112 protein-coding genes and 3 pseudogenes (2 of these 115 cut by a window edge) are annotated in these 112,524 nt (G+C 62.0%); 40 read left to right on the top strand and 75 right to left on the bottom strand.

Going from position 1 to position 112,524, the window contains the following annotated elements:
- The 6 genes from P9A16_RS20640 to P9A16_RS20665 form a co-directional block, all read left to right on the top strand.
- Nucleotides 1-240 carry the 3' end of an ABC transporter substrate-binding protein gene (locus tag P9A16_RS20640; RefSeq protein WP_023514955.1) on the top strand. The gene continues 963 nt to the left of window position 1, outside the view, so 240 of the gene's 1,203 nt are visible here — the last part of the coding sequence; its start codon lies beyond the left edge, outside the window; it ends in the stop codon at nt 238-240.
- A 107-nt stretch (nt 241-347) separates the two neighbouring features.
- Entirely contained in the window at nt 348-1,271 is a 924-nt protein-coding gene (locus P9A16_RS20645) for a carbohydrate ABC transporter permease (RefSeq protein ID WP_024270744.1), read from the top strand.
- Nucleotides 1,268-2,101 (top strand): carbohydrate ABC transporter permease, encoded by an 834-nt coding sequence (locus P9A16_RS20650; protein ID WP_023513551.1) that lies wholly within the window; start codon nt 1,268-1,270, stop codon nt 2,099-2,101. The genes P9A16_RS20645 and P9A16_RS20650 overlap by 4 nt, the downstream gene beginning before the upstream one ends.
- A 23-nt stretch (nt 2,102-2,124) precedes the next feature.
- The gene (locus P9A16_RS20655; RefSeq protein ID WP_023513552.1) at nt 2,125-3,006 is read left to right on the top strand and encodes a sugar phosphate isomerase/epimerase family protein; all 882 of its coding nucleotides are present in this window, start codon (nt 2,125-2,127) and stop codon (nt 3,004-3,006) included.
- Nucleotides 3,003-3,998 (top strand): Gfo/Idh/MocA family protein, encoded by a 996-nt coding sequence (locus P9A16_RS20660; protein WP_023513553.1) that lies wholly within the window; start codon nt 3,003-3,005, stop codon nt 3,996-3,998. Before P9A16_RS20655 ends, P9A16_RS20660 begins: the two co-directional genes overlap by 4 nt.
- Before the next feature lie 11 nt (nt 3,999-4,009).
- Entirely contained in the window at nt 4,010-5,134 is a 1,125-nt protein-coding gene (locus tag P9A16_RS20665; RefSeq protein ID WP_023513554.1) for a putative altronate dehydrogenase, read from the top strand.
- A gap of 54 nt (nt 5,135-5,188) precedes the next feature.
- Here P9A16_RS20665 and hutC read toward each other — a convergent pair whose 3' ends face one another.
- Nucleotides 5,189-5,929 (bottom strand): histidine utilization repressor, encoded by a 741-nt coding sequence (gene hutC / locus P9A16_RS20670; protein ID WP_024270743.1) that lies wholly within the window; start codon nt 5,927-5,929, stop codon nt 5,189-5,191.
- A gap of 506 nt (nt 5,930-6,435) precedes the next feature.
- On the opposite strand from hutC, the gene P9A16_RS20675 reads away from it, so the two are divergent.
- The 4 genes from P9A16_RS20675 to P9A16_RS20690 all read left to right on the top strand — a co-directional run bounded on the left by P9A16_RS20675 (nt 6,436) and on the right by P9A16_RS20690 (nt 10,713).
- On the top strand, nt 6,436-7,455 hold the full coding sequence (locus tag P9A16_RS20675) for an ABC transporter substrate-binding protein (RefSeq protein WP_024270742.1): 1,020 nt from the start codon (nt 6,436-6,438) through the stop codon (nt 7,453-7,455).
- Nucleotides 7,456-7,552: 97 nt separating this feature from the next.
- The gene (locus P9A16_RS20680; RefSeq protein ID WP_023516023.1) at nt 7,553-8,410 is read left to right on the top strand and encodes an ABC transporter permease; all 858 of its coding nucleotides are present in this window, start codon (nt 7,553-7,555) and stop codon (nt 8,408-8,410) included.
- Nucleotides 8,403-9,233 (top strand): quaternary amine ABC transporter ATP-binding protein, encoded by an 831-nt coding sequence (locus P9A16_RS20685; RefSeq protein ID WP_023516022.1) that lies wholly within the window; start codon nt 8,403-8,405, stop codon nt 9,231-9,233. The genes P9A16_RS20680 and P9A16_RS20685 overlap by 8 nt, the downstream gene beginning before the upstream one ends.
- Complete coding sequence (locus P9A16_RS20690) at nt 9,226-10,713, top strand: HAL/PAL/TAL family ammonia-lyase (protein WP_023516021.1); 1,488 nt, start codon at nt 9,226-9,228, stop codon at nt 10,711-10,713. Before P9A16_RS20685 ends, P9A16_RS20690 begins: the two co-directional genes overlap by 8 nt.
- A gap of 95 nt (nt 10,714-10,808) precedes the next feature.
- Here P9A16_RS20690 and P9A16_RS20695 read toward each other — a convergent pair whose 3' ends face one another.
- Nucleotides 10,809-11,660: a MipA/OmpV family protein gene (locus tag P9A16_RS20695; protein WP_023516020.1), complete on the bottom strand. Its 852-nt coding sequence runs from the start codon at nt 11,658-11,660 to the stop codon at nt 10,809-10,811.
- 396 nt (nt 11,661-12,056) lie between these two features.
- Between P9A16_RS20695 and P9A16_RS20700 the strand changes: the two genes are divergently transcribed.
- The 3 genes from P9A16_RS20700 (at nt 12,057) to P9A16_RS20710 (ending at nt 15,919) form a co-directional block, all read left to right on the top strand.
- The gene (locus P9A16_RS20700; RefSeq protein ID WP_023517401.1) at nt 12,057-12,779 is read left to right on the top strand and encodes a response regulator transcription factor; all 723 of its coding nucleotides are present in this window, start codon (nt 12,057-12,059) and stop codon (nt 12,777-12,779) included.
- Nucleotides 12,779-14,125 carry an ATP-binding protein gene (locus P9A16_RS20705; RefSeq protein WP_278025923.1) on the top strand — a complete coding sequence of 449 codons (1,347 nt, stop codon included), beginning with the start codon at nt 12,779-12,781 and terminating at the stop codon, nt 14,123-14,125. The genes P9A16_RS20700 and P9A16_RS20705 overlap by 1 nt, the downstream gene beginning before the upstream one ends.
- 1,557 nt (nt 14,126-15,682) lie before the next feature.
- The gene (locus tag P9A16_RS20710) at nt 15,683-15,919 is read left to right on the top strand and encodes a DUF6894 family protein (RefSeq protein ID WP_023517445.1); all 237 of its coding nucleotides are present in this window, start codon (nt 15,683-15,685) and stop codon (nt 15,917-15,919) included.
- An 8-nt stretch (nt 15,920-15,927) separates the two neighbouring features.
- Here P9A16_RS20710 and P9A16_RS20715 read toward each other — a convergent pair whose 3' ends face one another.
- Both P9A16_RS20715 and P9A16_RS20720 read right to left on the bottom strand, forming a co-directional pair.
- Nucleotides 15,928-16,128 carry a hypothetical protein gene (locus P9A16_RS20715; RefSeq protein WP_024270740.1) on the bottom strand — a complete coding sequence of 67 codons (201 nt, stop codon included), beginning with the start codon at nt 16,126-16,128 and terminating at the stop codon, nt 15,928-15,930.
- A gap of 155 nt (nt 16,129-16,283) precedes the next feature.
- The gene (locus tag P9A16_RS20720) at nt 16,284-16,508 is read right to left on the bottom strand and encodes a hypothetical protein (RefSeq protein WP_024270739.1); all 225 of its coding nucleotides are present in this window, start codon (nt 16,506-16,508) and stop codon (nt 16,284-16,286) included.
- Nucleotides 16,509-16,576: 68 nt separating this feature from the next.
- Between P9A16_RS20720 and P9A16_RS20725 the strand changes: the two genes are divergently transcribed.
- Together P9A16_RS20725 and P9A16_RS20730 are read left to right on the top strand one after the other, a co-directional pair.
- Complete coding sequence (locus P9A16_RS20725; protein WP_156032018.1) at nt 16,577-16,717, top strand: hypothetical protein; 141 nt, start codon at nt 16,577-16,579, stop codon at nt 16,715-16,717.
- A 169-nt stretch (nt 16,718-16,886) separates the two neighbouring features.
- Nucleotides 16,887-17,054 (top strand): Thivi_2564 family membrane protein, encoded by a 168-nt coding sequence (locus tag P9A16_RS20730; RefSeq protein WP_024270738.1) that lies wholly within the window; start codon nt 16,887-16,889, stop codon nt 17,052-17,054.
- A gap of 46 nt (nt 17,055-17,100) precedes the next feature.
- On the opposite strand, the gene P9A16_RS20735 is transcribed toward P9A16_RS20730, so the two are convergent.
- Nucleotides 17,101-17,343 carry a hypothetical protein gene (locus P9A16_RS20735; RefSeq protein WP_024270737.1) on the bottom strand — a complete coding sequence of 81 codons (243 nt, stop codon included), beginning with the start codon at nt 17,341-17,343 and terminating at the stop codon, nt 17,101-17,103.
- 916 nt (nt 17,344-18,259) lie between these two features.
- Between P9A16_RS20735 and P9A16_RS20740 the strand changes: the two genes are divergently transcribed.
- Nucleotides 18,260-19,285 carry an IS110 family transposase gene (locus tag P9A16_RS20740; RefSeq protein WP_023517538.1) on the top strand — a complete coding sequence of 342 codons (1,026 nt, stop codon included), beginning with the start codon at nt 18,260-18,262 and terminating at the stop codon, nt 19,283-19,285.
- Between the two features lie 284 nt (nt 19,286-19,569).
- Nucleotides 19,570-20,789 (top strand): IS3 family transposase gene (locus P9A16_RS20745; RefSeq protein ID WP_156031937.1). Its coding sequence is split into 2 segments (ribosomal slippage): nt 19,570-19,909 and nt 19,909-20,789, totalling 1,221 coding nucleotides; the frame shifts between segments, so codons are not numbered across the junction.
- 42 nt (nt 20,790-20,831) lie between these two features.
- On the opposite strand, the gene P9A16_RS20750 is transcribed toward P9A16_RS20745, so the two are convergent.
- Nucleotides 20,832-21,092, bottom strand: a complete 261-nt coding sequence (locus P9A16_RS20750) for a hypothetical protein (protein ID WP_037406257.1) — start codon at nt 21,090-21,092, stop codon at nt 20,832-20,834.
- Nucleotides 21,093-21,397: 305 nt separating this feature from the next.
- Between P9A16_RS20750 and P9A16_RS20755 the strand changes: the two genes are divergently transcribed.
- From P9A16_RS20755 to P9A16_RS20770, 4 genes are all read left to right on the top strand, one after another.
- Complete coding sequence (locus P9A16_RS20755) at nt 21,398-21,607, top strand: cold-shock protein (protein WP_023517599.1); 210 nt, start codon at nt 21,398-21,400, stop codon at nt 21,605-21,607.
- Nucleotides 21,608-21,732: 125 nt separating this feature from the next.
- Nucleotides 21,733-22,020 (top strand): hypothetical protein, encoded by a 288-nt coding sequence (locus P9A16_RS20760; RefSeq protein ID WP_037406336.1) that lies wholly within the window; start codon nt 21,733-21,735, stop codon nt 22,018-22,020.
- Between the two features lie 44 nt (nt 22,021-22,064).
- Complete coding sequence (rpsU, locus tag P9A16_RS20765) at nt 22,065-22,307, top strand: 30S ribosomal protein S21 (protein ID WP_024270347.1); 243 nt, start codon at nt 22,065-22,067, stop codon at nt 22,305-22,307.
- A 34-nt stretch (nt 22,308-22,341) separates the two neighbouring features.
- Nucleotides 22,342-22,578, top strand: a complete 237-nt coding sequence (locus P9A16_RS20770; RefSeq protein WP_024270346.1) for a hypothetical protein — start codon at nt 22,342-22,344, stop codon at nt 22,576-22,578.
- A 1,336-nt stretch (nt 22,579-23,914) separates the two neighbouring features.
- On the opposite strand, the gene P9A16_RS20775 is transcribed toward P9A16_RS20770, so the two are convergent.
- Both P9A16_RS20775 and P9A16_RS20780 read right to left on the bottom strand, forming a co-directional pair.
- Nucleotides 23,915-24,181 carry a hypothetical protein gene (locus tag P9A16_RS20775; RefSeq protein WP_024270345.1) on the bottom strand — a complete coding sequence of 89 codons (267 nt, stop codon included), beginning with the start codon at nt 24,179-24,181 and terminating at the stop codon, nt 23,915-23,917.
- A complete protein-coding gene (locus tag P9A16_RS20780) occupies nt 24,181-24,471 on the bottom strand; it encodes a hypothetical protein (RefSeq protein ID WP_023515404.1) in 291 nt (96 codons plus the stop codon). Before P9A16_RS20780 ends, P9A16_RS20775 begins: the two co-directional genes overlap by 1 nt.
- Before the next feature lie 70 nt (nt 24,472-24,541).
- Between P9A16_RS20780 and P9A16_RS20785 the strand changes: the two genes are divergently transcribed.
- Nucleotides 24,542-25,003 carry a hypothetical protein gene (locus P9A16_RS20785; RefSeq protein WP_023515403.1) on the top strand — a complete coding sequence of 154 codons (462 nt, stop codon included), beginning with the start codon at nt 24,542-24,544 and terminating at the stop codon, nt 25,001-25,003.
- Nucleotides 25,004-25,043: 40 nt separating this feature from the next.
- Here the strand turns inward: P9A16_RS20785 and P9A16_RS20790 are convergent, their stop codons facing one another.
- Nucleotides 25,044-25,253, bottom strand: a complete 210-nt coding sequence (locus tag P9A16_RS20790) for an ATP-binding protein (RefSeq protein WP_023515402.1) — start codon at nt 25,251-25,253, stop codon at nt 25,044-25,046.
- A gap of 135 nt (nt 25,254-25,388) precedes the next feature.
- Nucleotides 25,389-26,975, bottom strand: a complete 1,587-nt coding sequence (locus tag P9A16_RS20795) for an MFS transporter (protein ID WP_023515401.1) — start codon at nt 26,973-26,975, stop codon at nt 25,389-25,391.
- A 137-nt stretch (nt 26,976-27,112) separates the two neighbouring features.
- Here P9A16_RS20795 and P9A16_RS20800 point away from each other — a divergent pair, with 137 nt between their 5' ends.
- Entirely contained in the window at nt 27,113-27,853 is a 741-nt protein-coding gene (locus P9A16_RS20800) for a helix-turn-helix transcriptional regulator (RefSeq protein ID WP_050746226.1), read from the top strand.
- An 82-nt stretch (nt 27,854-27,935) separates the two neighbouring features.
- Here P9A16_RS20800 and P9A16_RS20805 read toward each other — a convergent pair whose 3' ends face one another.
- Nucleotides 27,936-29,393: an MFS transporter gene (locus tag P9A16_RS20805; RefSeq protein ID WP_023515399.1), complete on the bottom strand. Its 1,458-nt coding sequence runs from the start codon at nt 29,391-29,393 to the stop codon at nt 27,936-27,938.
- A gap of 95 nt (nt 29,394-29,488) precedes the next feature.
- Between P9A16_RS20805 and P9A16_RS20810 the strand changes: the two genes are divergently transcribed.
- On the top strand, nt 29,489-30,313 hold the full coding sequence (locus P9A16_RS20810; RefSeq protein WP_023515398.1) for a helix-turn-helix transcriptional regulator: 825 nt from the start codon (nt 29,489-29,491) through the stop codon (nt 30,311-30,313).
- A gap of 99 nt (nt 30,314-30,412) precedes the next feature.
- On the opposite strand, the gene P9A16_RS20815 is transcribed toward P9A16_RS20810, so the two are convergent.
- Nucleotides 30,413-30,892 (bottom strand): SRPBCC domain-containing protein, encoded by a 480-nt coding sequence (locus P9A16_RS20815; RefSeq protein WP_024270344.1) that lies wholly within the window; start codon nt 30,890-30,892, stop codon nt 30,413-30,415.
- 269 nt (nt 30,893-31,161) lie between these two features.
- Entirely contained in the window at nt 31,162-31,776 is a 615-nt protein-coding gene (locus P9A16_RS20820; RefSeq protein WP_037406326.1) for a TetR/AcrR family transcriptional regulator, read from the bottom strand.
- A gap of 131 nt (nt 31,777-31,907) precedes the next feature.
- Between P9A16_RS20820 and P9A16_RS20825 the strand changes: the two genes are divergently transcribed.
- The 3 genes from P9A16_RS20825 (at nt 31,908) to P9A16_RS20835 (ending at nt 35,933) form a co-directional block, all read left to right on the top strand.
- On the top strand, nt 31,908-33,374 hold the full coding sequence (locus P9A16_RS20825; RefSeq protein ID WP_023517013.1) for an MFS transporter: 1,467 nt from the start codon (nt 31,908-31,910) through the stop codon (nt 33,372-33,374).
- A 101-nt stretch (nt 33,375-33,475) separates the two neighbouring features.
- On the top strand, nt 33,476-34,183 hold the full coding sequence (locus P9A16_RS20830; RefSeq protein ID WP_024270343.1) for an alpha/beta fold hydrolase: 708 nt from the start codon (nt 33,476-33,478) through the stop codon (nt 34,181-34,183).
- Between the two features lie 373 nt (nt 34,184-34,556).
- Nucleotides 34,557-35,933, top strand: coding sequence for a peptidase S41 (locus P9A16_RS20835; RefSeq protein ID WP_023516863.1), 1,377 nt, complete (start codon nt 34,557-34,559; stop codon nt 35,931-35,933).
- A 68-nt stretch (nt 35,934-36,001) separates the two neighbouring features.
- Here P9A16_RS20835 and P9A16_RS20840 read toward each other — a convergent pair whose 3' ends face one another.
- Nucleotides 36,002-39,175 (bottom strand): efflux RND transporter permease subunit, encoded by a 3,174-nt coding sequence (locus P9A16_RS20840; protein ID WP_024270342.1) that lies wholly within the window; start codon nt 39,173-39,175, stop codon nt 36,002-36,004.
- Nucleotides 39,172-40,422: an efflux RND transporter periplasmic adaptor subunit gene (locus P9A16_RS20845; protein WP_023512070.1), complete on the bottom strand. Its 1,251-nt coding sequence runs from the start codon at nt 40,420-40,422 to the stop codon at nt 39,172-39,174. The genes P9A16_RS20840 and P9A16_RS20845 overlap by 4 nt, the downstream gene beginning before the upstream one ends.
- Nucleotides 40,423-40,821: 399 nt before the next feature.
- Here P9A16_RS20845 and P9A16_RS20850 point away from each other — a divergent pair, with 399 nt between their 5' ends.
- Together P9A16_RS20850 and P9A16_RS20855 are read left to right on the top strand one after the other, a co-directional pair.
- Nucleotides 40,822-41,022 (top strand): glutaredoxin domain-containing protein, encoded by a 201-nt coding sequence (locus tag P9A16_RS20850; protein WP_278025924.1) that lies wholly within the window; start codon nt 40,822-40,824, stop codon nt 41,020-41,022.
- Nucleotides 41,019-42,050: a 2Fe-2S iron-sulfur cluster-binding protein gene (locus P9A16_RS20855; RefSeq protein ID WP_024270340.1), complete on the top strand. Its 1,032-nt coding sequence runs from the start codon at nt 41,019-41,021 to the stop codon at nt 42,048-42,050. Before P9A16_RS20850 ends, P9A16_RS20855 begins: the two co-directional genes overlap by 4 nt.
- Nucleotides 42,051-42,108: 58 nt before the next feature.
- Here the strand turns inward: P9A16_RS20855 and copM are convergent, their stop codons facing one another.
- On the bottom strand, nt 42,109-42,426 hold the full coding sequence (gene copM, locus P9A16_RS20860; protein ID WP_439605453.1) for a CopM family metallochaperone: 318 nt from the start codon (nt 42,424-42,426) through the stop codon (nt 42,109-42,111).
- A gap of 89 nt (nt 42,427-42,515) precedes the next feature.
- Nucleotides 42,516-42,710: a heavy-metal-associated domain-containing protein gene (locus P9A16_RS20865; protein WP_023512868.1), complete on the bottom strand. Its 195-nt coding sequence runs from the start codon at nt 42,708-42,710 to the stop codon at nt 42,516-42,518.
- Nucleotides 42,711-42,870: 160 nt separating this feature from the next.
- Here P9A16_RS20865 and P9A16_RS20870 point away from each other — a divergent pair, with 160 nt between their 5' ends.
- Nucleotides 42,871-45,366, top strand: a complete 2,496-nt coding sequence (locus tag P9A16_RS20870; RefSeq protein WP_024270338.1) for a heavy metal translocating P-type ATPase — start codon at nt 42,871-42,873, stop codon at nt 45,364-45,366.
- A 61-nt stretch (nt 45,367-45,427) separates the two neighbouring features.
- Nucleotides 45,428-45,877, top strand: a complete 450-nt coding sequence (cueR, locus tag P9A16_RS20875) for a Cu(I)-responsive transcriptional regulator (protein WP_023512870.1) — start codon at nt 45,428-45,430, stop codon at nt 45,875-45,877.
- Nucleotides 45,878-46,048: 171 nt separating this feature from the next.
- On the opposite strand, the gene P9A16_RS20880 is transcribed toward cueR, so the two are convergent.
- From P9A16_RS20880 to P9A16_RS20905, 6 genes are all read right to left on the bottom strand, one after another.
- The gene (locus P9A16_RS20880) at nt 46,049-46,834 is read right to left on the bottom strand and encodes an inositol monophosphatase family protein (protein ID WP_023512871.1); all 786 of its coding nucleotides are present in this window, start codon (nt 46,832-46,834) and stop codon (nt 46,049-46,051) included.
- Nucleotides 46,831-47,802 (bottom strand): TIM barrel protein, encoded by a 972-nt coding sequence (locus P9A16_RS20885; protein WP_037406247.1) that lies wholly within the window; start codon nt 47,800-47,802, stop codon nt 46,831-46,833. Before P9A16_RS20885 ends, P9A16_RS20880 begins: the two co-directional genes overlap by 4 nt.
- A gap of 99 nt (nt 47,803-47,901) precedes the next feature.
- Nucleotides 47,902-48,960, bottom strand: a complete 1,059-nt coding sequence (locus P9A16_RS20890) for an ABC transporter ATP-binding protein (protein WP_023512873.1) — start codon at nt 48,958-48,960, stop codon at nt 47,902-47,904.
- 2 nt (nt 48,961-48,962) lie between these two features.
- Nucleotides 48,963-49,751, bottom strand: coding sequence for an ABC transporter permease (locus tag P9A16_RS20895; protein ID WP_023512874.1), 789 nt, complete (start codon nt 49,749-49,751; stop codon nt 48,963-48,965).
- On the bottom strand, nt 49,748-50,632 hold the full coding sequence (locus P9A16_RS20900; RefSeq protein ID WP_024270337.1) for an ABC transporter permease: 885 nt from the start codon (nt 50,630-50,632) through the stop codon (nt 49,748-49,750). The genes P9A16_RS20895 and P9A16_RS20900 overlap by 4 nt, the downstream gene beginning before the upstream one ends.
- A gap of 64 nt (nt 50,633-50,696) precedes the next feature.
- Nucleotides 50,697-51,815, bottom strand: a complete 1,119-nt coding sequence (locus P9A16_RS20905) for an ABC transporter substrate-binding protein (RefSeq protein ID WP_024270336.1) — start codon at nt 51,813-51,815, stop codon at nt 50,697-50,699.
- Between the two features lie 223 nt (nt 51,816-52,038).
- Between P9A16_RS20905 and pdxR the strand changes: the two genes are divergently transcribed.
- Nucleotides 52,039-53,508, top strand: coding sequence for a MocR-like pyridoxine biosynthesis transcription factor PdxR (pdxR, locus tag P9A16_RS20910; RefSeq protein WP_024270335.1), 1,470 nt, complete (start codon nt 52,039-52,041; stop codon nt 53,506-53,508).
- Between the two features lie 471 nt (nt 53,509-53,979).
- On the opposite strand, the gene hisN is transcribed toward pdxR, so the two are convergent.
- The 24 genes from hisN to P9A16_RS21030 all read right to left on the bottom strand — a co-directional run bounded on the left by hisN (nt 53,980) and on the right by P9A16_RS21030 (nt 80,389).
- Nucleotides 53,980-54,753: a histidinol-phosphatase gene (gene hisN, locus P9A16_RS20915; RefSeq protein WP_024270334.1), complete on the bottom strand. Its 774-nt coding sequence runs from the start codon at nt 54,751-54,753 to the stop codon at nt 53,980-53,982.
- Between the two features lie 13 nt (nt 54,754-54,766).
- Complete coding sequence (locus P9A16_RS20920; RefSeq protein WP_023517017.1) at nt 54,767-55,705, bottom strand: LPS biosynthesis choline kinase; 939 nt, start codon at nt 55,703-55,705, stop codon at nt 54,767-54,769.
- Nucleotides 55,706-55,717: 12 nt separating this feature from the next.
- Nucleotides 55,718-56,629 carry a phosphotransferase gene (locus tag P9A16_RS20925; protein ID WP_023517018.1) on the bottom strand — a complete coding sequence of 304 codons (912 nt, stop codon included), beginning with the start codon at nt 56,627-56,629 and terminating at the stop codon, nt 55,718-55,720.
- Nucleotides 56,616-57,884 (bottom strand): Zn-dependent hydrolase, encoded by a 1,269-nt coding sequence (locus P9A16_RS20930; protein WP_023517019.1) that lies wholly within the window; start codon nt 57,882-57,884, stop codon nt 56,616-56,618. The genes P9A16_RS20925 and P9A16_RS20930 overlap by 14 nt, the downstream gene beginning before the upstream one ends.
- Nucleotides 57,877-58,635, bottom strand: coding sequence for a DeoR/GlpR family DNA-binding transcription regulator (locus tag P9A16_RS20935; protein ID WP_023517020.1), 759 nt, complete (start codon nt 58,633-58,635; stop codon nt 57,877-57,879). Before P9A16_RS20935 ends, P9A16_RS20930 begins: the two co-directional genes overlap by 8 nt.
- On the bottom strand, nt 58,625-60,448 hold the full coding sequence (locus P9A16_RS20940) for a dipeptide ABC transporter ATP-binding protein (RefSeq protein ID WP_024270333.1): 1,824 nt from the start codon (nt 60,446-60,448) through the stop codon (nt 58,625-58,627). Before P9A16_RS20940 ends, P9A16_RS20935 begins: the two co-directional genes overlap by 11 nt.
- Nucleotides 60,448-61,365 carry an ABC transporter permease gene (locus P9A16_RS20945; RefSeq protein ID WP_023516186.1) on the bottom strand — a complete coding sequence of 306 codons (918 nt, stop codon included), beginning with the start codon at nt 61,363-61,365 and terminating at the stop codon, nt 60,448-60,450. Before P9A16_RS20945 ends, P9A16_RS20940 begins: the two co-directional genes overlap by 1 nt.
- 1 nt (nt 61,366) lies before the next feature.
- Nucleotides 61,367-62,347: an ABC transporter permease gene (locus tag P9A16_RS20950; RefSeq protein WP_023516187.1), complete on the bottom strand. Its 981-nt coding sequence runs from the start codon at nt 62,345-62,347 to the stop codon at nt 61,367-61,369.
- 63 nt (nt 62,348-62,410) lie between these two features.
- The gene (locus P9A16_RS20955) at nt 62,411-63,976 is read right to left on the bottom strand and encodes an ABC transporter substrate-binding protein (protein ID WP_023516188.1); all 1,566 of its coding nucleotides are present in this window, start codon (nt 63,974-63,976) and stop codon (nt 62,411-62,413) included.
- Nucleotides 63,949-65,418 (bottom strand): amidase, encoded by a 1,470-nt coding sequence (locus tag P9A16_RS20960; RefSeq protein WP_023516189.1) that lies wholly within the window; start codon nt 65,416-65,418, stop codon nt 63,949-63,951. Before P9A16_RS20960 ends, P9A16_RS20955 begins: the two co-directional genes overlap by 28 nt.
- Nucleotides 65,419-65,852: 434 nt before the next feature.
- Nucleotides 65,853-66,026, bottom strand: coding sequence for a hypothetical protein (locus P9A16_RS20965; RefSeq protein ID WP_023514748.1), 174 nt, complete (start codon nt 66,024-66,026; stop codon nt 65,853-65,855).
- A gap of 9 nt (nt 66,027-66,035) precedes the next feature.
- Nucleotides 66,036-67,436: a hypothetical protein gene (locus P9A16_RS20970; protein ID WP_023514749.1), complete on the bottom strand. Its 1,401-nt coding sequence runs from the start codon at nt 67,434-67,436 to the stop codon at nt 66,036-66,038.
- Between the two features lie 57 nt (nt 67,437-67,493).
- Nucleotides 67,494-68,687 carry a fumarylacetoacetate hydrolase family protein gene (locus P9A16_RS20975; protein ID WP_023514750.1) on the bottom strand — a complete coding sequence of 398 codons (1,194 nt, stop codon included), beginning with the start codon at nt 68,685-68,687 and terminating at the stop codon, nt 67,494-67,496.
- A gap of 11 nt (nt 68,688-68,698) precedes the next feature.
- Nucleotides 68,699-69,946, bottom strand: coding sequence for an enolase C-terminal domain-like protein (locus tag P9A16_RS20980; RefSeq protein WP_023514751.1), 1,248 nt, complete (start codon nt 69,944-69,946; stop codon nt 68,699-68,701).
- Nucleotides 69,947-69,998: 52 nt separating this feature from the next.
- Nucleotides 69,999-70,754, bottom strand: coding sequence for an ATP-binding cassette domain-containing protein (locus P9A16_RS20985; RefSeq protein WP_023514752.1), 756 nt, complete (start codon nt 70,752-70,754; stop codon nt 69,999-70,001).
- A 4-nt stretch (nt 70,755-70,758) separates the two neighbouring features.
- A complete protein-coding gene (locus tag P9A16_RS20990; protein WP_023514753.1) occupies nt 70,759-71,730 on the bottom strand; it encodes an ABC transporter permease in 972 nt (323 codons plus the stop codon).
- A 60-nt stretch (nt 71,731-71,790) separates the two neighbouring features.
- Nucleotides 71,791-72,771 (bottom strand): sugar ABC transporter substrate-binding protein, encoded by a 981-nt coding sequence (locus P9A16_RS20995; protein ID WP_024270332.1) that lies wholly within the window; start codon nt 72,769-72,771, stop codon nt 71,791-71,793.
- Between the two features lie 90 nt (nt 72,772-72,861).
- Complete coding sequence (locus tag P9A16_RS21000; protein WP_024270331.1) at nt 72,862-74,058, bottom strand: AGE family epimerase/isomerase; 1,197 nt, start codon at nt 74,056-74,058, stop codon at nt 72,862-72,864.
- Nucleotides 74,059-74,072: 14 nt separating this feature from the next.
- Nucleotides 74,073-74,858 (bottom strand): SDR family NAD(P)-dependent oxidoreductase, encoded by a 786-nt coding sequence (locus tag P9A16_RS21005; RefSeq protein WP_051758615.1) that lies wholly within the window; start codon nt 74,856-74,858, stop codon nt 74,073-74,075.
- Nucleotides 74,858-75,790: an SMP-30/gluconolactonase/LRE family protein gene (locus P9A16_RS21010; protein ID WP_023514595.1), complete on the bottom strand. Its 933-nt coding sequence runs from the start codon at nt 75,788-75,790 to the stop codon at nt 74,858-74,860. Before P9A16_RS21010 ends, P9A16_RS21005 begins: the two co-directional genes overlap by 1 nt.
- Complete coding sequence (locus P9A16_RS21015) at nt 75,787-76,821, bottom strand: NAD(P)-dependent alcohol dehydrogenase (RefSeq protein WP_024270330.1); 1,035 nt, start codon at nt 76,819-76,821, stop codon at nt 75,787-75,789. The genes P9A16_RS21010 and P9A16_RS21015 overlap by 4 nt, the downstream gene beginning before the upstream one ends.
- Nucleotides 76,818-77,807, bottom strand: coding sequence for an ABC transporter permease (locus P9A16_RS21020; protein ID WP_023515650.1), 990 nt, complete (start codon nt 77,805-77,807; stop codon nt 76,818-76,820). The genes P9A16_RS21015 and P9A16_RS21020 overlap by 4 nt, the downstream gene beginning before the upstream one ends.
- A 2-nt stretch (nt 77,808-77,809) precedes the next feature.
- On the bottom strand, nt 77,810-79,315 hold the full coding sequence (locus P9A16_RS21025; RefSeq protein ID WP_063832201.1) for a sugar ABC transporter ATP-binding protein: 1,506 nt from the start codon (nt 79,313-79,315) through the stop codon (nt 77,810-77,812).
- Nucleotides 79,316-79,396: 81 nt separating this feature from the next.
- Nucleotides 79,397-80,389, bottom strand: a complete 993-nt coding sequence (locus P9A16_RS21030) for a substrate-binding domain-containing protein (RefSeq protein WP_023515652.1) — start codon at nt 80,387-80,389, stop codon at nt 79,397-79,399.
- A gap of 151 nt (nt 80,390-80,540) precedes the next feature.
- Between P9A16_RS21030 and P9A16_RS21035 the strand changes: the two genes are divergently transcribed.
- On the top strand, nt 80,541-81,230 hold the full coding sequence (locus P9A16_RS21035; protein ID WP_024270329.1) for a GntR family transcriptional regulator: 690 nt from the start codon (nt 80,541-80,543) through the stop codon (nt 81,228-81,230).
- 79 nt (nt 81,231-81,309) lie between these two features.
- Here P9A16_RS21035 and P9A16_RS21040 read toward each other — a convergent pair whose 3' ends face one another.
- Complete coding sequence (locus P9A16_RS21040; RefSeq protein WP_081870551.1) at nt 81,310-81,810, bottom strand: hypothetical protein; 501 nt, start codon at nt 81,808-81,810, stop codon at nt 81,310-81,312.
- A 29-nt stretch (nt 81,811-81,839) separates the two neighbouring features.
- On the opposite strand from P9A16_RS21040, the pseudogene P9A16_RS35790 reads away from it, so the two are divergent.
- A pseudogene (locus P9A16_RS35790) lies at nt 81,840-82,061 on the top strand (IS701 family transposase); the annotation flags it as partial.
- Entirely contained in the window at nt 82,039-82,965 is a 927-nt protein-coding gene (locus tag P9A16_RS21045) for an IS701 family transposase (protein WP_278025925.1), read from the top strand. The pseudogene P9A16_RS35790 and the gene P9A16_RS21045, both read left to right, overlap by 23 nt.
- 167 nt (nt 82,966-83,132) lie before the next feature.
- On the opposite strand, the gene virB11 is transcribed toward P9A16_RS21045, so the two are convergent.
- Genes virB11 through P9A16_RS21110 form a run of 13 tightly spaced genes read right to left on the bottom strand, consistent with a single transcriptional unit; the run spans nt 83,133 to nt 93,275 of the window.
- Entirely contained in the window at nt 83,133-84,149 is a 1,017-nt protein-coding gene (gene virB11 / locus P9A16_RS21050; protein WP_024270326.1) for a P-type DNA transfer ATPase VirB11, read from the bottom strand.
- Between the two features lie 8 nt (nt 84,150-84,157).
- Nucleotides 84,158-85,330 carry a type IV secretion system protein VirB10 gene (gene virB10, locus P9A16_RS21055; RefSeq protein ID WP_023517244.1) on the bottom strand — a complete coding sequence of 391 codons (1,173 nt, stop codon included), beginning with the start codon at nt 85,328-85,330 and terminating at the stop codon, nt 84,158-84,160.
- 13 nt (nt 85,331-85,343) lie between these two features.
- The gene (gene virB9, locus P9A16_RS21060; RefSeq protein ID WP_037406294.1) at nt 85,344-86,186 is read right to left on the bottom strand and encodes a P-type conjugative transfer protein VirB9; all 843 of its coding nucleotides are present in this window, start codon (nt 86,184-86,186) and stop codon (nt 85,344-85,346) included.
- A gap of 8 nt (nt 86,187-86,194) precedes the next feature.
- Nucleotides 86,195-86,866, bottom strand: a complete 672-nt coding sequence (locus P9A16_RS21065; protein WP_037406291.1) for a virB8 family protein — start codon at nt 86,864-86,866, stop codon at nt 86,195-86,197.
- A 4-nt stretch (nt 86,867-86,870) separates the two neighbouring features.
- Nucleotides 86,871-87,137: a hypothetical protein gene (locus tag P9A16_RS21070; protein WP_024270323.1), complete on the bottom strand. Its 267-nt coding sequence runs from the start codon at nt 87,135-87,137 to the stop codon at nt 86,871-86,873.
- Nucleotides 87,138-87,170: 33 nt separating this feature from the next.
- Nucleotides 87,171-88,106 (bottom strand): type IV secretion system protein, encoded by a 936-nt coding sequence (locus tag P9A16_RS21075; RefSeq protein WP_024270322.1) that lies wholly within the window; start codon nt 88,104-88,106, stop codon nt 87,171-87,173.
- 5 nt (nt 88,107-88,111) lie between these two features.
- On the bottom strand, nt 88,112-88,336 hold the full coding sequence (locus P9A16_RS21080) for an EexN family lipoprotein (RefSeq protein ID WP_023517507.1): 225 nt from the start codon (nt 88,334-88,336) through the stop codon (nt 88,112-88,114).
- The gene (gene virB5 / locus P9A16_RS21085) at nt 88,333-89,031 is read right to left on the bottom strand and encodes a P-type DNA transfer protein VirB5 (RefSeq protein WP_023517506.1); all 699 of its coding nucleotides are present in this window, start codon (nt 89,029-89,031) and stop codon (nt 88,333-88,335) included. The genes P9A16_RS21080 and virB5 overlap by 4 nt, the downstream gene beginning before the upstream one ends.
- Entirely contained in the window at nt 89,031-91,412 is a 2,382-nt protein-coding gene (locus P9A16_RS21090; protein ID WP_024270321.1) for a VirB4 family type IV secretion/conjugal transfer ATPase, read from the bottom strand. The genes virB5 and P9A16_RS21090 overlap by 1 nt, the downstream gene beginning before the upstream one ends.
- On the bottom strand, nt 91,405-91,746 hold the full coding sequence (locus tag P9A16_RS21095; protein WP_024270320.1) for a type IV secretion system protein VirB3: 342 nt from the start codon (nt 91,744-91,746) through the stop codon (nt 91,405-91,407). The genes P9A16_RS21090 and P9A16_RS21095 overlap by 8 nt, the downstream gene beginning before the upstream one ends.
- A gap of 4 nt (nt 91,747-91,750) precedes the next feature.
- Entirely contained in the window at nt 91,751-92,050 is a 300-nt protein-coding gene (locus tag P9A16_RS21100) for a TrbC/VirB2 family protein (RefSeq protein ID WP_024270319.1), read from the bottom strand.
- Nucleotides 92,047-92,733 carry a lytic transglycosylase domain-containing protein gene (locus P9A16_RS21105; RefSeq protein WP_024270318.1) on the bottom strand — a complete coding sequence of 229 codons (687 nt, stop codon included), beginning with the start codon at nt 92,731-92,733 and terminating at the stop codon, nt 92,047-92,049. The genes P9A16_RS21100 and P9A16_RS21105 overlap by 4 nt, the downstream gene beginning before the upstream one ends.
- A gap of 2 nt (nt 92,734-92,735) precedes the next feature.
- Nucleotides 92,736-93,275, bottom strand: coding sequence for a hypothetical protein (locus tag P9A16_RS21110; protein WP_024270317.1), 540 nt, complete (start codon nt 93,273-93,275; stop codon nt 92,736-92,738).
- Nucleotides 93,276-93,370: 95 nt separating this feature from the next.
- On the opposite strand from P9A16_RS21110, the gene P9A16_RS21115 reads away from it, so the two are divergent.
- Together P9A16_RS21115 and P9A16_RS21120 are read left to right on the top strand one after the other, a co-directional pair.
- Nucleotides 93,371-93,733 carry a transcriptional regulator gene (locus P9A16_RS21115; RefSeq protein WP_023517581.1) on the top strand — a complete coding sequence of 121 codons (363 nt, stop codon included), beginning with the start codon at nt 93,371-93,373 and terminating at the stop codon, nt 93,731-93,733.
- A gap of 362 nt (nt 93,734-94,095) precedes the next feature.
- A pseudogene (locus P9A16_RS21120) lies at nt 94,096-94,335 on the top strand (transposase); the annotation flags it as partial.
- 207 nt (nt 94,336-94,542) lie between these two features.
- Here the strand turns inward: P9A16_RS21120 and P9A16_RS21125 are convergent.
- From P9A16_RS21125 to P9A16_RS21170, 10 genes and pseudogenes are all read right to left on the bottom strand, one after another.
- The gene (locus P9A16_RS21125) at nt 94,543-94,716 is read right to left on the bottom strand and encodes a transposase (RefSeq protein WP_037406240.1); all 174 of its coding nucleotides are present in this window, start codon (nt 94,714-94,716) and stop codon (nt 94,543-94,545) included.
- Nucleotides 94,670-94,849: pseudogene (locus tag P9A16_RS21130) on the bottom strand (IS1380 family transposase); the annotation flags it as partial. The gene P9A16_RS21125 and the pseudogene P9A16_RS21130, both read right to left, overlap by 47 nt.
- Nucleotides 94,850-95,082: 233 nt before the next feature.
- A complete protein-coding gene (locus tag P9A16_RS21135; protein ID WP_023517613.1) occupies nt 95,083-95,922 on the bottom strand; it encodes a transporter substrate-binding domain-containing protein in 840 nt (279 codons plus the stop codon).
- A 32-nt stretch (nt 95,923-95,954) separates the two neighbouring features.
- On the bottom strand, nt 95,955-97,115 hold the full coding sequence (locus P9A16_RS21140) for an alanine racemase (RefSeq protein ID WP_024270316.1): 1,161 nt from the start codon (nt 97,113-97,115) through the stop codon (nt 95,955-95,957).
- Nucleotides 97,112-97,867 carry an ABC transporter permease gene (locus P9A16_RS21145; protein WP_024270315.1) on the bottom strand — a complete coding sequence of 252 codons (756 nt, stop codon included), beginning with the start codon at nt 97,865-97,867 and terminating at the stop codon, nt 97,112-97,114. The genes P9A16_RS21140 and P9A16_RS21145 overlap by 4 nt, the downstream gene beginning before the upstream one ends.
- 9 nt (nt 97,868-97,876) lie before the next feature.
- A complete protein-coding gene (locus P9A16_RS21150; RefSeq protein ID WP_024270314.1) occupies nt 97,877-98,554 on the bottom strand; it encodes an ABC transporter permease in 678 nt (225 codons plus the stop codon).
- A complete protein-coding gene (locus tag P9A16_RS21155) occupies nt 98,551-99,360 on the bottom strand; it encodes an ABC transporter ATP-binding protein (protein ID WP_024270313.1) in 810 nt (269 codons plus the stop codon). Before P9A16_RS21155 ends, P9A16_RS21150 begins: the two co-directional genes overlap by 4 nt.
- Nucleotides 99,361-99,455: 95 nt before the next feature.
- Nucleotides 99,456-100,358 carry a helix-turn-helix domain-containing protein gene (locus P9A16_RS21160; protein WP_024270312.1) on the bottom strand — a complete coding sequence of 301 codons (903 nt, stop codon included), beginning with the start codon at nt 100,356-100,358 and terminating at the stop codon, nt 99,456-99,458.
- 623 nt (nt 100,359-100,981) lie between these two features.
- Entirely contained in the window at nt 100,982-102,187 is a 1,206-nt protein-coding gene (locus P9A16_RS21165; RefSeq protein WP_024270311.1) for an MFS transporter, read from the bottom strand.
- Between the two features lie 126 nt (nt 102,188-102,313).
- Entirely contained in the window at nt 102,314-103,195 is an 882-nt protein-coding gene (locus P9A16_RS21170) for an AraC family transcriptional regulator (protein WP_037406238.1), read from the bottom strand.
- A gap of 272 nt (nt 103,196-103,467) precedes the next feature.
- Here P9A16_RS21170 and P9A16_RS21175 point away from each other — a divergent pair, with 272 nt between their 5' ends.
- Nucleotides 103,468-104,454 carry a class I SAM-dependent methyltransferase gene (locus tag P9A16_RS21175; RefSeq protein WP_024270309.1) on the top strand — a complete coding sequence of 329 codons (987 nt, stop codon included), beginning with the start codon at nt 103,468-103,470 and terminating at the stop codon, nt 104,452-104,454.
- A 95-nt stretch (nt 104,455-104,549) separates the two neighbouring features.
- Nucleotides 104,550-104,870: an SMa0974 family conjugal transfer regulator gene (gene rctB, locus P9A16_RS21180; RefSeq protein WP_023517370.1), complete on the top strand. Its 321-nt coding sequence runs from the start codon at nt 104,550-104,552 to the stop codon at nt 104,868-104,870.
- Nucleotides 104,871-104,919: 49 nt separating this feature from the next.
- Here rctB and P9A16_RS21185 read toward each other — a convergent pair whose 3' ends face one another.
- A complete protein-coding gene (locus tag P9A16_RS21185) occupies nt 104,920-105,891 on the bottom strand; it encodes a quinone oxidoreductase family protein (protein WP_024270308.1) in 972 nt (323 codons plus the stop codon).
- Between the two features lie 69 nt (nt 105,892-105,960).
- Between P9A16_RS21185 and P9A16_RS21190 the strand changes: the two genes are divergently transcribed.
- Nucleotides 105,961-106,827, top strand: coding sequence for a LysR family transcriptional regulator (locus P9A16_RS21190; RefSeq protein WP_024270307.1), 867 nt, complete (start codon nt 105,961-105,963; stop codon nt 106,825-106,827).
- Between the two features lie 219 nt (nt 106,828-107,046).
- Here P9A16_RS21190 and P9A16_RS21195 read toward each other — a convergent pair whose 3' ends face one another.
- The 3 genes in view from P9A16_RS21195 to traA are tightly spaced (at most 31 nt apart) and all read right to left on the bottom strand, a layout consistent with a single transcriptional unit that may run on beyond the window.
- On the bottom strand, nt 107,047-109,518 hold the full coding sequence (locus tag P9A16_RS21195) for a zeta toxin family protein (RefSeq protein ID WP_023512150.1): 2,472 nt from the start codon (nt 109,516-109,518) through the stop codon (nt 107,047-107,049).
- A gap of 8 nt (nt 109,519-109,526) precedes the next feature.
- Nucleotides 109,527-109,790 (bottom strand): hypothetical protein, encoded by a 264-nt coding sequence (locus P9A16_RS21200; protein ID WP_023512149.1) that lies wholly within the window; start codon nt 109,788-109,790, stop codon nt 109,527-109,529.
- 31 nt (nt 109,791-109,821) lie between these two features.
- Nucleotides 109,822-112,524, bottom strand: the 3' portion of a protein-coding gene (traA, locus tag P9A16_RS21205) for a Ti-type conjugative transfer relaxase TraA (RefSeq protein ID WP_023512148.1). 1,917 nt of this gene lie beyond the right edge of the window; the window shows 2,703 of its 4,620 coding nt (coding positions 1,918-4,620); its start codon lies off the right edge, out of view — the gene reads right to left on this strand; its stop codon occupies nt 109,822-109,824.

Consider the following 112,524-nt stretch of genomic DNA (forward strand, 5'->3'; position numbering starts at 1 on the left):
AAGGCGACCGGCCAGATGACCGTAACCAAGAGCGGTTCGGCCAACTGGACGCTGCATGAGCGCCGCTTCGTCGACGCCACCGTACAGTCCCTGCCCTTCGCCCATGTGCTGCCGCAGAACACCGCAACGTCGGAATTCGTCAACACGGCCTGGCAGACGGCCATGCAGCAGGCGCTGACCGGACAGATCACCTCCGAACAGATGATGCAGCAGCTCGAAGCCCTCTTCGCGCAGCAATGATCTTCCCTGGAGCGGGCGGACCTCCATCCGCTCCACCTTCCCATCCGCCCCGCCCGAACACCAGGGCGGATGGGATCTTTTGATTGCCAACGGCCGGGAACGACCGAATGACCGCGACAACCGCCCCCCTATCGACTGCCGTGACCATCCCCACGCCGTGGAGCGTGCGGCTGATGCCCTACATGCTGCTGGCGCCGGCAGTGCTCGTCACGCTCTTCATCGTCTTCTTCCCGATGGTGCAGGCGGTCTTCACCAGCCTCTACGACCTCATCCTCTGGAAGCCGAATGCCAGCCGCTTCGTCGGCTTCGGCAACTATGCGAAGCTCTTCGCCGATCCCGTCTTCTGGACCGCGCTCGGCAACACCGCGATCTGGATCGGCCTGACGGTTCCGCTCCAGATGGGCCTTGGCCTGCTGACGGCACTGCTGCTCAACCGGGAATTCCCCTGGCGAGGGCTGGCACGTGCGCTCATCATCATTCCCTGGGCCCTGCCGAGCGTCGTGATCGCGTTGATGTGGCGCTGGATCTACGATCCCAACACCGGCGTGCTGAACGATATCCTGCTCTACCTCTCCGTCGTGCAGTCTGCCGTGCCATGGCTTGCCGATCCCAACCTTGCACTCTATGCCATCATCGCGACGCTGACCTGGCAGGGCTTCCCCTTCTTCGCGGTCATGATCCTTGCCGGCCTTCAGGGCATTCCGAAAAGCCACTACGAGGCCGCCTCGATCGACGGCGCCTCGGTCTGGCGGCAGTTCGTGCACATCACGTTGCCCGGCATCGCGCCGGTGCTGGCAACGGCAGGGCTGCTCCGTGTCATCTGGGTCGCCAATTCCATGGACGTGATCTTCGTCATGACCGGCGGCGGACCGGGTTATGCCACGCACACCCTGCCGCTCTACGCCTTCGTTCGTGCCCGCCAAAACCTCGATTTCGGCTACGGCACGACGATCGCCGTCACCTTCACCATCCTTCTCGGCGCAATCGTCGCCGTCTATCTCGCCCGGACCATGCGGGAGGTCGAACGATGAACAAGCCCTCCACACTCCGCCGCATCCTGACGACCGACCTGCCGGTGCTCGTCATCGTTCTCTTCGCCATGGCGCCGTTTGCCTGGATGGTGCTGACCTCGCTGACGCCGACCGAAACGCTGAACGCGACCGGCGTCTCCGTCTCGCCCGCCGGCTGGAGCCTCGACAACTACGTGCGCCTGCTCCGGCAGACCTCATTCCTCGGCAACATGCTCGACAGCCTCATCATCGCCTGCGGCACCGTCGTGCTCGGTCTTGCCGTGGCGGTAACGGCGGCCTACGCCTTCTCGCGCTTCCGCTTCGCAGGCCGCAAGCTCTTGATGCTGCAATTCCTGCTCATCAACATGTTCCCGATCGTGCTGCTCATCCTGCCGCTCTTCGTGCTGATGCGCAAAGCCGGCATCCTCGATACGCATTTCGGGCTCATCCTTGCCAATGCGACGGTCGCCATTCCCTTCGCCGTCTGGATGCTGACGAGCTATATCGGGGCGATCCCGAAGAGCCTTGACGAGGCAGCGATGATCGACGGCTGCTCGCGGCTGACGGCGCTGCGCCGCGTCGTCCTGCCGCTCACCATGCCCGGTATCATCTCCACCGGCATCTACATCTTCATCACCGCCTGGAACGAGTATCTCTACGCCCTGACACTGGGCGGCAAGAACGTGCGGCCTGTCACCGTGGCGATCCAGACGCTGATTGGCGAATACCAGATCGAATGGGGCCTGCTTGCTGCCGGCGCCGTCGTCGGCGCCATGCCGGCCACCCTGCTTTTCCTTCTCGTGCAACGCCGCCTCATCGGTGGGCTGACCCAGGGCGCGGTGAAGGGCTGATTGCGAATGAAAGAGGACTGACCATGAACCCCGTCGGGTTGATCTCCATGCAATATGCGCGGCCCTTTTCGGCTGAACACTTCCCGCTGTTTTCCGAGATGCGAAGGCTCGGCTACGATTTCGTTGAACTTCTCGTGCCCGAACCCGGCGAACTCGACCTCGCCGAGACGCGGCGCGCCCTGGATGCCGCCGGGCTCTCCGTCGTGCTCGCCGCCCGTGTCAATCTCCAGCGCAACCTCTCCTCGGACGATCCCGCCGCCCACCGTGCCGGCATCGATTATCTGAAATATGCGGCCGATTGCGCCGCCGCACTCGGGGCCACCATCGTCGGCGGCCCGCTCACCGGCAATCCGCTGGTCTTTGCCGGCCGCCCGCCGCAGCCGGTGGACGAGGCGGAGCGCCTCGCCCGCAAGGCGCGCTGCGTCGCCGGCCTGAAGGAGGCGGGAGACCATGCAGCCAGGCTCGGCGTCATCCTTGCCGTCGAACCGCTCAACCGCTTCGAGAGCGACGTGCTCTGCACCACGCAGCAGGCAATCGAGCTGCTCGACGCCGTCGATCATCCCGCCATCCAGCTTATGCTCGATACGTTCCACATGCACATGGAAGAAGCCTCGATCGCCGAGGCGATCCGGCTCGGCGGCAAGCGGGTCGTCCATTTCCAGGCCAACGAGAACCACCGCGGTTTCCCGGGAACGGGCGCCACGGACTGGGTTGCGGTGTTTCGTGCGCTGCATGAGATCGGCTATCGGGGGCCCGTGTCGCTCGAACCCTTCCGCCGCAACGACGACCGCTTCGGCGTCCCCTTCGCACAGTGGCGGCCGCCGCACGAGGACGAAAGCGAACGCCTCGCCGCCAGCTGCGAATTCATCAAATCCCACATCCTGCTTACGGAACATCGTCGATGACACTCAAGATCGGTTGGATCGGCTGCGGCATTCATGCCACCCAGATGCTGCTTCCGCAGCTCGTTCGCCATGACGTGCAGGTGACTGCGCTCTGCGATATCGACGGCGACAGGCTCGCTGCCGCCGGACGGCAGTTTGGCGTGTCAAACCTCACAAACGATGCGGAGGCCCTCATCCGCCGCACCGATATCGACGCCGTCGGCATGGCCGTCGGGCCGGACCAGCACCTCATGTTCGGCAAGATGGCGCTGGAACGGGGTCTGCCCGTCTTCATGGAGAAGCCGCCATCCGGAAGCGCTGCGGGCGCCCGCGAACTGCTCGCCGCTTCGGAAAAATCCGGCAAGCCACTGCTTCTCGGCTTCATGAAGCGCTATTCGGCCGGCAACAAGATCGCGGCGAACATCCTGCGCTCCGGCCGCTTCGGCCCCGTCTACGGTCTCACCGGCTACTACATGACGGCACCCGGCTACTTCGCCGGCAATGTCGATTACACCGGCTTCTTCCTGCATCACTGCGTACACTACATGGACCTCGTCTCCTTCCTCGTCTCGCCGGTCACGAAGCTGACGGCGCGCAAGGTCGAGAAGGATCGCGGCAAGGTGCTCTTCCACGTGCATTTCGACTTCGAATGCGGCGCGATCGGCACGGTCGCCATGGGCACGGCGCAGTCACGCGGTGCGCCGGTCGAGCGGCTTGAAATCATGGGCGATCACCAGCGCATCGAGGTGGACAATGTCATCGACGTGCGCTGGAACCGAAACCCGCCCTTCAAGATCGACAACCCTGCCGGAACACTCGACGATGCGGTCGACACGCTGACCTGGAAGCCGAATTTTACCGCGGCCGCCAACGAGGACCCGAAAGGCTACCATTCGCTGCTCGCCGACGTCATCCCGGCGCTTGCCGGCCGGCAAACGTCGGCACCGACGATCCGCGAAGGCGTGATCGCCATGGAGCGGCTGGAAACGCTACGCCGCGAACTTGCACTGTGAGGGTCGGACAGGTGATCCAGACATCCGTCATCCAGTTCGGAACAAGCCGGTTCCTGCAGGCCCATGCCGACCTGTTCCTGTCAGAGGCAGAGCCGAAGCGGGCGATCACCGTGGTGCAGACATCCGGCGATGCGGCCCGCAGCCACCGGCTTGCCGCGCTCGCCGCACCGGAGGGCTATCCGGTGCGGATCCGAGGCCTCAAGGACGGCCGCGCCGTCGATGAAACAACGACCGTCACCTCCGTCCGACGCGGCCTGTCCGCGGCGAACGATTGGCCGGAAGTGGCGCGGGTCTTCGTCAAGGAGGCAGCTTTCGTCCTCTCCAACACCGGTGATGCCGGTTACCAGGGTCAGCCGGAGGATGCCGCGGCTGCCTATCATCCGGCCATGAGTTTCCCCGCGAAACTCTTCCACCTGCTTGCCGCGCGCCATGCCGCGGGCGGCGCGCCGATCATCGTGCTGCCGATGGAGCTGGTCGTCGACAACGGCAAGGTGCTGAAGGCTGCCGTGCTGGCAGTCGCGCGCCGGCAGACGAGCGATGCCGGGTTGCTGTCCTATATCGAAAACGACGTGGTCTGGGCGAGCAGCCTCGTCGATCGTATCGTGTCCGAGCCCATCGAACCGGCCGGTGCGGTCGCAGAACCCTATGCGCTCTGGGCGATCGAGAAGGGACCGGGCGTCGTCGCGCCCTGCACCCATCCGGCCATCCAATTGGTCGACGATCTCAAAGAGATCGAGCGGCTGAAGCTGCATATTCTCAATCTCGGCCACACGGTTCTCGTCGATATTTGGCAGCGGCAAGGCGGCGCCGGCGATCCGATCGTGCGTGAATTCATCGCCCGGCCCCAGGTCGAGGAGGCACTGATGGCAATCTACCGGCAGGAGGTGTTGCCCGTCTTCGCCCGGCTGCCGGGCGGCGAAGGGGCCGAAGACTATCTCGCCGTCACCCTCGAACGTTTCGCCAATCCCTTCCTCAACCACAGGCTCGCCGACATCGCACAGAACCACGCCCGGAAGGTCGAGCGGCGTATCGGCGCCTTTCTCGATCTCGCCAGGCCTTTCGGCCTGCCCCTATCGCGCCTTGCCGCGATTGTGGCCGAAGCCAACCGTCCCGACGACCCTGCCAGCTTCAAATAGGGAGATGGTCTCCGCAGGCGGCGGCATGATTGGATACACGACCTTGCCCACCCGTCAGAAATTGCTCTGCAGGCGATAGCGCGAACCTGGATAGAGCAGCCGCACGGACGTGACCACCTGATCATGCGACCAGGTGCGGCGGCGGATGAGGATGCAGGGTTCGAAACGGGCAATCGCCAATACCTTGCACTCCCAGGGCTGCGGCAGAACAGCCTCGATGAATTGCTCCGTCCTGGCGATGGGTGCGATCTTGGTGAGGAACGCGTTGGGCGTCGTCGCCGCGAAATCCTGTTCGAGATAGTCCGGTGCAATGGCCGGATTGACGAAGCGGTCCTCAAGCTGGATCGGCACGTCATCTTCGTGATGCACCATGACCGAATGGAAGCACTGCATTCCAACGCCCAGTTCCAGCGCCGCCGCCAGCTCGTAGCCGCAGGTCTCGCTCTGAGCGAGGATCAGCTCGGTGCGATGAACCGAGCCGCGCTCCAGGATCTCATCGGCAATGTTGCGCACACCAAGCGCCGGAGCGCTGCGCTTCTTCGGCGCAACGAAGGAGCCCTTGCCCTGCACACGGGTAATCACGCCTTCATTGGCCAGTTCACGAAGCGCCCGGTTCGCCGTCATGCGGCTGACGCCGAGCGTTTCCACCAGCTCGTTCTCCGAGGGAATGCGATGATTGACCGGCCACTCTCCGGTTTCGATGCGCGTCCGGATCTCGGCCTTCATGCGCTCGTAGATCGGCGCGCCGCGATCCTTCGTATCCCTTGCCACAAGGCCGGTTTCCTCGTTCAACATCGCCACGGCACTCCGTATTTCAATCAGAACCTGCTTACAGACCATATGCGATCAAAGTAAGCGCGCCTTCTGATTCTTGTCACGTACTTGTCCACCATAAGCACCAACTTGCATATACAACTTTGCCTTCCACGGTGTTTTTCACGATACAGCTTCAGGCAAAAAGCCCCACAAAGCAAGCGCTGTGGGACACAAGCCGGAGAGCAGGCATCTGGAGTCCCAGAATCCGCAAGGGTTCTATAATTCCTAGATCTCCTTGCTTGGAGCAATTTTGAATCCAAAAGACGCCCATCAGCGCAAGAATCACAATATCACGCTGATAGATCGATCTTACGGCGACAAAAAATGTCGCTTATAGAAACGCCCCACAATGCATCGAGCGAGATAGTTGTCTATTAAGTTGTATAGTGAACTTTGCAAACGGCTCTGCTTGGCATGACCGGCCACGGGAGCGGCTTCGACAAATCTGGTTTTCAACGTCACATCATCAAAACAGGGGAACTGACATGCTGAATTCCAAACTGAAATGTGCACTTCTTGCCGCCGCGGCGCTGTTCGGCGGCTCTGCCGGCACGGCGCATGCCTCCTATTGCGGCGATGGCAATACCGTCACCTTTGCGGGTATCGACTGGGAGAGTGGCGCCTTCATCACTGAAGTCATGAAGGAAATCCTCGCCAAGGGCTACGATTGCAAGGTCGACTCCATCCCCGGCAACTCAGTGACGCTGGAACAGGCCACCGCCAACAACGACGTACAGATCTTCGCCGAAGAATGGATCGGCCGTTCCGACGTCTGGAACAAGGCGGCTGCCGCCGGCCAGGTGAAGTCGGTCGGCAAGACCTTCGTCGGCGCGGCCGAGGGCTGGTTCGTGCCGGAATATCTCGTGAAGGGCGACGGCGCCAAGGCGCCGGACCTCAAGAGCGTCGCGCAGCTTTCCGACCCGAAATTCGTCGAACTGTTCAAGGATCCGGAAGAGCCGGCAAAGGGCCGCTTCCTCAACTGCCCGTCGGGCTGGACCTGCGAGGGCGTCAACACGGCCAAGCTCGAAGCCTACAAGCTCGGTGAGAGCTACGTGAATTTCCGCCCCGGCACCGGTACCGCACTCGACGCAGCGATTGCCGCCGCCTATCTCCAGCAGGAGCCGATGCTCTTCTACTACTGGAGCCCGACAGCGATCATGGGCAAGTACAAGCTCGTCCAGCTCGAGGAGCCGGCTTATAGTGAAGCCTGCTGGAAGGAACTGACCAGCGCCGACGGCAAGCGCGACGCGGGCTGCGCCTTCCCCTCCGTCGAGGTGGCCTACGGCGTCAACAGCACCTTTGCCGGTGCGGCGCCTGAAATCATGGAAATCCTCGAAAAGGCGACCTTCCCGCTGGAAGAGGTCAATGCGAGCCTCGCCTACATGACCGACCAGAAGGTGGATGCTGCCGCGGCTGCCAAGAACTTCCTGCAGACCAAGGCCGACGTCTGGGGCGGCTGGGTCTCGGTGGACGCCAAGGCGCGCATCGAAGCCGCCGTCAAGTAACCCGCGAGAACCGCGCGCCGGCCTCCCGGCGCGCGGTCTTTCCCGTCAGGACAGGACCGGCCGCCGGATGGCGTCGCCACGCGCGAGGATTTCACCGATGTTTCCCGAAGCCTTCCATATCTCCATCCGTGGCCCCATCAACGATTTCGTTCAGTCGCTGGTGGTGAACTACGGGTTCGTCTTCAAGGCGATCTCGCAAACCCTTCTCCAGGCCATCCTCTTCGTGGAATGGATCCTGCGCGGCCTGCCCTGGTGGGCCGTCTTCATCATCTTCCTGGCGCTCGCCTGGTTCGCATCGAAGAAGATCTCGCTCGTCATCACCGTTGCCGTCATGCTCTTCGCCGTCGGTGCGCTCGGGCTCTGGGACCTGACGATGCAGACCTTGGCACTCATGCTGATCGCCAGTCTCATCTCCGTCGCCATCGGCGTGCCCATGGGCATCTGGCTGGCCAAGAGCGAGCTGATGCGGCGCATCACCCTGCCTGTGCTCGATGTCATGCAGACCATGCCGAGCTTCGTCTATCTCATTCCGGCGATCATGCTCTTCGGCCTCGGCAAGGTACCGGCGGTGCTCGCCACCATCATCTACGCCGTACCGCCGCTCATCCGCCTCACCGACCTCGGCATCCGCCAGGTGGACGGCGAAGTCGTGGAAGCGGCGACCGCTTTCGGCGGCAGCCCGCCGCAGATCCTCTTCGGCGTCGAACTGCCGCTTGCCACCCCGACCATCATGGCCGGCCTCAACCAGACGATCATGATGGCGCTCTCCATGGTCGTCGTCGCCTCGATGATCGGCGCGCGCGGCCTCGGCGAACAGGTGCTGAACGGCATCCAGACGCTTGACGTCGGCAAGGGGTTGGAAGCTGGCCTCGGCATCGTCATCCTCGCGATCGTGCTCGATCGCATCACGCAGGGGTTCGGCCAGATGAGCCGGAAGGAGCGCGGCAATGACTGACATCAAGATCCGCAACGTTTCCAAGATCTTCGGCGGCAACTGGAAGACGGCCCTCGCGATGACCCAGCAGGGCGCCGACAAGGGCGAGGTGCTGGCCAAAACCGGCTGCAGCGTCGGCCTCGACAATGTCAGCCTCGATATTGCGGGCGGCCGCATCTTCGTCATCATGGGCCTGTCGGGCTCCGGCAAATCGACGCTGGTGCGCCACATCAACCGGCTGATCGAGCCGACCAGCGGCGAGATCATCGTCGACGGCAGCAATGTGCTCGACCTCAAGCCGAAGGATCTGCGCGATTTCCGCAATCGCCGCGTCAGTATGGTGTTCCAGAATTTCGGCCTGATGCCGCACCGCACGGTGTTGCAGAATGTCGTCTACGGCCAGCGCGTGCGCGGGCTCACCAAGATAGACGCCAAGCCGATCGGCATGAAGTGGATCGAGACCGTAGGCCTTGCCGGCTACGAGAACAAGTTCCCGCACCAGCTTTCCGGCGGCATGAAGCAGCGCGTTGGCCTTGCCCGGGCGCTCGCTGCCGATACCGACGTCATCCTGATGGACGAGGCCTTTTCTGCGCTCGACCCGCTGATCCGCGCCGACATGCAGGACCAGTTGCTCCAGCTCGAAAAGAACCTGCACAAGACCATCGTCTTCATCACCCATGATCTCGACGAGGCCTTGCGCATCGGCGCGCAGATCGCGATCCTGAAGGACGGCAAGCTGGTGCAGGTCGGAACCCCGAACGAAATCCTCAACAGCCCCGCCAACGACTATGTCGCCCGCTTCGTGCAGCGCCGCGCCGGCGCAGGAGAGGCCCAGCATGCCTGAGACGATCGTTCTCGATCGCCCCCTCACCTGGCAAGAGATCGCCGCCGTCGCAAAGGGCGCGGCGCTCTCTCTGTCAGACAAGACCTGGACGCGCATCGCCAATGCGCGCGCCATCGTCGACGCGCTCGTCGAAAGGCGGGTGCGCGGCTATGGCATCAATACCGGCGTCGGTGCGCTCTGCGACGTCATCGTCGATATTCCCGAGCAGCGGGCACTCTCGCGCAACATCCTCTTCAGCCATGCCTGCGGCGTCGGCGAACCGCTTGGGCGCGAAGAGACCCGCGCCGTGATGGCCGCCCAGATCGCCAATTTCGCGCACGGCTATTCCGGCGTGCGGTTGGAGACGGTGACGGCGCTGCTGGCGCTGCTGAACGCCGATATCCTGCCCGTCATTCCCTCGAAGGGCTCGGTCGGCTATCTCACCCACGCCGCTGCCATCGGTCTCGTCCTGATCGGCGATGGCGAGGCGCGCCACGGAACGGAAACGATCACTGGCAGGCAGGCGCTCGAAGCGCTCGGCATCGTGCCGCTGGTGCTGGAGGCGAAGGAAGGCCTCAGCCTCGTCAACGGCACGCCCTGCGCCACCGGCCTCGCGAGCCTCGCGCTTGCCCGCGCGACTCATCTTGCCGACTGGGCAGACGCCGCCGCGGCGATGACCTATGAAAATCTCGGTGCGCAAGCCGACCCCTTTGCGGCCCGCCCCCTCACGCTGCGCACCTCACCCGGCCTTCAGACCGTGGGCGAAAACCTGCGCCGCCTGCTTACCGGCAGCCGCCTGCTCGCGCACGCGGCGGGCTCACGCACACAGGATCCGCTCAGCTTGCGCGCGGTGCCGCAGGTGCATGGCGCGGTGCGTGACAGCATCGCGCAAATCGCCGCAGTGGTGGACCGGGAACTATCCAGCGTCACCGACAACCCCGTTGTCGCCGGCTCGCGCGAGGCGCCGGAAGTCCATTCGCAAGCCCATGCGGTCGGCGCCGCACTCGGCCTTGCCATGGACGCACTCGGCATCGCCGCAGCCGAGCTTGCGGCCATTTCCGAACGGCGCATCGACCGGCTCGTCAACCCGCTCGTCAGCGGGCTGCCTGCCTTCCTCGCGGATGGCAGCGGCGTCGCCTCAGGCTTCATGATCATCCAGTATACGGCTGCCGCCCTTGTCGCGGAAAACCGCCGCCTTGCCGCCCCCGCCAGCCTCGACGGCGGTATCACGTCGGCCCTGCAGGAAGATATTCTGACCCATGCCACCCCGGCCGCCGACAAGGCGCTCGCCATCATCGCCAATCTCGAAACCGTGCTTGCCATCGAAGTCATGGCCGCCGCCCAGGCCTACGACATGCGTCCTGGTCTGAGCGACAAGGCTTCCGGTACGAATGGCCTCTATGAACGGATACGCGGGATCGTGCCCATCTATCGGGATGACCGGCCGCTCAATGGTCTCCTCGCCATGACGCGAGAGTTCATCAGCACGAACGCGACCTGACACCAAAACCGCCTTGCGGTCGGTATGAAGCGATTGGTGGGCGTGTCCGTCCGGGCCAGTGCGGCAAGGGCGTACAACAAGGTGCCCACCGGCTGCTAGAACTTGTAGCCGACGATCGCCATGAACGACGGCTGCAGTTCTCGTTCAACAATCGGGCTATCCGCAGCATCGCCCAGCAAGGCGCCCATGCCAACTTCACCCCGCATAAGCCAGTTTTCCGTTGCCATATATGTCGCGGATACCGAGAAGTCGACGCGTTTCAGAGACGCCTGGGGCTTGAACGCACGCAAACCCGATGCCGCCGATTGCGCAGCCGTCACGCCGAAATAGGACTGCATGTGCTCCTCGTTGGCAACCGTGGCGGAAATGCCCGCCGATACGAAGAAACGGTCGGTTACGGGCGCGGTATATTCGGCACCGAATTTGCCGATAAGGCTCTCGCTCCCCCCGACCGTCTGATCGACCTCCGCATAGAGCTCCAGCGCCTCCCACCGGTAGGTGGCCCTTGCGCCGATGGTCGCGGCAAAGTCGATGTCGCCGAGGCCCTTCAGCCGGTCACCATCGTCTTCGTCACGCCCCATTTCATAGCCGACCTTACCGGCCAGCGAGAAGCCCTGATGCGTGAAAGCGGTGACGGAAATCCCGCGGGGATCAAGCGTTAGCCAGTCGCCGTAAGTGAAGATGACCGCCGGCAGAGGGCTGACCTTGAAGCCCCTGCTCCCCTCATATTCGGGAGCGTACAGCGCACCTGCGCCAACGATCAGGCTCCACACAGCTCCGTCAGCCGATGAGGGCTCGAACCGCGCCGGGTCGAACGCGGGTTCGGCAACGCTCCCTGATGCGGCGTCAGCTGCATGGCTTCCCGATGGTACGACCAACGGTATCCGCACCGCGCCGACTGCGAAAAGGAGCTTGAGTGTCTGATTGGCTTTTTTATCGGGCTGCATACCTGCTCCACACCATTGATCGCGCCGCGCCACAGAGAAACCGGCGCGGCGCTCGACACCTCCTTGTCCCTCCAAGGGAGCCCCCTTGGGTGTGTTGTTTTGTTGCGGTTTGTTACGGTGAAGGGTTGTTCACGCCGACAGGAGACAAGACGCCTGCTCCGGATGCAGGAATGTGTGCGTTGTAATAAATCTTAACACAACCGAGCGGTTTGGACGCACAAGCGGCCACACTGCTGTCCCTGATCGTCTTTAGCCTTTGCCACAGTCCCCTCCGGAGAAAGGCCGGTGAAACACGGGAAGCCTTGTTTACTCCTACCACAGTAACATTGCCGCAACGGCAACCGACACCCCGCCGGTGTCGGCTTTCACCCCCTTGAAATCGCCAGGGAGACGTTCGTGAATAGCGCGAAAAGAAGCCCGCACATCCTCATCGTCGAGGATGATACGGAGATCGGCCGGCTGCTGGTGGAAACCATGGTGGAAAACGGTATGCAGGCCACGACGGCGGATGACGGACACGCGATGTTCGCGCTGTTGCGACGGCAGGCATTCGACCTTGTCATTCTCGACGTCATGCTTCCTGGTGAAGACGGCATCAGCCTTTGCCGGCGATTGCGTGCGGACAAGACGATCCCCATCATTCTGCTGACCGCGCTGGGCGAGGAGGTGGACCGGATCGTCGGGCTGGAGGTCGGAGCCGACGACTACATCACAAAGCCCTTCAGTCCGCGGGAGGTCGTAGCCCGAATCCGAAGCATTTTGCGTCGTGCTTCTTACGGGCCGGCGGCTGGTGATCGTCAGATACCGCTGCGCTTCGACGGCTGGCGCATCGACCCGATACGCCGTCAGGTGCATGACCCTGCGAACACGCGGGTTGCCCTTACAACCACCGAATTCGACCTCCTGCTCGCCTTCTGCCGAAATCCCGGTCGCGTCATAACACGCGAGGAACTCTTGACCCTCACGCATTCCGGACTTGCCGGCCCCATCGAACGCAGTGTCGACGTGCACATTCGCAGACTGCGGCAGAAGATCGAAGTCGACGCGTCCGATCCCGTTCTTCTAAGGACGGTCCGGCTTGGCGGCTACCTTTTTACCGCCGCCGTCGAGGAGGCGTGATGCGCTTTCCAGGCTTCGGTGCGAGGACGATCCGCGGGCAACTCATGCTGGTCGTGATCCTTGCCATCGGCTCCGTCATTGTGGCCGGACAGGTAATCGAACGGATCAAAACCTTCGACTACGCTGATGCAGTGGACGTCGATCTCGTCGGTCAAAGGGCCTTGACCCTCGCCCTTCTGCTCGACGGCGCTGACGATGCCCAAAGGCAGCGCATCCTTGCGCGTTCGGCCGAGGTCGGCATCGAAATCGACATCGTGCCGCGCGACGCGCTCGAGCGCATTGCAGGCCCGGACGGGTTTCGTTCGAAAATCGGCTCGTTTCTGGCATACCTCTTCCCGCCGGATGGGAACTTGCCCGATGGATCGAAGATGATGCTGGTCGGGCGCAAGCCGATGCTGTCGCTCCCCATCAACGACAAAGAATTTCTCCTGTACAAGTCGTTCCCGGACAGCGTTCTGACGACGGACATCACGGGGCGCATCGTGTATTACTCCCTGGCGCTGGCGATTTTGGGGGTGCTCTTCTCCATTTTCGCCGCGCGGTTTCTGACCGCACCGCTCAAGGCGATCTCAAGCGAGATCCGCGATACCGACGCGTTCCTTTCCCGCTCCACGCTTGTGCCGGAAACCGGCAGCCTCGAGATCAAGGATCTGGCGCGGGCGCTCAATGAGCTCCGGACCCGCATCCACGAGATGATACGCAACCGGACAGGAATGTTGCGGAGCGTCAGCCATGACCTGCGCACGCCGTTGACCCGGGTGCGCCTTCGGGCAGAACGGATCGGGGATGCGGCGATCCGCGACCAGATCCTCGCGGATGTCGAACAGATCAATACCCTGATCGACATCACCCTGGACTACCTTCGCGACGATCGCGACAGGGAGGCGCGCGAACGTACCGACGTCGCCAGCATCATGCAGACCATCTGCGCCAATTTCACGGACATGGGCGCCCATATCAGGTATGCAGGTCCGCCCAGACTGGTCTGGCACTGCAAGCCCATGGCACTTTCGCGGGCGATCACGAACCTCTGTGAAAACGGCATCAAGTTCGGCGGCGAGGTCACGATGAGCCTGAAGTCCACTGACCAATACCTCAGCATCGGCATCCAGGATCGTGGCCCCGGCATTCCCGAGCAGTTTGCGACACAGGTGCTCGAACCCTTCTTCCAGATGGATCCTGCCCGTACGGGCAATACCAAGGCGAGAGGTTTCGGTCTTGGGCTTTCCATTGTCGACGAGATCGTCCGTGATCACGGCGGCCAACTGGAATTCGAGAACACCGCGCCTCGTGGACTATCGGTACGGATCATCCTCCCGAAGGCCTCACCGCGCACGTCGGATTGACCCGAAAACCGCCCGAACCTCTCCGGATCACTGCATGCCGGTGTCCTCCGGCGGGCAACGACAGGTCCCGGCGATACGCACGCGGGTTCACTCAAAAGTTTTCGCCTCTCCTCGCAACCGCCAAACTCCGTTGCCAAGCACTTCACGCGGCCTCGGCGCCCTCTAGCAGCACCATTTTTCTTTCTAGAACGCTGGTTTTTCAGATGTTTTCGGGTGCTCGCCCGGTTTCAATCCACCCCTAAATCCACCCTTTTGCGCTCGCTTAGCGCCTGTCCAACTCCCGTAAGCATCGCGCTGTTGTGGAAGCGTCAGCTCGGATGTTTTACGGGCTCGATGAGGGCTAGTAACGCGGGCAAGCCCATTTTAATATGAGCAACCCCGCGTAACGGTTGAATAGTTCGGATTTAGCCCCACCTTGAGGTTTTGCCTCAACTTGAGCCTAAACGTCCTGATAGCCGCCTGTTCTCAGGTTAGTTTGACGTGAGTTTGATGGACTGGGGGGGCTTCAGGGGCGTCCCCCGACGCTCCGCCTTGTTCAAGACAGCCTCGCGGCCGTCAACCTGGCTCTGGGTAAGCGACGTGCCGAAGTTGCCGGACGCGCGAGCGCGCACCGATGCAAAGAATGCGCTGCGGTTCATGGCGTTGTCCTTTGTGAGGGGAACGAAAGGATTGGTTAGTGAATTAACCTGCTGCGGCCGTTCCCATACGCGGCCTGCGTGAAGGACCCGGTTGAGCGCACGAGGGCGCTCCCGGGTCTGGATCTCGGAATGGAAGGCGCCACTGTGACTGCGAGGTGCCGATCTAGCCAAGCGCGGCCACTGGAAGGGTGTCGGAGCAAACTTGACCGTGGAGCGTATAGCTCACGCTCTCGGTCCTCACCTGAGGATATCCCCGCCGAGAGAAAGCCGGGGCCTGGTAGTCTGGAGCATGCCGGGTCTCGGCGCCTATCGCATCCGCGACGGGTCTCAACTACGGGATATCATCGGGATGATCCAAATTGGTGCTGTTCAGCAGCCAACATTGGGCAGATAGATTGACGGGCTGGCTGCACTTCCCGCCAGCATGAGACCCGGTTGAGTTCCCGGGGGTGTTCCCGGGTCTCGCACATCAATCCCAGAAGCCCTGGATGTTGATTGCTTCGAGCGCCGCGAGATCCGGCGCAGCAAGGATGAGAGCCGCGACGTCCGCCTCTCGATTGAAACACTCGTCGATATGCTGCACGCCAGCCGCCTTTATCGCCCGCAATGTCACCTGGTCGATGTCGATGTGGACGCCCGGCGCCGATTATAAATTCCCTTCAGGGGAGCAACATCTCCGGCTTTGGGTTCCCCGGCACGTTCACTCTATCTTTTCCACCTGCCCCGCTTCGGCGGGGCGTTTTTCTAAGCTACGAGTTGGAACTTCATAGGCGGCGCACGGTTACCTGTGCGCCTCCGCGACGGTCCCTCGTGGGGGTCTTGGGTGGGGCGGGCTTTCTAACTCAGCGGATGGCCCGCCTCTTTCTCTCCCGATAGAAACCTTCTGATTTTGAGGAAGTTGTTGCCGCGAGAGGTGTCCATGCCGCGATTTTTCTTTCACATTCGAGACAGCGATAGCTTTGAGATCGATCCGGAAGGGGTTGAATTCGATAGCGTCGAAGACGCCATCGTCGACGCTAAAGCAGCAGCCAGGGAAATGATGGCCGAGATGCTGCGCACCGGTCAGCCGCTAGATGGGCAGCGTTTTGAAATAGCCGACGAGCGCGGACGGGTGATTGAAATCCTCCCCTTCCGCTCGGTGTTGAATCTGCAGTAGCCCATCTCTCATGGCGGGTCTCCCCCTCGCTTATCGAGATCCGCCAGCAGCATTTCATACATGGCGATCCGGCGCCTTGCCTCGGCAGTAGCATCGTTCTCGCAACTCAGCGTCTTTTCAGTACCGCCGCCTCGAATGCCGTTTTGCTGCAAGTCGAGTATCGCTTGCTCGTTTTTTATCATCCGATGGAGACGGGAGCGAACATCCATACTGTCCTCAAAACCAATGCCATGCCATCCAGAAGCAGGCGTAGGCCGCTATGCCGATGACAAAGCAAAGCGCGATTTGCCGAGCCATGACGCAACGCCCCTCTGGTTCGATAAAGCAGGATGCAACGGAAGGGCGCAAGAGCCGAGCGAAGGGGCTACGTTAAGCGCACGCGGTTGCCGCCGGTATATTCGATATGCCTCTCATATTCGAGGAAGTCGAGCGCGTTGACAATCTGCTGCTCGGTAAAGCCTGCCGCCACAAGGGTAGGTCCGACAAGATAGAGGGCGATCGGGTTATCAGGCGTGCATCCCGCGGCAATCAGTTCGGCGAGGACGGCTTGCTTGCAGCGTTGATGGGTGGTCTGGTTCACGTCTTCCATCGTCAGCTCCTAATGACCGCCCTGTCCCGTACGCGTCGATGCCCGGCGCGCTTTGTACGGAGATCAAAATGTTCCGCATAACTGACGGCCAATGTGATTATGGAATGTTCTATGACCGAGAGGTAGCCGAAAGAATCGCGCAGGAGTTCCGTCGAGAGGGATTTGACGTGGATATTCGAGCGCTCGGCGATGGCGACGAGGAAGACTGACAGGCTTGGCCGGCCCTGTTAATTCCCCGCATTAGCAGGGCCCGCCGGCCGTGCGCTCAGCGAGTAGGAGCATACGGGTTTCTGCCGTACGCCCCACTTGTTTTACTCGTTCGGGGCCATAGTTACGCCCTTACCGCGCAATTGAGCGTTGGCTTAAGGAGTTGGGGCTTTGGCTACATCGGTTCTCGTCAGCATCTTGATTACCTTCCTCGTAATCGTGCTGGTCCTCTATCTCATCGGGCGGCTACCTCTCGATGGACGTGCAAAGCAGATCGCGCAGGTTGTCGTCATCATCATCGGCATTGTCGCGCTGCTAAAGTACATCGCCGTCTTTTAGGAACTGAGGCGGGACGGCACAGTGCCATTGAGTGCGAGCCGTCCCGTCAACTCAGCCAGAATGTTCGATCCCAAACTGGAACAGCGCCTGCAATTTCTATGATGACGAGTCGTACACGCCGCGCCACATCGGGCGGCACGCGGCCGAGAATTATGATTGCCTGGGGTTCGAAGACCAGCTCAATTTTGTGCTGAGAGCAAAGCTCGTCATATGCGATAGCCGCTTTGATTGACGCGCGCAGGCCATAATCTTGCGCGCCGAAACCCGCTCCGAGAGATGCTTGAAACATCTCGCCCTCCATGTTTTCGAGATTTATTGAAAACAAAGATAAGCCCGCGATGTTCCATCGTCGGGAAGGAACAAGTAGCCGGGGCCCGGGTTGGTAAAAGTGGCCGATGCGGCTATGGTCTCCCCCGAGCCAACCATCGTTGTAGGGGTCCCAGTCTAGGCCGTACTGGGGGTCGTTTGCGGCACTTCGACGACCCCTTTTCCATTAATTGATCCTGAGGCACCATAATGGAAAACAGATCACGCGTTGCTATTGGGCGCCGGGTTTCCACGGTCCTGGCGATAGCGGCGATTTTGTTCCTTGCTTTCATGGCACTTCTGGGAGCGCTTACCCTCATGTGAGCCGACTTAGAGGCGGTCAGGCTCTCAATGTGGCCCGCTCATGACAAAACGGCACGATTTTGAAAGCGAGCCTGCGATCCTGACCGCTACCGTCCTGCCGCCTTCCCCAATTTTGCAAGCAAGGAAGGCTCTGCGCAGAAGCGAGCGGGCGTCGCCTCTGAATTTCGAAATATGAGATTGCGCCTGCAAGGTAATCTGGTCCCTGCTTTTTCCTTGCATTAGCGGGGCCGTCGCCCGCGGCTTGCCATTCATCGCTCAGCGAGTGCGGCACACGGGTTTCTGCCGCATGCCACACTCTGACCCGCTAAACCTATAGGGAAGCTGAGAGGGCTGATGGCGTTCTACAGATCAAGCGTGGCCCGATCAATTCGCCACCCATGACGGTCGAGGCTACGCCAGGAACTTGGACCATCTCCATGTCGAGATTTCCATGATTGAAATGGCCCCCTAAATCGCCGGACAGGCTCTCCCACTTAGATAAGTGATAGGAGATGGGGTGGTTGCCGTCCTCCCCTAACAGCATGGGAACTATGCCAGGATGATGTGGCGTAGAGCACCAGCGGAGAGGATGGCAAATGAAAGACATGATGATCGGCGTGGACTTGGCAAAAAGTGTTTTCCAGCTTCACGGAGCGACAATGACAGGGCACGTGAAATTCCGCAAGAAACTGGCGCGAGGGCAGTTCTACCGGTTCATGGCGACACAAGCACCTGCACTTGTCGTTATGGAAGCCTGCGGCAGCGCGCATTACTGGTCGCGAGAACTTGTCAAACTGGGCCATGAAGTAAAGTTGATCGCGCCGCAATATGTGCGGCCGTTCGTGAAGCGGCAGAAAAACGATGCTGCTGATGCCGAGGCTATCGTTATTGCAGCTCGTCAGCCCGAAATGCGTTTCGTCTCACCCAAAACCGCGGACCAGCAAGCTCAGGCGATCCTGTTTCGAGCACGCGAGCGTATTGTCCATCAACGAACGGAGCTGATGAATGCTCTGCGTGCTGTTCTCTACGAGTATGGGCAGACTGTTCCGCTCGGGATTGGCCGCGTCAAGCGCATCGCAGTGATAGTTGAGGACGTTGATATCGACCTGCCTGAGCTTGTGCGAGATGAATGCCGTGATCTGCTAGCACAGATCAACGAGAAGACCGCACGGATCGAGGAAAAGACGAAGCGGCTTATCGAGTTGTCACGGCAGAGCGATAATGCAAGGCGGCTTCAGACCATGCCGGGCGTTGGGCCGATGATTGCAATGGCTGTTGAGGCCTTCGCGCCAGCGATGGAAAACTTCCAATGTGGGCGTAACTTTGCCGCTTGGCTTGGCCTTGTTCCTCGGCAGTTCTCATCTGGTGGAAAGGAACGGCTCGGGCGAGCTTCAAAAGCCGGACAGGCTGACATACGCAGGCTGCTGATAATCGGGGCGATGACCCGTGTCAGGTGGGCGAGTCTCAAGCCACCTGTGAAGGGCTCATGGTTAGCGCGGATGTTGACAAGAAAGCCGCGGATGCTGGTAGCGATTGCACTGGCGAACAAGATGGCCCGAAGAATATGGGCAATGTTGATGAAGCAGGAGGATTATCGAAACCAGGCGTTGGTTGTGGCCTGACAAGAACCGGCTGCGAGTAGCAGAGCCGGCGATGAGGTGTGAGAAGTCGACGACCTGAATGGGCGCATGATCGAACTGATCGGGATTGGGAAAACCAGAACATTACTCAGGGTCTGTAGCCCGTGTAGGAGATTTGGACCCGATCCGCAGATCACCATACCGGCCAGCGGTCTTTCGAAGTGCCGCAATAAAAGGCCTGACAGAAGACCGCACTCGATCACACGTCAGAAGGGTTGGAAACTTCTTGCGCAACGGACGGCAACCACAGAAGTAATGTCGGCATTATGACTAGCAGCAACAATAAGATTGAGGTCCTGTCGGGCCCTGAGCGCCGTCGTCGGTGGGGCACGGCGGAGAAGCTGGCGATTGTCCGTGAGACCTACGAGGCGGATGCGACGGTGAGCCTCGTTGCCCGTCGTCACGGCATCGCCCCGAACCAGTTGTTTGGCTGGCGCAGGCTGGCCGCTCAAGGCGCACTGACGGCGACGGCAGCCGAGGAAGAGGTCGTCCCGGCTTCCGAATACCGGGCGCTTCAGAACCAGGTGAAGGAGTTGCAGCGTCTCTTGGGCAAGAAGACGATGGAAGGCGAAATCCTCAAGGAAGCCCTCGAAATCGCCACCGGCTCAAAAAAACACCTGTTGCGCACGCTCTCTCTGCCGAAGGACGTTTTAAAGTGAAGGCCGTCTGCGAGACGCTGGGTGTCGCCCGCTCGAATGTCGCTGCGCGTGCCGCACGCTCCCCTTCCGGAGCCAGAGGACGGCCACCACAGCCGGATCGGGAACTGGTGGAGGAGATCAAGGCCATCATCGCCGACCTGCCGACCTATGGCTATCGGCGGGTTCACGCTGTCCTGCGTCGCAACGCCCGCGAACAAGGGCGTCCGTGGCCGAATGCCAAGCGTGTCTACCGGGTGATGCGGCTGCACGATCTCCTGCTCGAACGTCACACCGGAACTGTCGATCCGCGCCGTCACGATGGCCGGGTTGCGGTCGAGCGCTCGAACATCCGCTGGTGCTCGGACGGCTTCGAGATCGGTTGCGACAACAAGGAGAAGGTCCGCGTCGCCTTCGCCCTCGACTGCTGCGACCGGGAGGCAATCGCCCATGTCGCCACCACCGAAGGCATCAAGAGCCAGGACGTGCAGGACCTCATCATCACCGCCGTGGAGAACCGCTTCGGCCGCATCAACATCCTGCCGGAGCCGATCGAATGGCTCACCGACAATGGCTCCTGCTTCGTCGCCAAGGACACCAAATCCTTGCTTCGCGACATCGGCATGGAGCCGTGTTCGACGCCGGTGCGCAGCCCCCAGTCGAATGGCATGGCGGAGGCCTTCGTCAAAACCTTCAAGAGGGACTACGTCGCGGTCAACCCGACCCCGGATGCCGAAACCGTCATCGCCCATCTGCCGTTCTGGTTCGAGCACTACAACGCCCTTCACCCACACAAGGCTTTGGGATATCGCTCACCGCGTGAGTTCCTGAGCCTCAAATCTCAAACCTGAGAATGTCCGGTCTTTAGGGGGCAACTACACCAACGGAAAACCTCACTTCGTCGGCTTCACCTGCGAAACCACTCTAGGCTTCGACGGAGCGTCCAGCCACTCAATCCATTTTCCTCGCTCTTCGATTGTGTCGAAGAGCCGCAAGAGTTTGTAACCCCCATCCCTTGTTTCCAGCATCTCGCCAAGAGACGCAAGTTCCAAGGGCAACGTCACCTCATTGCCGTCGAATCGTACAAAGTAAATGCTCTCGGCCGAGAGCTGCACGACTGGCGCGGTTCGATGCGTCGGACGAATACCTTGCACACCGCCCTGGCACGGATTGCCCCCTGCTTCGGCAAATAACGGCGAAATCCAAAGGCTCCTCGAAAAAAAATAACCCGCGCTACCGCTTTGAAAATGAGGGCGTTTAGCAAAAAGAAAATGCTGCCTCGGGGTATTGGCAAAAATAAAAACTTGCTTGTGCTGCGGAAAAACCTATCTTCAGCCCATCGAACTTTGCTTGTGACCTTTTGTCTATCGCCCCAGTGGCCCGGTCAGATCTCCTCTCATCGTCGATCTACATGGTTCGTCAATCCGACGACATCAACAACGATTGAAAGGAAATCGTTATGAACACAGGCACTGTAAAGTGGTTCAACAGCACCAAGGGCTTTGGCTTTATCGCACCCGACAACGGTGCAACAGACGTTTTCGTGCACATTTCCGCCATCGAACGCGCGGGCCTCAACTCTCTCGTTGAGGGCCAAAAGGTAAGCTACGATGTCGTGCAGGACCGAAAGTCTGGCAAGAGCTCGGCTGACAATCTGCGCGCAGCATAAGGAATTGTCGTCTCTCTGACGCTGACCACGGATGTACTGGCAGCGCCGATGACGAACGACAGGAAGAGGTCGGGGTGATGCCCGGCCTTTTTGTTTTCAACCACACGCTACGCGAGGACCTGGTCATGAGCCAGACAGTTTATGCCGTTGGCGACATGGTGAAGCTCAAGCCTGATCTATTCCGCCGCGCGGAAGGCAACCGACCCTGCCGAATTGTAGGTGTCCGGCCGTCAGACCGCGGGGAGATCCAGTACCGAGTCCGCCTTGGCGACGAGAAGTTTGAACGCCGCATCCTTGCGAGCGATATCGAGGAACAGGAAAGCGCAACAGCGCGGCCGGCGCCTGCTCCGCGAGGTTCTGAAAGCAACAAAGAGCCTTGGTTCAAAGCTTCGAGCATCCGGATCAGGAAGTAATCAGATCATAACAGCGGCATCGACCGCTATCGGAAGGAAATATCTTGCAGGTTCTCGTACGGGACAACAATGTCGATCAGGCCCTTCGCGTTCTGAAAAAGAAGATGCAGCGGGAAGGCCTTTTCCGCGAAATGAAGGCACGGAGCGCCTTTGAAAAGCCTTCGGAAAAGCGAGTGCGCGAGAAGGCGGAAGCCGTGCGGCGTGCCCGCAAGCTGGCACGCAAGAAAGCGCAACGTGAAGGATTGATTCCCGCGCCAAAGAAGAAGACGGCCATTGGCCGGCCCTAACGGACGCTCGGAATTACCCCGAAGGAGGTGACGAATGATGGCTACAAAACAGCAATTCTTCAAACCCACGAAGGCAAGCGCGGAGCAGAAGTCGGAAGCGACCACTTTCGTTGCGAGAGGAATTATCGAGCAGGAAGCAAAGGCACGCGAAATCAAAACCGAAAAGCTCCGTGCGCTTCGTTTAGCGCAAGAGGCTGTTGCCACGCCTGCACTGACGCCACAACGTAAGCGACAGGAAAAGCAAGTCCGGCGGAGAGCGGTTGGTAGATAACCGATCATCCGGTGACGAGCTCAGCACCTCTCCTGCTGCGAACGTCATGGAACGAAAAGTGGGCGCCACTCACTCCTCGGGAGCAACCGGCACCAGGCGCCTAGATCGATAGGGGCCCTTTCAAACCACGGCTCCAAGCCGCTCTCAGGTATCCACTTGAAGAAGTCTTTCATGCACCGCCGCGCCTAGCCACTCAGCATGTCGTCTCCTTAAGGCTGCCATCACTGAATGATGCATGCCCCGGCCAATCGCAGCCTTGCGCTCAGCGCTCCACTCGCGCCGACGGCCGCTGCCCGTGAAAACCTCGAACCGGCGCGCCGGCTCTTCGGATCGCCGCGCTTCAGGCTCACTGTGCCCTGGCTGAGGAGGTCGGCAAGCGCCTGAGTGGCGGTTTAGCCCCTGACACGTTCGGTCCCACATTTGGACCGACTGTCTTCGACTGGTGGGCAACGCCTTGCTGCTCTTTTTACGCAATTTGAGGCGTTAAAAACTCGCGCTATGCGTGAATTAATCTTGTTCCGATGCAGAAACTTAGTACCGTTGAGGGAGATTCGGCAACCGATTAGCCGGCGCGCTTCTTAATCAAATCCACCGAAAACGGGAGTTAACCTCGTGAAATGGCCAACTGTTCAGCCAGCGGGAAGCTTGCAGAGGGGGACATTCAATACCCCCGATCATATCCAGGATATGTCCCGGCGGATGCATCAAGAGATTTCTCGGGGAACATTCAATCTGTTTCCAACACAGAATGCTCCCTCGGGAAACAGAGGCCAACGAACGAACCCACTCGGAGCATTCCAGTCGGGCGATAAAAAGCTGGGGCGGCAAAACTATGATGTTCGCTTCAACGTCCACATCTGCAAATACATAATACTTAGCTGGGGCAGAAACGCCTACACTAGCGATACGAAGAAGGGGGGCGCCCCGATAGCCGTATCATATCAGGGGCAGCTTCTGTCGGTCTCGTGCCACATCGACATTACGACGCCCCGGGACAACATGCTTTGGCATGGGATCGAAGGCCCACACGTTGTCATAGAGGGCTACAAGTTGCCCAACGGCACCCACCCTCACAGATACTTCAAGCCCAGAAATTCAACTTTTGAGATTACGCCTAATGATTTGTTCAAGCTATACATTTGGGAGCGAGACAACAATGCGGGCAGAGCGATGAACGATCCCGCGAGAACGTGGCCTGACTGGTTGCTAGAGCGCCTAGGAAGAGGGTGTATCACCGGCTGAACGCTCTCAACGTGGCAGCTCAAATTATGGACTGAGGAGCGAGAGGGCGTGCGCTGCCTGCTCGACGCGAATTCCCTCGGGATTGCAGCTCGCTTCATCCTATCTGCCTCAAGTTCGTATCAGTGAACATGATGAGGTCGAATGCTTCCTGGTCTGCGATACCAGACTCTGCCGGGTCGGCTTCCAGATCATATTCAGGCCGGCCGTTGATGATTGAGGGCCGTACCGACAAAGATGGTTCTTCATCGGCGCCGTCTTCAAGGTCGCAATCACCGTCCATCATGTCGAGAAGCGAAATCATCTTCTCGATGCATCGCTCCAGTTCGGAGCGGCGGAAACGTTCGATTGCCGCGCTCTTCATTATTCGCGCTCCTCGGCAAGAGTTTCCACCAGCGCCCTTAGTTTCGGCTCGACCTGGCTGGCCCAGCGATCCGTGCCAACCAGGAGTATGATAGCCAACTCCCTTGCTGTTGCTGGCTGGCTGCCCTCTATCTGGTCCTGTAGAGCTTGGCACTCGGCAAGGAGAGGCTCGGCGTCCTCGTCTGCGATGGGCAAGGATGCAAGGCGCTCGGCCTCGCACCAACGCCGGAACAGCTCTTCAATGGTTGTGGGCATAGCTGCGCCGGCTACCGGAACGGTTTCGTTCGGCATGATCGTATCTCCAGCATGAATTTGAGGATGTCGGAACGGCTTCTGGCGGCACCGCGTCAATGGTTATCGCATGGCCCGTGATGCCGCTGCGCCTCTCTATCAGGCCGGGCGTGAACGCCTTGCAGCTCGCCAGCTTGCCGACAGCGCGACCGACCTTTCCGCCTTCCGCCGCTCCCTTGAAGATCCGGCCGCCGACCTGGTTTCCGGTTCACAGCCCACCACCTTCCAGGCAACAGGCGACATGGGGGTTGGTGGTCTTGAGCGCGGTATCCAGACGAAACGGCCCGAGGCATTCCAGCAGCGCCGCGTTGATCAGAATTCGGCAAGGCTTGCCGCCCTTGAAGGTGTCCAGCGCGACGGCTCTCCTGAAAAGGTGGCTAATGCCGCTCGCCAGATTGTGCAGGCCGTCAGCGAACGTGCGCAGGCCGCCTATGACGACGTGGTGGCACGATCGACGGCCAACGTGGATGAAGCCGTTTCCGACCCACCCCTCAATCCACCCTTCGTCGTGAGATTGAGTGATAGGCGATAAAAATCCATGATCTGGAACGCATCATGAACGGCGCGGAAGGTCAATAGCTCTGATAGGCAGTGATCGGAGATAAATTACTTCGACATTCCAATTGGATGCCCTTCTGCGGACTGGGAAAGACGAGGCTTGCAGCCAGGCCGCCGCCAACCGCGTCTCCCAAGCCAACCGATCCGCCATGGGTCGACATGACCTGGCTGACAATGGCAAGTCCCATACCGGTTCCCTCGCAGCGGACGACGAAGCCGGCCATCAGCGTCTGCTCGCCACGCCGCCATCGTCCTGTCCCTTCCCCTCCCTGGCCAAAACCGCGCAACCGGGGAGCGATGAAGGAGCGTCGTCGCCGGACGGGCGAAGGCGATGCATCGGAGGTCGGACAATCCTGGGCCTACGGGCCGCGGTGCGAATCGCCGCCTTCGATGGCGCCGACGTGCCGCAGCGAAACAGCGGCAAGAACCGCAAGAATGGCGACGCCTGCGGCACTAAACATCGCCGCATTGCTGAACCCTGCCGTGAATGCGGCCTGTGCCGTCTCCATGAGGCCAGGCGGCAGTTCCGAAGCGACCGACATCGCCGCCCACAGGCTGTCACCAACGGCCCTGTGGGCCTCCGCGCCGAGCCCCTCCGGTATTCGACCGGTCATGGCCTGACGATAGATAGCGGTTGCAAGGCTGCCAAGCACCGCAATACCGAGCGATATGCCGAGATCCTGCACCGTCTCGGACATCGCTGAAGCCGAGCCGGCTTTTTCCACGGGAGCCGAGCCGACCACCAGATCCGTGCCAAGCGCCGCAATCGTGCCGAGCCCGAGATAGGCAAGCGAAAATCCGGCGACGACGATAATGACACCGCAAGTGCTGGTATCGATCCGGGTCAGCAACAGGTACCCCACCACCGACAGTCCCAGGGCACCCGCCACGACGAAACCGGGGCGAACGCGCCGCGCGATCAGGGGCGCTGCGACACCTGCAGCGACCATGGCAAGGGCTGGTGGCCCCATCCAGAGACCGGCGACGAGCGGAGAAAAACCGGCAACGAGCTGCAGGTACTGGGTAACCAGCAGCATCGTGCCGCCAACCGCGACAAGGCCGAACAGCAGCACGACCAGCGCCACGCTGAAAGCCCGACTTGAAAACAGGCTGATGTCGAGCAGCGGATCGGCAAGCCGACGCTGCCGGCGCACGAACAGCACGGCAAAGGCGAGCCCCACCGCAATCGCCCCGATCGGCTGCACCCCAAGATCATCCTTGGCAAACTGCTTGATGCCGTAGATCACCGGCAGCATGGCGGCGAGCGAAAGGCCGACGCTTGCAAGGTCCAGCCTGCCGGCCCGTGGTGCCCGATATTCCGGCAGAAGGGCGGGCGCCAGCACGAGCAAAAGGCCGACAATCGGGACGGCCAGGAGAAACGCGGCGCCCCACCAGAAATACGCCAGGAGCACGCCACCCACCACCGGGCCGAGCGCCATGCCGAGCGCAAACATGGTCGCCCATATGCCAAAGCCGAGCGCACGCTGCCTCGGGTCGGCAAACATGTTCGTGATGAGGGCCAGCGTCGAGGGCATCAATGTTGCACCGGCCATTCCCAGCAGGCCCCGTGCGACAATCAGCATGGTGGCGCTCGTGGAGAAGGCCGCGAGTATCGAGGCAAGCGCGAAGGCGGCTGCGCCGATCATCAGGAGTTTGCGACGCCCGATGCGGTCACCGAGCGTTCCCATGGTGATCAGAAAACCCGCTATCAGGAAGCCGTAGGCATCCATGATCCAGAGAGCCTGCGTGCTGGTCGGCTGCAGATCAGCGGCGAGCGCCGGAAGCGCCAGATGAAGAAGGGTAAGATCGAGGCCGAGCAGGATGGTGGGCAGGGCAAGCAGTGCAAGCCCCAACCAATCGCGGATACTGGCTGTTGCGGGCGGCGGAGGCAGCCCGGCAGTCAGGATTCCAGAGGGCGGAAGATCAAGTTCGTCGTGAGAAGTCATGCTGCCTCCTTGTTGCAGGCAGACTTTCCAGGCATGATCATCCTGTTACAATATTGGAAATTATCCTGTTACCAAAGGCAACAGTCTTGTCGACCCGCTCATTCGCACGCACGCGAACCGACCTTTCCGACTTCCTGATGCGTCACCGGACAAAGCTGACGCCAGCCGATGCCGGCCTGCCCGCGACGGGCCAGCGCCGGACGCCCGGCCTCCGGCGCGAGGAGGTGGCTGCGCTCGCGGGGGTGGGGCTCACCTGGTACACCTGGTTCGAGCAGGGGCGCGATATCCAGGTCTCCGAGAGTTTCCTGCTCAAGGTGTCGAAAGCGCTGAAACTCGACGACGCCGAGTGCAGCCATCTCTTCCTGCTCGCACACCGGCGCCCACCGCCACCGGAAGCCTATCAATGGCCGTCCGTCGGCTCGCTCGTTCAGACATTGCTGGACGATCTTGTCATGCGGCCCGCCTATGTGGTCAACCTTCGCTGGGATGTTGTTGCCTGGAACCGCGCGGCCGACGATTTGTTCAGCTTCACACCCCGCGAGCGGTCCGACCGCAATGTCATGCGCCTCCTCTTTGCCGACCCGCAATTCCGCCACCGCCTCCCCGAATGGCGCGCCGAGGCGCCGAGACTTCTCACGCAGTTTCGCTATGACCTTGCGGGAGCGCCCGACGATCCCGCGATGCTGGGCCTTGTCGATGAACTGAAGCGACTCTCACCGGATTTCCGCCGTTGGTTCGAGCAGCCGAGCTTGGAAAACTACGCCCGGGGTATCGGCACCCTGCTGGATCGAGACGGAGCCACTCTCCGCTTCTTGCATGAGATGCTCACCGTGGACGAGTACCGGCACCTGAGGATGGTCGTCTATTTTCGGCAGTAGCGCCGACCACCCCTGCCCGTCGATCACGTTGGAGCGGCCGTGGGATCCGGCCGATCATGCGGCAGAGGCGGACGGAAAGGCATCAGGTTCGGGGCTTTGGCTTCCCGCGGGCAATGGCGAGGATCACGGCCGCAGCAACGGTAGCAGCTGCAAGATTGTATGTCATTCCGCTCACGAAGGCGGAGGCGTAGAGCTGCGCCGAGCCGCCAGCTCCAAGGGCCGCGCCGAAAAGCATACCGACAACCGCCACTCCAAGGGCAGCACCAACCTGCTGGAGCGTCGCAACGACACCCGAGGCCATGCCGGCCTGGCGTTCCTCGACAAAACCAAGCACGAGATTGAGAAGCGGCGTCATGATGAGCCCCTGGGCCGCGCCAACCAGGATCAGCATCGGGATCAGATGCGCGACGACGAGGTCGACCCCTGCGACCCAGACCTGGGCGATCAGGATGCCAAGCGACAGGGCGTAGAGCAGCGCGCCCGCTGCGATCGCCGGTGGGCCGAAGCGGGCGACAAGGCGCGGCGCGACCAGCGATGCCACGACGAAGCCGACGCTGCACGGCACGAAGGCACTGCCCGCCTCGAGCGGGCTCAAGCCAAATCCGGTCTGGGCCAGAAGGGCAAAACACAGGAAGAAAGACGAGGAGGTCGAATAGATCAGGACCACCAGCAGCCCGCCCCAGGCAAAGCGCGGCTGGCGCATGAGCGTCATATCGACCAGCGGTTCGAAACCCGCCTGGCGCCGACGTTCCTGCTGCAGGTAGAATGCGGCGGCCAGCACGACAGCACAGGCCATCGACGCAAAGGCCCAGAGCGGCCACCCGTGAGCCGGCCCTTCGATCAGCGGCACGAGCAGAAGCGTGAGTCCCAGGCTCACAAGGACGACACCCTGCCAATCGACCGCCGGACGCTCCTGTGCCCGGGTCTCGGGAATGAACCGAGCCATCGCGATGGCAAAAAGACCTATGGGAATATTGATGAGGAAAATGGTGCGCCAGCCGAGGTCGAAGAGATTGGCTTCGACAAGAAACCCGCCCATGACCTGACCCGCGATGGCCGCAAGACCCAAGGTCATGCCGAGGAGTCCGAAGGCCTGGCGACTGTCATTCGCAGAAAAATTCACCCGGATCGATGCGTAGACCTGTGGGAACAGGAGGGCTGCGGTCAATCCCTGCGCTATCCGCGCGCCGATCAGGATCTCCACATTGGGCGCCAGCCCGCAAAGTGCTGAGGCGAGCGTGAACCCTGCCATGCCAAAGACGAAAAGCCGCCGTCGTCCATGGATGTCCCCCAGCCGCCCGCCCGTGATCAGAAGTACTCCAAAGGCGAGTTCGTAGCCGGCGATGATGAATCCGATCTGCGGCAGGCTTGCACCGAGACTGGCCTGCATGCTCGGGATCGCAACATTGACCACAAAGAGATCGAAGATCGTTACGAAACCGGCAAGCAGGAGAATGGACAGGCCCAGCCATGGTGGACCGGCGGCAATGCCGTCTCCCCGGCTTTGAAAGGGTCGGGGGGTATGGGTATCGGAACTCATCTTGCGTCCTCATGTTACTGACGCAACAGCCATGCCCGAGCATTGACACCCGTACAATTTAACTCATTATGCTATTACTTTTAGTGGCGGCAGAGATGCGTACGTTCGAACGAACCCGGCCTGAACTGGCAGATTTCCTGCGCGCGCAGCGCGAACGCCTGACACCGGCGGATGTCGGCCTGCCCGCCGGCAGACGACGGCGCACGCCCGGCCTGCGACGCGAGGAGGTGGCCGCCCTCGCCGGCGTCGGACTTAGCTGGTACACATGGCTTGAACAGGGGCGAGACATCGGCGTCTCCGCCGGCTTTCTCGACAATCTCGCGCGCGTTCTCAAACTCGATGCGGCCGAGCGGCGACACCTCTTTTTGCTTGCCCAGGAACGTCCGCCGGCGGAACCCGGCAAGACATGGTGTACCGTGCCTTCTCTGGTGGGCCGCCTGATGGACGACCTTTCGCCGCACGCCGCCTATGTGCTCAATCTTCGCTGGGACGTCCTTGCCTATAACCGAGCCGCCGACGACCTGTTCGGCTTCACTCACCAGGCCTCTCCCCGTCGCAACCTTCTATGGATGCTGTTCTGCGACCAGAATCTCCGTGATGTTCTGGTGGATTGGCAAAGCCAGGCGCAAACCATGCTGGCGAGCTTTCGACGGGATTTCGCAGGCGCACGCGACGATACGGATATGCGCGCGCTGGTCGCGGAGCTGGAAACCATCTCACCGGAATTCAAGGCGTTGTGGCAGAACCCCGATGTTCACATGCCCTGCACTGGCACGCGCGCGATCCGCGTCGAGGGCCACCCCGTGACCTTCGAGCACACCTCCCTCACCATCGATGGCGGGCGGCACCTGCGGCTCGTGGTGCATGCTGTCCTTATCGGCCCGGCCGCCGATGAAGGACCTGAGGGTTCCGTACCGTAGCCACAACAAGGATCGGCCTCGCCTCGGCCGCGTCCAATGCGCTAGCGAGGGGTGGAGCACTCCACCTGCATTGCTGCGAGCCCGTTTTCAGCACCGGCTTCAGAACTCAAAGGGCACCCGCACGCACGCGACCAAATTGTCGAGGGCAGCATTGTTGCCAATCTCGACGCCCCCCAACATTCCTTCGCCAAAAAAGGAAACCACCTGCACGGTTACCTTGACCCTCGTCGTATCGGCACTGGCCTCAAGTTCCGTCGTGATCAAGCTCGACATCAGTGTCCGCCCGCCGGTTTCAACAGTTTCACTGCTGACCACGAGCCTGTCCGGCACAATCGAGATATAGGTCGTGCGCCCGGTATATTGCGGATTTTCCTTTGAACCACAGCGGAACTGGTCCTCACCGCCCTCGCGAAAGTCGCCTTCATTATAGACGAATGCGGCATCGTTGGACGGCGCACTCCAGGTCGCACGGACAGCAGGGTCCGCAAATGCCGCAAACACGCGCTCCACCGGAGCCTCGCACCGCCGTTCGAAAACGAACGTCTTGTGCAAGATCTCATTCCCCTGTCGCTGCTCCATTGGTCACTCCGAAATTTTCAGCACATCAAACTGATTTCAAAATGCAATTGGTTTCATCTGCCAAAACTGATTGTGGTTTGCAATCAGTGCAACAGCACTTGCGACTTCCGGAATAGGCTGCAACCCAGCCGGAGCCCTTTGGCGCGCCTGTCGGGGACAGCAATCCTCATTTCCGGGGGAAGGGGCACATTCACCCCCACAGGATCACTCATGAATGCCTCAGCCTGTTGCCCATGGCCGGCTTGAGAAGCACCGGTTCACCGTCAAAGCTAGCGACCACTCCTGCCGACCATTGCCATGATGTTCTCATAGAGTTCGTCCTGTGCCTGCTGCACCGTGATCTCCCCGCACGCAGCAGCATGGGATAGGCCGTCGGCGGCGCCAAGCATCCCCCAGAAGCCAGCAGGCTCGACACCCGCCGTCCCCAAGAACGGGGCCAACACCTTTCGGCATTTCTCGATGAACACGAGTTGATACTCGCGCTTGACGGCCTCCAGTTCAGGGGAGCCGGCAAGGCCGGCCAGAATGCCGGGAATCTCGCGACCTTGCGCCAGCACACATTCGACATAGGACAAGGCGATGACCCTTGCGAGCCCCTCCAGTGTCGGCACGCTGGCGGCAATGGCGGCATCGATCAGCGCCGTCTGGCGTTCGTCGAAATCCTGGTAAAGCGCCGTCAACAGGCCGTTCCGGGTACCGAAATGGTCGTAGATCACCGGCTTCGTCACACCGGATTCATTGGCCATACGTGGCAAGGTCAGCGCGTCGGTCCCCTCCTCCCGGGCCAGTCGCCACGCGACGCCCAGAAGCTGGCGGTGCCGCTCGTCACGGCTGAGGCGGACCCGTTTCGCAGTGGAGCTGGCATTCGCGGGAGTGCTTGACATCATTATATACCTTAAGTAACTTACTAAAAGTATATAACAGAAACCCCTTCATATGCAACCACCAAGCCGGCCGGGAGCCGGCGGCGAAAGCGGCGCGCGCCTGTGCGCCGTTTGTAGAGGATCTATGCCCAATGAGTGATATGACACTACCGGATTCCACCAATCGAAACGCATGGCTTGGCCTCCTTGCTGTGCTGCCGCTTGTGCTGCTCGTCGCCATGGACGGCTCGATACTTTATCTGGCGATGCCACATTTGACGTCCGCCCTTACGCCATCGGCCGACCAGGCACTCTGGATTCTCGACATCTACGGATTTGTCGTCGGGTCCCTGCTGATCGCCTTCGGGAATATCGGCGACCGCTACGGCCGGCTCAGGCTCATCATGACCGGCGCGATCGTCTTCGGCGCAGGATCGCTCGGGGCGAGCTATGCGCAATCGCCACTTGGCCTGATCATCGCAAGGGCGCTGATGGGACTGGGGGGCGCTACACTGCTGCCTTCGGGCCTGGCAATCGTCAGCGCCCTGTTTCCGGATGCACGCCAGCGCGCGCAGGCCATCGGAATCTTCGCCGCGACATTCGCCGCAGGTTTCGCCATCGGCCCCCTCATCGGCGGCATGTTGCTCAGGCACTTCGAATGGAACATCGTATTCCTGATCAATATCCCGGTTGTCCTCGCCTTCCTGATTGCCGCACCGATACTGCTGCGCGAAGTCCGTTCGACGACCGGCGGGCGCATTGACCTGCCGAGCCTTCTGCTGTCGTTTGCAGGTATCCTGCTGTTCACCTGGTCGCTCAAGACCGCCGCCGCCGACGGCTTCACGCTCAAACAATCCATCGTCGGGATCATCGGCATCCTTTCCGTCGCACTGTTCCTCCGCCGCCAGACGAAAATCAGCGATCCACTGGTCGACCTCGACCTGTTTCGCGACCGCATATTCTCGATCGCCATCCTGACCGGCCTCCTGTCCCTCGTCGTATGGTCCGCTGCCAGCTACCTGTCAGGCATCTATCTGCAGGCGGTGCTCGGCTTCGACGTCTTCACAACCGCGCTGCTGACGCTGCCTGGAGCCGTCGTGCTCACCGCAACCTGCGTCGGCACTGCCCGTGTGGTGGAGTGGGTCGGTCGCAGGACCGCCCTTGTGGCAACCCTGCTGCTCATCAGCGCCGGCGTCTTCCTCTTGCTGCTCACGAGCACGCAGACCGGCGTCGCCGCCTTCATCGCCTCAACCATGATCGCGGGCATCGGATTCGGCCTGTCGTTCAGCCTCGTGGCCGAAGTCGCGGTCTCTGCCGTACCGGCCGAGCGCGCTGGCGCTGCCGGATCCCTTGCCGAGACCAGCAATGAACTGGGCAATGCGTTGGGCATCTCGCTTCTGGGGTCACTGGCGACTTTGAGCTTCCGCCTTCTCGGCCCGGGCGTTGCCGGCACGTTGAATGAAACCCTCGATCATGCCGGCGTCACCCCCGAGGCCACCGCACAAGCCAAGGCGGCTTTCCTGACCGGCTTGCACATGGCGGTCGGCGCCGGGGGGCTGATGACACTCACGCTCGGCATCGTCGCATGGCTCTGGCTGCCGAGAAAACTGCCGGAATGAGAGAACGACGACAGCCCTCGACAGGCGATGTTCCGGCACCCGGGCCGTCGGCTTTCGCAGAACATTTGCGGCAGTAGTCCGGACAGACACGCGGTGGCCGTTTGGAGACCGATAGCCTCACCGGTCTTGGCGACCGCACACATATTGCGCGGCCTGATGTGAACCTCGAAACGCACATCCAGGACATTGTGAACCTGATCGCGTTCGAGAATCTCGCAGACGTCGTCCTCGTTGGATGGAGCTACGGCGGCATGGTTGTCGCCGGTGTTGCCGACCGCATCCCCGAAAAGCTGGCCCATGCCGTCTTCCTGGATGCGGAAGTGCCGGAGGACGGGCAATCCCTGTTCGACCTCAATGGCCAAGATTTTCGAAACGAGATGGAAGCCTGGGCGCATAGCCATGGCGAAGGGTGGCGCACATCATTCGGATCAGCGGACGAGATGGATGAAGGAGAGCGCCCGTGGATTTCCGATGACCTCTTGCGCCGCTGGTACGTCGAAAAACTTGCGGCCAGCCCGCAGCCGATCGAGACCTTCCGGCAGCCCGTTCGCCTCCTCAACTCCGAAGCATGCATGCTTCCACGAACGTTCTTTCGTTTCCCGGTTGACGGGGACGCATTCGCCTCACTCTTTGCGCCGATCGAGGAGCGTTTCCGTTCCCGTGCGGGATGGACCTATGTCGAGATCGAGACCAACCATTGCGGTCCGTTGGTCGCCCCGGAACTGGTGGCCGGCGCACTGATGAGTGTCTCCGCGGCAGCCCAGACGAAAAGCCCGCTGCCGAATGGCGGCCAAATTCAAGCGCTTTGAGCCACTGATAGCAAACCGCCCAGGAGCCTTCATGGACGAGATTCTTCGGCCTGAGTGCTTGCCAAGGCGCCGGCTTGCCGGCCCTCACCACGCAAGACACAGATGGCCTTGAACCTCCCCCTTCACACACCCATCTCCGGTTCACTGCCGTAGACGATGACTGCCTGCAGCGATGGCCCCCCGTCGCGCGTTCGCAACCGTCCGGATTGGAAGGGCGCTCCCCGAAAGGGTCGAGCGCCCTTCGTCAATTCGGGCAACCTCTCACGGTCCGCAAGAATTCTCGAAGTGCCTAGTCGGCATCGGCCCGGCCGAGCCGTCTTAACAGAATTGGACGCCCGGCTCCCCCCGGAACCAAACAGAGAGGAAATGCGACATGTCTTCCAGATGGATGAAACGCCTTCGCGCCGCTGCGGCGGGCCTGCTGCTGATTGCCCCGACCTTTGCGCAGGCAGACAGCCCGCCGCTGACACCGGAAAAGATGCGCGAGGATCTGACCTATCTGAAGGAGACATGGGCGCCGCAAGACAGAAGCTTCAACGACAGCCAGAGGAGCGATTTCAACCGACTTGTCGATGAAACCGCCGCGGCCGCTGAGCATCTGACTCCGGAAGAATTCGCGCTCCACGTCATGCGCGCCGTAGCGGTTGCACGCAACGGACACACGAATGCCAATGCCGCAAAGCTCCTCGGCCCGGACATCCCGGTCCGGGTGTGGCTGTTTGCCGACGGGCTCCGTGTCGTCAAGACCCATCCGGATTTCGCGCGGCTGCTCGGCGCACGCATCGATGGGATCGGTGCCCTCACCACACAGGAGGCGCTTGACGCACTTCGGGTCTATCTCCCCGGAACGGACCAGCGGATCCGCTTTCTCTCCCCGGGATATCTGGTCACGCCCAGCGTTCTCAAGCAAATTGGCGCGATCAAGGATACGGCCGCCGTGCCTTTGACCGTTCAGCTTGCCGACGGCCGTTCGGAAACAGTCACGCTTGCGCCCACAGGGGACGAAGACCCGGGCGACGAACGCAAGACGAACCTCAACAGGGGCTACGGCGTGCTCAAACCGGACGAGGCCAGTCTTTCGGGCCGATGGAACCATCTTCTCGATGACCGCAGCGATCTCCCTGCCGTCTACAGCAAGCGCAGCGATCTGCAGACCCAGTTCCTGGATGAGGCCCGCAAAATCCTCTACATCCGCAGCGACGTGGTCAGAAGCATGGATGATACCGCCCTGTCGGACAAATTCGCCGGCCTCTTCCACGAGAAAATCCTTCCGGTCCAGCCAAAGCACATGGTCGTCGACCTGCGCTTCAACCCGGGTGGGGACCTCTTCAACACGATCCTGTTTTCCCAGGCCTTGCCACGACTTGTCCCGCGCGACGGGCGGGTCTTCGTGCTCGTGGGCAGGGCAACCTTCTCCGCGGCCATTTCCACGGCAGCAATGCTGAAGGGATCGGGCGGCGACAAGGTCACGCTGATCGGAGAGGAGATGGGAGATGCCAGCCGGTTCTGGGCAGAAGGCAAACATCTCGAGCTGCCGAACTCCGGCCTTGCGGTTCGTTACAGCCCGGAATTCCATGACTACGAGACAGGATGCTTCGAGCTCGGCGAGTGCTACTGGGCTACGGTCGCCTTTGGCCCCCGCGGCATTTCCATCGCACCGGAGATCACGGTCGATCTGACCTACGAAGCCTATGCCGAGGGGCGGGATCCAGCGCTGGAGAAGGTCCTGGATCTCATTCGCAACCCCTGATCCCCGTTGACGGGACCTTGGCCCGGATGGCGGACGTCGGAACACCCGGCGCCCGCCATTCGTAGATTTCAACCGGGCTCTTCGATTGCTTTGCCGAGCGAAGGGTGACGGCGCCCGAGAGCAAGCTTCCGCACGACAACATAGAAGACCGGCGTCAGCAGGAGGCCGAAAAGCGTGACGCCGAGCATGCCGGCAAAGACCGCAATGCCCATGGCGTGGCGCATCTCGGCACCGGCGCCGGTCGCGACGACAAGCGGGACGACGCCGGCGATGAAGGCGAGCGAGGTCATCAGGATCGGCCGCAGGCGCAGACGCGCCGCTTCGAGCACGGCCGTCAACGGATCGGCACCCTCCTCTTCCTTCGCCCGGGCAAACTCCACGATCAGGATCGCGTTCTTGGCCGCGAGGCCGACGAGAACGACAAAGCCGATCTGCGTGAAGATGTTGTTGTCACTGTCGCTGAACCAGACGCCGGCGATTGCCGAGAGCAACGCCATCGGCGCAATCAACAGGACCGCGAAGGGAAGCGACCAGCTGTTGTATTGTGCTGCGAGGATCAGGAATGCGAGCAGCACGGAAAGCGGAAAGACATACATCGCTGTGTTTCCGGCCAGCTTTTCCTGATAGGCGAGCTCCGTCCATTCGAAGCCCATCCCGGGCGGCAGGGTTTCCGACGCGATACGTTCCATGGCCGCGGTCGCCTGTCCGGACGAATAGCCAAGCGCCGGGCTGCCACTGATATCGGCCGATGGAAACCCGTTGTAGTGCATGACCCGGTCGGGACCTGCGCTTTGCCTGATCGTCAGCAGCGCTGACAGCGGGATCATGTCGCCCGCCGCATTGCGGACCTTCAGGCGGCCGATATCCTCGGGCTGCATGCGGAATGGCGCGTCGGCCTGGACCAGAACACGGTAAGTGCGACCGAACCGATTGAAGTCGTTCACATAGAGCGAGCCGAGATTGACCTGCAACGTCTCGAAGATCGTGTTGAGCGGAACACCCTGCGCCTTGGCCTTCACCCGGTCGATATCGACTTGCACCTGCGGCGCATTCACCTGGAAGCTTGCGAGCATGCCGGCAAGTTCGGGTGTCTGCATCGCCTTGGCCATGAGCGCGCCCTGCGCCTGCGCGAGCGCCTCGAAACCAAGCCCCGACCGATCTTCGATCTGGATCTTGAAACCACCCGTCGAGCCGAGGCCCGGAACCGGTGGCGGTGGGAAGATCCCTTCGAAACCATCCGGAATCCCGGAGAACTTGCCCATCAGCCGGCCGGCAATGGCAAAGGCGGAGAGGGACGGGTCCTTCCGCTCGTCGAACGGCTTGAGCATCGTGAACATGACCGCCGCATTGGGGATATTGACCATGCCGTTGACCGAGAGGCCCGGAAAGGCGACGACGCTCTCCACGCCTGGCTCGGAAAGCGCAATCTCCGACATCGTCTTCACGACGGCTTCGGTGCGGTCGAGCGAAGCGCCGGTCGGAAGCTGGGCGATGCCGACAAGGAAGTACTTGTCCTGCGCCGGGACGAAGCCGTTGGGTACCGTCTGGAAACCGACCCATGTCATGCCGACGAGGCCCGCATAGACGAGCAGGACGAGCGCGCTGAGCCGCACGGCGCGGCGGACCGACCAGACATAGGCATTCGAGGCGCTGTCGAAGAAGCGGTTGAACAACCGGAAGAACCAGCCGAACAGCCCGTCGATCACGCGGGTCAGGAGATCGCGTTTTGCCCCACCGTGGTGCGGCGTCAGCAGCACGCCCGCGAGCGCCGGGGAAAGGGTGAGGGAGTTGATCGCCGACAGGATGGTCGAGATCGCAATGGTCAGCGCGAACTGCCGATAGAATTCGCCCTGCAGGCCGGAGAGAAAGGCCGAGGGAATGAACACGGCCGACAGGACCGACGTAATGGCGATGATCGGCCCGGTCACCTCGTCCATGGCCTTGCGCGCTGCCTCCTTCGGCGTTTCGCCAAGCGCGATGTGGCGTTCCACGTTCTCGACGACCACGATGGCGTCATCGACGACGATGCCGATCGACAGCACGAGGCCGAACAGCGAAAGCGTGTTCAGTGAAAAGCCGAACAGGTAGAGGAAGGCGAAGGTGCCGACCAGGGACACCGGCACGGCGACCAGCGGGATGATCGAGGCGCGCCAGCTCTGAAGGAACAGCAGGACCACGATGACGACCAGGACGATGGCCTCGAGCAGCGTCACCACCACGGCCTCCAGGGAAGCCTTGACGAAGACGGTCGGGTCGTAGGCGATGCGATATTCCAGTCCTTCGGGAAAACCCTTCTGCAGCTCTTCCATGGTGCTGCGGATGGCGGCGGAGACGTCGAGCGCATTCGCCCCGGGGCTCTGGATGACCTGCATCGCCAGTGCCGGTTTGCCGTTCAGAAGGCTGCGCAGCGCGTAGGCGTCCGCGCCGAGTTCGATCCGCGCGACATCGCGCAAGCGGGTGATCTGGCCCTCCGACCCCGTCTTGACGATGATATCGCCGAACTGCTCTTCGTTCGAGAGCCTGCCGAGCGTATTGACGGCGACCTGAAACGCCGCCGAGGCTTCAGGCTGCTGGCCGACCGAGCCGGCGGCCACCTGAACATTCTGCTCCTGGATGGAACCGATGACGTCGCTCGCCGTCAGGCCGCGGGCGGCCACCTTGGCGGGATCAAGCCAGATCCGCATCGAATATTCGCCAGCACCCCAGACCAGGACATCGCCGACTCCCGGCAACCGAGCCAACTGGTCACGCACCTGCAGGGTCGCGAAATTCGACAGGTAGAGCGGATCATAGCGATCGTCGGGCGAAACGAGATGCACGACCATCAGGATGTCGGGCGAGATCTTCTGTGTCACGACACCGATGCGCTGAACCTCCTGCGGCAGGCGCGGCAGCGCGCGGGAAACGCGGTTCTGCACCTGGATCTGCGCCATGTCCGGGTCGGTGCCCTGTTGGAAGGTCACCGTCAGCGTCATGCGTCCGTCGGTCGCGGCCTGAGAGCTCATGTAGAGCATGTTCTCGACGCCATTGATCACCTGTTCCAATGGCGCGGCGACCGTTTCGGCGATCACCTCGGGGTTGGCGCCCGGATAGCTGGCGGTGACCTGCACGGTTGGCGGGGTCACCTGCGGATACTCGCTCAAGGGCAGCTTCAGCAGTGTCAGTCCGCCGCCGATCAGCATCAGGACGGAGAGAACAACCGCGAAAATGGGGCGGTCGACGAAGAAACGCGGGATGTTCATTGACCTGCCTCCTGCAAGGCAGTTTCGGCACGTTTATCGTCGGCTGACTGGCCCGGCAGCATGGAGACCATCTGCGGAACGACCTGCATGCCCGGGCGGACCAGCCCCTTCACGATGATCCTTTCTGCCGGGTCGAGGCCTGCCGAAACGACGCGCAGGCCGGCGATCATCGGCCCGGATTCGATAGGGCGGTATTCGACCTTGTCGCCGGCTCCGAGAACCAGGACGTAGCGGCGCCCCTGGTCGACCCCAATCGCCTGGTCGTCGACGAGCACGGTCTGCGCCGGTTCGGCAGTCACCAGCCTGACGCGCGCGAAGAGCCCGGGCGTCAGGTGGCGATCAGGATCTTTCAGGATGGCCCGGGCGCGGATCGTTCCGGTGCCGCGATCGACCCGGTTGCCGAGGAAGTCGAGTTCACCCGCATAGGGGAAGCCGGTATCGGTCATCAGCCCCACCTGCACTGGCAGCGTGCCGGTTCCGGATGACCGCGCCTGCGCGACAAAACCGAGATAGGTGGCCTCGTCGATATCGAAATAGACATGAAGCAGATCGGTCGAGACGATCGTGGTGAGAAGCGTCGCCGCTGCAGCATTTCCACCGGCAACGAGATTGCCTTGCGTGACGAGCACCCGGTCCACCCGCCCTGCAACCGGCGCAGTGACGCGCGTGAAGGACAGGTCGAGTTCCGCAGCAGCGACGGCGGCCCTGGCGATTTCGACCTCGGCCGCGCGTTGGCGGCGGATGGCCTGCGCATCATCGAGCATCTTGCGCGGCACCGTGCCCTTCGGCGCAAGGGCTTCGGCGCGCTTGAAATCCACCTCGGCCTGATCCAGCAGGGCCCCGGCTTGCTGCAGTTGGGCCCTGGCCGAATTGAGGGTGACTGTGAAGGGTCTCGGGTCGATCTGGAAGAGGAGCTCGCCCGGACGCACGAGACGACCCTCGGGAACCGTGACAACATCGATCGCGCCACCGACACGCGGACGAAGCTCCACGATCTCGGCCGCTTCGAGATAGCCGGTGAACTCGGCAGACGGCGCGACCTTGCGCGTGATGACCTCGGCAACGGGCACCTGCGGCAAGGGCATTTCTACCGGCAGGGCCGCGGCCTCGGACGCACCGGTCGAAAGCGCAAGCGCCATGAGATTTCCGGCATAGGGGCCGATATCATCGCGATAGACGAAGGCAAGGGTGCCCGCGGCTATGGCGACGCCGGCAAGAAGCAGGGTTGAGGAGGCCTTGTTGCTCATTCTCGTTCACTTTCACAAGGGCACCACACTCCGGACCAACGGAGGCGATGACGGTCATTTTTGGCAACGCTGCGGTTTCCAACGATGGAAAGGTCAAGGCCCCGGCGAATTTTTCGGCGGGGTGGTCAATCGTGATGGTGCGCGTGGTGGCCAGCTCCATGCCCCGCACCGCACGCCGTCTGGGAACACGAACATCAGCCCAGCCGAAAGCAGCTGCGCTGCGGCGTTCCGCACGCGGCCTGGCGATCCCAACTCGGAATTGTTCTTTCCGGCGCAAGAACCGTCTTGACCTTACAAGCGCTGGAAGCCGCAGCCTGACGGCAATCCTGTTCGACCCGACCGCCGTTCTGGTCGCCGGCCAGAGAGGAAACGACACCGTGTTTGAAGAAAGGCAAGAGCATGACGGAAAGCAGCACGCCGCATATCGTCCTCTATACAACCCCGGACTGTCCGGACTGCCATGCACTCAGGCTCTGGCTCTCCCACAATGGCGTTGCCTATGAGGAGCCCGATCTCACCGGCCGCAAGGGTGCCGACCCGGATGACGGGCCTTGCCCGGACGCATCGCCCTGTACCGGGCGAGCAAGGAACGACCAATGACAGCCAGAACCGTCGATATCCGCCAGGCGCGGGGCCGTCTTGACGTAGAGGACGGACAGACCATTCTCGGTGCCGCACTCGCCGCCGGCATTTCCTATCCGCACGGCTGCAAGTCCGGCCGCTGCGGTTCCTGCAAGTCACGCCTGATCGAGGGGACGGTGGAGCTGCTCCCGCATTCCCGTTTTGCGCTCACCGACGAAGAGAAGGCCGATGGCCTGATCCTCGCGTGTCGCGCGCTGCCGCTGGCCGACGCCGCTGTCGCCTGGCTGGGCAGCGACGATGACGTCGAGCCTTCCCGACACCTGCAGGCAACCGTGACAGGCCTCGATGATCTTACGCATGATATAAAGCGGGTCCGGATCGTGCCTGCGGACGGCTCTTCCCTGTCGTTCACCGCAGGTCAGTACGCACAGCTCGGTTTCACCGGCATGCCTTCGCGCAGCTACTCCATGGCCAACCGTCCCGGACAGAGCAGCCTCGAATTCCACATCCGCCGCGTTCCGGGCGGCGTCACGTCGGAGCATGTGCACAGCAGACTGAAGCCGGGAGACCCGGTAACGCTCGAATGCCCGCTGGGTTCGTCCTACCTGCGCCAGCATCATTCCAACCCGATCTTGTGCATCGCGGGCGGCTCTGGACTTGCGCCGGTCAATTCGATCGTTGAAACCGCCCTCGCCCACGGCATGAAGCAGCCAATTCATGTCTATTTCGGTGCACGAAGCGAGCGCGACCTCTATCTTCTCGACCACCTCGACGCCCTCGTCAGGCGACACGGCAATCTTACCTTCACAGCCGTACTGTCGGAGGCGCATTCGGCACGATACCGGCACGGCTTCGTGACCCGCGCCGTCGCCGAGGACTTTTCCAACCTTGATGGCTGGAAGACCTATGTCGCAGGCCCGCCGCCGATGGTCGATGCCGCAATGGCGGTGGCGTTTGCCCGCGGACTGCGCCGTGAAGATATGCACGCCGACGTCTTCTTTACGCCGGAAACGCAGACGGACGCAGTGCTCCAGCCGGTAAAATGAGATAAACCGCCGTCACCTGTCATTCATGACAGGTGACGGCGGTTCGACGATGTTCCGATCACTTGCCGCGTGCGGCAAGCCATGCCTTCATCATGGCGATTTCGCCTTCCTGGGCCTTGATGACCTCCTCGGCGAGTTTGCGGACCTCGGGATCCTTGCCGTATTCGAGCGCGACCTTCGCCATATCGATCGCACCCTGGTGGTGCGGGATCATGCCGCGCATGAAGTCAACATCGGCATCCCCGGTGTAGTCCGCCATCATGCCCTTCATCATGGCGTCCATGGCCATCGTATAGGCCTTCGTCGACGGACTGTCCGCGGCCGGCATCTCCATGCCGGACATATCGTGCCCCTGCATGGCATCGCCCGTCTTCATCTGGCTTTGGGCGATCGCAAGGCCTGCGCTGATGGCAAGGGCGCCTGCGATGAAGATCGGCGTGAGCTTGTTCATGATACTGCTCCTGTTCAGCCCGCAGTTGCCGGATATCCGGCCTCTTCGAGAACCTGCTGAAGGGTCGCGAGGTTTGCACTCGTCTCGATCTTGACGCTGCGCGCAGCAGGGTCGGTCTCGACCCTGGCATTCGGATCGACGGACTGGATTGCCCGGGTGACGGATTTGGCGCAGCCGCCGCAGGTCATGCTCTCGATCTTGAGTTCCATGAGAAATCTCCTTTGTTGGGTCTCATGCCACTCAAGGTGGGGCTTCCAACGATAGGAAGGTCAAGGGCGTCGATCTGAAAAATCTGCTATTGACCTTCCCATCGCTGGAAGCCCCATCTTCCATCCGAACCTGATTTTCGGAACGAGAAAGGAGGCGGCTATGAATGCCCCCGTTCGAACAACAGATCTGTCCGGGACGCTATCGATACCGATCGAGGGGATGACCTGCGCGTCCTGCGTCGGCCGGGTCGAAAAGGCCCTCAAGGCGGTCCCCGGGGTTGCCGACGCGGTTGTCAATCTGGCGACCGAAAAGGCGAGCGTCACCACCAGCCTGCCGGTCGATCATGCAAGGCTGGTCGGCGCAGTCGAGAAAGCCGGCTATACGGTTCCGGCGAGCTTCTCCACGCCGGCCGCAGCATCACTTGAGGTGGCGATCGAGGGCATGACCTGCGCATCCTGCGTGGGGCGGGTCGAAAAGGCAATCAAGGCCATTCCCGGCGTCACCAATGCCGTCGTCAACCTTGCGACCGAGAAGGCGACCGTTCAGGGAACAGCCGCTGCAACGGCCATCGTGGCAGCAATTGAAAACGCCGGCTACGACGCCAAACTGATCGCGGCGGCAACCGAGGCAGAAACGGAGGACCATGCCGAAAAAAAAGAAGCGGAACGCCGTGAGCTGGCGCGCGACTTCACCATCGCGGCAATTCTGACGGCACCGGTCTTCATCCTGGAAATGGGATCGCACCTCATACCGGGCGCCCATGAGCTGATTGCCGCGACGATCGGCATGCAGAACAGCTGGTATCTCCAGTTCGTCCTCACCACGCTGGTGCTGTTCGTGCCGGGTATCCGCTTCTATGACAAGGGATTGCCCGCCCTCTGGCGCCTTGCGCCCGACATGAACTCGCTGGTCGCCGTCGGCTCGCTTGCCGCCTATGGCTATTCGCTGGTCGCGACCTTCGCCCCGGCCTTCCTGCCGGCAGAAACGGTCAACGTCTATTTCGAGGCGGCCGCGGTCATCGTGACCCTGATCCTGCTCGGAAGGCTGCTTGAAGCCCGGGCCAAGGGGCGCACATCCGAGGCGATCAAGCGCCTTGTCGGCCTCCAGGCGAAGATGGCGCGTGTGCGCAGAAACGGCAAGACGGTGGAACTGCCGATCGACACGGTCGCATCCGGCGATATCGTCGAGGTTCGCCCCGGCGAGCGCGTGCCAGTCGATGGCGAGGTCGTCGAGGGGGAAAGCTACGTCGACGAATCGATGATCACCGGCGAACCGATCCCGGTTTTCAAGACGAACGGCAGTCCGGTCGTGGCGGGGACCGTGAACCAGAAGGGCGCCTTCGCAATCCGCGCCACGGCGGTTGGCGGCAACACGGTGCTTTCGCAGATCATCCGCATGGTCGAAGAGGCACAGGGCTCCAAGCTGCCGATCCAGGCGATCGTCGACAAGGTGACCATGTGGTTCGTGCCGGCGGTCTTCGCTGTCGCCGCCCTCACCTTCGCCGCGTGGTTCTATTTCGGCCCGTCGCCCGCCCTCACCTTCGCGCTGGTCAATGCCGTCGCCGTCCTGATCATCGCCTGCCCCTGCGCGATGGGCCTGGCGACGCCGACCTCGATCATGGTGGGGACCGGCCGCGGAGCCGAGCTCGGCGTGCTTTTCCGCAAGGGCGAGGCGCTTCAGTTGCTGAAGGACGCAACCGTCGTCGCCGTCGACAAGACTGGCACGCTGACCGAGGGAAAGCCGGCTCTCACCGATCTGGAACTGGCCGTCGGCTTCGAGCGGGCGGATGTTCTCGGACTGGTCGCCGCCGTGGAAGCAAAATCGGAGCATCCGATCGCCCGTGCGATCGTGGATGCAGCTGCGGCGGAAAATATCGTTCTCCCCGTCATGACGGGCTTTGAATCCGTAACGGGTTTCGGCGTGAGGGCCACGGTCGACGGCAGGCCCGTCGAGGTCGGCGCCGACCGGTACATGGTCGAGCTCGGTCATGATGTTGCGGCGTTCTCCGGCATTGCCGAACGTCTCGGCAATGAGGGCAAATCACCGCTCTATGCCGCAATCGACGGCAGGCTGGCGGCAATCATTGCTGTCGCCGACCCGATCAAAGAGACGACACCCGCTGCCATCAAGGCCCTGCACGATCTCGGCCTCAAGGTCGCGATGATCACCGGCGACAACGCGCGCACCGCCAAGGCCATCGCGGCGCGTCTGGGGATCGACGAGGTCGTGGCCGAAGTGCTGCCCGACGGCAAGGTCACCGCGGTTCGCCGTCTCAAGGCCGAGCATGGGAAGGTCGCCTTCGTCGGAGACGGCATCAACGATGCTCCGGCCCTGGCCGAAGCGGATGTCGGCCTTGCCATCGGCACGGGCACGGACATTGCCATCGAGGCGGCCGACGTGGTGCTGATGTCGGGCAGCCTGCAGGGTGTACCGAACGCCATCGCCCTTTCCAAGGCGACAATCGGCAACATCCGGCAGAATCTGTTCTGGGCTTTCGCCTACAACACGGCCCTGATCCCGGTTGCCGCCGGCCTGCTCTATCCGGCCTACGGCATTCTGCTGTCGCCTGTCTTCGCTGCCGGCGCCATGGCCCTGTCGAGCGTCTTCGTGCTTGGCAACGCCCTCCGGCTCAAGACCTTCACGGCCCCACGCTGACGAAAACCGACGACCGGTCCCATGTGAAGGATCGGTCGTCGTCGTTTACGGGAGAAAATGCATGAACATTGGACAAGCTTCCAAGGCATCGGGTGTCTCGGCCAAGATGATCCGCTACTACGAGCAGACCGGCCTCATCCCTGCGGCCGGCCGCCGGGCTTCCGGCTACCGCGATTACTCGGACAATGACGTGCATATGCTGCGCTTCATCCGACGTTCGCGCGACCTCGGTTTCTCCGTGGCCGAGATCGGCGATCTTCTCGGCCTGTGGCGGGACGAGACACGGCAGAGCGCCGAGGTGAAACGCCTCGCACAAGGCCATATCGACGAATTGGAGAAGAAGATCGCGGACCTGCAGGACATGGCCCAGACGCTCAAGGTGCTGGTCAACGCCTGCCACGGCGACCACCGCCCGCACTGCCCGATCCTCCAGCGCCTCGAAACAGACCGGGAAGGCGAGGACTTTTCCGTTCGCCGGCGTTCGGGCGCCATTGCACGCAACACGCAGTAGGGGCGACAAGGGCCGCTTGCGGAGACCATCTCGAAGCGGCCCTCCTGATGCGGACAAAGTGTTCTCATCCGGATGAAGCGTGGTTGCCGAACCGCTCGATCAGCTGCGCAGCATTCGAGCGACCCGACACGATTGCTTTCGGTAGCCGCCGGATGCCAAGTCCTGTGATCACTATCGAGACAGGATATCCAATGCCGCCCGGTGGATTTCCTCATTGGCCGCCATCAACACAGTGCTGTATCGAGACGCGTCGGCAAGTGGCCGCCCCTCCCAATCGGTCACGACCCCGCCCGCCGCCTTTATGATGGGCAGCTGCGGAAGGATGTCATAGTCGAAGACGTTGCTTTCGACGAGAAGGTCGATCCCGCCGAGGGCCAGGAGGCCGGCGGCGTAACAATCGTGTGAAAAGCGACTGAAGCGGACCCTTGCCGCAAGGGCTTCGAAACGCTCGCGACCCGCACAGCCGAACTGCTCGGGGGCAGACGTGTAGAGGATCGCTTCCTCGAGCCGCGTTCTGTCGAGGGTGCGGATCGGCTCACCGTTGAGTGTGGCCACGGCGTCCACACCAAGCCAGCGTTCGCCGGTGATCGGCTGGTTGATCAGGCCAAGAACAGGCTTGCCCCGGTGAAGCAGTGCAACCTGCGTGCCGAAGGCGAACGAGCCAGAGAGGAAAGATTTCGTCCCGTCGATCGGGTCGAGCACCCAAACCCAATCCGCATCGGCCCGGCAGATACCGAATTCCTCGCCTCTTATGCCGTGCTCGGGACATTCCGCCTCGATCATCCGACGCATGACCGTTTCCGCATCGCGGTCGGCGATGGTGACGGGGCTGGCATCGGCCTTCGCATCGACGGCGATCCGCCTGCGGAACCAGGGACGGATCGCTTCTGCAGCGGCGTCCGCCATCGCATGGGCAAGCGCCAGGAAGGCTGGCGGGCAGGTGGTCTGGGCGTTCATCCCTCGGTCCTTTCGGCTTCCTGCGCGATATCGTCGAGCATGGTACGGATCGTCTTTATCTGCCGGTGGGCGGCGGCTGTCTCGCGGACGAGACGCGCCGCAAGATCCCCCGGCCCAAGATCGGTGAAGCTCGCCGTCCGGGCGGGAATGAAGGGGTCCGGCCCATCGGAAGGCCGGCGCAGTGCCGGGGCGAAATACCCCTCCTCCTCCTCCAGGCCGAAGGCGAGGACCTGCGGGCGATCCTTGCCGAGCAGGAGCAGATCCACGAACATCGCCTGCATCGGCAGATGCCCCGCGCCCGACACGCAGGCCAGATGCGCCCAGCCACCGCGGTCAGGCTTGACCAGGCAATCCTTGACATGAACCTCGGTGATCTCTGGCGCCTGGATTGCGAGCGCCGCCATCGGCAGCTCGAAGGCATTGATCATGTTGCCGAAATCGAAAAGCAGGCTGAGGCGCGGATTGGCGACAGCACCAATGATTTGGACGAGTTCTTGCGATTTCAAATCCTCATGCTGCTCCAGCGTATAACGCAGCCGGCTTGCCGGATCGAAAGCCGCGAGACGCCGGAGATCGGCAATCGTCCAGGCGATGATCTGCGACACCCGTCCCTCGTAGCGCGGATAGCAGCGCAGGGAAGTCGCACCCGTGACAAGCGCGATACGCACAGCATCGGCAAGGCCGCTCTCCTCTGTCGTGCTGGTCTCGACATGGAGTTCCAGCGCGCGGGCCTTCAGGTGCCTGGCGAAGGTGGCGAGCGCGTCGTCATCCATGCGGGCGAGGCTGGCCTGTTCCCCATCATCGACATGCAGCTTGAGACCGGGAAGGCGATGCGCCGCGGCAAAGTCCGCAAGGTGCAGCGGCGTCATGCCGCCGAAGCGCATGTTGAGGTGAAAGGCATAGGCATGGGCAAAGAGCGGAGCAGAGCGCGCCCGCACGGCAAGCCGGGCGCGACATGCCGATGGCATCGCGGCCACCTTTTTCCGCCAGTCCGGACGTGTTTCGTCGCCCCATGGCATTTCCGTCACGATGACGTTCCCTCCGCAAGGATCGTTGTGCTCCATACCTCAGGCCGCCAGCACCAGAAGATCGCGATCCGAGATGCTGACCTTAACGAGCGCACCCACGGCCGGCGGCGGCCGGTCCGGCTGGTTGAACATATCAAGGGAGACCAGCTGGCCCCCGACGTCCACGCGGACGCGGATCACCGAACCGAGGAAATGCACCTCGGCAATACAGCCGGAAAGCAAGATACCGTGTCCCTCGGCGTGCCCGAGCGCCACTGTCTCCGGCCGCAGCGCCAGACGGATGCGCTCACCGTTACGGGCGGACAACGACCGGTTCAGCACGACGGGCACGTCGCCAATGCGCACCCTGCCGCTCGCAGCCTCGACCACATCGGCATCGACGAGATTGAGCGTGCCGACGAACTCCGCCACGAACCGCGTCGTCGGGCGGCTGTAGATGTCGAAAGGCGTGCCGACCTGATCGGCAATGCCCTGATGCATGACGACGATGCGGTCGGATATGGAGAGCGCTTCCTCCTGGTCATGCGTGACGAAGATGGTGGTGATGCCGAGATCCTGCTGGATACGGCGGATTTCTTCTCGCAGGCTGACACGGATCTTTGCATCAAGCGCCGAGAGCGGCTCGTCGAGCAGCAGCACCTGCGGGCTCGGTGCCAGCGCACGGGCAAGCGCCACGCGTTGCTGCTGGCCACCGGAGAGTTGGTAGGGGTAGCGGTCGCCGAGCCGCGGCAATCCGATCAACTCCAGCATTTCGCCGACGCGCCGTGCGGTCGCCGCCTTGTCTTCTCCCGCCACCTTGAGGCCGAAGCCGATATTGTCGGCAACGGTCAGGTTGGGAAAGAGGGCATAGGCCTGGAAGACCATGCCGATCTTGCGCCGGTTGGCCGGAAGGCCCGTAATGTCGCGCCCGTCGATGCGGATTGCGCCCGATGTCGGCGTCTCGAAGCCGGCGACCATGCGCAGCACCGTCGTCTTGCCGCAGCCGGAAGGGCCGAGGAAGGAGACGAATTCGCCCTTTTCGATGCCGAGGGTGAAGTCTTTCACGACGTGCAGTGCGCCGAAAGACTTTTTCAGGTGGTGAATGTCGAGAAAGGCCATGGTCAGCGCCTCGCGGTGGAAAATTTGGAAAAGCGGGTAACGAGTTGGATCAGCCCCATACAGGCCCAGGTGATGGCGAAGGCGACGACGGCGAGCGCGGAAGGCTCGTAGGCCCGGTTGCCGCCCATCCAGACCATGTAGGGGCCGAAGGTGCTGACGTTCAGCAGCGCCGCGAAGACGTATTCGCCGATGACGATCGCGAAGGTCAGGAAGGCGCCCGACAGCACCGAGACGAAAACGTTCGGCAGGATGACGACGGCAAGGATGCGCGCCCAGCCGGATCCGAGCGACTGCGCCGCCTCGGTGAGGCTGGCGATGTCGATGGTGCGTAGGCCCGTGTCGACCGAGCGGTACATGTAGGGCAGCGCCAGCGTCGCATAGCCGAAGAGCAACAGCAGGTTGGTGCCCCACCAAGTTCCCGTCAACGGCAGGATCGAGGAGGTGTTGTAGATGCGGATGTAGCCAAAGACGATGACGATGGGCGGAATGACCAGCGGCAGGAGCGTGATGAACTCGATGACGGGCCGAAGGCCGGGAAGCCTGAGCCGTACGAAATAGGCCGTTGGCACAACCAGCAGAATGCCGAGCACGATGGTCAGCAGGGCCAGCACGACCGAATAGAGGAAGGTCTGCTGGAACTGTGGGTCGGAAAGCACGATCCGATAGGCTTCCAAGCTGTATTCGCCGCGCTTCATGCGCATCGAGAAATCGACCATGCCGGCGAGCGGCAGCAGGAAATAGACGCCGCCAAGTACAACGGCAATCAAAGACCAGAAGCGTTTTCCCGTCATTTGACCCACCGTTCGGCACGCATGCGCAAGAGGATGTAGATGCCGTTGGCGATCGCGGTGAGCAGGATCATCCCGAAGGCAATGGCATAGCCGAGATGCGGATCGTTGAGCACGTCGCCACGGATCTGCGCAAAGAGCACGATGGGCGCGATGGACAACGAGGAACCGGTGAGCGCGATGGCGGTGGCGACCGCACCGAAGGCATTGGCGAAGAGCAGCGCGAGCGTGCCGAGCAGCGACGGCCACAGCACCGGCAGCGCCACCATCCGCCAGTACTGCGCACCGGTCGCCCCGAGGCTTTCGGCCGCCTCGCGCCATTCGCGGCGCAGGCCCTCCAGCGCGGGCGTGATGATCAGCACCATCAGTGGGATCTGGAAATAGAGATACGTCAGTGCCAGCCCGAGGAACGAAACGATGTTGAAGCCGGAGCCGTAGAGATTGATGCCGAACCAGTTGCGCAGCAGCATCGTCACGAAACCGAGGCGGCCGAGCGTGGCGATGAAGGCGAAGGCAAGCGGCACGCCGGCGAAGTTCGAAGCGACGCCCGAAAAGGTGAGAATGCCGTTGCGAAGCCAGCGCGGCAGGTCACCGAGCGTGATGGCAGCGGCAACAAGGAAGCCGAAAAGGCAACCCAGCGCCGCCGTCAGCAGGCTGAGTTCGATGGAGATCCAGAAGGCTGACCGGATGGAAGGCGACAGGAGCTTGCCGAGATTGTCCAGCGTCACGTGCCCTTCAGGATTGCGGAAGGCGCCGATGACGATGTTGAGCGTCGGCAGGATCAGGAACAGCGTGGCGAAGAGGAAGAACGGGGCAACCCCGAGCCAGTTGAGAAGCTGCCGCGGCCGCAAGGCCGCCGGCAGAGAAGCGGCGCTTGTCGTCATCGGATTGTTTCCTGGGAACAGTGGGTCCGAAGGCTCTGCGGGAAGCCTTCGGACAGGCACGGACTTACTTCACGTTGGCGCCAACCACCTTGTCCCAGCCTTCGACAATGGCGCTCTTGTTGGCATCGAGCGCCTCGACGGTCGGGAAGATCGCCTTTTCATAGGCTTCTGCCGGCGGCAGCTTGTCGAGCAGGTCCTGCGGGAATTTTCCGGCCTTCAGCATGGCGTTGAAGCGTGCCGGGTGGCAATAGCCTTTCAGCCAACCGGTCTGGCCCTCGTCGGAATAAAGATATTCCATCCAGAGCTTTGCCGCATTCGGATGCGGTGCATAGGCCGAGATCGCCTGTACGTAGACACCGGCGACCACACCGGTGGCCGGCACGATGACATCCATCGGCGGATTGCCGTTCAGCGCGTCCCGCCAGGAGAGCAGGTTGTAGTCCCAGGCGGCGATGATCGGCGTCTGGCCCTGGGCGATGGTGCCGGCCTTGCCGAGAACCGGCACGAAATTGCCGGCCTTGTTCAGCTCCGCGAAGAGTTCCAGACCTTTGGCTCCGGAATCGGCGCCCGGCTGCGCACCGCGCGAAATGCCCGCCGACATCAGCGCCAGGATCGCCTGCGCCGAGGAGCGTGGGTCGCCGGTGAGGGCGACGGAGCCGGAATATTCCGGCTTGGTGAGGTCGGCCCAGTCAGCCGGCGGGGTCTGGATCAGGTCCTTGTTGATGCCGAAGGCCATGACGCCGTAGTAGTCGCCATACCAATACCCATCCGCATCCTTGATGTTGTCGGGGATCTCCTCCCAGGTCGCCACCTTGTAGGGCTGCAGCAGGCCTTCCTTCGTAGCGGCGGGCGCAAAGGCAAGGCCGAGATCGACGACATCCGGCGCCTGCGAGCCCGTATTGCCCTTGTTGGAACGGATCGCCTCCAGCTCGTCGGCCGTGCCGGCATCGGGGTTCAGTTCGTTGACGGTGATACCGGGATATTTCGCCTTGAAGCCTTCAATAACCTCGCCGTAGTTGCACCAGTCGTGCGGTAGGGCAATGACCGTCAACATGCCTTCCTTCGTGGCAGCATCGATAAGATCCTGCGGCGCCTCTGCACGGGCAAGGCCCGGCAGCGCGGCGGCAATGGCAAGCGTGGAAACGAAAGCCGAGCGGGCGGCATGGGATAGGCGCGTCGTCATGGAGTCCTCCTGTTTGCCGTCTGCGACGGCTGGTGAGCATTGGCTGCCGGTGGGCATCTGCATCCGGCCGCGATCACGGTCCGGGCATTCCGGTTCCCCCGCACTCTGTCTGCGTCCTTCGGGGCTGCATCGGTGCGTTTCGTGTAGGCAGAGCATGTAACAATTGGATAACAATCAAACGTCCATTATTGTGCATTCAACTGTACCAATTTGGAGGCTAGCCTTGGCCAAGCAGCTCGAAGGTCCGCTCCTGCCCTTCCTTCGTCTGGACACGGGCATCGCCCTGCCGAAATTCCGGCAGGTACAGGACCAGCTGCGCACGGCCATCCTGCAGGGGCACCTGCGTGCCGGCACGCGCCTGCCGGCAAGCCGCATCCTTGCCGAGGAGCTCGGCCTGTCGCGTCAGACCCTCGTGCGGGTGCTGGAGAACCTGAAGGCCGAGGGATATCTGGAGGCGCGGCAAGGGGCCGGCACCTTTGTCTCAGCCGCCCTGCCGCGCCGACCGGCAAAAGCGCGGTTTGCGGAGACCGGGGACGACGTACCGCCGAGGCTGTCGCGGATCGGCGTCCTGTCGCACGGGGTTTCGGCAGAGATCGGCCGCGTGGAGCCAAAACCGTTCCTGCCCAACCAGCCGGCGCTCGACCGGTTTCCGTTCGCCATCTGGCGTAAATGCTGGAATACGGTTGTCCGCGGCGGCAGGGCGGGCATGGGTTATGGCGATGTCGCGGGAGAACTGGTCCTGCGTCAGCGGATCGCTGAGTATCTCGCCTTGCACCGGCGCGATCCATGTGACCCGGAGCAGATCGTCATCACGCCCGGCGGGCACGCCGCCTTCACGCTCGCCGTACTGGCATTGGCCGATCCCGGCGACGGTATCTGGTTCGAAGACCCCGGCCCCGTCACCACCTCAAACCTCTTGCGCACACTTGGCCTCAACCTCTGCCTTGCCGATGTCGATGCCGACGGCATGGATGTCGCGGACGCCATGGTGCGTTATCCCGACGCACGGCTCGCCTTCGTCATGCCCTCGCGCCATCACCCGCTCGGCGTTACGCTTTCCCTGCCCCGCCGCCTCGCTCTTCTTGAATGGGCACGGGCAAACGAGGCTTGGATCATCGAAGACGATTACGACAGCGAGTTCCGCTACGATGGCGCACCGCTGCCTTCGATGCGCTCCATAGACAGCCACGGAAGGGTGATCTACGCGGGCAGTTTCAGCAAGGCGCTCTATCCCGGTATCCGTGTCGGCTATCTCGTCTTGCCGCCGGCGCTGGTTGGAACCTTCCGCAATCTTTCGGGCCTGATCCATCGCAGCGTGCCTGTCGAGACGCAGCTCGCTCTCGCAGAGTTCATCGGTGGCGGCCATTTCGCGAGCCACCTGCGCCGTATGCGCAGCCTCTATGCCGAGCGCCGCAACGCGTTTTTCGATGCCGGACGAACAGCCCTTGCCGGGCTTGCCGCTATCGATTGTTCCGACAGCGGACTGAATGCTCTGGTTTGGCTCGCGAACGGGCGCGAAGACCGGGCCGCGCAGCACGCCGTACTGGAGGCCGGCCTGCAATGCTACCCGCTTTCAGACTACACTATCGCGACCACGCGCCCCGGCGCCCTGATCCTTGGCTACGCCAACGTGCCGGCGGAACGGATGAAAACCTATTCCCACGTTCTTGCTGAGGCCCTGTCCCGGCCGTGACACCGTGCGATGCTACGAGCGAGTACTATGACGTCGAAGAGGCAAAGGTGGAGGGCATATCGTCTTCGGCCGCTATTGCCGGCCCACTATACGTTGTCTTCGGCCGCATCGAACCCCGGACAGCTCCACCTTGCAAAGGCGAGGCGCACCACGCGCTGAAAGGGGGCATGAGAGATCGGGCATGAAGTGAGACTTGCGAGTATCGTCAATGGGTTATCCTTCGCAAGGAGGTCGCAGCAAAGCGTGCCTGCTCCCATATTGCTCTCGACGAGCGACACAAGATCGTACCCTTCGAATGGCCTACAGCGTGTAAGGCGGCACGCGTGCCCCGCGATATCAGGATCCACTACGAAGCTCGCCTTGCGCCGTCAGACCCCTCACCGGAGCTTAAGGCCCGCTCTTCTTGCAAAAAAGAACCGGTGCCAGAGGCACCGGTCAAACCACAGAGGAAGGATCACTCTGCAGGGGAACTTATGCCGAGTTCAGGATATCCAGCGCTGCAGCGTGCAGCCCGGCCGAGGCGGCGGCGATGATGGCGCCACCCTTTTCTGCCGGTCCACCCGTCCAATCGCTCACAACGCCGCCGGCCTGCTCGATGATCGGGATGAGGGCGACAATGTCGTAGGGTTGCAGGCCCGCCTCCACCACAAGGTCGATCCCTCCGGCGGCGAGCATGCAATAGGCATAACAATCCGTGCCGTAGCGCGACAGGCAGACCTGCCGTTCCAGCCGTTCGAAGGCGGCCCTCTGCCGAGGTTCGAAGATCGCGGGCGTGGTGGTGCAGAGCGTCGCCTCAGCGAGGCTTTTGGTAGCACGCGTGGAAAGCCGGGCCTTGCCGTGCGGTCCCTCATAGTGCGCGCCTTGCCCAGTGGCGTAAAACAGTTCGCCGATGAAGGGTTGCACCATCACGCCGGCGATGGCGTCGCCATGGTCCGTCAGGCCGACAAGCGTGCCCCAGAGCGGGATGCCGGAAATGAAGGAGCGCGTCCCGTCGATCGGATCGATCACCCAGACATGCCGGTTGTCCGCACCCTCCGCGCCAAATTCCTCGCCGAGAATGCCGTGGTCCGGAAATTCGGCACGGATCAGCGCGCGGATCGCCTTTTCCGTTTCGCGGTCAGCCTCCGTCACGGGGTCGAAACCGCCCGCCAGCTTGTTGGCGACGAGGCCCGGCTGGCGGAAGCGCGGCAGGGTTTCCCGCGCGGCGACCGCGGCGATCCGGTGCATGAAATCGGCGGAAATCATCGTGTCCCCTTCCTCAGACGGCCTTCAGCCATTCCGGCCAGCGTGGATCGCTCATCACGAAACGCGCCCGCATATGCTTCCAGGAACCGTATTTGAAGAAATCGAAATCGAGGCGGGAGATCCGGTTCTGCACCATGGCCCAGGTCGACCACTTGAGATCGACCAGCGCCTTGAACAGCGAGACCCGCGCGAAAAGCGCCGGATCGAGGCGACCGTAATAGGCCTCGATCATCTCCGCCTCCACCTCGGGCGAAAAACACATTTCGCCGAACCACAGGGCCAGTTCGGCGGCCCGGTCGTTGGTCGAGGCATATTCGAAATCGACCAGCAGGACGCGCTGGTCGGCATGCAGCAAAAAGTTGCCGGCGAGCGTGTCGTTCATGCAAGGGGCAAGATCGAGGCCGGAAGCCTCCAAAGCCTGCCGCGCCTCGCGATAGCGCGCATTGAGCCAGCCGAAATCGCCGGGGAATTCGCCGCCGAGCGCAAGGGCCTGCTCGAAATGCTCGTCAATCATGTCGAAGGTCGTCTTGCGCTGGGCGAGCGGCGCGCTGTCGTTGAAGGCCTTCAGCGCACGAAGGCCATTCGAGCGCACGACCGGATCGAGGAAATCGGCATTGGTGGAGGTGCGCAGCCCCTCGACGAATTCGCTGACCTCGACGCCGGTTTCCGGAAAGAAATCGATGATGCGCGCGCCGACGCCGGCGGCATGCGCCTTGCGGCCCGCCTCGTTCGCCGTCCGGCGGTCGATGAACATTTCCGTGCCTTCGCCGGGAATCTTGACGAAGAAACTGTGCGGTGCGCCGCTGACAAACACCTGCCAGTTCGGATTGCTGATGCCGCCCGGCACCGGCTCGTAGGAAACCGTCCGGTCCCGCCAGTCCGCGACGGCGAGGATCGCCGTTTCGATCGCCCGTTCCGCCGACGATGTGCCTTCACCCAAGCTGCGCCGCATCGGCTCCCCCCGTCAAACCTGTTTCAGCCATGTTTCGAAGCGCGGTCCCTCGATCACGGTGCGCGCCCGCAAAAGCCGCCATTCGGCATATTTGAAGAACTCCACCTGTTTCCGCGGCGAGCGAGCGGCGCTGATGAAACCCCAGAGCGCCCACATCAGGTCATCCGCCGCGCCATAGAGGCGGGCGCGGGCGAGCACCTGCGCATCCGGCCTTCCGGTCGCGATCTCGATCGCCAGCAGCGCCTCGCCGTCGAAGGGCAGCAGTTCGGCGAGCACGGTGCCAAGATCGTGCGCGGGATCGGCCTGGCGCGCCCATTCGAAATCGACCAGCCGGATGGTATTTCCAGGCCCCACCATGACATTCGACGACACGCCGTCGGCATGGCAGGGCACGGTATCGACACCGGCAGCGGCGATCGCGGCGGCGACACGCTCGACCGCCGCCAAGACGGTGCGGACCGGCGCGGGCAGGATGACACCGCCTGCCAGTTCTCGATAGGCGGCGACGAGATCGAAAACGCTGCGCGTCTCCTCAAGCGGCGCTGCCTTCTGAAAGGCACGTTTTGCGGCGAGCAGGTTTTCGAGAACCGCGGGACGGCGCAGCACATCCATATGCCCCCAGGCCCATTCCTCGCCGAGCGCCTCGAAGACGAGAACGCCGCGAGCGGGATCGGCATGCAGCAGCCGGGGCGCGATGCCGAGGTCGCCAGCTTTGCGGCTCGCCTCCGCAACATGCTCCAGCGCGATGAAATCGGCCATGTCCGCGTGCCGGTGCTTGACGAAGACCGGCGGCCGGCCCGGCGCCGTGGCAAAGGTGCAGATATTCTCGACCGCCCGGTGAATGGGCGAGACGACGCCGCCGATCGGCGGGGAAAACGTTGCGCCGGAAAGGCCGGCAGCGGCGAGCGCCTCATCGTTCAGCATGAAAATCCCCCTCGGCAAGGCGGCGCAGGACGGCGGTCAGCACAGCGAGGCCGGCCTCGACATCCTCAGGATGGGTCAACTCTTCCGGATGGTGCGCGATACCGTCGACGCTTGGAACGAAGATCAGAGCGGACGGAACGCCGCTGTTTTGCAGCGCCACGGCGTCGTGCCCCGCCACCGAACGCAGGGTCAGCGGCTCGAAACCGCAGGCGCGCGCCGCCTCCCGGGTGATCGCCATCAGCCCGATGTCCATGCCGGCCGGTTCCCGCAGCGTATCGGCAATGATTTCCAGCCGTGTGCCCGTCTCGGCCGCGGCCTTTTCGAAGGCCGCGAGGGCCGCCTGCCCGGCCCTATCAAGTTCGGCGACATCGAGACCGCGCAACTCGAACCAGACGGTGGCGCGCTCCACCACCACGTTCGGCGAGTTCGGCTCGATGACGAGGCGCGCGGCGGAACGGTGGAGATGGGGATGGCTTGCGGCGATGAGCGCTTCGAAGGCGGCAATGCCCTGCGCGGCGGCGAGAAGCGCATCGCGCCGGTCCGCCATCGGCGTCGGGCCGGTATGGGCGGCGCGGCCGATCCAGCGGACCGTCATCTTGCGGGCGGCCCAGGTGCCCTCGATAACACCGATGCGGCGGCCGGCCGCCGTCAGGATGCGGCCCTGTTCGACATGCAGTTCGACATAGGCTTTTGGACGGGGCGGAACGCCTCCCGTTTCGCCGTCGATGCCGATCGCGGCGAGCGCATCGCTGAGCGTGATGCCGACACCATCTGTGAGGGCAAGCGCTTCACGCAGCGGCAGAGCACCGGAGAAGACGCCGCTGCCGGTGAGGCTCGGCTGGTAGCGCGCGCCCTCCTCGTTCGTCCAGTTGACGACGGCGAGGTTGTGGCGCGGGCGGAAACGGTCGGCCTGCACTTCGGTATGGAGATCAAGTGCTGCGCTACCGGCAGCGAGCACGCCGAGCGTGCCGTCGAAGCGGCCACCGCGCGGCTGCGTGTCGAGGTGCGAGCCGGCAAAAATCCACGCGGCGTTTTCGCCCGCCCAGTCGAAACAGGCAAACTGGTTGCCCACCGCATCCTGCGCCAGGCGCGCGCCGCCGCGGGCCATCCAGTCGGCAAAGATCGCGCGGGCCGCGCCATCCTCGGCGCTCGCCGCAAGCCGCGTCACGCCTTCACCCGCGCGTGCACCGACGGCGGATATGTGATCGAAGATCGCCGTCAGGCTGGCGGCGGTTTTTTGCGCGGCGCTATCCATGGATGACCTCCAGCTCTTCCGCCTCCAAAGCGCGGGCAATCGTGTCCGGCGGGCGTCGGTCGGTGACGAGCGTTTGGACACGGGCGAAGGGGGCGGTGATGACGTTGCCGACCTTGCCGAACTTCGAATGGTCCGACAGCATGACGCTGTGCGAGGTTTGCTTCAGCAGCACCTGGCGGATGCGCGCCTCGTCCTCCTCGTAATCCATGAAACCGTAATCCGCATTGATGGCGCCGGCGCCCATGAAGACCATGTCGAAATGGAACTGCTGGATGTAGGAGATGGTGTCGTAGCCGACGAGATCCTGCTCCACCGGGCGCATGCTGCCCGGCGTCATCTGCACATGCACGCCAAAATGCTCGCAGGCCGCCTGCGCGATGCGCAGCGAATTGGTGTAGAGCCGGAGCTTCTTGAAGCCGACGAGGCGGCGGGCGAGCGCCAACGTCGTCGTGCCCGTGTCGAGGAAGATGACGCAATCGTCGTTGATGAGGCTGCGCGCCAGACCCGCCACCTCGTCCTTTTCGAGGGCGTTGAGCTTGATCCGCTCGGTGATCGGCGTATCGGCGGTGCGGCCCGCGGGAATGGCGCCGCCATGCACCCGCCGCACGGCGCCCTCGGCCTCCAGATCCTTCAGGTCGCGCCGGATGGTTTCACCGGAAACGCCAAATTCCGCCGAAAGCTCGAGCACGCTGACGCGCTGGTCGCGGTCCAGGCGCTCCAGGATGACTTCCTTGCGGATCTCACTCGACATGCACGGTTTCCTCCTCATGCAGCGCCTCGTGCCGGTGCAGGCAGGCGGCGTAGTTTTCGCCAGCAAGCGCGAGCAGCGGCGGATCGGTTTTCTGGCAGTCGTTTTGCGCGCGCGGGCAGCGCGAGCGGAACGAACAGCCGAGCGGCAGGTCGATGGGGCTCGGCGGCTCGCCGTCGAGCAGGTAGCGGGGACGCGGGAAACGGTTGTGCTCCAGCGTCGGCATGGCGCTCAGGAGCGCCCGCGTATAGGGGTGGTGCGGGTGTTCGAAGAGGGTCGTATTGTCAGCCAATTCCACGATGCGCCCGAGATACATGACGGCGATACGGTGGCACATCCGGCGTACGAGCGCGAGGTCGTGCGAGATGAACACATAGGAAAATCCGTGGCTCGCCTGGAGCCGGTTGAAGAGGTCGAGAAGCTCGGCCTGCTCCACCTGGTCGAGCGCCGAGAGCGTCTCGTCGAGGATGAGGAGGCGCGGCTTCAAGACCAGCGCGCGGGCGATGTTGATGCGCTGGCGCTGGCCGGCGCTGAGGCCGACCGGCAGCCGCTCGGCAAGCTCGAGGTCGAGCCCCACCTCGGCCATCGCCTCCTGTGCCCGCCGCGCCGCCTCCACCCGGCCGACGCCGTGGATCAGCAGCGGCTCCTCGATCATGCGCTGGAGCGGCATGCCCGATGGCAGCGAGCCATAGGGGTCCTGCAACAGGAGCTGGAAGGAGCGCCGCATCTCCGTCAGCGAGCGGGCGGAGAGATGCGAAAGGTCCTTGCCCAGGAAGGCGATGCGGCCGCTGTCCGGCTGTTCCAGCCAGGCGAGAAGCCGCGTCAGGGTGGATTTGCCGCAGCCGCTTTCGCCGACGATGCCAAAGTTCTCGCCGGCCTTCACGGTGAAGGAGACGTCGCGCACCGCCTTCACCTCGTTATAGGCGTTGAACGAGCCGCGCCGGCGCACGAGATAGGTGCGCATGACGTTGTCGACCGTCAGCACCGCCTCGCCCTGCCGCGCGGCCGGCGCCGCCACATCCTTCCAGATCGGCGGAATGCGCGAGATGAGGGTGCGCGTGTAGGATTGCCGGGGGCTCGCGGCCAGCTCCGCCGTGCGCCCCTCCTCGACGATGCGGCCGCGCTGCATGACCAGCGTGCGCTCGGCGATCTGCGCCACGACAGGCAGCGAAGAGGAGATGAAGAGGAAGGCGGTGTCGAGGTTTTGCCGCAGGCCGTCGATCAGGCGGATGATCTGCGCGGCGACGGTCACGTCGAGCGGCTGGGTGATGTTGTCGGCGATGACGAGCGCGGGATCGGAGATCAGCGCATCGACGATCATGACGCGCTGCATCATGCCGCCGGAGAACTGGAACGGCGCTTCGTGGAACCGCGCCCCCGGCGAGGGGATGCGCACGCGGCCGAAGAGGTCGAGCACCTTTTCGCGCGCCTCCGCCCGGCCGGTCCCGGGCCGCACGGAACGCAGCTTTTCGACGATCTGCTGGCCGATCGGCAGGCGCGGATCGAGCGAGCCCATCGGATTGGCGCCGATGAAGCCGATGCGGTTGCCGCGGATGGCCGAAAGGCTGCGCGGCGGAAGGGCGAGGATATCCTTGCCCTCGAAGACGACCGTGCCGGCGGCAATCTCCAGCGGAGGGGCGACCGCCCGCACCAGCGCCCGGGCGAGCACCGACTTGCCGGAGCCCGCCTCGCCAACGAGGCCGAGCACCTCGCCCGGGTCCAGCGAAAAGCTGACATCGTCGACGATGCGCCGGTTGCGGCCTTCGCGCTGGAGATCGACGCTGAGATGGGAGACGGCGAGAATGGAGTCGGTCATCAGGCCTCTCCTCGCAGAACCGCGTTGCGGGCACGCTCCAGGGCGGAGCCCATCAGGTTGAGGCAGGTGAGCGAGACCAGCATGAAGAGCCCCGGCATGGTGGCGATCCACCAGGCGTTCAGCAGGTATTTTCGCGCGTCGGCGATGACATTGCCGAAGGTCGGCGTCGGCGGCTGCACGCCGAGGCCGAGGAAGCCGAGGATGGATTCGAAGATCATCATGCGGGCGATATCGAGCACCGCGACGAAGGCGATCGGCGGCAGCACGACGGGCGCGACGAAGAGCAGCATGATCCTGAGATCCGAGGCGCCGAGCACCCGTTCGCCGAGCACGTAGCCGCGGTTGCGCTCGCCGAGCGCCACTGAGCGGGCGACGCGGGCATAGAGCGGCCAGCCGGAAAGGCCGAGCACGAGGATGATCGCCGGCACCGTAGGGCGGGAGACGCCCAAAATGGTGATGGCGAGGATGATCATGGGGATCGAGAGCTGCGCATCGGTGAGGCGCATGATGATCGCATCCGCCCAGCCGCCGCGAAAGCCGGCGTAAAGGCCGAGGCTGCACCCGACGACGAACATCAGGACAACGGTGGTGACGCCGATGAGCAGCGAGTAACGCAGGCCGACGAGACAGCGCATCAGCACGTCGCGGCCGAGCTGGTCCGTGCCGAGCACATAGGGCCATTGCCAGCCCTCTGCCGGGAACGGCGGCAGCAGCTTGGAACCATACGCGATTTTCACCGGATCGATCGGGCTCACCAGCGGCAGCAGGATGGCAAGGCCAATCAGCAGGCCGAAGCCGATAAGGCCGATGCGGAAATCCGTGCGCGCGGCGGCGATCTGCAGCATGCGGCGGGTGGGTGTGGCGCCGCGTTTGGCGACGGGACGCGGGGCAGCGCTTTGCTGGACGATATCGGTCACGTCAGTACTCCAGCCTCGGATCGATGGTCATGGCGATGAGGTCGACCAGGATGTTGATGACCACGAACATCACGGAAATGAAAATCGCGATGCCCTGGATCAGCGGAAAATCGCGTTGCAGCACGGCGTTGATCGTCAGGAGGCCGAGGCCCGGATAATCGAAGATGAATTCGATGACGAGCACGCCGCCGAGCAGCATGCCGAGCTGCACGCCGATGAGGTTGATGAGGGGAATGGCGGAATTGCCGAGCGCGTGCGAAAAGATCGTGCGGCTGCGGGAAAGGCCGCGGATCGGCGCGAGCTGGATGAAATCCTCCCGCATCACCTGCGCCACCGAGACGGTGAGCGTGCGCAGGATGAAGGGCACGATCTCCACCGCCAGCACGATGGCCGGCAGGATCGTGTAGCTGAAGCCGCGATAACCGATGGCCGGCAGCAGCTTCAGTTTGACCGAGAGGAACAGCGTCAGCACGATGCCGAGCCAGAAATTCGGCGTCGACACGCAGAGCGAGCCGAGCACCAGCGCCAGCTTGTCCGGCCAGCGTCCGGGATAGAGCCCGCCCGCTGTGCCGAGCGGCACGGCGACCAGCAGCGCGATGGCGAGCGCGACCGCCGCCAATTGGAGCGTCATCGGCAGGGTGGCGAGGATGAGGTCCAGCACCGTGGCGCGCTCTTCGCGCGTCGCATCTTCGAAGGATGCGCCGCCAAGGCTCGCCCCGCTCTTCGGCCGCACGAAGGACGTGCCGAGATCGCCGGTGACGAGGTCGCCGAGATAGGAGACGAACTGCACCGGTATCGGCCGGTCGAGGCCGAGTTCCTTGGCCTTCATGGCCACCACCTCGTCGGGCGCCATGCCGCCGACGATGAGGCGCGCCGGATCGCCCGGCACCACGCGCAGCAGCGTGAAGATGATGAAGGTAACGAGCAGGATGATGAGGCTCCCCTGCAGGAGCCGTCTCAACAGGAACGACAGGACGAACATGCGTCTCCCCTTGCGCCGATCGGGATGGAGCGGCCGCCAAATATTGGCGGCCGCCGCGTGCCATCAGGCGAGGCTGGCCTTGTTGGCGTCCATCATACCATTCGGATAGAAGTACATGCCCTCCACCCCCTCGCGCATGGCGTGGATGAAGACGGAGGTGAACAGCGAGAGCGCTGGCACCTTGTCCGCCAGCATCGGCATCACCTCAGTCTGGATCACCGCCTTGCGCGCGGCCGGATCGAGCGTATTGCGCTCCTTGTCGAGCACCGCATCCAGATCCTTGTCCTCGATGCCGGTAATGCGCTTCGAGGAGGAATGGAAATGGGTGCGCAGCACGAGGTCCGGCTCGGGAGAGCCTGTCGACCAACCGCAGTCGATCATGTGGCCCGGCCCGCCGCCCGGCCGGTCGTAGAGCCGCTCGTTCCAGGCGGCGACCTCCATGACGTTCAGCTTTACCGGAAAGCCCTGTTCCTGAAGCATGGCGGTGATGACCTCGCCATATTCCTTGGTCTTCGGGTAGAAGCCGACCGAGGTGATGTATTCGAGTTCCGGCAGGCCCTCGCCTTTCGGGAAGCCGGCCTCGGCCAGCAGCCGCTGGCACTCTTCCGGATTGTATTCCGGATAGTTCGGCGTATCGACGTAACCGAACTTCACCGGCGAGATCCAGGCCTTGGAGGCATGGCCGGAGACGCCCAAAATGTCGAGCAGCACGGCGCGGTCGATGGCATGGGCGGCGGCCTTGCGCAGGCGCGGATCGTTGAAGGGCGGCTTGGAGCAGCGGAACCAGAGATATTTGTTCTCGACCGAGACCGCCTTGTTCAGCTTGAAACCACCGGTGTCCTCGATGGTCTGGACCTGTTCGGCCTCCAGGCGCTCGATGAGGTCGGCCTCGCCGTTGAGCAATGCCAGCGTGCGGGTGGTCGCATCGCCGACGAAGCTGAAATTGATGCCCGGCAGGGTCGGCTTGCCGAGATAGAAGCCGTCGAAGGCTTCGAGCACCGTCGTGTTGCCCTCCTGGCGCGCGAACTTGAAGGCACCGGTGCCGTTCGGCCGGGCGGACAGCGTTTTCGGATCAGCGACGTCCTTGGCCGACAGGATCGGCAGGAAGGCCGACAGGAACCAGAAGAGGCTTGCCGGATAACCGCCCTTCTCCGTCTTGATACGAGCGACATGATCGCTCACCACCTCGACCTCGCAGGGACCGGGATACCAGGCCGCGGGACGATCCGGCTGGCTGGCATATTCGAAGGTCGCCTTCACGTCCTCGGCGGTGAAGGGTTTGCCGTCATGGAAAGTCACGCCCTCGCGCAGCGTGAATTCCAGCGTGTGCTCGTCGACGAGCTTCATGTCGGTCGCCAGCTCCATCACCAGCTCGTCCGGATTGTCCGGCCGCATCGGCGCGCGGGTGAGGTAGCCGAAGACGAAACTCTCCAGGTTGATCTGGGCAAGCGTCGTGTGGGAGGACGGGTCCCAGTTGCCGGTGAGGTTTTCCGCCGACATGAAATTGAGGACCTTGCCCTCGGCGGCATGCGCCGGGTCGACGAAAAAGGCAGTGTTGAGGACCGGCAGGCCGATGGCAAGGCCAGCGAGCGCCGAGCTTCTTAGGAATGCTCTCCTGTTGAATTCCATGACGATATCTCCGCAGTTGGATTGCTGGCTGTTCCCCGCCCCGCTTTGTCGCCAGCAACGACAAGCGGAGGTAATTTATTATGGAAAAGGTGGTCTTCGGCCCGCTGGCAGAACGCCATGACAAGCGCATCGGCATGCCGCCGGCCGACGACCTGCAGGCCGACCGGCAGGCCGTTTACCGTCAGGCCCGCGGGCAGCGAGGCCGCCGGGTTGCCCGAGAGGTTGAAGGGATAGGTGAAGGGCGTCCAGCCCGTCCAGGCGAGCACCTCGGAGGGGGACGAAAATCCTTCCGGCGCCTCGCGGTCGGCGGCGAAGGGCTCGACCGGCACGGTGGGCAAGAGCAGGAGGTCGATGTCCTCGAAAAGCGCATGCACGCTGCCGGCAAAGTCGGCACGGGCCTTGGCCGCCGAGAGATAGTCGGCGAGATCATAGCGGGTGGAGGCCTCGACGAGGCCGCGGAAACCGCTGCCGAATGCCGAGAGATCCGCCTCGGCGCCATAGGCAACGCCGCGGCCGGCGACCCACAGCGTCTCGAAAATGCGGATCGGGTCCTGCCAGTCGAGCAAAACGGGGCGGATATCGAGGTCGAGCGCGCCAGAGAGCGTCGCCACCGCCTCCCTGATGACGCGGTCCACGTCGGGCACAACGGCAAAGCCGAACAGGCTCGGCGTAAAACCCACACGCAGCGCGCGGATCGGGCGCGGATCGGTGTAGTCGGCGCCGTCATCCGGCAGGGCCTGATGGTCGCGCGGATCCGGACCCTTGGCGATGTTGAACAGCAACGCGCTGTCCTTGGCCGAAACGCTCATCGGGCCGGCATGGGAGAGCATTTCCGTCGCGCTCCACGGCCAGGTCGGCACGCGTCCCAGCGTGCCCTTCATGGCAAAAACGCCACAGAAGGCCGCCGGGATGCGCACGGAACCGCCGCCGTCCGATCCCAAGGTGAAGGGCACCATGCGGGCGGCGAGCGCCGCGCCGGACCCCGAAGAGGAGCCGCCACTCGTCAGTTCGGGGTTCCAGGGATTGCGGGTCGGCCCGTAGAATTCGGAATGGCCCGAACCGGACCAGCCCATCTCCGTCGTCGTCGTCTTGCCGATCATGATCGATCCGGCGTCGATCATCCGCTGGACGATCGGCGCCGTCGCCTTGGGAGCGAAATTTTTGTAGGCGGCCGAACCGCGCTGGCAGAGCCGGTCCGCCACGAAGAAGAGGTCTTTCACCCCCATCGGAATGCCATGCAGCGGACCGCGCAGATGGCCTTGCGCCGCTTCGCGGTCGCAGGCCCGCGCTTCCTCCAGCGCCTCCTCCTCGAAGACCTGGCTGAATGCGTTGACGACAGGGTTCAGCCGCCGGATGCGCGCCAGGCATTCCCGCACCAGCGCCTCGGATGTGAGGCTGCCAGAAGCAATTGCCGACCTGAGCGCAAGAACCGAAAAATCCACGACCTTCATCTCCCGTTATGTGGATTTATGTTGGTTTTGTGGAAATTGTCAATACACACAAAATCAACAAATCGCATATTGAGAAGCATGAAGAACCGTAGGACGGTCGTGCATGAGAACCGCTCTCCCAGCACCGTTGGTTGTCGCCTGCCAATGCCCGAGGACCCAATACCGAGACCCGTCAATGGGTCACATACATGCCCAGCAAGGAGGCAAGCACGAGGCTGCGCCTGTCATTTCTGGACCAAAACAACGAGAACGCCGAAGCAGGTCGCTTCGGCGTAAAAGAATAGGGAAAAGAAAGAGATACAACGTTCCCACAGCTTAGGAATTGCGACGTGGAGGATGCTTCCGCTCCTGAGCGTCATACCGGATGAATGGATCACTTCTCGAACCTATGCAACCCGCCCGATTCGCCGTCGTGAATGCGAATCTCACAGCTCCTTCGACCGGTCGACGAGTTCGGCCTGCAGGATGGCCGGCACGGCGCTCGTGCCGCTCTGGTCGAAGGCCATCAGGAAAAAACCCCGCTGGGCGAGGCGCGCGTTGAACCATTCGATGTTCTCCTCCAGCACCTCGAACGGCAGGCTGAGATCGAAGAAGCGCACATTCGCCCGTTAGGAGACGCTGCTCCAGTCGATCATGACCTCGGTGAAGACCGTATCTATGGTGAGGTCGTCGTCGACGAGGGTGCCTAGGTTTTCAGCGCCCGGAAACGTGCCGGTCGCGCAATGGCCGATCCGGTAGTTTTCCGCATTGCGCGCCGACCAGGCGAAGGATACCTCGCCGTAGGGCCGGTCGAGCGTGCGGTACATGCGGAAGAACTCGATGCTGGTCACCGGCTCCACCACGGTCAGCGTCGCCTCCCGCGTCCAGGTCATCGGCTGGGGCGTCTGCCAGGTGCCGTTGAGGCGGTAGAAGCGGTTCTGCCGCACCTCCTCCGGCATCGAGCCGCGCAGCGGCACGTCCGTCGCCGGCTTGGAGATCTTTTGCAGGATGGTGCGTCCCTCGGTGAGCGTTCCCTTGAAGGCCCATCGGCCGCCGAGCTCCCAGGAAAGATGCGCCCGCTCGCCGAGCGCCGCTGCCTTCGGCGTCATGGTCAGGTCCATCACCGGCATCACCACGGTGATGTCCACCGTCTCTTCCTTGACCAGCTTGCCGTCCTTGTAGAGCGAGAGCGTATAGACCATGAGGTCCTCGTAGGGCATCACGGTCAGCGAGCCCTCGGGCAGGCTGAGGCTCGCATCCTCCCCGTCGCTCGTCAGCGTGTGGGTGGTGCCGTATTCGACATAGGACAGCTCGATCCGGTCGCAGCCGAGCCCCGACCAGCTGAGCCGGCTCTCCTCGCCGCAAAACAGCGACGGCGGCTCGGCCATGAAGCTGCGGATCTGCGGCTCGGGGATCTGGCGGTAGAGCGTCAGCGTCTCGTAGCCGGGATCGTAGCCGTCGATGCCTTCATAGAGCACGTAGACCTGTGTGGCGAAGGGCGGCAGGCTGGTGTTGAGGTCGGAAACGTGCAGCATCAGCGCGCCGCCCTTGCCGATCAGTTCCCGGTTGTCGGGGTTCGGCCGTATCGCGCTGACGAGGCTGTCGGCGTCGGGGCCTGAAACCGTCCAGCCGTGTTTCGCATCGCTCGCCGGCACCACCTCGATATCTTCGACCAGCGCCACCGCCGTCAGGGCCGTCGTGCCGGTGAACGTCTCTTCCTCGCCGGGCTCAACCCAGACGGCGGGGAAGACCAGCGTGAAGCCCGGCGCGCTGTCCGCCGCCCGCGCCGAAAGCAGCGGCTTGTCCTTGTCCCGGTTGCGGATGGTGACGGTGAGCTCATTGGGGATGAGATAGTCGCGGCCGACCGAGGTGAGCACCGTGCCCGGCGAAATGGCGAAGGAGAGCGCGTTCGAGAGCTGCCGCTTCGGATCGGGCTCGACCGGCTTGTCGGCGAGGATCACGTAGCCGTCGACCGTTTTCGAAGCGACGGCACTGGCGCCGCTCCGGAAATCCTTGAACACGGCCTGCATATGTTTCAGGCCGAGGGTCTTCTGAGCCGCTACGGCGGCGATGCCTATCGGGCCTCCTCATCCCGGCTTCCGACAGGCGTCAACCAATTCGGAACCCTTGGCGCCTGCTCCATAAGCACCCAGCAGGCCGCGTTGCGCGAGATTGCGCATCAGATGGGACGCAGCGAAGGTCCAGGGCGCGCATTCGTCGGAAAGCCTCACCCGATTGACCAGGGAGCCGAGCCGGTCGTTGGAGATGGTGACCGTATCGCCGATCTTGTGGGTAAACCCCTGACCGGCCACGTCGCGGTCCTCGACGGGTGCAAACAATGTGCCGAGAAAGAGCATGAAGCCATCCGGATATTGATGGTGAGCGCCAATCGTCTGGGCAACGAGATCGAGCGGATCCCGGCTGATCTCGTGCATGGAACTGCGTCCGGTCAGTACGTAACCGTCCTCACCCTCGACCCGCAGATGAAGAACGGCATTGCGCACGTCCTCGATGGAGTAGGTTTCATCGAAAAGACGGATGAACGGTCCGATGGAGCAGGAGGCGTTGTTGTCCTTGGCCTTGCCAAGAAGCAGCGCGGAGCGGCCTTCGACATCGCGCAGGTTAACGTCGTTGCCGAGCGTGGCACCCCGCACCCGGCCCCGGCTGTCGACGGCGAGCACGACCTCCGGCTCCGGGTTGTTCCACGACGATATCGGATGCAGCCCGACCTCCGCACCATGGCCGACCGACGACAGCACCTGTGCCTTGGTGAAGACCTCGGCATCCGGGCCGATGCCCACCTCAAGATATTGCGACCAGAGCCCTTCCTCGACGAGGGCCGCCTTGACTTTCACCGCCTGGGCCGAGCCCGCCTTGAGATCCCGAAGGCTGGCACCGACCAGGGCTGCCACCCGATCCCGGATCGCTGCCGCACGCACCGGATCCCCGGCAGCCCGTTCCTCGATCACCCGCTCGATCATGGAGCGGGCGAAGGTCACGCCGCAGGCCTTGATCGCTTGCAGGTCGCAGGGCGCGAGAAGTCGCGCCGCATCCTTTTGCCCGGATGCGGCGAGGACCTCTTCCAGGCGGCCGATCCGGGAGCCGGTCTCAGCCCGCACGAAGCCGACGGGGTCGTCCAATTCGAGCAGGTCCCGCATGGTCGGTGCGGTGCTGGAGGTGATGTCGACCAGCACTCCCTCCCGCAGCGCGACAAGGGAGGGGCCGGCCACGGCGGGAAGCCACACGCGGCCGACAAAGGTGCCTTGCAGATCGAGTTCCATATCGTCACCCGTCAATAATCGACGACCCGACCGTCGTTCGGATCAGCCCAGCGCGTGTTCGGCACGACGGAGAACCAGCCCTCGCGCGAGGGATCGCGATCATAGGGGTAGCCGCCCAGCGTCTTGTAGAGGTCGGCATACTTGCCGAGCTTGTCGCGGTCGATCTCCACGCCGAGCCCCGGCGCCGACGGCACCTTGATCGCGCCGTTCTCATAGCGCATCGGCCCACCGACGATGATGTCGTCCACGAGCTGGTGATAATGCGCATCCGCATGGAAGACGAGGTTCGGCACGACCGCGCCGAGATGCAGCATGGTGGCAAGCTGGATACCGAGTTCGCCCGAAGAATGCACGGCGATACCGAGCTGGAAGGTTTCGCAGACGCCCGCAGCCTTCACACAGGGCCGGATGCCACCCCAGAAGGTCGTGTCGAGCAGGATGACATCGACCGCCGGATTGAGGATGTTGGCGGCGAGCTGCTCGAAATTGACGACGACCGTGTTGGTGGCAAGCGGCATCGTCGTGTTTTCGCGCACGCGGCGCATACCGTTAAGGCCCCAGGTCGGATCCTCGTAGTAGTCGTTGTTGAGATCCTCGATACCCTTGGCGAAGCGGATCGCCTCCTCCACGCTGAAAGCGGCATTGGGATCGTAGCGCACGCTGTCCGGCCCAAGCGCCTTTGCCCAGGCGCGATAAACCTCCAGCTCGTAGCCAGGTGGGAAGACACCGCTCTTCAATTTGTGCGAGGTGAAGCCACATTTTTCCTTGAGAGCCAGCGTCTGCTCGATGAGCTGGTCGGCAGTGCGTGTCTCGCCCTCACCGGTCTCCTTGTTGGGCAGGCGGAAGAACATGTAGCTGGCGAAAGGCACCCTCTCGCGCATCTTGCCGCCGAGCAGGTCATAGACCGGCACGCCAAGGAATTTGCCCATGATGTCGAAACAGGCGAATTCGATGGCCGCATGCATCTGCGTGCGGTTGTTGTAGAGGCTGGCGGTCGGATTGCAGATCATGAAGCGGAGATTTTCCAGCTCGAACGGATCATGCCCAACGAGATAGGATTTGAGTGCCCGAAAGGCCGCCTCCGCGCTCTCCCCGCCCCCGCCCATCTCTCCGAGGCCGACGATGCCCACATCGGTCTCCACCTCGACGATGGTGCGCACAAAGCGCCCCCAATGCGCCCCGTTGGAATGGCGCAGCGGCGCTTCCAGCGGAACAGTGACGGTCGTGGCGCGGATATCGGTGATTTTTGGTCGCTTCATGGAAGGCTCCAATGCGGTCTGTCTGTTACAAATGGCCGGGCCAAATGCCCGGCTAGCTGATCATCCGGGTCATCTCGTCCACGCTGATATCCCTGGCCGGCAGATCGGCGATCTTCTCGCCCCGCGCCATCGCGACGATGCGGTCGGAAATCGGGTGGATGTGATGCAGGTTGTGGCTGATGAAGATCGATGTTACGCCGAGGCCCTTCAGTTCCACGACATGGTCCAGCACCTTGTTGGTCTCCTTGACCGAAAGGTGGTTGGTCGGCTCGTCAAGGATCAGCACTTTCGAACGGAAATGCATGGCGCGCGCAATCGCTACCCCCTGGCGCTGGCCGCCCGACAGCGCCTTGACCGGCGTGTCGGCACCGCGCAGGTGCAGGCCGACACCGCGCAGGCCTTCCATGGCTTCCCGCGCCATCTTCTCCCGGTCGACGATGCCGAGGCCGGGCCGCCCGAATTTCAACGGTTCGCGCCCGATGAAGAAGTTCTGGGCGATCGACATTTCCGGCACCATGGCCGTGTACTGGTAGATAGTCTCGATGCCGAGCCCCATCGCCACTTCCGGGCCGGTGATGGAGGCGCTGCGGCCCTCGATGAAGATGTCGCCCTTGTCCTGCGTGTGCACGCCCGACAGGATCTTGATCAGCGTGGACTTGCCGGCACCGTTGTCTCCAACGAGACCGATCACCTCGCCGCGCGCGGCATGGAAATCGACGTTCTTCAGGGCGTGCACGGCGCCGTACCACTTTTGCAGGCCGACGCATTTGATGATCGGCTCTTCGGCCGGATTGACGGCAGTGCTCATGGCCTTACCCCTTCATGCCTTCGGCTTTCAGCCGGGTCTGCGTGTTGAGGACGACCGCCACCACGATCATGGCGCCGACGGCAAACATGAACCAGTTGGCATTGACGCCGCTGAGGATGAGGATGTTCTCGATCATGGCGATGAGCAGCGTGCCGACAACCGCGCCGAGAATGGAGCCGACCCCGCCGGTCAGCGCCACGCCGCCGATGACGGCCGCGGCGATCGCCTGCATTTCAAGGCCCGTACCGAGGTTCGGCACGATCACCTTGACGCGAAAACTCTGGATGATGCCGGCAAGGCCGGCGAGCGTGGCGCAGAGCATGAAGCATGCCATCTTCACCCGCTCGGTCTTGATGCCCATGTCGCGCGCCGCCTGCGGATGGCCGCCGGTCGCAAAGATCCAGTGGCCGAAATCCATGCGGCGCAGCACGAAGCCGAGAACAAGCGCAATGGCGATCATGTAGAGCAGCGAGACGCGTGGCGTGACAAGCCCGAGGCCGAGCCGCCCGACAAGCCAGGACACGTCGAGTTCGCGCGGGAACACCGGCGGGAAACCGCCAGCCAGCACGATGGCAAGACTGCGGGCCATGAACAGCATGCCGAGCGTCGCGATGAAGGAGGGAATCTTGAGCTTTAGCGTGATCAGGCCGTTGGCAAGGCCGATCAACGCCGCCAGCGCAAGGCCGATCAGGATGGCCGCCGCCGTCGGCCAACCGGCCTGCATCAGGAGCACCGTCACCATCGGCGACAGGCCGAAGACCGAGCCAACGGAGAGGTCGAACTCCCCGGCAATGATCAGGATCGTGATGCCCATCGCGACAACCGCCAGCTCGGGGATCGGCTGCAAGTAGACGGTCATGTTGCCGGTCGTGAGAAACCGGTCGTTGATGATGCTGAAGGTCACGAACAGGGCGAGGAAGATCAGCAGCGCTGCCATTTCCGGCCGCGCCATCAGGCTGCGGATATTGGGTTTCATCGTGTCAGGCCTTTGAAGGGCCCTCCCGCGCCTTGGCGGAAGGGCTGGGAAACGGCGGGCTTAGCGGACACCCATCGACATGAACTTTTCGACCTGCTCCAGATCCTTCGGCTCGACCACCGCCTTGCCCGTATTGACGTCGAAGGCGCTGAGGCCGAACTTCTTCATCATCGCGAGCTGGAGGATCGGCAGGTAACCCTGGTAGTAGGGTTGCTGGTCGATGGTGATGTCGACATAGCCCTTCTTCATCTCATCAAGCACGACGGGCACCAGATCGAAGGTCGCCATGTGCAGCTGGCCGGGCTTGATGCCGAGGTCACGCAGGCATTCGCCGGCACCCGCGCCCCAGAAGCCGGCATCGACATAGGCATTGGTCTCCGGCTTGCCCTGGACATATTGGCAGATGCGGGATGCGGTGACCGAGATGTCGTTGGAGCTGTCGATCACCTCATAGCTGATCTGCCGGTTCGGCTCGGCGGCCTTGGCCTCGTCCAGGAATTTCTTGGCACCGCCGATACGTGCTTCCGCCCAGCTTTCACCGGGCCGCGACAGGCCGAGCAGCGCGTGGATGGGCTGGTCTGCCGGTATCTTCGCGTGGAGCCCCTTCATCAGCACGTAGCCCGCCTCGAAAAGATCCTGCCCCACGAAAGCGTTGCGTGCATTGCCGGCGGCGCCCTGGCTGTCATCGACATTGGCCGTGATGACGGGAATCCCCTTGTCGACCGCCTTCTTGATCGTCTCGTCGTAGAGGTCGTCGTTGACGATCACGGTGACGATGCCGTCGACACCCTGTTCGACGACGGTGTCGAGGTTCTGCAGGTGTTTTTGCAGGTCGCCGTTCGGCGTGGTGAAAATAAGTTGGCAATCCGCCTCGAACTGCGCACAGGCATCGTCCATGCCCTTCTTGATCGACTGCCAGAAGCTGTTGTCGATGCCGGTCTGTGTCAGATAGACGAATTTCGGCTTCTCCTGAGCCACAGCTCCGCCGGCTGTGGTCAGCGCAGCACCCAGAGCCAATGCGGCCAGCGATGTCTTCAGCATGTCATTCCCTCCCATGATCTTCGCTTGCGCTCTCTATCGAGATGCGAGCCGCGGAGCGCGTGGCGCGGCTGGCCGTTTTCCAATCGGGCGCTACTTCGCCTCCCCCAGCACGCGAAGAATTTCGTAGCACGCGCCGAAAGGGTGGTAGTCAGTCTTGCCCGGCGGGCTCTTGATATCGCTCTGCCTCTCGCCTTCGGGCGAAAGGATGCGGAACCAGCAGCCGTAAGCGTGATCGACGAGGTGCCGCCAGCTATAGCGCCAGAGGCGTTCGTAGTCCTGCCAGTAGCGCTCCGCGCCGGTGCGCGCGGCAAGGCCCGCGGCGGCGGCCACTGTCTCGCAATGAACCCAATGGTACTTGTCGAGATCGTAGAGCTTGCCATCCGGGCCGTAGCTGTAGTGCATGCCGCCGAATTCAAGGTCAGCGCTTTTGGCCAGCGCCGTCTCGTAGAGCAGGATGGCCTTGGGCAGGATCCAGTCCCGCGGGCGATACCGTTCGAGGATCAGGAGCAGCTTGGTCCATTCCGTCATATGGCCGGGCAGGTAGCCGTAGGGACGGAACAGGTGCTTAGGATCGTCCTTGTTGTAGTCCCAGTCGATCGACCAGTCCTGGCGATAGTGCTCCCAGACGACACCCTGCGCACCCGCGGCAAGCTCGACGCAGATGCGACGGGCGAGCGTCTCGGCACGGTCGAGATAGCGGGTCTCGCCCGTCGCCTCGTACGCCGCCAGCATCGCCTCGGTCATGTGCATGTTGGCGTTCTGGCCGCGATAGGACGAAACCCGCTGCCAGTCGCGGCCGATCTCGTCCCTGTAGAGTTCGCGGTCCGCTTCCCAGAAGCGGCGTTCGAGAAGATCCCAGGTCTGCGAGACCTTCTCCGCCATGCCTGCAACGCCCGCTTTCGCCGCCGCCGCATAGGCAAGCAGCACAAAGGCGTGGCCATAACAATGTTTGGTCGTGTCGACGGCCTCGCGGCCATGCATCAACCAGAAATAGCCGCCGTGGTCGGGGTCGCGATGCACCTCGTCGAGATATTTGATGCCATGAGCGGCAGCCTCGGCGAAATCCGGCCGCTGGAAGAGCACGGCGGCCGTCGCATAGTTGAAGATGAAGCGCGTGGTGGAGACGAGGTGCTGCGTCTTGCGATCGGTGATGAAACCGTCGTCGCGATATTCGTTGTAGTAACCGCCGTCCTCCCTGTTCAGGCATATCGGATGGTAGAAATCCATGATCTCGCGCATGTGGGCGAGGAGGAACGTCTTCGAGCGGAAATCGGGAAACGGTTTCATGGGGGAGCCTCCGATCAGTCTGGAATGATGATGCCGAGTTTCGAAAGCACCCCGCCGTCGATCTTGACGTCGGCGCCGGTGATGAAGCGGGCCTTGTCGCTGGCAAGGAAGGCGACGAGATCGGCGACCTCGGCCGGTTTTCCAACACGGCCGAGCGGGTGGCCCCGCCCCCAGGCGTCGAGCGTCGCCTCGGCCGTGCCGTCGCCCTTCCAGATGTCCGCTGCCCAGCGCAGCATCGGCGTGTCGATCGAGGCGGGGCAGACGGCGTTCACCGTGATGTTGTCAGGGGCATGGTCGAGCGCCATGGCGCGCACCAGCGCGTTGATGGCACCCTTGCTCGCCGTATAGGCGGCGACGCCCGCCTGCGAGGCATAGGCCTGCACCGAGGAGATGACGACGATCGCCCCGCCGCCGCGCTTCTGCATTTCGGGAATGGCGAACTTCGCAGCAAGGAAGATACCCTTGAGGTTGATGTCGAGCACGTCATCCCAAACGTCCTCGGGCGTATCGACCACCGTGCCGTAGCGCTGGATGCCGGCGCAGCAGGCAAGTACGTCGACGCCGCCGTGACGCGCGACCGCAGTCGCGATCGCTGCCGCCATGGCATCCTTGCTGCGCACATCGCCGACGAAACCCGCGGCCCTGTCGCCGATCGCCGCCACGGCCTCGTCGACCGAGGCCTTGTCGTTCGCGACGATCAGCACCTTGCCGCCGCCTGCCGCGAAACGATGGGCGCATGCGAGCCCCATGCCGAGGCTACCACCGGTCACGACGATGCTCTTGCCGTCAAATTCACTCATCATGCTTTCTCCGCAACGGACGGGTTTTGGGCAGGCGCCCCGAATTTCGGCTCGGCGAGGCCGCGGCCGACACCCTCGACGGCGAAAAGCCCACCTTCCAGCGGATGCGCCTCGAGATGGTCGGCCGACATGGTAAAACGCGCCGAGGTGACATAGAGGGTGGATAGGTCCTGACAACCGAAGGTGCAGCTCGTCGGCCAACCCGCGGGCAGCCCCACGAGACCGACGAGGCCGCCTTGCCCGTCGAAACCGGCGACCGCCGCACCGCCTGCAACGCGGCAGTTCCACAGCCGGTCCTCGGCATCCAGGCAGGACCCATCCGGAAAACCGCGCGAAAATCCGGCTGCAAGGGTTCGCCGGTTGGTGAGGGTCCCCGTCGCGACGTCACAATCGAAGAGGTAGATCTCGTTCGCCAACGTATCGGCGAAGAAGAAGCGGCTATCCTGTGTCCAGGCCATCGTGTTGGTGATGCCGTATTCGTTCGGTGTCAGCTGCGCGACATGGCCGCCGACATCGATGCGGTAAATAGCACCGGCATTGCGGTCCATATTCTTGAGCGAACCGTCGGGGTGGAGGTTGCTCTGCATGGTCGACACCCAGAAGGCGCCATCCGGCGCGACACGCCCCTCGTTGAGGCGGTTGTCCGGCAGATCCGGCTCGGGCACCGCGAACTCTTCGAAAGCGCCACCGGGCTGCCAAAGGCAAACCGAGCGGCGAAGGCCGACGATGAAACCGCCATCCGCCCGCATACCGATGGAGGTCACGAAATCGGGTGTCGGCCAGACATCATGGCGGCCGCTTGCCGGTTCGAGCCGATGGATGCGCCGGCCGACGATATCGACCCAATAGAGGGCATTCTCCTCGCCCGACCAGATGATGCTCTCGCCGACGATATCTTTTGCATCGAGAAGCAGGCAAGCCGAGGTCTTCATGGCAGCACCACCGATTTGATCGACGATGGATCATCGCTCGCCTTGGCCAGCGCCGCCGCGGTCTCCTCCAGGCCAAAACGGTCCGTGATGACGGATTTCAGATCCACGAGGCCGCTTGAAGCAAGGGCGATCGCTCTCGGATACATGCCGGCATAGCGGAAGACGCCATGGATCGAGAGCTCCCGCTCCATGGCAGGCCAGAAATCCACCGAGGCGACACCCGTTGGATTGATGCCGACCAGTGCAAGCCCGCCGCGTGGACGGATGCGCGGCAAGGCGCGCGTCACCGCCGTCGGCGCCCCGCTGCATTCGATCACGGCATCGACTTCGGCGATCGTCTCATAGGCCGGATCAGCAGCCGCATCATGTGCGGTAAAGCGCGGGAAACGCGAGACAAGGCCGATACGCGCCGGATTGATATCGGAAAGGACGATGCGCGTCGCTCCGCGCGCGGCCGCCGCCTGCCCCGCCAGCAGGCCGATCGGCCCGGCGCCGATGATCAGGACCGAGCTGCCCGGCTTGAGGTCGAGCCGTTCCGTCGCCCATAGCCCGACCGCCAGCGGCTCGATCAGCGCCGCTTCCTCGAAGGACAGGCTGTCGGGAATGGCAAAGGTGAAATCGGCCGGATTGACGACCCGCCGCGCAAAGGCACCGTGATAGGGTGGCGTCGCCATGAAGACCACGTCGCGGCAGAGATTGTAGGCGCCGGACCAGCACTGTTCGCAATGGCCGCACGGCCGTTGCGGCTCGAGCGTCACGCGATCGCCGGGCGCAAGATGCGTGACCGCGCTACCTGTCGCAACGACCGTGCCAGCAGCCTCATGTCCAAGCACGATCGGCCGATCGCAGACGAGGTTGCCGATACGCCCGTGGCGGAAATAGTGCACATCCGACCCGCACACGCCGACGGCTGAGATCTCCACCACGACGTCGTTCGGCCCTGCCGCCGGCTCTGGCCAATCCTGCAACTCGACGTGGTTGGGCGACAGGAGGACGGCCGCACGGTTTGGTCGCGTTAAGATCGCGTTCATGCCCGTCCCCGCATACGCTTGATGCTGATGATGTTGACCATGACGGCAACGAGGATGACCACGCCGCGCACGATGCCCTGTGCGAAAGGGTCGACACCCATCAGGACGAGGCCGTTCACAAGGGCGGCGATGAAGATGACGCCGAGCAGCGTGCCGAGCATGGTGCCACGTCCGCCGAAGAGGCTGGTTCCGCCCACCACGACAGCCGCGATGATGTCGAATTCCAGGCCGGAGGCGGCGCCGCTGTTGCCGGAGCCGAGGCGGCTCGCCATCAGGATTCCCGTCAGCGCGGCCAGCGCGCCGGTAATGGCGAAGACGAGGATGCGCACCCGCGCCACGGGAATGGCGGAAAGACGCGCGGCCTCCGCATTGCCGCCGACCGCATAGACGCTGCGGCCGAAGACGGTGCGCGTCGCCACGAAGCTGAAGACAGCAAAGAGGACGAGCATGATAACCGCCGGCGTCGGGATGCCGAGAAGCCAGCCCGCGCCGAGGCGCTGGAAGCTGAAATCCATGATGACGATCGGCACGGCATCCGACATGACCTGCGCGGTGCCGCGCAAGCCCAGCCACAGTGCCAGCGTGACGATGAAGCTCGGCACGTCCAGAAAGGCGCGCAGCACGCCGGTGAAGCAGCCGATCAGCGCGCCGAGCACGATGACCACCAGCGCTGCGACCGCAAGCGGCACGCCGGATTGCGCCAGCGAGGCGAGAAGCACGCCGGCAAACGCGACGTGCGGACCGACGGAAATGTCGATCTCGCCGCTGATCAGCACCAGTGTCATGCCCCAGGCGATGATACCGACGAAGGCGGCATCGCGCAGGATGTTGAGCTGGTTGGGCAGCGTCATGAAATTCGAGGCAAAAGCCGTAAGAAAAGCATAGAGCACGAGGATGGCGACGAGCAGGCCGATCTCGTTGGCGCGCCCGCTCAGGAAGTGGCGCAGGTCGAACTTCTGGTAGAGTTCGGATTGAGTATGGGCCATTTTCAATGCACTCCCTGTTCGCCCGTCGTCAGTTCGGTCAGCGTCTCCGTGCGGATCGCCGGCCCCTCCACCGCTCCCGTGATGCTGCCGCCCCGCAGGATGAGGACACGGTCGCAGACCTCGCAGAACTCCTCGATCTCGCCGGAGACGAAGACCACCGCGAGGCCATCCGCGGCAGCGTCCCGCATCAACTGGTAGATCTGCCGCTTGGCGCCGATATCGACGCCGCGCGTCGGCTCATCGAGCAGCAGGATGCGCGGTGCGGCATTCAGCGCCTTGCCGATGACGACCTTCTGCTGGTTGCCACCGCTGAGATTGCCGAGCGGTTCACCGGGGTGCGCCAGTTTGATACCAAGCGCGCGGATCGACGCGGCGACCTTCGCGCGCATCGCGACGCGGTCGATCACGCCGCCGCGCGAGACCGACCGCCAGCTCGCCATGACGAGGTTCTCGTCGATGCCGAGCATCATCACCGCCCCCTCGCCGCGGCGATCCTCCGGCGTCATGAAGATGCCATTCGCCCGCGCCTCGCGCAGGCTTGCAGGCCGGAAGGCGCTGCCATCAAGCGTCATGGAGCCACCCTGGGTGGCGCGCAGCCCCGCAATCGCCTGCAACAGCTCCGTGCGGCCGGAGCCAAGCACACCGGCAATGCCGAGCACTTCGCCCGCCCGGATCTCGAAGCTTGCATCCTGGATGCGCGGTGCGACGTGGAGGCCCTGGATGGCGAGCAGCGGGCGGCGTACACCAGACGCGCCGGCGAGGCGCGGAGCTCCGCCCTCGCCCTGCGCGCCACCCAGCAGCATTTCGACGATCTGACGGTTCGAAACATCGGCGACCGGCGCGGTCGCGATATGGCGGCCATCGCGCATGATGGTGACGGACTGCGCCACCTTGCGGATCTCATCCATCCGATGAGAGATGTAGACGATGCTCGTGCCCTGTTCGGCAAGCTGCCGCACGACGCGGATCAGCGTCTCCGCCTCCTGGGCGACGAGCGAACTGGTCGGCTCATCGAGGATGAGCAGCCGGGCCCCCTGGCTGAGGGCGCGCGCGATCTCGACGAGCTGGCGCTCTGCAACGGATAGGCGGGCAACCGGCTGGCGTGGATCGAGATAGAGGCCAAGCACCGCCAGCGCATCATGCGCCTCGCGCTGCATCCGGCGCCAATCGATGCGCCCGCCCTGCTTGGGCCACCGGCCGAGAAAGACGTTTTCCGCGATGGAAAGCTCAGGCACCACGCTCAATTCCTGATGCACGGTGGCGATGCCGGCCCGGATACCGTCCATCGGCGTCCGCAGCACAACGGCCTTGCCGTCCATCACAATCGCCCCCTCGTCCGGTCGCTCGACACCCGCCAGGATCTTCACGAGTGTCGATTTGCCCGCCCCGTTCTTGCCGAGCAGGGCGCGGACCTCGCCACGCGCCATGGCAAAGTCCACATCCCGCAAGGCAACGACGCCGGGATACGCCTTGGATATGCCGCGCATATGAACAAGCGGTTCGACCATGGGGACAATGCCACTGACTGCGTTGATGAAAAGGGAAGGCCGCAGCAAGCCGCGCCCCTCCCGGGAGGAAACCGGCTGGTTTCAGGGGATGCCGTCGGGCCGCGCTTCCAGCCAGGCTTTCACCTTGTCCGGATCGGCGGACAGGAACATCTCCGTCGGCACGATGGTGAGATAGGTGTCGATCGCCTCGCCCTTGATGGCCTTCAGCGCCATGAGCACGGAATCCTTGCCCATCTGCTGCGGCTGCTGGCCATTGGTGGCAATCAGTGTTTCAGGAGCGTTGACGAGATACTGCGCGAGCTGGACGCTGATATCGTTGCCGAACACCACGGCCTGCCCCTGGCGGCCGGAGGCCATGATGCCCTGGATGGCGCCGATCGTGCCGTTGTCAGTGGTCGCAAACATGGCATTGATCGCCGTGTCGCCGGTCAACATGGTCGTCGCCGTCTCGGTCGACTTGCCTGGTTCGAAGCCCGCCTGGTCGGCCGCCCATTCGACACCCGGCACCTTCTCCTCGACCGCCTTCTTGAAGCCGGCCTTGCGCTGAACGCAGGCCTCGTAGACGTCGCAGTTCAGGATGCCGAAGCGCGGCTTGTCGACGCCCTTGCCCTTGAAATAGTCGCCGGCGACGAGGCCGACATCATAACCGAGCTTGTACTGGTCGGTCGTCACCAGCGCCTTGACATACTTCTTCGCATCCTCGTCGTTCACGCAGGTATTGTAGCAGATCACCGGAATACCGGCCTCCGCCGCTTGTTTCACGACAGGCACGGAGGCCGTGGCCGACACCGGAGACATGATGATGGCCTTGACCTTCGAGGCGATCAGCGTGGAAGCGAACTGTGCCTCCTTGGCCGCATCCCCTTGGGAATTCTGGCCAAGCAGACGCACGCTCTCATCGCCGGCGCCCGCTTCGATGCCCTTCTTGATGCCGCCATAGAAACCTTGCGCATCGAGATAGAGCGCGCCGATCGTCACCTCCTCGGCACTCGCCGCTCCCGCCATGAAGACCGCCAGCGCGGTCGATGCAATGACCCGCAAAGCAGCGGGCCGCAGCCTGTCACGAATTGTCATCGATATCCTCCCAGATGTCTTTGCATTCTTGTATGCAAGATTCTAAACCTGGTCAAGCTTCGACGTTTGGATGAGTAGAAAATGATTATTTTTCAGGCTATCCTGCAATCAAGGGAGAGTTGCATGCAAAAAAACAAAAGGCCTTTCACCCATGGCGCGTGATACGAAAATCTCGGCGGCGGAGCATTGTTACCGCACGCTTTCGCGCAAGATCATCGGACTGGAGCTGAAGCCGAACGAGCCGATCGGTGAACACGCGATGGCCGAGTTGCTGGGCGTCAGCCGGACGCCCGTCCGCGAGGCCCTGTCCCGGCTTTCCGCGGAAGGACTGGTCGATCTCAGATCCCGGGCCGGCGTCGTGGTCGCACCGATCCGCATGGACGCAGTACGGACGGCGCAATTCGTCCGCGAGCAGCTCGAACTTGCGATCGTGGCGGAAGCAGCCCGGCAATCGAACCGGCGCATCCTGCTCGGCATCCGCCAGGCGATCGAGGAACAGGAGCTTGCCATTCAGGAAGACAATCCGGATCTGTTCTTCGAATGCGACGAGCGCATGCATGCGCTCTACTGCAGCCTGGCCGGGCGCGACGGCGTCTGGGGGTTCATTTCTGATGCGAAGAAGCACATGGATCGCGTCCGCCGCCTGTCGGTGCAGGCCGGACAGCTCGACCAGCTCGTGCAGGACCATCAGGATGTGCTGGAGGCCGTGACGGGCGGCGACATGGATCGTGCCCAGGAGGTGATGAAACTCCACCTGCGGCGGGTCATGCTGGATCTCGGCGAGCTCTCCCGTCGGTTCTCATCCTACTTCGAGCCGGAAACTGTACGCACGACGGAATAGGCGGGAAAAAGCGAACGCCCGGATCCATCCCGCCAGGGCGACGATCACCGCCTAGACAGAATGGTCCGGGGAGGCTGTGTCAGGCGATGCCGCCGTGAACCACACGATGGATGTTCGACAGGATGTGCGCGGGATCCACGGCCTGAAAGATGCCGCGCCCGTAGACGATGCCCCTTGCACCGGCCTGCATATAGGCGTCGACATCGGCAAGGGTATCAACCTCCTTGTCGCGCGGCGTTCCGCCGCGGATGCAGACCAGTACATTCACCGATCCAACGACGACTTCGAGATCAGCAATCTCCAGCGGGGAATCGATCTTCAGAACGCTGACGCCAAGTTCGGCCGCAAGCCGCGCGGCGCGCAATATATCCCGCGTCTTTCGAACCGTGTGCCCCTGATCATCGACCACAAGCGCCTCGACGATCACCGGATAGCCAATCTGGCGGCAGATACGGGTGATCTCGGCCAGGTGCGCACGGTGATCCGCGACCCGCGCCGCATCCGGCTCGTTCACGAGGAAGAAACACGTCACCGCATCCGCACCGGAGCGGGCGATCTCATCGGCATTGCAGTTGCATATTTATCTATAGTCTCAATCTATGGGTCTCAATGATTCGGAGGTCGTGGATGGCAGGTGCATCGATCGAGACGACGCTTGAGCTTTGGGCATCATTGTTGCGTGACGTGAAGGCTCGTATGCGCGGACTGTTTACGTAGGAGCGAGTTGCAGCATCTGCGAACCTTTTCCTGGACGGTTTGCTGAGTGTCGAGCGGCGTAAGACAGGTTGGATGCGCGCTGAGGCGGCCGGTGATCCCGGTCCATGGCGGAAATAAGCCGTTCTGGGTCGCGGGCGTTGGGACGCGGACGCACTTCGCGGCATCGTGCGTTGGTGCACGTCAATATCCAGGTTCGGCAGGCAAGATAACGAACTGCCAGATCGGAGCGTTCGCCGCCTGTTTGTCCGTTCGCGGTCATGCCTTTATCGATCGAGCCCTGTACTTGCCCAAGAGCTGGACTGGCGATCCGGCAAGGCTTGCAGCAACTCACGTTCCTGAGGCTATAGCCTTCGCTACCAAGCCAGGCCTGGCTGTCGATATGATACGGCGTGCGATGGCAGCCGATGTGCCGTTTTCATGGGTGGCCGAAGATGCGGTGTATGGCGTCGGGGACGTCGAAGGGACCCTGCGCCGAGCCTGCAAAAGCTACGTTCTTGGGGTTAAATCGGACCACTATTTCGGCTCCTGGTCGGGCAAGCCTCCGGTGGCCGGCACAGCGCAGGAGATCGCCCGTGATCTCGATCCAAGTGCATCGCAGCGTCTCTCCGCCGGTGAGGGCACCAAAGGCGCGCGGCTTCATGACTGGGCCTATTGCGAACTCGCTGATCTCGATGCCGACGAATATACCGAGACGAAATCGGGGCGTTGGGCCCGTGGGCTCCTGATCCGGCGCAATACTAGCGACGGTGATCTCGCATTCATTACCACCTGGTGCCTGGACGGGACCGGCATCCAGACACTCGTTTCCGTTAAAGGCCATCGCCGGGCGATCGAAGACAGCTTCGAGACCGCCAAGAACGAGCTCGGCCCCGATCACAACGAAACCCGGTCATGTCACGGCTGGCATCATCACGCCTCCCTCGTCATGCTCGCCTTCGCCATAATGGCGGTGATCCGATGCCGCACCAATGACGTGACGCCCCAAAAAAGACTGCGGATGCCGACCATCAGGATTTGATCCGCTGGTCAATCCAGGAAGTCCGGCGCATCGCCATCAGACTCGCCCAGCGTCGTATACCCCCCCGCCTACGTCATCGCATGGTCATGCTGGAGACGCGCTCATCAGGCGGTCGCGCGACGAGCGCATCTGAACACTAAAATGCAACTGTAATGCATCTAGACCTATCAGCTTGGTGATGCTTGCAAATAAAGCATGCTGCCAAAATATAGCTCGGTGGCTCGGAACGCCCCGCCAAGACGCTTGCATTGAACAACGACGTCGATCGATGCTCTCAGCAAGTTCAAGATTTCGGTGCGCTCAATATCTCGACCTGCATCTGACTCTTTTATCAGGAGCGTCAGCTGTTCGAAGGCGAGCGCGACGGAATCGGCATGGACAGTCGTAATGGAACCAGGATGGCCGGAGTTGACGTTTCGAACATAATAGAAGGCGGTTCCGTCGCGAAGTTCCTGCAAGAGGATGCGGTCGGGACGCATGCGGAGGCTGGATTCCAAAAGTTCTTTGGGCCCTGCATGGGACAGTCCTTGTTGGTCTTTCGAATAGAACAGTCGCACATGATTGGGTTGTGGGATGAGGAGTTCCGGCGTGTCCTCTATCGAAATGATCCGCTCATCGTCCGGAATGTGTTTTATCAAGGCCTTAGAGAGCGTTGTCTTCGCGGATCCCGTCGCTCCCGAAATTATGATGTTCTTCCGGGAAACCACCGCCTGTCGCAAGAACTCCTTGACCTGACCATTGCGGTAGAGACTGCGCAATTCACTATCGTCACTTGGCGCATCCCCCTCGGCGGTTCGGGTACCTGCGAAGAATTGTCTTTTCTCCAGATCGTCGAGTGTAAAGTCGACGGAGGACGGCTTGCGGATCGTGAGGCTGACCGTGCCTTTCGACGTTGCAGGAGGGATGACAATCTGGATGCGCTCATCTCCCGGAAGAGTCGCGGACAGGATCGGCCGGCGTTCGTCGATGGACTGGTGGGAAAAGCTGGCGACGGCCCGGGCAAGGCGCATGAGTTTGTCGAAGGTAAGCTCCTGAAGATCATGGGTCCGCCAACCACCGGGTCCTTCCGTCAGCACCTGCCCGGGCCGATTGACGATCACCTCATAGAGTGAGGTATCCTGCAGGAACACCGAAATCGGTTTCAGCAACTCACGAACAACCGCCGCATCCTGAGCTTCCGTCATCGCCCTGCCTACTTCGTTACTAGCTTCGAGTCGGGCGCGAAATTCCCCAGCACCGCTCGATCGAGAATGCGGTTCCTCGGCTCTGTCACACGCAGGCGATAGATCCCGGAGAAGTCGAGATCGCGAGCGACAAAAATGGAGACGAGCTCGCCCTGGTGCTTGTTCAGCGTTGGCGCGATGTTGATGGATTGCTCGACGGCGATCGCGGCAGCCTGCTGCCCCGCGCTGGTCGTGTTTTGCGCATCGACGTCACTATCCTGAACCCGGCTGTTCGCGTAGCTCGTCGCATCGCCGACGATGGAGAGAAGCAGGGCACTGCCGAACCGTTCCCACCAATGGGTGTCGACATAGCCGTCGATGCCGGCGCGGCCGAGCGCATCGGTCGCGGGAGACGCAAGCGTGACGATCACCCCCTTCGGCGTTTTGGCGCGGTTCCATAGGACGAACAGTCGCTTCTGCCCCCGTTGCAGCCCGCCTCGATATTCACCCACGACCTGGGTGCCCTTCTCCATGAGGACGACCCTGCCGTTGTCAGAGAGAACGTCTCGATTGATCACGCAGCTGCTGAATCCGGGTTGGTCAGACGCGAGCGCGGTTTCGAGCACGCAGGGGATCGACGTCCCCATTGCGACGATGAAGTCACGATTGCCAAGCGTCCCAGCGCGTGATCCTTCGAGTTTCGTCGGCCGCAGCAGTCCGTCGAAGCGCTGCTGATCGCTATTCTCTTGGTTCTGGCTCATCACGTTGCCGTCGAGGGGCAGGAAATTGCTGTTCGCGCTCGTCTCCGAGCTATCCCCCTCCCGGCGTTGCGTGGCATTCTTCTGGCTGCCGCTGAAGGCCATGACCGGCGCGCGACGGGCGGAGTCGAGCAATTCATCCTTCGCCTCGGCAACAGGTTCCACAACCGGCGTCGGGAGCTTCACTTCCGGGACCGTCTGCTCCGGCTCGGCCTTCTCCTTCGCTGCCTCGAATGGTGTTGTTTGACGGATGACAATGCGTTCCGGCTGTGCGCTGTCGTCTTTGGCCTTTTTCCCGGTTGTCGACCAGAGGGCGAATCCGACGAATGCCACGACCGCGAGCGCCACCGCACCTCGCTTCAGGACGGGACTGTTGTCGATGCGCCGGCCTGTGACCGTTTCGGCCCGCTCACCGGGAATGCGGGTTTCATCTTCCTGGGCCATAGCCTCCCCTTCCCTACTGATCGGCGCCATCGGTCTTCACGATGCGTTCGACCGACGGCGAGGTCGTGTTGGTGTCCGGATTGATGCCGACGCGGTCGTAGGCCTCGTTGAAGACGCACAGCACGTCCTTGCCCCGACGCAGGATGAACTTGCGGCTGATTGCGTGCACCATCACAAGGTTGCCATCGACGGATTTCGGAACCAGGCTCTCGGAGCCATCGGAGTTTTCCATGTAGATGGCGGGCATTTCCTGATTGCCGACGAAAGCAAAGGTCGTGACCTTGCCGTTGTCATAAACGCTCTGCGGTTCAAGGGCCTGGGCACCCTGTGCCGAATAGCGCCAGTTGCGCGGCCCATAGGCTTCATGAAGCGCAAGCACATTGTCGGCTTCCTTCGCCTGGTTCGCGAGCGCGCGGGCCGAGGCCTGCCGCCGGCGCTGTTCGGCCTCGTCACCGGGATAGCGGAACTTGACATAGAAGTAGGTGTTCTGCCCGACCTCAACGGAGCCGTCGCGGACCGTGAGCTCCATCTGATAGCTGCGCGTCGAGCCGTCCCGGCGCGTCGTCACCACGGAAATGTTCGTGACCGGCTGATGCTCGCGTGGCTTCAGGAACAGGATGTTGCCGGCCGGCGCCACCTCCCAGGCGACGCTGTTGCCGAGCGCAACATGGGCGATCTCCTCATCGGCTGCGAACTCGACCTGCACGGAGGAGCGCAGTGTGCCGACAATCCTGATGATATTGTAGGGCTGGTAGTTCACGAACCTGACACGACTATCCTGTGATGCGCCGCGTGGGATATCGAGTGCAAAAGACGTGGAGGCGGACCCCATAAGGAGAGCCGCGGCGACGATGATCTTGCAATTCAATTGATAGCCTCCGGATCGGCGCGGTATTCGCTAACCGCGAAACCAAGTGGGTTCACCAGCCGGTCCGTCGATGACATCGGGACATTGGCGTAGGAATAGGTGAGGGTCGCGACCCAATGGGACGTGCGAACCTCGTCTCCTCGGGTGACGGTCCGCATGTAGCGAACCGAGATCACGTTTTGATTGATCAGTGAGATCGAGGCGATGTTGATCCTTGCCGTTGCGGCGCGGCTGTACGTGTTCTGCGGGGATTCCGGATTGCTCCCGCGATAGATGGCGGAGAACCGGGCCTGCTCGGCTTGCGTTGACAGCAGCGCGATCGTGCGGAAGTTCTCCTTTGCCTCGCTCCAGACGTAGCCTTCGCGCGCGCGAACATATTTAGCCGCGAAATATTTGGTCACGGCCTCGTCATAGGTTCCGGCCGTGGAAGTCAGCGCCGACACCACATCGACGATGCCCGTCGAATTATCAACGCGCACGACGAAGGGCTCTACAGTCTTCAACGGCGTAAGGCCAGCGACCGCGAAGACGGAAACGCCTGCGATGACGCCGGCGGCGATGGCAATCGACCAGGCGATCCGGTTCGACCGCTCGATCTGCATCATTCGATCCTGATCGAACCGCCGGGCCTTTTCGAAGTAGCTCTTGAGGTTATCTGTCGAAACCATGCCGTCACCCCGCGCAACGGCGTTGGGAGCCGTCGATATCAAGGTGGGCGAATGCGGTCGGTTCCGTGCCCTCCTCAGCATAAGGCGTGGCCGAGGTTGACGGTCGCCGATCCGACTGCTGTGACTTCAACTTGCTGTCACCTTCCCATTCCCACATCGCCCGATTCAACGGCCGGCGAGAATAGCCGTCGCATTTGGGGAGCGAATAGGTCAGCGAAGCGCACCCTCCGAGTGCAACAAGTGTGGCAAGAAATACGGTGGTCTTGATCATATGGACGGGCCTTTTCTTATTATTGAGCGGCGCTCATGCACCGACGCTTCTCGAGCCGAACGCACTGCCGGCGAGGCGCGCGGCGCGGCCAACCATCCGACCTGCGGAGCGAGTCCCCTTGGCGAGCACGCCCTCATGCGCATCGCGTGCGGCGCCGTGGCCGTAGGCCAGCGACGCGCCGCCGGACGCCAGCGCGGAAGCGATCGTCGGCAGCTGGTAGAACACATACAGGGCAGCAATGCCGATGGCGCAAAGTGCGATCGGCCGCATAAGGACGTCAGTATAGGCATCGATCGCCGTGAAGGTGGAATCGAGGCAGGAGATCAGCAACGCGCCGACAGCCACGACGAGGACCTGAAGGATCGCGAAGTTGGCGAGCTGGCCAATCCAGGCCTCGGTGAAGCGCCGCGTCGACTGGAACATAGCCAGTGCGATGAAAATCGGCCCGATGGCCAGCACGATGGCAAGGGCCAGCCGAGCATAGAGCGAGACGACGTAGCCGATACCGGCGACCAGAAAACTGACACCGATCACCATCATGCCGCCGACACCCGTGACGATGTCGACCGGCCATGACGCGCGTGACCAGATGTCGGTTGCCGAAGCCTGGCCCTTGTCGAGCAGACTATCGAATGTGCTGGCGCTGGGCGTCGCGCCGGTGTTCAAAGCCTGTGCGATCTCACGCGGCAGGATATCGAAGAAGACGTTCGTGACATAGGTCTGGTACTCGCCGCCGTTTTTTACGAGCAGGACAATGATCGCGAGCTTGATCGCCCGGAAAGCAAATTCCAGAACCGGTTCCTGCACGGAGCCGCGCAGCACAAGATAACCGTACAGAATGACGTAAAGCGTCACGGCTGCCGTTAGCGGGCCGGTCACCCATTCGGCAATGTTCGACGTCCCCTCGGAGACAAACATTTCCAACGGGCGCTTGAACTGTCCGTCGATGAACTCGAACACCTGATACATGGGTTTCAGCCTCCCAACGCCTTGCGCATCTTTTCAAGGCGGAGCTTCCCGTCGGCCGCTTCCGCGTTCTGGCAATTGGCAGAGCCGCGCAGTTCGCCCGGATTGTTACGGCACTCCGCCATGATCCGGGACAGCAGTGCTTCGTCGGCGGTCAGTTGGTCGACGGAATAGGACTGCTCGGAGCAGGCCGCGAGGAGAAGGAGCACGGCAAGAAAGGGAGATCGCCTCATTGCAGCGCCGCCTTCATCGCATCCATGCGCTGGCGCCAGTCCTCGGCCTTGCGCTGTTCATCGACCTGGTTCTGCGCCTGCTGCACCATGCGCAGACCTTCCATCCGCAGCACGTCGGTCTGGAGAAACGCCTGCTCGGCCTGCAACCGCGCCTGCAGGTCGGCGATGTCCTTGGCATCGCTTGCCGTCGAAATCTTTTCACGAAGCTGGTCGATCCCGTCGATGCGCTTGGTGGCAGCGTCGTAAATCTGCTGTCCGAGGCTCATCTGACCCGCGTTTTTGTTCTGTACGCGCGCGAGTTCCTTGGCGTAGAAATCGTCGGCGTCGGTACGATAGGTGGAGTTCCCTTCCAGGAACTTCGAGGCGGAGTCCTTGAACACGCCTGTTCCATCGCCCTTGAGCAGCCCCTCGATTGCGGCGAAATCCGATGGAAGCGCCTTGCGGATCGCCGGGTCGTTGAGCACGCTCGCGACGTCAGCCATGTCGGTCAGCTTGTTGAGGGAACCGTAGAGCTCTTGGGCCTGCTCGATCTGCTTGTGCAAGGCCTCCAACTGGTCATTCAAGCGCGCGATGCTCTCGATGTGTTTTAGGATTGCCGTCTGGTCAATGACCGGAATCCCCTGCCCCGACGCGCCGCCGGCGGAAAGGACAAGCACTGCCGCGAGCGCCGCGCCATGAAGTCTATAGGATGCCATCAGCTTGCGCTCCTTCTTGCCTGGAAAACGGGAAGCCAGTCTTTTGGATCGTTGCCGACTTCACCGCGGATCGCGTCGAGCAGCTCGACATTGGCCGTACGGCCGGAGAGGATCGCGAGTTCGTCGTCGAAGCCGTTGAGGTTCAGTTCGGCGACGACACTGTTATGTCCCTGCTTCAACACAAACCGCCGGCTCTCGACGGAGAGTTCGCGGGCGATCAATTCGTATTCGCGTTCCGTGAGCTTGAACCCCTCCACATAGTCGGCACGGTTGCCGCGGGAGTTTGGCAGAAAGATCTGCGTCGGGCATTGCTCGATGATCGTGTGCGCGATCGGCGATATCAGTGCGTCGCGCAGGCTCTGCGTGGCGAACAGCATAAGCCCGTTCTGCTTGCGGATCGTCTTCAGCTTGTTCTGTGCGAGGTCGCGGAAGCCCTCGTCCTGCAATGCTTTCCAGAATTCGTCGATGACGATGATGATCCGGCGACCGTCGATCAGCTGCTCCACGCGATGAAAGAGGTACGCCATCAGCGGGGTGCGAATTTCCTCATTGTCGAGGAAGTCCGTCATGTCGTAGCCGATGAACTTACCGTTGCCCCCCAAATCGCCGAAACCGATATTCTCGATGACATTGTCGAAGACCCAGCCGAGCGGCCCGCCCCTTTCCCAACGCCGCAGCCTCGCCGCAATCCCCTCCAGGTCCGTGTTGTTGAGGAAGGTCCGCAGGGCGCCGATCGTCCGTTGCTCTGTCGGCAGATCGGCAAGTCCGTCGATGGCGCCGGCGATATCGCGAAGTTCGGTGACGCTCAGCTCCCTCGTGCCGGACCCGACAAGCTTTCCGACCCAACGGGTCAGAAAGACCTTGTTCTCCGGTGTGAGGTCGAGGGCCTTGAGGGGAGCGCAGCCAGTGGGAGTGCCATTCTTGAGGGGGAGATAGGTGCCACCGGCGGCGCGGACATAAAGGTCCGCGCCGCGGTCCTTGTCGAAGAACACGACGTGCGGATCGTGTTTTTCGAGCTGCGACAGCATGAAGTTGACGATCACGGTTTTGCCGGCGCCGGATGGGCCGCACATTAAGGTGTTGCCGAGATCACCGTGGTGGAGGTTGAAGTAGTAGGGCGAGCCTGACGCCGTCTTGAGCAACGCGACAGCCGGTCCCCATTCGTTGCCGTCTTTCTGCCCGATGGGATAGGAGTGGAAGGGTGAAAGGGCCGCGAAGTTGCGGGAGGTTATCGCGCCGGATCGGGCGCGGTAGCGGAAGTTGCCCGGCAACTGTGCCCACCAGGCGGACTCGAGACCGAGATCCTCGCGCGCCACGACCGCTCCGCCGTTGGTCAGGCTGGCACGGGCCTTGGCGAGATTGTCCGTCAATTCCTTGACCGAGGCGGCGAAGACGGCGAGCGTCAGGTGATGCTCGCCGAGCACGAACCGGTTCGATTCCAGATCGTCCATGGCGTCATCGAGCTCGCCGATCTGCGAAGCCGCCTTGTCGCCGCTGCTGACCAACTGGTTCTGCTTGCGGCCCATGATGACCCGAGCGTCCGCCTTCGAAGCGAAGCAGAAGGATTGCGAGAGGATCAGTTCGAAGGGACTGGTCAGTACGCCATCCAGCATTCCCGTCCTGGTGCGGGCGGGATATTCCTTGATGCTCAACATGCCGGCAAAACGGCTTTCCGCCTCATGGCGGATTTCGATCGTCTCGCGTCCGATGATGACGCGGTCGGAGTAGATGGCCGAGGAAATCCGCCCCTCGGTTAACGGGACCGGCTCGCGCCGGCCGCCGACCAATTGGTGAAGCACCTCGCTCGGCTCGGAAAATAGCAGTCCATCATGATTGTAGAGAGAGAGCACGCGTGGCTCGAAGCGATTCAAGCCGGCAGTAACGTCGACGAGTTTGTCCTGAAGCTGCTTCAGCGCCTCCTCGTCCAATTCGATGCCGGCACGGCTTCGCTGCCGCAGTCGAGATAGCAGCTTCGCGGCCTTGTCCGCCGGATCGCGCGCCGGCGACCAGAGGACGGTCAGGTACAGATCGTTGCGGAACAGATCCTCGCGGACCATACGCTCGCGGTACTTTTCGTTGAGCGCGGCCGAAAAAGATGTTGCGAACGTTCCGTCCGGATAATCACGATCGCGACGCCGAATGAGATGAGTCCACAAGGCAAGCCGTTCATCCGCGATGTTGCGATAGAGCGTGTTAAGATCGCGATGCAGCGCGTTGAGGTCGAGGACATCGGCAGTCTCGAAGGACACGCCTTCCAGCGCCACCATGACCATCAGCGTACGGGAGTCGAGGGCGATGGTGGTCTCATCGACATGACGCACATAGGGAATGAAGGTTTCCGGTGTGAGCTCGCGAGATCTGAGAGTGGTGACGCTAGGCATATCCGAGGTCCCTTTCATCGAAGCGCCGAACAAGCTTCAGCGGTGAAAGTGTCGCTCCACCCCAATAGGCGCCGTTCCGGGTCCGGCCGCGCGTCTCGACCCAGGCCACGAGGATCCGGAACATGTTGTGGTCGTGCTTGACCAGCGCCCGGAACACGAAATGGAAGACGACGCCGACGAGCGCATAGGCGACCGAGCCCGCCGCGAGGTAGAAGATCGTGGTCGCCATGACGTTGATGCCCATGGCTTCCATTGTGACGCCGGCGATCATCGCCGGGCGTGTGCAGGCGATGAACAGCGTGTCTTCCTCGAGCTCAGGTCGCATGGCGGCCATGCGGTCAGCTCCCGATGATCGTACTGACGAGTTCCGAGGAACCGGCAATCACGCCGATGCCGACGATCCAGTAGCCCGCGCGACGCAGATCCATGTAGCCAAACATCCAGGCGAGCGCGATCAGGATCACTGCGATCGTGGCGAACAGTCTGAAGATGTTGCCCTGCAAAAGATCGACGACGTTCTGGAGGATGGTCTCGATGCCGGCGGCCTGCGCAAAAGCCGGTTCGACCAGCATCGCCACCACAGCGAGTGCCATCGAAGACGAGGCAGCAAATGCGCGGATACGGGAACTGAAAGTCATTCACTCTGCTCCAATTGATTGTTCTGAAACACCAGGACGGAAGACCCGCGCGGGCTGTTGAAAACGTCCCATGTGGGCGTTGAAGAGATGGCAGTAGTCTTCTGCTCGGAGTTCTCCGACGCCACTTCTGCGACCACATCGGCGGGGCTGGAGCCGACAGGATCGTCATTCCCCCTCCCTTCCCCCGTATTCGTGATCGTCAGCCGGGCGATGGTAGGACCAAGCCGTTTGATTTCGCGGCGAACCTGATCGTCGTAGTTCACCATTGCGCCCACCGATGGATCGGCACGGCCATAGTAGGACTGGAGCATCACCTGCTCCGCCCTGGCAGGATCTGCGCCGGCCTTGACGGCCAGACGGTAATACCCGTCCAGCAGCGTGGCCGTGGCTTGCAGGTTCAGGCAAGGATCGAAGGCGTCGGAAATGGAGAGCTTCAGCTTTTGAAGCTCTTCGACCCCGATGCCGCCGAGACCGAGTTGAATATCGTGATGTTCGGCCACCAGCGATGTGGCGATCTCGATCGCCTTAGCCTTCGATGCCGGCTGTGTCTTGAGCGGTTGGCCGCTGTTGATGCGAATGTTGAACGGCGCGAACCGACTTTCGAGACTGACGACGCCAGCCAGTGTTTCGGACGCAACAAAGGGTGCGCAGGTCTGCGCAAAGTCGACGAAAACGATGGGCATGTTTAGAACCAGACCCTCTGCTTGCCGACGCCGTCGATCGTCACATCGATGTATCGCGGTTTCTCACGGACCAGTGGGCGGTTCAGGGTGTAGGCCATGCACTGGTAGCGGCCATCAATTTGCTGCCAGCGTGGCGAGATCGCGGAGCCATTGGTCCCGCCGGCATTGTCCGGGTCCCGGCGGCAAAGACTGTCGCTCACCGGCTGCATCGACGTCGACACGCAGGTTCCGTCACGCCCGGTCGGGCCATAGCCCGCTGACAGACGGTAGCCGTCGTTGCAATAGTAGGGTTCGTATCGAGGGCGGGAACTTTGGAAGCCAATGCCGCTGCAGGTCGGGAAGGAACGGCCCTTTGCGAGCCATCTCCAGAGCTTCTGGATAGGCGGCCGGCACTCGGCGTATTGTGTCGGGCCACCGGGATTGGATAGGCACAGGATAACCTGGCAACCCCATTCATCGGCACGCGCACTTCGTTCGGAACTCAGATATATTGATCCGAACCCTAACGCCGCTATGACCGTTCGAAAGAAAAGGCTCTTCATGCCCCCTACCCTCCGATTGAGATTTCGTTGAACTGGATGCGAAGAATCGTCTCGCCCTAACGCTCATACTGAACATTTATTGGATAGTTAAATCGATGGCAAGCAAATTGAGTGAACGATGGCAAACACAAGCATTGTCTGTCTTCGCGGTGCGTGAAATCCTCGACAAACCGCTAGAAGATGAGAGCGCGCAATCGCGCATCAAACAAATCGGAATGATCAACATCCTCTATATGATGCACCAGGCACATGAGAGACTAACCCTCTCAAAGATCATACAATTTACAGGAATGACGCGCGGCGGCGTCATTGAAACCATTGACTTTCTGGTCAAGCGTGGGGTCCTGACAGAGACGCTCGGGAAAAACTCCATGGGTCGAGGGACAGCCAGGCAATTTGAGTTCGCTGCTCAGGTGTTTGAGGCGATGCGTTCTGCCGCGGTGACTGAAAATGGCTGATTTTACTTATCATGTTTTTTAAGATACGGCGGCTGGGGTCGACGACCCCGACTTCGGACCGAGTAACTAATTCCTGAATGGAAACCCGGTGTACGTTCCGAAATATCCGACTCAGACATTTTGCACGCTGAAGCGCGGCTCTGTTGATTGTCAGCAGATTTCGAGCCAGGCCTTCATTTCGCTGCAACCCGCTATCAGGCCGAAATAACGCATTGTGCGCAACCGTTTAGGCGGTGAAAAATGGAGCGGTGCCAAGTGGAAATACGGATCAAACCCTGCCGAAAATCAACACCACAGAAGATTCATCGCGAGTTGGGAAACCCGCGAGTCGCAATCATCAAGGTGCCATATCACTCTAGCAGGAAGATGGTATCGGCGTTCACAGCTGGTTCTGCGATCCCAGCGCACCGTGGCAAAAAGGCGCCGTGGAGAATGCCAACAAGCACATTCGCCGTTTCATGCCCGGCGACACCAATCTGGCAACCGTATCACGGCGCGATCTCAACCAACTCGCCCGCCACCTGAACGATCAACCTCGAAGGTGCCTCGGTTGCAGGACGCCGACCGAGGTATTCATGGCTCATTTGCTAGAAGCGGGATGATCCCCTACCCTCAACACCGACATGATGCAATTAACCGCCTTAATGCATTGCGCCGGACGTTTTGGCGACGAGAGGCGAGGCTTTTGCTGGCTGCGCGCCACTACGGGCAAGTTTTTCCAGTCGCTGGAGTTGATCCGTCGCGATGGAAGGCGGGGTTTTCAGGTTGAGGTCGAGGGGTTCGTTTTTGGGGCGTCAGCGCCCCGTCGGCTATGTCACGAGCCGCGGGATGCGATCCGGGACGATGCGCAGGATGCGCTGATCGGGGCAGGATGTGGGCAAGTGCAGGCGGATCTGGGTTTTCATCTCGACCACCCGCGCGGCAATCTTGATGATCCGGGCAGCGCAGATCGTCGATGCAGCGCGCCAGACGGTCGGCCACATGTAGCCGCTTGCCCACCGCAGCCAGGGCCAGAACACCACTGTCGCACGACAGCATGCCGCCATCAAAACGCGCGACGACGGGCTTGCCGCCGACTGATGACAAACCGGGCAGCGCTAGCGTAGGATCATTCATGGCGGATGTGGTCTCCGGAAACGACACGGATCGGCTTAAGTAACCAAATCCTACGTCATTTCAACGGTTTGAACCACATCCGCCAACCCCTCATGAATTCTTCGGGTTAGGTTTACTTCTCCAGCTAGCTTCTCCAAAAAGTGTGGGCATGGATCAGTGTGTGGATAGCAGACAGAACGACCGCCTACCCTGGTTCGCCATGGCTAGGCGGCCACAGAAACAGCGATTGCGAACTATCGCGTGACCAAGTCCGCGCCAAACCATTTCAGACTGATCGCCTTCAGCGTGCCGTCCCCCGCAATAGCCTGAATGGCACCGTTGAACTTATCCGCCAAAGCCGCGTCCTCTTTTCTAAGGCCTATCCCGACCCCCGGTCCGAACAGTCCGCCCGAGATGCGCGGTCCGTAAAGATGAGCCGACCTTCCATCATTGGATTCCAAGAATGCCTTCCAAACGGAAAAATCCGCTAAGCCACCATCGATCCGACCAGCTACGAGGTCAAGATTGAGGTTGTCCTGTTTGTCGTAGGTGCGTAGCTCGACAGTATCGCCAAAATAATCTCTGACGAATGCTTCAGCGTTTGTGGAGCCTTGTACACCGATTGAACGCCCTTTCAGGTTTGCTTTCAGGTCCGCCAAGACGCGCTTGCTTGCGTCTGTCTCTGTCGTCAGATCAAGCTTCGACGTGCTCTCCACCGCCGGCAGGTCGAGGGATTTTGAAACAACGAAGTAGTTGGAGGTCAACGCATAGGGCTGCGAGAAGGAAATGACCCGCTTGCGCTTTTCGGTTATCGACATTCCTGCCATGATGGCGTCGTATTTTCCTACCGTTAGAGCGGGAATAATCCCATCCCAGGCTTGGGTCACAAACTCGCATTTGAGATTTGCCCTTGCGCACAACGCTAGGCCGACATCAACGTCATAGCCAACTGGCTGCCCGGACGCATCGACCGAGTTCCAGGGCGGGAAAGCCCCCTCCGTGGCAATTCTGATCGTCCTCACCTCCTCAGCCCGGGCCATTCCGGCCAAAAGGCCTAGAATTACAACAGCAGTTGTGAATTTCAGGATATTCATATGACTCCCCCTCCTGGGATTTCGATGCGGTCTCAGGTGTAGATTCTCGGTATGTGATCGCGCAGGCCCGCATAGATGCCGACGACATCTGTCCCCCAAAGCGCGGCAATTTCTTCATGCGTGATGACTTCGTCGCCCTGCCTGCCGAGCAGTACGACCTTGTCACCGAAGCGGGCATCGGGAGCGTTCGAGAGATCTATTCGCACATGTTCGAGATGAGCCGGCGGCAAGAGACGGGCTCGCGTTCCGCCCACGAGCGCTTCGGCACCAGGCGGAACTTGCCTAGGCAGGCCGTCCCCCCAGCCCATGCCGAGAACACCGAGCTTCATCCCCGACCGAAAACCTGGAAGGTCCGGGATCGGGCCAAGGGACGCATCGAGGTGTTTAACGGCGACGATGGTGGTGCAAATCGTTTTTAGGGCTGGTTGCAACACGGCACGGCGAACAGGTGCATGACTTTCCGGTAGTCCAACAAAAAGTGCACCCGGATCGACAGCGTCCATGTCCATTTCCGGATAGGCGAGGACGCCCTCCGTGCTCGACATCATGGCGACGACGGGTCGCTCTCCACACACCTCAGCCTCGGCGAGGATCGCCCGCATCCGGTGAAGTTGTATCCTCGCATCGGATGGTATTGAGGTTGGAAGTTCGCTCATGTGCGCATAGATTCCATCGACCTGCACGTCGGAATACGCGTTCGCCGCGGCAAGCAGTCGGCCCGCCTCCTGTGGCGATGCGCCCGCGCGGAAAAAGCCCAAGTCGGCCTTGATGAACACATGGGTTTTTGTCATCGCCGCGCGCCAACGCTCCAGTTCATCGATACTGGAGACGCTTACCGTGAGGTCGAGCTCTTCGATCATCATCCCTGCCGCTGGCAAGGCTCCGGGGTATAGAAGGATGCGCTGATCAGCCCCCATCCTTCGGATCGCCATGGCGTCGAGAAGCGACGCTACCGCGAACCCGTCAACCCCCTCCGCCGCCAGCGTACGCGCGACCGGGCCGGCACCACATCCGTATGCATTCCGCTTCAGACAAGCGTAAATGCTGACATTCTTAGGCAGGACCGATCGAAGTTCGCGATAATTGTGCCTGATTGCCCCCAGGTCGATTTCGTACCAGCTTCCTCGCAGGAGGGCCGCCTCTGCACAACCGAGGTCATAACTTTCATTGAAAGGCGACAGGAGAGCGGTCATCGCGCCACCTTCTCGATTGCGTAACCCTCCGAAGGCGGGATGTTCTTACGGTTGTCGTTCTCTGCACGAGCGCGACTTTGGTGACTGGCGATACCTCGCTCCAACCGCCCAAAAAGATGCACGACCACGAATGTGATCCCCAGATAGATCAACGCCGCCGAAATAAAGACCTCATAGGGCGAGAAGGTCTGCGCAACGATCCTTCGCGCTGTGCCTGTCAGCTCCATCATCGTGATGGTGCTGGCGAGCGAACTCGCCTTCAGCATCAACACCACTTCGTTTGCATAGGCCGGCAACGAGATACGAAAGGCGACAGGTAAAACAATCCGCCTGGTCCGAAGCTCGTAAGACATCCCCAGCGCCTTCGCCGCTTCGACCTCACCTCGCGGCACGGCACGTATGCCACCGCGCAGGATTTCGGTCGTATATGCTGCATGGTTAAGGGAAAACGCGATCAGCGCGCACCACCAAGGCTCCCGCAAGACCGGCCAGACAAAACTCGCGCGGATCCACTCGATTTGGCTCGCGCCGTAGTAGATGAGAAAAATCTGAACGAGGAGCGGTGTTCCTCGAAATGCAAACGTATAGAGCAGGACGGGGCGCGATAGCCCGGTAGACCCTGACGCGCGCATTAGCGAAAGCGGAAGTGCGATGACGAGACCAAGCAGAACGGAAGCTGCTGTGAGCTGGACGGTCAGGAGCGCCCCGTCGAGCAGAAGGGGCAGAACGTCGATAATAAGGTACCATTCCATGTCGATTTCTCAATCTGCGACGCGGACGCCGCGATTTGCGCGCCGCTCGAGTAAAGTCAGCCCAGCCAGCGATACGGAGGTGAATGAGAGGTAGAGGCCGGCAGCGACGGTGTAGAAGGTGAGTGGATCGTGGGTTGCGCCCGCTGCAACACCGGTCTTGCGCATTAAGTCCTCAAGCCCCACTACGGAGATGAGAGCAGTGTCCTTCAGCAGCGTGAGCCAAAGGTTTCCTATGCCTGGCAATGCGTACCGCCACATCTGGGGGAAGATCACCAATCGCCACGTATGCATCTTTGACAAGCCGAGCGCATGCGCCGCTTCGATCTGACCGGTCGGCACCGCACGGATTGCTGCCCTGAAGACTTCGGTCGCGTAGGCACCGAAGACGATAGTCAGTGCAAAGACGCCGGCAGCGAAAGCATCGACTTCGACGTAGCGGCCGAACACCGCGGTCATCGCAACCGTGCCGCCAAAGTATAGAATAAGGATGATGAGGAGTTCGGGGACACCGCGAATGATCGTGGTGTAGACGTCCGCCAATCGCCTGAGGGTCTGGGAGCGGCCGAGTTTTGCCATCGCACCGCAAAGACCGACACCAATCCCTAGAACCAGACTGGTTGCTGCTACGCGCAACGTCGTGATCGCCCCGACGGCGATCTGGTCGCCGAAACCTTGCAGCTCGATCATTGGTGCAGCTCCCATTCTTGGGCCGAGAGGAACTGCTTCAGTCGGAATGACGCAGGATTACGAAACACCGTTTCCGGTGCACCTTCCTCTTCGATCCGCCCCTGGTGGAGAAAGACAATGCGGTTCGAGACCTGCCGCGCGAAGCCGAGCTCATGCGTAACAATGAGCATTGTCCGGCCTTCATCCGCGAGCGAGCGGATTACCTTCAACACCTCGCCAACGAGTTCAGGATCCAGCGCCGATGTCGGTTCGTCGAAAAGGAGGATTTCAGGTTCCATCGCCAGAGCGCGTGCGATAGCGACGCGTTGCTGCTGGCCACCGGAAAGGTGAGCTGGATAGGCGTGCCGCTTGTCGGCAAGGCCAACTTTTGAAAGAAGTTCCTCCGCGCGTAGCCGCGCTTCGGCTTTAGCTATTCCCCGAACATGGATCGGTGCCTCAACCATGTTCTCCAGGACTGTCATGTGAGACCACAGATTGAAGCTCTGGAAGACCATCCCGAGCTTGCAACGCAACGCATTGATCTCTCGTTGCGCTACGATGCCTGAGCGTGCGTTGATATGGCGCCCGCCGACCCAGATCTCGCCTTCGCTCGGTTCTTCCAGAAAGTTCAGGCACCGAAGAAGCGTGCTTTTCCCCGATCCGCTACTTCCGAGGATTGAGATGACGTCGCCGCGTTCCGCTGTGAAGGACACCCCTTTAATGACTTCGAGCGGACCGAAGCGCTTCTTCAACTCCACGACGCGCAGAGCAGGTCCTTGCTTCGTGGTATTGTCACGAGCGTGATCGTCATTTGATGGGTGGTTCACTAGCAATCCCTCGGCTTGTCGTCTGCCGAGGATGCGACACTGGCCCAAGTGGGGCTTGCAGCGAATTGACGTGTCTGCGAAATCTTATCGAAAAATCATTCGACTGATTTATTTAGCGACGAGCCGCGAAAATCTTGAGGTGTCGTGCCCGTCTCGCGCCGGAACGTGTTGGCGAAATGGCTTGAGCTGGAGAAGCCGCACAGGAGCGCCACTTCGGTGATCGGCATCGCGGAAAGGCGAAGATACTCCTTCGCCCGCTCTACCCGCCGTCGGACGATGAAGGCGTGGGGCGGGCATCCGAGTGTTTGCTTGAAGGCCCGGCAAAAATGCGGAATGCTCAACCCTGCGATAGAGGCAAGCTGCCCCAGCGAGAGATCGTCGGTCAGATCGCCATCGATTTTCTCGATGACACGGGTCAGGTTTGCCGCTGCCAACCCGCCCTTTCGCGCCGTTGCGATATATTTTTGACGGCGGAACAGCTGCGCAAACATCGTGGCCACGTAGCTTTCCACGACCATGGTGCTGAGTGGATTTTGATCTCCGATCTCCTCGCCGATACCGCGCGCGGCGTTCATAATGATCGTATCCTCGCAACCAAGGTCAGGTGAAAGGGTCGGAAGCATGCTCGTCGCCATTCGAGAAAAGACGTCGGTCACAAAGACCGGATCGATTGTGATTGAAAGGTAAGCCGCCGTGGATGCACCTTCCTCCCATCCTTTCCAGTCACACCCGGCTGGAATGAAGAGGACGGCTCCGGGCCGGCGGGAGACGAAGCCGGTCCGTTTTTCGTCAAGGAAGTGTTCGCCACGTTCGGAGTTGCCTTTCAGATTCAGGAGGATGAGGTGCCGGTCCGACTTGACCGCGATCTCCTCCGCTTCAAGGCCAGTGCGGCGGACGAGATCAGCCTGTACGTGGCGCCAAGTCCTTTGCTTGTGGACAATCGTCCGGCAGTTGCCGGCCTTGAATCTCGGGGGTGGGGATGTCGCCGGGACTTTCATCGGCCACCTCCCCCTATTGTGCGCACTGACGTATCAGTCGACCAGACAAATTGGGAAAACCCGGCGTCGCTGCAACCATCGCGGCCCAGGTTGTTCTGGGTGGAGGGGTGTGTCTTCCTAAGGTAGCCGCAGGCCAATCTAATCGGCTTTGCAAGCCGCACGCTTTGTCGCTGTTTTGGATGCTGCATCGATATCCCCGGGAAGAGAGTTTGTCGCGGTACGTCCCCGCGAAACTCGCTAAACCTCCGAATGATCGGGGAGTTTGTAACTGTCTGTGACAGCCCCATGGCCTTTAGCTCCGAGGAACCTGGACATACGCCACAGGCTCCCCGACCCAAAAGGTCGCAGAGTTCGGTGCTGAAACAACCAGCACCAGTTGCACAGAGGGGTTACAAAGCCCCAAGGCAGCACGTACTGCCTCACGTTCAGAAATAGAGGAAACGCATTAATTTCGCTAGAGACATGTGATGAAAAATTGTGTTCTGGGCCGATATCCTGGCACCATTGTTGAATTCCGGCACGAATTTCTAGGCGGCAGGACCGGCCGCAAGCGGTGAGATCGTCACGCTGATCAATTGGACAACATCGGGGGCATGCTGCATGCGAAAACACTTAAATTAGGGTCATCGGCCAGGATCGCGCTCCACGTCGATATTCGTTCCGTTTCTGCAAAACAGGATGAGAACCACCATGCCGAACGCAAGAATGACGCCATAGGCGAAAAACAGCGTCGATGGTTTAACATCGTCAGCGATCATCGAAACGATAGCGAAGAGGACAACACCCAAGAGAACGCCCGCGCTGTGGAGCAAGCCCTTTGCGCGGCCAAGCGCGGTACTCGGAACGGCCGACTGGATCATGACTTCGACGGCAACCCTGCCGAGATTGTATAGAGCTCCCAGGATCGCGAATGCCAAGAGGGAAAAGGGCGGGTCCAGTGCCTTGAGCACCGCGAAGGACACCGCACTAGACCCGAGAATGACGTATTGCAGGACCGTTAACTTTGTCGCTCGAACGAGAGGTATCAGCAGCAGAGCACCAAGGATCGATCCTGCCGACCAGGAACTCTCGAGCTGGCCGAAATCGACCGCATTTCCACCGTGTTCATCAAACACGAAACTAGGCCCGATTACGCTGATCAACATCCCTCCGGTATAGAGCAGCGCGTAGACGGCACTCAGACAGAGGAATTGAGACCCGATGACCGGCGAGCTCTCCATCGCGCCCCCGGCACGCTCGCAGGGCCCTCTCTCATGCCGAACAACACGCATGATGATTGCTGAAAAGGCAAACCCAATGGAAACAGCACCGAAAGTGACCACCGAGCTTGACGCATGCAAGAGAGCCCCAACGAGCATGGCCGCAGCGAGACTTCCAGACTGCATCAAGAAAAAGGTCATCGAGTTCGCAGTCGCCAGCGAGAGTCTCTCACTGATCGACGGAATCATGGATTGGGATGCCGTCAGCGCGATCCGATCGCAGGTTGCAAAGAGTACGGCAGACAGCCCGATGGCCCACAGCACGCTTGTCACCATCAGAACCGTGCCCAACACGATAGCGGCGACAACACGGACAGTCTCCGCGATGACATAAAGAATGCGCCGATCGAAACGATCGGCCAGCCAACCGGCAAGCGGACTGGTAACGAGTTCGGTCAGACTAATAATAGTGAAGAATCCCGCGACTGCGGCGCTGCCCTGTCCGGAGACGATAAGGACCCAAGCACATGCTATGTGGTAGCCATTTCGGCCGATAGCGGATGCAAACGTGCTTGCCAAAAACCAGTTAAACGAACGCGCGTAGCGAACGCGGGGGGCGGGCGCTTCCATCGTTCTCGGTCGGGGCATATGGATACTTCGCAGTTGGAGACCCATCTGCAATAGGCATTTGGGGGCCCCTTCGCTTTAAGAATCAGGCCTGGTTATCAAAATCGTGCCAAAAACTATTCAAGTGCATCAACTGCGCCATCTTCGGCGGAACTCCAGCGGCCCCGTTCCATAGACTCTCTTGAAGGCGTAGGTGAAGTGGCTGGAACTTGCGAACCCGCATTCGAACGCGACTTCTGTGGCGGAAAGCTCAGTCGTACGAAGAAGATCAACGGAGCGTTCCAATCGACGCGTTGTGACAAACGAGTGCGGTGACTTTCCCGTCGACTGCTTGAAAGCACGGAAGAAGTGGCGGCGGCTTACGCCGATTTCTCCTGCCATCTCATCCAGGTTCGGCGGATTGCCGAGCCGGTTCTCGATGATGGCAACAACGCGTTTAAGGTCGAAGGGCGAAAGCCCGCCCTTTGCCGGTTCGTTCCCCAAGCCATTGAGCCGAACCATCTGGACGAAAAGCTGAATAGCTTGGCTTTCCACCATGACGACGCTGATCGGATCGGGATTTTTCAGTTCAGCCGCTATTCGCTGTAGGCAGGCCTCTATCACCGTGTCTCGAAAGCCTATTGCCGGTCGCAAACACGTCACATTTTCAGCTCCGATTGCGCGATCAATGAAGGCAGTGTCGATGGAAACGAATAGATAGGACCCCGTAGTGTCGCCCTCGTCCCATCCGCTCCATTTGCTACGCGCAGGAAGGAAGGCCACGGAACCAGGCCGGCGCGGGGTGAATGCTACCCGCCGTCCTTCAACGAAGTCCTCACCCGCTCGCGCCTCGCCTTGAAGGTTGATTATGAAGGAATGCTGCTCGGCCGAAACATTTGTCTCCTGGCGGGCCAGTCCGGTTCGCTTCACGATATCAGCGCGCACGGCGCCCCAATCAAGATGTTGGTGAACAAGACTGCTGTGGTCCGAGCGACGGACTTCCCCGGGGTCGAAATCACGCGTTTCCGTCAATAGCGTTCATGTCCCACATCAATAAGGTTCTGCCGCCATATAAGTTCAGCTGTGGTTGCAAACAATCCCGAGAGAACCCAAGGTTGGCCGATGATGGCACTTTTGTGAAAAAACGGCATGCCGATGAAAGCGCGTCACAAAGCACAAGCCTACCTCTTACCCGCGGCATCGCTTGAAGCTGGTCTTTATTAAGTCAGCAGAACCGTTGTGGAATTTGGTCCGCCTGGTTTGCGGAGCCGTACCCTTATGTTCATATGATTAGGTGTATTGCGATGCAGGATTTTGACGACTTCTTCAGTGAGTGCGATCGTGGCCCCCGGCTAAATCAGTTGGCTGGCTTCTTTACAGAAACCGCTGCCGGGAAAAACGGTATGCCAATTCGCAAGCCAATCGTTGACACGCGGCTATTCCCCAACGACACGCTGCTTCACCGCTTTGTCGATCTCCACGCGCGCCGCCAAGGGTTCTTCGACCAGCACTACCATAGCAGCATCCCGTACCGTCTTGAGGAGGAATGCCGTATGGCTCACGCCCTCTTCCGATACGCGCAGCTCAGCCCTACCGATGTACTGCTCTATAGCCTCGGGACGGCCGAAGGTACGATGGCTCGCACCCTGTCGGAATTGAGCAACGGAAAAATTCAATCGCTGTCCTGCAGCCCGAACGAGGAGAACTTCAAGTGCTTCATGGCATTCGGCGAACCATCCAATGCAAACTTCTTCCTCGGGCCATTCCACCGGCTTTCAAAGGATCACCTTCGGTCCGACGAGAAGCTTAGACACTTTGCAGACGGGTTCGATTTCATTCTGGAAGACACGACCTTCCAAATGTACTCGCCGAACCGCAATAAACAGATCGAATTCGTTGCTCACCACTTGAAGAGCGATGGAATCCTTCTCCTTCTCGAGAAATTCCGCGCGTCAAATCCGCGCGACTACCAGACGCGTGAGTCGCAAAAGGATTTCGGGTTTAAAACCCGTTTCTTCCCGGCCGAGGAGATCGAGAGAAAGACCAAAGATGTGCTGACCACAATGCACAACAGCGAGGTGACCCTGGCCGAAATGGCCAACGCGGTCTACGCCCAGTTCAAACATTGCGTCATCACCTGGAACAGCGGCAACTTCTACGGCCTTGCAGCCAGCAACAGCCAGGAAAACCTGTGGCGCTATCTGTCGTTGATGGTCGAACCCGCAATCCCGGCGGAATACGTCTACGAGCCGCAACCCTATACGGAACTTTCAAAGGCGGCGGGCGGCTGACGATAACCACCACCGTCAGAACGCAATCTCTTCCTGTGTGCTTGGCGGGCGGGATCACCCCTCGTCCGGCGCCACTCTGAATGCGGAGGCCCACCATGAAAAAACCTGAGAACCAATTCATCGCCGAGACATTCGTTTCTGTCGCGGATGCAAAATGCGTTGTCGACCAACTCTGCGCGCGATGCTGCGCCTATTGCCTATCGATCGGCGAAGACGGCGTTGATCGGCTCCTCGCCTTTGAAGACGTCCGCGCAACCCTACGCCCCGCCGACGGCGGCCTCCTGATGCGTGTTGAAGGCAGGGATCTGATCTTGTTCTACGGCGTCCGCATGCTGTTGCAAGGGCAGCTCGAAACCGTCGCTACCATTGCGACCACCGCTGTCGAATGGCAGCCATTGAGGGGCAGCCGAGCCTGATCGGCGGCGGGAGGAGGGCCGACTTGTCCCGCAGTTTTCCGGCTATCGCTCAGGGCATCAAGAGGATGCTGCCGCTTGAGCGGCCAGACTCCATTCTAACATGGGCCGCGGCGACCTCGTCCAATCGGTATTCTGAGTCGACCTGCGAGACGATACCGGCTTCGATATCACGAAGGGCTGCAATTGCCGTCTCCCGGTAGCGGCCAACATCCGCGCACCAGGCCATGATGCTCGGATGCGCAAGAAACTTTCCAGGCCGCAGATTCTCGACGGCGACGGGCGGGACCGGGCCGGCGGCCTGGCCGATGGTCACCACCACGCCGAAGGGCCGGACGGAATGGATGCTCTTAAGCAGCGCATCGCCGCCGATACCATCATAGACGACATCGACACCGTTCCCCTCGGTCAATGCCTTCACCTTCGAGACGAGATCGGCATCCCGACCGACGATAAGATGATTGGCGCCAGCGGCCCGCGCGAGCACAGCCTTCTCCTCAGAACCGACGGTCCCGATCACGACGGCGCCTCGCGCCTTTGCGCCGCGTGTCAGGATCGACCCGAGCCCGCCGGCGGCCGCGTGAACCAGCACCACATCTCCAGCTTTGACCATGTAGGTCTTTTCCAGAAGCATGTGCGCCGTCATGGCCTTGAGGAGAGAACTGGCGGCGGTTTTCATGGAGATGCTATCGGGTAGTTTGACGACCCGCTTGTTCTCGATGATCCTCAACGAGGCATAGGCGCCGACCGGCGGGCCGGCATAGGCCACGCGATCGCCCGCCCGGAAGTCCGAAACACCGGAACCGACCGCCTCGACAACGCCCGCCGCTTCCGCGCCGATCACCGCAGGATAGGTCGGTAAGGGGTAGATACCCTTGCGGTGATAGACATCGAGGAAATTCGTGCCGATGGCCTGGTGACGGATGAGGATTTCGCCCTCTCCCGGATCGGAAACAGGTTGCTCCCGGATTTCGAAGCGCCCATGCTCACCGGGCGAAACGAGCAATACGATCTTGTCTGTCATGAAACGATCTCCTTCTTGGAGACAATCTGCCCTGTAGCCTGCTGATCATAAATTCCCTATTCTCGCCCAATGACTGGGAAAGAATTCACACAACTGGATTGGGACGACCTGCGTCATTTCCTGGCGGTGGCGCAGGCAGGAACATTTCTCGGCGCAGCAAAACGTCTCGGCATCGAGCATGCGACCGTCAGGCGGCGTATAGCCGCGCTCGAAACGAGGCTCGGGCGAAAGCTTGTCGATCGTCGTGGCCGAAAGATCGTCCTGACACCCGACGGTGAAAAGGTTGCCGAACTCGCGGCCCCGATAGCTCTACAGGCAGCGAGTATCGAGCAGCTGGGGCGGACCAGCTCGAAGGAGCTGCGGGGCGATGTCCGTATCAGCGCGCCGCCTGCGCTTTCCAACATGCTGCTTGCCAAGCCCATCGTCGACCTTCGCCGCCAACATCCTGGCATTCAGATCACCCTTGTCGGCGAAAAGCGCTTTGCCTCGCTGAACCGGCGCGAAGCGGATGTCGCCGTCCGCCTATCCCGTCCCGAGGAAGGCGAATACGCGATCATCAAAGTCGGCGCGATCAGCTTCGACTTTTATGCCGCAGAAGAATACCTGGCCTCGACGTCCCCTGAAGACTGGTCGTTCATCGGCTATGACGAGTCGATGAAGGCTGCACCGCAGCACACCCGCCTGATTGAGTTTGCGGCGGGCCGCCCGATCGCCCTTCGCTCTTCCATGATGGAGTTCCAGGCCGCGGCCGCGTTGACCGGCGGGGGTGTCGTCATGCTGCCGGATTTCGCGGTGGAGGGCATGGAAGGCCTTCAGCGCATTGAAAGCGGGTCGCCCCTGACGCGGGAGATCTGGCTCGTCGTTCACTCCGAGATCAAGGATGTCCCCGCGGTGCGCGCTGTTGTGGAGGCGCTGAAGCAGGCATTCCGCCGCTAGACGATATCATGCGCAGTACGGGCAAAAAAATGGGCCATCGGAAACCGTGGCCCATGAAGTGTGGAGATATGAACCTCCAGAGGGGAACAGCTGATGCGGCGGCACTGGGAGGAGAAAACCGCGATGTGCATCAACTGCGAGCATAATGCCCGTTTCCTGGGCGGATGAATATCATCCATTGTGCAATGCAGCTATGCAATTCTCCAGGTGCGACCAGACTTAGCGCCGCATCGTCAACTGACTTGTGCGCGAAACCTCCCGGTTTTGTCTGACGGTCTTCTCCTGCAGCACGCGCGCCTGCTCATGAACTTGTCGCAATGATGCCGCCTGTTCGCGCGTTGCGCCGAGCGATGAGGCGAGCCGCGCGACATTTCCCTCCTTCAGATCTGCCTTATCTCCTGGCGATAGACGTCTGTTGATCGCAAGCGTCATCGTCTCAAGCTCACGACGAAGCGACGGTTCGCTGTTCAGGTGACGAACCTGATCCTGACCGTCACTCCTCAAGATCTCCGTCAGCTCAGGTGACGGCGCCGGTATTTCCACGCGCTGCCGCGCCTGCACCTCTCGATGCTGGGTCACGATCTGATGGCGCTCGAAATCCACTGCATGTCCGTAATCCGCGAGCGCCGCCGCAAGCTGAGGCGCATGGGCTTCGGCTGATTGCCGCGCGGGACTTGGCCCCCGCAACCAGCCTTTCCCATCCCCGGCCATGTCCCCGAGACGGCCTTCCCGGACATCGTCGCCGGCAGCCGCGCCGCTTCGTGCATCGCGAATGCTCGCCACCGACGAAACGACCGCCTGGCTATTGCCGAAGACCAGCCGCGACAGGTTCTCGATCTCGGCCCGCTTGCCGGCGAGACGCGCGGAACCATGCAGCCTATCGGCGATCTCTTTCTCGGTCAGATCCGGAAGGTCCCGACCAGCCACGAGAATGTCGGGGCGACCGGCGCTGCGCCCCAATGCCTGGCTCGCGCCGAGAATGCGCTCGTTATCGGCTATGCCGCGCGCAAATTCCTCGGCCACGCGCCGCCACTCGGCATCAAGCCGTTCATGGTGTGCGGTCTCATTCAGGATTGCCTCCATCATGGCCTTCGCCCGCGCCCGGTTTTCGAGATCGCCGGTTCGCAGTCGCAAGTCATCCAGCATCTCGCGGAATGGTTCACCGCGTTGATCGACGATCGAGGTGGCGATGGCGGTCCGCTCGGCAAGTGCCATGTTCCGATCCAGGCGCTGGCGAGTGTGTGCGACCGCTGCAGCGTATCCCGGCTCTACGATATCCGACATGGCAGCGCTGGCGGACTTGCGTCCGGACGCGACGGCGTTTGCCGCTCGCGCCAGCGTCTTGCGCATGCCGGCGGTTTCCAGCCAGGAATCGACGACATTCGCCATACGGGAAAGGCGGTCCGTTCGAGCAAAGACATCGCGATCGACGGCAACCTGGTTGAGCTGGACATCGAAGTGCTCCGCCAACCGCCGTCGCTCCCCATTCGGCGTTTCGACGGCAAGGTCCGCGGGCAGGCGATGGGCGGCGGGAAACTCTCGGGCGCCGCGCTTGTCCTGGACCATGGCGCGTGTCGCAACGATCGTGCCGCCGGCGGGCAAGAGGCCAAGGTCGCGGGCGGCCTCGACGAGTTTCAATGCCATGAAGCTTTGCGCGAGCCGCCCGACAGCATGGGCCTCGATATTGCCAATCGGGCGGCGCTCGGCGTCGCGTAGCGCATTGTCGTAGAGCTCGACGAACATACCAAGCGCATCAGCGCGTGTCTGGAAGATCGATCGCCCACGCCGTGATCCATGATCGCCGTCCGCCTCGCGACGTTGCGCAAGCAAATGGTTCACGTCCTCGACGGCTCGTGTTCTGACGGCCGCTATGCGGTCCTCGGGCGCCCGCCGCTCCTCCATGCGGGCGAGAACGTGGCTCCAATCATCGGAGAAGCGCTGCAGTTCGCCGCGCGTCATCGGCCGCGTTTGCTCCCGTTCAAGGGCGGTCCGCGCCTCGGGAGGACGCGACCAGCCGGCCGAGCCTCGTTCATTGTCATAGAGGATCGTCCCGCCCCGCGTTCGAAGCTGGACACGATCGACGAGGTTTTCCGTCTCGACCTTCTCGAGGCTGACGCGCAATCCGGTGATAGCTGCATCGTGAACGTGCTGCGGCGGAATGCGCGCCGCGTCGCCGGCATGCAGCATCTCCTCGAAGCGATAGTGGTTGCCCTGCCAGCTTAGCCGTGGATTGACGGCAACCGCTCGCGCCTCGATATCGTAGCCACCAGCGCGGGCCATGCCGATGACGCGAGCGACATTCTCCGGCGTGCGCATCGTCGTCTCGAACACGATATTGACCTTCCGCTCCACGGCGGCCGCCAGCAGCTTTTCCGTCCAGCGCCCGGCATCGGCCTGGGTAAACTGCGACGCGGTTTCCGCATCCTGCTTCTGGAATGCGAGGAATTGCGGATGATAGGATCGGAGATCGTCACCGACGATGCGGATCGTCGGCCCCGATTGATCGAGTTCCGTCTGGCTTGCGATCAGGACCGCCGTCTTGCCGGCTCCCGGCTGGCCGCCGAGCAGGATCATCCGCGGCCGCCCCGCCGGCTTCATAGCCTCCGGCAGATAGTCGGGAAGGATGTCCTTGCGGAAAATGCTCTCATTCCTCTCCGGCGAGAGCCGGCCGAATGCCTGATCGTCCGCCATGATCAGAACTACGCCCAGAACCGGGCGTCGTCCTTCACGCGTGGCCCCCAGAGCGCGATGACGCTCTCGACAGACTCGCGATCGGCGACGGTGATGCTTTGCTGCAGGGCGATCAGGTCACGGCGCCGAGACCGAAGCGCTTCGGCGGCATCGGGATCGGTGGCTTCGAGCTCATAGACGCGCGCCGTAACGATGGCCCGCGCCTGGTTGAGGATCTCGATGGCGATCTCGGCGCGGACAATCGCGTCGTAAGGGATTTCCTGTTCCGTCATGTTCTTCTCCTTCCCTCTATTGTCGAAACTCTTACCGGATGACGCCCCGGCCGCGGTCGATCGCCCGGCGCTGGCGTTCCGCGACTATCTGCTGGCTGTTGCCCATGCGGACTGTCTGCTGCAATATTTTCAGGCGCTCCTGCATCGCCTCGAACGGGCGGCGCTGCGCCGGCGACACGCGGTTGATCACGTCCTTCTCACCGCGCAGGATGGCATAGCGGCCGAACCGGAGATCGAGCGATCGGCTGACACCGGCAAATTCCTCCCAGATGCGGGCATCAAGCGACCCGGCTGCGATATCGAGTTTGGCGCTCTTCTTCTTCATCGCTGCCGCCAAGCCGCGCAACGCCTCGTCGGCCGCCGGCGACAATCCTGGAATAGCGACGCCCATCCGTTGGCGTTCTTCGGTGATTGCCTGGGTCGCGTTGGCGAATGCTGTGGCATAGGACGCGCCCAGCGACCGGACACGGCTCTCTGCCTCGGGCACAGCCTGAAGCGCGTCCTTTCGCTCGCGGCCGACAGCGAGCAATCTGTCCATGATGCGATCGGAACCGCGCAGCGCACAATAAGCCGCGGGATCGTTGGCAACGGCCGCGGCGATCCGATCGCCCGAAAAACCTTTCACGATGAGGGTCTCGATCTTGTCGACGGCGCCGGCGGGATCGCGCCAGATGCGCCCAGCCGTATCGACAAGGGCTGCGCGATTGTGGCCGTAGTGGGCAACTTCACGCGCCCTCACCCGTGCCTCGTCTTCGACCGAGGTCTTGAACTCCGTCACGGCGGCGAGCATGGGCAACACGGCACTCGTCTCCTTCCCCGGCTCGACGCTGGCGCCGGCAACCACCTTCGAGCGGTCCTTCTTTTCCGCCAGATGCTGTTCCTCGGCGAACCGGCGCACGACCTTGAAGAGCCGCGCCAGTTTCTCGCGTCGACCGGACGCGAGATCGTCCGGCATGCGCTCGACCATGTTGCGCTCGGCGATTGTATCGGCCTTCTCCGTAAAGGCGGACCATCCAAAGCGCGCCGTCAGCGCCTCATTGACCGCTTTCACTTCCTGGACCAGCAAACGGTCCTCAACGGCATAGGCGAAAGCGGTCTTGTAGGCGTCGGGGCCGCCGCGCTCTCGGACCGCCTCGATTTCGACAAGCCGCGCCATTGCCGCTTTCGAAAGCGCGGGGACGGACGGCGACATATGCCCACGCCTCTGTTCCTCGCAAATGCAGAACCGCTCTGCCTGTCTGCGGAATTCCGTCGCATGCGACCGGGCGAGCGGCAGCAGATCAGCCAGGGCCGCCATCGCTGCGTTCCGATTGTCCCGCGCGGCGCGGCCATCGACCAGATGTTCCGATCCCTGCAGACGGCCAAGCCGCTGCGGGCGCATCGCAAGATTTTCAGCAAGGTCGCGCGGCTCCATGCCTGCATCCGACGCCAACGCATTCAATCTGGCCAGCGCCCTGTCAGGGTCACGATAGATTTTCTCCAGGACCGGGCGAAGAATGACCTCCCGCTCCTTCCATCTTTCCGAGGCAAGTTGCGCCCGGCGGGCTTCCTCCTCGATGCTACGGGCAAATCGCGTCGTCGGCGGGATGAGGTATGGTCGATCCTCGGGAACTCGTGGCGCGACGGTTTCCGAACGCTCCTCATTGTAGGTGACACTCTTCTCCGGTTCGATCGCGAAGCCGAGCGCCACGCTGGCGCGCTCCCACAGCTTCGCCAACTGTTCCCGCTTTTCCGCAAGCCAGGCCAACCGCCGCCCGGCCCCCTCCTCTATCCCGGCCGCGATCTCGGCCGCCAAGTCGATACCGCGACGCCGGGCAAAATCGCGGGCATGCGCCTGATAGCCAGCCTCGCTCTCGAAATCGAGCGTCGTGGTCTTCGCGCCCGAACGGCCGAGACGCTCGACCATCTGCTTGAACAATTCCGGCCGATGGCTTTCGCGCTCGATCCGTTCCTGGCGAGCATCGGCCGATTCCTTCAGCTCTGCCGTCCAGACATTGCGGTGAACTTCGCGTTTCTCCGTTCGCTTCTCGCCCGGCTCCGGATCGGTGACGCTTACATCGACCTTGACGGTCTCAACGCCATCCTTGCGGAGCGTGACCGTGTCGCCTTCCGAAACGCCGCCCTTCTCCAACGCCTTCGGCAGACTGACACCCCAGACACGATGGACCGTTCCGTCATCCGTGCGGACATCGGCATAGGGGCTTTCATCCGCATCCTCATCTTCCGGCCGGAACTTCGCCTCGCCCGTCTCCACTAACTCACCGGTGACGCCGGCAGCGTGATCGGCGCGCGGCTTTCGTCCCCATTCCGGCTTCGGCTCGAAATCCTCGCGCGCCGCATAGAGCGTTGCCTGATCGCGATGGCGAGTCATCGACACATAGGTCAGGTGCTGGTCCATCATGCCGGTGGCGAGCACGAAGGTCCGGTCGACAGTGGCGCCCTGCGATTTGTGGATTGTCGCGGCATAGCCGTGGTCGATGTTGCGGTAGCTTTCCTCGCTGATGACGAGGTCGCGACCATTGTCGAGGCGAACCGAGAGCAACGGACCGCCACGCAGATCGCCGGTCGCAACGACCGTTCCGAGCATGCCGTTCTTCACATATTGCGGGCCGAGGCGGCGCGCCCTTGGTTCGAGGAAGCGAGCATTTTCGAGGGAGATGATGCGATCGCCGGCGGCAAACTCCCTGATACCTCGCTCCGTCCGGAATTCGCGTGCGGCGGTCAGCGCGCCTGC

It is taken from the genome of Shinella sp. 838, from assembly GCF_029623935.1.
Classification (GTDB): Bacteria; Pseudomonadota; Alphaproteobacteria; order Rhizobiales; family Rhizobiaceae; genus Shinella.

Bases quoted from the DNA above. Each gene is read 5' to 3' on its own strand.
- P9A16_RS20825 (WP_023517013.1), top strand. From the start codon at position 31,908: ATGAGTGATATGACACTACCGGATTCCACCAATCGAAACGCATGGCTT.
- P9A16_RS21110 (WP_024270317.1), bottom strand. From the start codon at position 93,275: ATGAAGAGCCTTTTCTTTCGAACGGTCATAGCGGCGTTAGGGTTCGGA.
- P9A16_RS21200 (WP_023512149.1), bottom strand. From the start codon at position 109,790: ATGACGGAACAGGAAATCCCTTACGACGCGATTGTCCGCGCCGAGATC.
- rctB (WP_023517370.1), top strand. From the start codon at position 104,550: ATGAAAAAACCTGAGAACCAATTCATCGCCGAGACATTCGTTTCTGTC.
- P9A16_RS20975 (WP_023514750.1), bottom strand. From the start codon at position 68,687: ATGGAACTCGATCTGCAAGGCACCTTTGTCGGCCGCGTGTGGCTTCCC.
- P9A16_RS20725 (WP_156032018.1), top strand. From the start codon at position 16,577: ATGTTCCGCATAACTGACGGCCAATGTGATTATGGAATGTTCTATGAC.
- P9A16_RS21165 (WP_024270311.1), bottom strand. From the start codon at position 102,187: ATGGAAGCGCCCGCCCCCCGCGTTCGCTACGCGCGTTCGTTTAACTGG.
- P9A16_RS21125 (WP_037406240.1), bottom strand. From the start codon at position 94,716: ATGTGGCCGACCGTCTGGCGCGCTGCATCGACGATCTGCGCTGCCCGG.
- P9A16_RS21090 (WP_024270321.1), bottom strand. From the start codon at position 91,412: ATGCCTAGCGTCACCACTCTCAGATCTCGCGAGCTCACACCGGAAACC.
- P9A16_RS20735 (WP_024270737.1), bottom strand. From the start codon at position 17,343: ATGTTTCAAGCATCTCTCGGAGCGGGTTTCGGCGCGCAAGATTATGGC.
- P9A16_RS20850 (WP_278025924.1), top strand. From the start codon at position 40,822: ATGACGGAAAGCAGCACGCCGCATATCGTCCTCTATACAACCCCGGAC.
- P9A16_RS20935 (WP_023517020.1), bottom strand. From the start codon at position 58,635: ATGTCGAGTGAGATCCGCAAGGAAGTCATCCTGGAGCGCCTGGACCGC.
- P9A16_RS21185 (WP_024270308.1), bottom strand. From the start codon at position 105,891: ATGACAGACAAGATCGTATTGCTCGTTTCGCCCGGTGAGCATGGGCGC.
- P9A16_RS20710 (WP_023517445.1), top strand. From the start codon at position 15,683: ATGCCGCGATTTTTCTTTCACATTCGAGACAGCGATAGCTTTGAGATC.
- P9A16_RS21095 (WP_024270320.1), bottom strand. From the start codon at position 91,746: ATGGCCGCCATGCGACCTGAGCTCGAGGAAGACACGCTGTTCATCGCC.
- P9A16_RS20865 (WP_023512868.1), bottom strand. From the start codon at position 42,710: ATGGAACTCAAGATCGAGAGCATGACCTGCGGCGGCTGCGCCAAATCC.
- P9A16_RS20925 (WP_023517018.1), bottom strand. From the start codon at position 56,629: ATGCTGAACGATGAGGCGCTCGCCGCTGCCGGCCTTTCCGGCGCAACG.
- P9A16_RS21100 (WP_024270319.1), bottom strand. From the start codon at position 92,050: ATGACTTTCAGTTCCCGTATCCGCGCATTTGCTGCCTCGTCTTCGATG.
- P9A16_RS21035 (WP_024270329.1), top strand. From the start codon at position 80,541: ATGGCGCGTGATACGAAAATCTCGGCGGCGGAGCATTGTTACCGCACG.
- P9A16_RS21190 (WP_024270307.1), top strand. From the start codon at position 105,961: ATGACTGGGAAAGAATTCACACAACTGGATTGGGACGACCTGCGTCAT.
- P9A16_RS21030 (WP_023515652.1), bottom strand. From the start codon at position 80,389: ATGACAATTCGTGACAGGCTGCGGCCCGCTGCTTTGCGGGTCATTGCA.
- virB10 (WP_023517244.1), bottom strand. From the start codon at position 85,330: ATGGCCCAGGAAGATGAAACCCGCATTCCCGGTGAGCGGGCCGAAACG.
- P9A16_RS21075 (WP_024270322.1), bottom strand. From the start codon at position 88,106: ATGTATCAGGTGTTCGAGTTCATCGACGGACAGTTCAAGCGCCCGTTG.
- P9A16_RS21080 (WP_023517507.1), bottom strand. From the start codon at position 88,336: ATGAGGCGATCTCCCTTTCTTGCCGTGCTCCTTCTCCTCGCGGCCTGC.
- P9A16_RS21160 (WP_024270312.1), bottom strand. From the start codon at position 100,358: ATGAAAGTCCCGGCGACATCCCCACCCCCGAGATTCAAGGCCGGCAAC.
- P9A16_RS20930 (WP_023517019.1), bottom strand. From the start codon at position 57,884: ATGGATAGCGCCGCGCAAAAAACCGCCGCCAGCCTGACGGCGATCTTC.
- P9A16_RS20695 (WP_023516020.1), bottom strand. From the start codon at position 11,660: ATGCAGCCCGATAAAAAAGCCAATCAGACACTCAAGCTCCTTTTCGCA.
- P9A16_RS20840 (WP_024270342.1), bottom strand. From the start codon at position 39,175: ATGAACATCCCGCGTTTCTTCGTCGACCGCCCCATTTTCGCGGTTGTT.
- P9A16_RS20685 (WP_023516022.1), top strand. From the start codon at position 8,403: ATGACTGACATCAAGATCCGCAACGTTTCCAAGATCTTCGGCGGCAAC.
- virB11 (WP_024270326.1), bottom strand. From the start codon at position 84,149: ATGACGGAAGCTCAGGATGCGGCGGTTGTTCGTGAGTTGCTGAAACCG.
- P9A16_RS20895 (WP_023512874.1), bottom strand. From the start codon at position 49,751: ATGACGGGAAAACGCTTCTGGTCTTTGATTGCCGTTGTACTTGGCGGC.
- P9A16_RS21005 (WP_051758615.1), bottom strand. From the start codon at position 74,858: ATGAGTGAATTTGACGGCAAGAGCATCGTCGTGACCGGTGGTAGCCTC.
- P9A16_RS20740 (WP_023517538.1), top strand. From the start codon at position 18,260: ATGAAAGACATGATGATCGGCGTGGACTTGGCAAAAAGTGTTTTCCAG.
- P9A16_RS21115 (WP_023517581.1), top strand. From the start codon at position 93,371: ATGGCAAGCAAATTGAGTGAACGATGGCAAACACAAGCATTGTCTGTC.
- hutC (WP_024270743.1), bottom strand. From the start codon at position 5,929: ATGTTGAACGAGGAAACCGGCCTTGTGGCAAGGGATACGAAGGATCGC.
- P9A16_RS20780 (WP_023515404.1), bottom strand. From the start codon at position 24,471: ATGCCGAACGAAACCGTTCCGGTAGCCGGCGCAGCTATGCCCACAACC.
- P9A16_RS20790 (WP_023515402.1), bottom strand. From the start codon at position 25,253: ATGGCCGGCTTCGTCGTCCGCTGCGAGGGAACCGGTATGGGACTTGCC.
- P9A16_RS20675 (WP_024270742.1), top strand. From the start codon at position 6,436: ATGCTGAATTCCAAACTGAAATGTGCACTTCTTGCCGCCGCGGCGCTG.
- P9A16_RS21020 (WP_023515650.1), bottom strand. From the start codon at position 77,807: ATGGCCCATACTCAATCCGAACTCTACCAGAAGTTCGACCTGCGCCAC.
- P9A16_RS21150 (WP_024270314.1), bottom strand. From the start codon at position 98,554: ATGATCGAGCTGCAAGGTTTCGGCGACCAGATCGCCGTCGGGGCGATC.
- P9A16_RS20890 (WP_023512873.1), bottom strand. From the start codon at position 48,960: ATGGCCTTTCTCGACATTCACCACCTGAAAAAGTCTTTCGGCGCACTG.
- P9A16_RS20855 (WP_024270340.1), top strand. From the start codon at position 41,019: ATGACAGCCAGAACCGTCGATATCCGCCAGGCGCGGGGCCGTCTTGAC.
- P9A16_RS20970 (WP_023514749.1), bottom strand. From the start codon at position 67,436: ATGCAGGCCGTGTTCAAGGATTTCCGGAGCGGCGCCAGTGCCGTCGCT.
- P9A16_RS20940 (WP_024270333.1), bottom strand. From the start codon at position 60,448: ATGACCGACTCCATTCTCGCCGTCTCCCATCTCAGCGTCGATCTCCAG.
- P9A16_RS20690 (WP_023516021.1), top strand. From the start codon at position 9,226: ATGCCTGAGACGATCGTTCTCGATCGCCCCCTCACCTGGCAAGAGATC.
- P9A16_RS21070 (WP_024270323.1), bottom strand. From the start codon at position 87,137: ATGATCAAGACCACCGTATTTCTTGCCACACTTGTTGCACTCGGAGGG.
- P9A16_RS20815 (WP_024270344.1), bottom strand. From the start codon at position 30,892: ATGGAGCAGCGACAGGGGAATGAGATCTTGCACAAGACGTTCGTTTTC.
- P9A16_RS21010 (WP_023514595.1), bottom strand. From the start codon at position 75,790: ATGAAGACCTCGGCTTGCCTGCTTCTCGATGCAAAAGATATCGTCGGC.
- P9A16_RS20805 (WP_023515399.1), bottom strand. From the start codon at position 29,393: ATGAGTTCCGATACCCATACCCCCCGACCCTTTCAAAGCCGGGGAGAC.
- P9A16_RS20800 (WP_050746226.1), top strand. From the start codon at position 27,113: ATGCGTCACCGGACAAAGCTGACGCCAGCCGATGCCGGCCTGCCCGCG.
- P9A16_RS20680 (WP_023516023.1), top strand. From the start codon at position 7,553: ATGTTTCCCGAAGCCTTCCATATCTCCATCCGTGGCCCCATCAACGAT.
- P9A16_RS21145 (WP_024270315.1), bottom strand. From the start codon at position 97,867: ATGGAATGGTACCTTATTATCGACGTTCTGCCCCTTCTGCTCGACGGG.
- P9A16_RS21000 (WP_024270331.1), bottom strand. From the start codon at position 74,058: ATGAAACCGTTTCCCGATTTCCGCTCGAAGACGTTCCTCCTCGCCCAC.
- P9A16_RS20795 (WP_023515401.1), bottom strand. From the start codon at position 26,975: ATGACTTCTCACGACGAACTTGATCTTCCGCCCTCTGGAATCCTGACT.
- P9A16_RS20985 (WP_023514752.1), bottom strand. From the start codon at position 70,754: ATGAGCACTGCCGTCAATCCGGCCGAAGAGCCGATCATCAAATGCGTC.
- P9A16_RS20650 (WP_023513551.1), top strand. From the start codon at position 1,268: ATGAACAAGCCCTCCACACTCCGCCGCATCCTGACGACCGACCTGCCG.
- hisN (WP_024270334.1), bottom strand. From the start codon at position 54,753: ATGATTTCCGCCGATTTCATGCACCGGATCGCCGCGGTCGCCGCGCGG.
- P9A16_RS20885 (WP_037406247.1), bottom strand. From the start codon at position 47,802: ATGCCATCGGCATGTCGCGCCCGGCTTGCCGTGCGGGCGCGCTCTGCT.
- P9A16_RS21195 (WP_023512150.1), bottom strand. From the start codon at position 109,518: ATGGCGGACGATCAGGCATTCGGCCGGCTCTCGCCGGAGAGGAATGAG.
- P9A16_RS20660 (WP_023513553.1), top strand. From the start codon at position 3,003: ATGACACTCAAGATCGGTTGGATCGGCTGCGGCATTCATGCCACCCAG.
- P9A16_RS20645 (WP_024270744.1), top strand. From the start codon at position 348: ATGACCGCGACAACCGCCCCCCTATCGACTGCCGTGACCATCCCCACG.
- P9A16_RS20995 (WP_024270332.1), bottom strand. From the start codon at position 72,771: ATGCTGAAGACATCGCTGGCCGCATTGGCTCTGGGTGCTGCGCTGACC.
- P9A16_RS20810 (WP_023515398.1), top strand. From the start codon at position 29,489: ATGCGTACGTTCGAACGAACCCGGCCTGAACTGGCAGATTTCCTGCGC.
- P9A16_RS20920 (WP_023517017.1), bottom strand. From the start codon at position 55,705: ATGCGGCGCAGCTTGGGTGAAGGCACATCGTCGGCGGAACGGGCGATC.
- P9A16_RS21105 (WP_024270318.1), bottom strand. From the start codon at position 92,733: ATGCCCATCGTTTTCGTCGACTTTGCGCAGACCTGCGCACCCTTTGTT.
- copM (WP_439605453.1), bottom strand. From the start codon at position 42,426: ATGAAGACGGGCGATGCCATGCAGGGGCACGATATGTCCGGCATGGAG.
- P9A16_RS20835 (WP_023516863.1), top strand. From the start codon at position 34,557: ATGTCTTCCAGATGGATGAAACGCCTTCGCGCCGCTGCGGCGGGCCTG.
- P9A16_RS20900 (WP_024270337.1), bottom strand. From the start codon at position 50,632: ATGACGACAAGCGCCGCTTCTCTGCCGGCGGCCTTGCGGCCGCGGCAG.
- P9A16_RS20760 (WP_037406336.1), top strand. From the start codon at position 21,733: ATGAGCCAGACAGTTTATGCCGTTGGCGACATGGTGAAGCTCAAGCCT.
- P9A16_RS20715 (WP_024270740.1), bottom strand. From the start codon at position 16,128: ATGGATGTTCGCTCCCGTCTCCATCGGATGATAAAAAACGAGCAAGCG.
- P9A16_RS20950 (WP_023516187.1), bottom strand. From the start codon at position 62,347: ATGTTCGTCCTGTCGTTCCTGTTGAGACGGCTCCTGCAGGGGAGCCTC.
- P9A16_RS20785 (WP_023515403.1), top strand. From the start codon at position 24,542: ATGGCCCGTGATGCCGCTGCGCCTCTCTATCAGGCCGGGCGTGAACGC.
- P9A16_RS21025 (WP_063832201.1), bottom strand. From the start codon at position 79,315: ATGGTCGAACCGCTTGTTCATATGCGCGGCATATCCAAGGCGTATCCC.
- P9A16_RS20845 (WP_023512070.1), bottom strand. From the start codon at position 40,422: ATGAGCAACAAGGCCTCCTCAACCCTGCTTCTTGCCGGCGTCGCCATA.
- P9A16_RS20720 (WP_024270739.1), bottom strand. From the start codon at position 16,508: ATGGAAGACGTGAACCAGACCACCCATCAACGCTGCAAGCAAGCCGTC.
- P9A16_RS20705 (WP_278025923.1), top strand. From the start codon at position 12,779: ATGCGCTTTCCAGGCTTCGGTGCGAGGACGATCCGCGGGCAACTCATG.
- P9A16_RS20955 (WP_023516188.1), bottom strand. From the start codon at position 63,976: ATGGAATTCAACAGGAGAGCATTCCTAAGAAGCTCGGCGCTCGCTGGC.
- P9A16_RS20775 (WP_024270345.1), bottom strand. From the start codon at position 24,181: ATGAAGAGCGCGGCAATCGAACGTTTCCGCCGCTCCGAACTGGAGCGA.
- P9A16_RS20990 (WP_023514753.1), bottom strand. From the start codon at position 71,730: ATGAAACCCAATATCCGCAGCCTGATGGCGCGGCCGGAAATGGCAGCG.
- P9A16_RS21065 (WP_037406291.1), bottom strand. From the start codon at position 86,866: ATGGTTTCGACAGATAACCTCAAGAGCTACTTCGAAAAGGCCCGGCGG.
- P9A16_RS21015 (WP_024270330.1), bottom strand. From the start codon at position 76,821: ATGAACGCGATCTTAACGCGACCAAACCGTGCGGCCGTCCTCCTGTCG.
- cueR (WP_023512870.1), top strand. From the start codon at position 45,428: ATGAACATTGGACAAGCTTCCAAGGCATCGGGTGTCTCGGCCAAGATG.
- P9A16_RS20870 (WP_024270338.1), top strand. From the start codon at position 42,871: ATGAATGCCCCCGTTCGAACAACAGATCTGTCCGGGACGCTATCGATA.
- P9A16_RS20770 (WP_024270346.1), top strand. From the start codon at position 22,342: ATGATGGCTACAAAACAGCAATTCTTCAAACCCACGAAGGCAAGCGCG.
- P9A16_RS20820 (WP_037406326.1), bottom strand. From the start codon at position 31,776: ATGTCAAGCACTCCCGCGAATGCCAGCTCCACTGCGAAACGGGTCCGC.
- P9A16_RS21140 (WP_024270316.1), bottom strand. From the start codon at position 97,115: ATGACCGCTCTCCTGTCGCCTTTCAATGAAAGTTATGACCTCGGTTGT.
- P9A16_RS21175 (WP_024270309.1), top strand. From the start codon at position 103,468: ATGCAGGATTTTGACGACTTCTTCAGTGAGTGCGATCGTGGCCCCCGG.
- virB5 (WP_023517506.1), bottom strand. From the start codon at position 89,031: ATGGCATCCTATAGACTTCATGGCGCGGCGCTCGCGGCAGTGCTTGTC.
- P9A16_RS20980 (WP_023514751.1), bottom strand. From the start codon at position 69,946: ATGAAGCGACCAAAAATCACCGATATCCGCGCCACGACCGTCACTGTT.
- P9A16_RS20905 (WP_024270336.1), bottom strand. From the start codon at position 51,815: ATGACGACGCGCCTATCCCATGCCGCCCGCTCGGCTTTCGTTTCCACG.
- P9A16_RS20655 (WP_023513552.1), top strand. From the start codon at position 2,125: ATGAACCCCGTCGGGTTGATCTCCATGCAATATGCGCGGCCCTTTTCG.
- P9A16_RS20755 (WP_023517599.1), top strand. From the start codon at position 21,398: ATGAACACAGGCACTGTAAAGTGGTTCAACAGCACCAAGGGCTTTGGC.
- P9A16_RS21135 (WP_023517613.1), bottom strand. From the start codon at position 95,922: ATGAATATCCTGAAATTCACAACTGCTGTTGTAATTCTAGGCCTTTTG.
- P9A16_RS20880 (WP_023512871.1), bottom strand. From the start codon at position 46,834: ATGAACGCCCAGACCACCTGCCCGCCAGCCTTCCTGGCGCTTGCCCAT.